The following is a 102,431-nucleotide window of genomic DNA, read 5'->3' as shown; positions in this document are numbered from 1 at the left end:
ACCTGGGAGGGTGTGGGAGAGTAGGTCACCGCCGGCATCAAAAATTTAAATATAGGGTGTGCGAGTACGTAAGTTGTGAACTGTTAAGTAATTCCTTGAGACAGTTGACAACCTAGGTACTCGCACACTCTTTTTGTGTTTATGCTGATTTTCCAGTGATTTTCGGCCATGGAACGAGCATTGCTGGTTGCGTGTCCATTGATGTCTTGACCAACTACTACAATGGTCAAAGCAGTAACTAAACAGTGAAAGGTTGTTGCATGTCTCAATACAACGAAGACGCGAAGGACGAATCCGCTAACGAGGGGAATCGTCGTTCGTTCGGTCAGCGATCCAACAATTCAGGTGGTCGCGGATTCAACAGCCGAAGTGGGGGAACTCAACGCAAGGACGGTGACCTCCGTGGCGGCTACCGCGGTGGTGACCGGGACCGCCGTGACAGGGACCGGTCCCGTGGCGACCGTCAGGGGAGCGGTTCCTACCGAGGTAATCGTGACGGCGGTCGACGCTTTGAAGGTCGCAATGACCGAGATGGCGATCGTCGCTCGTTTGGCGACCGTGATGACCGTCGTGGCAATCGGGGACGTGACGAAGCCCGCGACAATCGAGGCACACGCGGTGGTGACGACCGTCGGGGTGGAGGCCGTCGCTTCAACAATGTTGATCGTCGCGATGACCGCCGAGGATACCGCGGACGCGATGATGATCGTGCTTACCGAGGACGGGAAGACAACCGCGACAATCGTGGCGCACGCGGCGGAGACGAGCGCCGTGGCGGCCGTCGTTTCAACGATGATGATCGCCGTAATGATCGTCGCGGTGGTCGCCGCGACTTCAACAGGGATGATCGTCGCGGTGGTGGCCGTGACTTCAAGCGGGACGACCGACGTGGTGGCAACCGTGACGACCGTCGCGGTAATGACCGCCGTAGCGATGACCGTGGATTCCAGCACGCAAACCGTGGTGGTGCCAACCGGGCTCAGCAGTCCGGACCGCAGCGTTCCGGCTACCGCGAAGAGCGGATCAACAAGCGGATCAATGAGCCAGCAGTTCCGGCGGACATCGATCCCAAGGAGTTGGATCCATCGGTACGCCAGGAGCTGCGCAGTCTAGCCAAGGACAACGCGGACATGGTGGCAAAGCATCTCATCATGACTGCTGTTCTCCTAGATGAAGAGCCGCAGAAGGCGCTGGAGCACGCCCGAGCAGCAAAGGACCGTGCTGGTCGCGTTTCCGTCGCCCGCGAAACTAACGGCATCGCTGCCTACCACGCAGGCGAGTGGAAGGAGGCCATCTCTGAGCTTCGCGCGGCCCGCCGCATGTCGGGCGGTGCCGGCCTCCTCGCAGTACTGGCTGACGCTGAGCGTGGGCTGGGACGCCCCGAGAAGGCCCTCGAGGTCAGTCGTGAACATGATGTGGAAGAGTTGGATCCAGAATCTCGAGTTGAGCTCGCCATTGTCGTGGCTGGGGCGCATCATGACTTGGATGACAAGGACGCCGCACTGATCACGCTCCAGGACGTTCTCGAGCTGCCGGATGTGCCAGAGGTCAACCGACTGCGTCTGTACTATGCCTATGCAGATGCTCTCGAACTTGTGGGACGTGACGATGAAGCTATCGAGTGGTTCCGGAAGTCTGCTGAGCTGGATACCGAAGGCCTGATGGACATCGAGGACCGAATTGCCGCCCTCAACGGAGAATCCGCCTCAGAATCGGAGTAAAACCCATGGCGTTAGCATTGCTTGATCGCTACGATGCCCTCCTCGTAGACCTCGACGGCACCGTCTTCGAAGGCGGTCGTCCCGTGGAAGGTGCTGCAGAAGGACTAAAGGGACGTCGCGTGATGTACGTGACCAACAATGCCTCGCGTTCGCCGCAGGCAGTCGCGGATCACCTTTCGGAGATTGGTTTTCCAACCACTGCAGATCAAGTCATGACCAGTGCCCAAGCAGCATGTACCCTGGCTGCAGAGCAGCTGGGGACCACCGATGCCAAGGCATTTGTGATTGGCGCCGAATCCTTCAAAGATCTTGCACGCGAGGCTGGATTCACCGTGGTGGATTCTGCCGATGACCAGCCAGACGTAGTACTTCAAGGTCACAGCCCGGACAACAACTGGGCGCGTTTGTCAGAGGGTGCCCTAGCGATTCAACGCGGCGCTACCTACGTTGCGTCCAACCTGGATACCACTCTGCCGACCGAGCGTGGCTTTATGGTGGGCAATGGTTCCATGGTCGCTGCCGTGGTCAGCGCCACTGGCGTGCAGCCTTCGAGTGCTGGCAAGCCCGGAGCTGAGATGTTCCGGGTGGCTGCCGAGCGGCTCAATTCCGAGCGCCCTCTCGTGGTGGGCGATCGTCTCAACACGGACATTGCCGGTGGTATCGCCGCCGGTTACGACACGCTTTGCACCGTCACCGGAGTCTCTGGGCACCGCGAATTGTTAAGCACCCCGCATCGCCCTACATTCATCGCAGCGAACATGCGCGACCACCTGGAAGGTTGGTCAGCTGAGGTTTCTACAGACGTGGACGCCGCGGGAGCCGGATCCGGGAAGGTCACTGTTTCCGTGTCCTCTGGGGAGTCTTCTTCCGACGCCACGCTCATGGCCGCCGAAGCTGTTGCCGTGGCCGCCCCACTTGTGTGGGAACAGCTGGATCGAGGCGTGGATATTGCAGACATTGACATCGTTGCCGCTGATGATGAGGCTCAGCGCGCTATCGGAGCGTGGCGATAGATGAGCGGGATGAATCCGGGGGCGCTGGCGGATCAGAGTCGGCGTCGACAAGAAGACGAGAACAAGACCCCACAACAGCGACAAGAAGAGTTGGCCACGGCGGTCGACGAACTGCTGGCCCGTGACGTGGACGGCGCGGAGGAAGTCGAGATGCTGGAGCAGGCCCACCGCATCGTCAATGAAGCGCTGGGGCGAGGCTAAGCATGGCGAAAAAAGGTCCCAAGCTGCAGCGATTGGACGCTGAGCTGGTGAAGCGGAAGATCGCCCGCAGCCGGGAGCACGCGCAGGAGATGATCAAGGCGGGGCGTGTGACCGTCAACGGGATGTCGGCGAATAAGCCTGCGACCGGGGTGGACGGCAATGTTTCCATCAAAGTGAGCGAATCTGATGACGACCGGTGGGCCTCGCGCGGTGCGCACAAACTGCTGGGCGCGCTTGAGGCATTTGAGCCGATGGGTGTGAGCGTCAACGACAAAGTGGTGCTGGATGCAGGGGCCTCGACCGGCGGGTTTACGGACGTCTGCTTGGATCGCGGTGCGCGTGCGGTGCATGCGGTGGACGTGGGCTACGGCCAGCTGATTTGGCGCCTGCAGAATGATGACCGCGTGGTGGTGCACGACCGGACGAACGTGCGCACGCTGACCCCGGAGATCTTGGGAGACACCGCGGATCTGATGGTCGGCGATCTTTCTTTTATCTCCATTGAGCTGGTTTTGCCTGCAATTGCGGCGTGCATGCGCGAGGGCGCAGACTTGCTACCAATGGTGAAACCGCAGTTCGAGGTGGGTAAAGACCGCCTGGGCAGCGGTGGAGTGGTGCGCAGTGCGCAATTGCGCGCGGAGGTGACCAGGAACATCGCTGTCGCGGCAATGAAGTATGGTTTATCAACGAAGGGTGTGGTTGCCTCTCCACTGCCGGGTCCTAGCGGGAATGTCGAGTTTTTCCTGTGGCTGGTGAAAGATGGAGGGGCAAGCATGCCGACGATGGACGAGCTGGACGCGATGGTGGACACGGCGATTAAGGAGGGCCCGCAATGACGGAATCTCGTGAGGTTTTGTTGGTGGCGCACACCGGTGTCCATGAGAACTTGGGGTTGGCGGCAGAGGCGGCGTCGCGTCTGAAGGCAGGCGGGATTGACGTGCGTGTGATGGCTACGGCCGATCCCGCGCCGGTGGCTCGCCATGAGATCCTGGGGCGCTTCAAGCGCTATGGTCACACGCGGGAAGCCGCCACCGGAGTGGAGCTGGTGCTGGTGCTGGGCGGCGATGGTACGTTCCTGCGTGCCGCAGACATCGCACACTCCGCGGACGTGCCCGTTCTGGGCGTAAACATGGGCCACATCGGCTTTTTGGCCGAGTGGGAGCAGGATTCGCTGGAAGAGGCCATTGATCGGGTTATCGACCGCGATTATCACGTGGAAGACCGCATGACATTGGCCATCACCGTGCGCGATGGCGACGGCCGCGTACTGGGAACCGGTTGGGCGCTCAACGAGTGCTCGGTGGAGAACCTGAACCGCCAGGGCGTGCTGGATACGATCCTGGAGATCGACCAGCGTCCGGTGTCCTCCTTCGGCTGCGATGGCGTGCTGGTATCCACGCCGACTGGCTCCACGGCCTATGCGTTTTCCGCAGGTGGCCCCGTGCTGTGGCCGGAGCTGGAATCCATTCTTGTGGTTCCTTCCAATGCACATGCTCTGTTTAGCCGCCCGCTGGTTGTTTCTCCTAACTCCTCTGTTGCCGTGGAAACCAATCCGATGACCTCGCCAGCGACGGCCGTGATGGACGGCTTCCGCCAGATCCACATGCCTCCGGGCGCCCGCGTGGAGATCCGCCGTGGCCCACAGCCCGTGCGCTGGGTGCGTCTGGATTCCGCGCCGTTCACTGACCGCCTCGTGAGCAAGTTCCGCCTGCCTGTCACGGGTTGGAGGGGTCCGCGCCGCTAATATGCTGCAAGAACTCCACATCCGTAATCTTGGTGTGATCGAGGAATCGACCGCCGAGTTCGATTCTGGCTTGACCGTAGTCACCGGCGAGACCGGTGCAGGTAAGACCATGGTTGTCTCCTCCCTGCGCCTGCTTTCCGGCCACCGCGCCGATGCCTCGCGCGTGCGTGCCGGCGCCGACCGTGCCGTGGTAGACGGTATTTTTTCTTTCGACGCCACGTCTCACCCCAAAGTCTCTGACCTCATCGAAGAGGTCGGCGGCTTTGTAGAGGACGGGGAAGTGATCGCCTCCCGCACGGTGACCGCTGCAGGGCGGTCACGAGCACACTTGGCGGGAAAGACGGTGGCCGCGGCGGTGCTCGGAGAATTCGCTGCGGGCATGATCACCATCCACGGGCAAAACGACCAGCTGCGGCTGATCGACCCTGTCCGCCAACTGGCTGCCGTGGACGAGTACGGCAACTTGGGGGAACTGGTTGCCGTCTACCGCGAGAAGCGTGCTGCGTTCAAGCAGTTGGCAAAGGATCTGAAGCGCAGGGTGGAGGCGCGCCGCGAACTCGCGTTGGAGACAGAAACCTTGCAGCGGGCGCTGGAGACCATTGATGCTATTGATCCGCAGCCGGGGGAGGATGAGGATCTGAAGATACAGATCCAGCGCCTGCAAGCGGCCGATGAGTTGCGTGCGCAAATGGGCGAGGCGCTTGCTGCGATTGACGGTTCTGCCGGTGAGGTGGATCCCGATGTGTTGACGGCCGTGGACATGGTGGCGCGGGCTGAGAGTGCTTTGCGCAGTGATGACGAGCAGCTGGAGAAGCTTGCCAACCGGCTGGGGGAGATCTCTACGCTTCTTAGTGACGTGGCGATGGAGGTGGGCCAGGCGCTCGCGGATGTACCGGATCCCGACGAGTTGGAGGGGATGCTGGAGCGCCAGCAGCAGCTGCGTGAGTTGCGGAAGTTTGCGGTAGACGTGGATGGCGCTATTGCGTGGCGGGATGAGGCGAGGGAGCGCTTGAGCAAGATCGATGTCTCCGGTGAGGCGATCGAAGAGCTCAAGGCAAAGACTGAGGCTGCCCAGTCCGCGATGCTGGATGTCGCTAAGAAGCTCTCCGCCAAGCGTGTGAAGGTTGCGGAGGCCTTCGGTAAGGCCGTGACCAAGGAGATTAAGGGCCTGCACATGTCCGCGGAGATCCGCGTGGATATCACCCACGGTGAGCCCGGACCGCACGGCCTGGACGAGGTGGAGTTCCAGCTGGTTCAGGGCGGGCACGCCAATGCTCTTGGTTCCAGTGCATCTGGTGGTGAGCTTTCGCGCGTGATGTTGGCCTTGGAGGTCATTTTGGCGGGCAAGGGCCGCACCATGGTTTTTGATGAGGTCGACGCCGGGGTGGGCGGTAAGGCCGCTGTAGAAATTGGCCGACGCTTGGCGCAGCTGGCGGTGGAAAATCAGGTGATTGTGGTGACGCACTTGCCGCAGGTTGCTGCGTTTGCCGATGCACACGCGTACGTAGCGAAGAATGCCACCGATAGTTCGGTTACTTCCGAGGTCAAGCGTTTGAGCGACGAGGAGCGCGTGGAGGAATTGTCCCGCATGCTCGCCGGACTCGAGTCTGAAACGGGTCGAGCACACGCGGAGGAGCTACTGGAGATGGCGCAAGGATTTCGCGCAGGGATGTAAATTTCGAGCGCTGGGGAGCTGATGTTTGTCTGCGCTGAGTTTCGACTTGAACTCAAAACTTGTTAACTCAGTGACTATTGAGAAAGACCAGTTTTGGGATTACAAAACTGTCATTAACCTGCGCGTATGTGGGTCTACGTGGGATTTTAGAAAAACTAAGAAAATGTTCAGTTTTCGTGTGGCGACCCTCAGATTGATCTGATTAGATCACTTCTTGGACGCGGGCTTGCTTGGAAAGAGGCACGAGTCCACGAGAGAAGTTTTCAAGGAAATGCAGGGGAGAGGTTGTCACCAATGAGGGGACGCATCTGCGGCTACACGGCCAAGGCGGGGGTGAAAATGGCCGTGGCAGTGGTTATGGGGATGACGCTAGCGAGCTGCGGTGCGATAGAAATCGACAACCAAGCCCGTCGTGAAGGGGAGCCGAGTGAAAGCTCGAGCGAGTCGGAAGTGGGGACTCCGACTAAGGGGAACGACGGGAGAATGTTGCAGCCGGAAGGTCATGAAGGCCTCTGGTTTGAAACTGAACCGGCAGGTCCTTGGGAACGATATGTGTGGCTGTCCCAGAAATACGTGGGGGATCCGGTAGTTCTGGGACAGCTGGAAGAGGGGGACGCAGCCGCTCCATTCGTGGGGGAACCGGATATCTGCAGTGATTCGGTTGTGGAGCGGATGGGGGAGCTGGGGTTTAGCAGAATCGAGGGTGTTGATTCTACTTCCATCAAGACGTGCAGGTTCGTAACTGGACAAAGTAGTTATACATCGGAAGTTGGCTTCATTGACATTGCTCAGCGAACTGACTTTGAAGCCATTCCCTTTAGTCCACTTGAGCAAAAAGTTGGGGCCAACGCAGAATCCGTACTAAGGGAAGTGCCAAGTTTTCCGTCGGGTCTTCAATGTTTGGGCGTTTTTATCCCCATCGGAGGGTCTAAGGAACTTGTGCTGAACGCCGAGATTTCAGGTCGAGACGAAAGTCTTCCTGACTATTGCAGGAACACTCTTATCGCATATTCGGTATTAAATAACATTGGAATTGTTCAGGGGGAGCAATGATTCGGTTTGATCTGCAGTCGATGGCACAGGTTAAAAAACAGATAGTTGAGGGGCAATCTGCACTTCAGACACTGATTCAAATTAGTTCAGTGAATGGGACATTTGTCACCGCACCTTCGCTTCAATCATCCTTTTCTCAGCATTTGTCGTTTTTCGGTGGGCAGCCAGGTGCTATTAGCCATGTGGTTGATGGTCTACGCAGGGACATCGAATGGCTTCAAGAAATGTTCGAGAGCCACATTTCCGCCTTTAGTCTGCAAGACAAGCTCTCAGCAGGGTCATTTGATCAGATGAATTCCTATGTGGAATTCGATCGGTCGATGTTCAAGATTAGGCAGCCGAACCGAGACTTCAAGCCCATCAGCAATCTGATGTACACACAGCCGGTCAGCGTGGTGGAAGCAGCTACTCCATTGGCAGCGCTCATTGCCATGTTTGAAGGCAACGATTCTGCCCCGATTCAAGCAGCCCAGGACTGGAGCGCAGCCGGTCAGCGTCTCGTGGCCTCCATGACTGCTCTGCAAAGTGCCTCCTCTGGCCTTGCCGCTTCTGCAGAGGGTTACTCGTTCGACATGGCCCGAAGTGCCATCGATGACGTGGTTAAGACAGGAAACATCGTCGGATCAAATGCTGTACTCATGGGACAGTCAATGATGGAATTTCCCGGGGTACGTATTGCCAACCTGAATGCGCTGTACGCAATCCAAGCCTCCACGGCAGCCATTCCGGATCAAGCTGCACGAATTGCGGCAGAACAAAGTGCCGTCGCCACGTTTGCTTCTACGCAACTCCAGCCATCCTTGGAATTGCTCCGCCCGCCAGTGCAGAACCTTGGCATTCCAGTAATGGGGCATACCGGTGGCGGAGCGCTAGACGAAGCAACCATTTCTCAAAGCTCTGGCGTGGCGCAAATCCATACTCCACAAGGAGGTGCTCTCGAAGTGTCGCCTGCTAATGCTCAAGGTCTTGGTGAACGCGCTCAAGCCACCGCCAATGGCGCACCTCAACCGAATCCAACTGTGTCTCCGGCCAGCGCGAACACCACAGCGCCGCAACTTGCCCCGCAGAATGCGACAAACGTGGCACCACAAAATCTCGGGACTGGCACGGGAGGCCCAACCGGCGCCGTGAGTCCTGCCGGAGATTCAACTGTAGTGAATCCAAGCGGAATGCGTGGCGGTACCGGAGCTGCGTCACATAACGCGACACGTTCAGGAAATGTGGGAGGCGCCGAATCGGTCAGAGGTGGCGTCGAACAATTAAACAACGGCTACCCCGGAACCTCTCGCACTGGAGGAAATGGACCTGTACTGCCGAAAATGCCACAGCGCCTCACAGGATCTGATGTAGGTGCGCACGCTGGATCGGGAACGAATCAGAGTCGCGGAGCGATGGGTGGGCAGCCGCAGATTGGTAAGAACGGTGTGGGGGCCATCAACGGCGGAATGAACAGCCTGAATAACGGTGTCGGAGGCAATGCTGGATCCACCAACTCAACGGCCACAGGAAATGCTGCAGGCAAAAGCGGGCAAGGCATGGCGGGTGGTTTCAACGGCAAGAACACCATGATGGGGATGGGCCCAGGTGCTGGTCCGAATGGAAAGAAAGCAGGAGCGGGCGCAGCGAACTCGCGGAATGCAAAGACGGCTGCCGGGATCTTCGGCAAGGGGAAGTGGAGCCCGGGCGTTAACGAGTACTTCAAGCGGCAATTTTTGGGAACCAAGAATCGCACGGTGAAGGAAGTTATTCGCTAGTTCTGCCATCAAGGCCACAGAAAATAGTTAGTGGCTGGCAAGAAACTTGGAAAACGCCCAATGAACACGGCGCGCCTTCCGCAACAGCAGTAACACACGTACCACAATAGGAGCATGATTTTCTCCCGCTCCGACCTGCCCGGTATCCACGGTGCCACGCGCGACCTGACTGGTCCGAAGGGGTTCCACAAGGCCAAGCTCAGTGAAGGTGACATCGCAATCGTCGATGCCCCTGATATCTCCCGCGCCTACGCGCAGCGACTCATCGATTCCAAAGTCTCCGCCGTAGTAAACGTCCACCAGTTCACCACCGGCAAGGTGCCCAACTTCGGTCCGCAGCTCATGCTGGACCAGGGCATCCTCCTCGTGGAAAACGCAGGCCTGGACACCGCCAAGAAGGTCAAGAACGGCAAGAAGGGCCGCCTTGATGAAGGCAAGCTCTACTACGGCGACCGCTCCATCGGCGGCGGAGAAATCCTGGATGCGGACGTAGCCGCAAGCCGCTTTAACGACGCACGCGAGCAGCTCGGCGACCATGTTGAAGCGCTCTCCGGAAATATGTCGGAGTTCGTTCGCAGCGAAGCGCCACTGTTGATCGACGGGCTGGGCATCCCAGAGATCGACGTAGACATGGATGACCGCAAGGTCCTCGTGGTCTCCCCGGACCCACGCCTGCGCGACAAGCTCAAGGACCTTCGCTACTTCCTGCGGGAGTACGACCCAGTAATCATTGCCGTGGATGCCGCCGCCGATGAGCTGATCGCCGCTGGTCACAAGCCGAAGATCATCGTCGGCGATCCAGAAGTAATCTCCTCCGACGGCCTGCGCTCCGGCGCTGTCGTGGTGCTACCCGCCGAGCCCGATGGTCACGCGAAGGGCCTGGACCGCATCCAAGATCTCGGCGTGGGCGCCATGACGTTCCCCGCCGCCTCGGATAACCCCACGGACCTAGCCCTGCTGCTGGCTCACTACCACGGCGCATCCATGGTGGTGAACCTCGGCGAGCCCATGGACGTGGACACCCTGTTCAACGATGCAGCAGGGGATAACACCTCATCCGCCCTGCTCTCGCGCTTGCGCGTGGGCCCCAAGCTGGTGGATTCCACCGCGATGGCCGAGCTCTACCGCGTCTCCAAGACCGGCTTCGGCTGGCTTTGGGCCATCCTCGGCATCCTCCTGGCGATCCTCGCGATCGTCCTCATCGTGGGCCTGAGCGGCGATTCCGGATTCATGGATAACCTCGTGAACTCCTGGAACAACTTCGCGTTGAGCATCCAAGACCTCTTTAAGAGTTAGGGGAAGAATGTCTAAAGGATCAGCAGGAAAGGTCATCGCCGGTCTCGGTCTCGGCATCGCTGTGGGCACCGCATTCGGCTTCTACGCGCTCGCCCCTAACGTCGAGGGTGGCCCGGGTGGCAGCAGCGCCTCCGTGCAGCAGGAATTGAACGCGGAAAAGGCTTCTCGCGAGGCAGCCGAGGGCGAAGTGGATGCCTCCAATGATGTTTTGTCCGGCGTGGCCAAGGATGCGGTGAGTGGTGACCTGAAGGGTCAGTCCGTGGTCCTTTTTGTTACTCCTGACGCCAACTCTGAGACCGTCAACTCCACTCGCAAGCTGGTACAAGATGCGGGCGCGAACGTCACCGGCGTAGTCAATCTGACGGACAAGATTCTGCAGCAAGACAGTGGTGATGAGACCAAGTCCATCGCCGCCAATTCTCTTCCAGCAGGAGCTAAACTCAGCGAGAAGAACCTGAATCCGGGTATGCACGCCGGTGAGCTGGTGGGTGCTGCGCTGAGCACCAAGGATGAAGCCTCTGATTCAGACCGTGCCGTCGCACTTGGTTCTCTGGAGCAGGCGGATCTGATCTCCTATGAAGGCGAAGCCCCCGGGGCAGCGGACCTTGGCCTGGTTATCGGTGGGGAAGAAAGCGAAGACTACTCCACGAGCTTCCTGGCTGATTTCGTGATGGGGCTGGATGAGAACTTCGAGGGTGCCGTGCTGGCGGCACCACGCAAGTCCGCCGAAGATAGCGGCGCGGTTGGTCGTGTACGCGACAATCGCGAGTACACCGAAGAGGTCTCCACCGTGGACAACGTGGACACCGAAGCTGGTCGCATCACCGTGGTGCGCGCGCTCAAGCAGCAGGCTGAGGGCGAGGCTGGCCACTACGGCGCAGCGAACAACGCGGCGGCGGCCACCGTAGAATAATTTGCCCTGATGCTGTGTTAGGCTGAGGTCCCGTAGGAAAACGCCTGCGGGGCTTTTTTATTTGCGTGCCCCGCCCTTGATTGAGGAGCGCCGCGTGACCGGCAACCGTGCACAGCAAGACACAAAATTCATTTTCGTGACGGGTGGTGTAGCGTCCTCCCTGGGTAAGGGACTGACGGCGGCCAGCTTGGGGCAGCTGCTGAGCGCCCGCGGACTCCGCGTTACCATGCAGAAGTTGGATCCGTACCTCAACGTTGATCCGGGCACCATGAACCCGTTCGAGCACGGCGAGGTATTCGTCACCGAAGACGGTGCGGAAACTGACCTGGACCTGGGACATTACGAGCGCTTCCTGGACCGCGACCTGTCCGCCCAGGGCAATGTGACCACGGGCAAGGTCTACTCCAACGTGATCGCCAAGGAGCGCCGCGGCGAGTACTTGGGCAAGACCGTGCAGGTCATCCCGCACATCACCGATGAGATCAAAGACTCCGTGCTGGCCATGGCTCGCCCGGACCGAGATGGCATCGTGCCAGACGTGGTGATCTCCGAAATCGGCGGCACCGTGGGCGATATCGAATCCCAGCCGTTCATGGAGGCCGCGCGTCAGGTCCGTCAGCACGTTGGTCGCGATAGCGTGCTGTTTATTCACGTCTCCCTGGTTCCATACCTGGCACCGTCGGGCGAGTTGAAGACCAAGCCCACCCAGCACTCCGTGGCCGCCCTGCGCAGCATCGGCATTGTGCCGGACGCACTGGTTCTGCGCGCAGATCGCGACGTTCCGCAGTCCATGAAGGACAAGATCGCGCGCATGTGCGATGTGGACGAAGAAGCCGTCATCGCCTGCCCAGATGCGCCGTCCATCTACGACATCCCGAAGGTCCTGTACGCCCAGCATCTGGATACGTACGTTATTCGCCGCCTGAACCTGCCGTTCCGCGATGTGGATTGGACCACGTGGGGTCGCCTGCTGGAGTCCGTGCACAATCCCGAGGGTGAGGTGCGCATTGGCATCGTCGGTAAGTACATAGACTTGCCGGATGCCTACCTGTCTGTCGCCGAGGCCGTGCGCGCCGGAGGTTTCGCCCGCAACATCAAGGCACACGTGGAATGGGTTTCCGCCGACGATTGCGAAACCCCCGAGGGCGCCGCGAAGGTGCTCGGCGAGATGGATGGTGTGATCATCCCCGGCGGCTTCGGCAACCGCGGCGTGGAGGGAAAGATCGGCGCCATCGAGTACGCCCGCGAGAACAAGCTTCCTCTGCTGGGCATCTGCATGGGGTTGCAGTGTGTTGTTATCGACGCCGCGCGCCTGGCCGGGCTCACCGAAGCTACCTCCACGGAATTCGAGCCAGACGCGGCCATCCCGGTGATCTCCACGATGGAGGAGCAAAAGGCCGCAGTTGCCGGCGAGGCTGACCTCGGTGGCACGATGCGTCTGGGCGCCTATCCAGCAAAGCTCGCCGAAGGTTCTCTGGTCAAGGAGCTCTACGGAAGCGCCGACGTTTCCGAGCGCCACCGCCACCGCTACGAGGTGAACAATAAGTACCGCGAGGCCATCACTGAAGGCTCTGGCCTGCAGTTCAGTGGCACCTCGCCGGAGGGTCTGCTGGTGGAGTTCGTGGAATACTCCAAGGACACCCACCCGTTCTTCGTTGCCACCCAGGCGCACCCGGAGTACAAGTCTCGTCCGACCCGCCCGCATCCGCTGTTCCAGGGACTTATCGACGCCGCACTGGATCAGAAGTAGTCAATCATGAGCCATGATTCGCATGCACACTCCACCGATGATCAGCAGGATCTGGATTACACAGTAAAGAACTCCGAGGTGATCTTTGACGGTCCCATCTTCGCGGTGCGTCAGGACACCATTGAGACCAGCACGGGAGAAGCGAAGCGGGATGTGGTGGAGCACTTCGGGTCGGTGGCCATCGCAGCACTCAAGGATGATCACTTGCTGATGGTGCGTCAATACCGTCACGCGGTGGGTCGCTACCTATGGGAGATCCCAGCAGGTTTGCTGGACATGGCTCGTGAAGACCCGTTGACTGCCGCTCAGCGCGAACTCGCCGAAGAAGGAGCCGTAGCGGCACGAAAGTGGTCGCTGCTGGGGGATGTGATCTCCTCGCCGGGCTTTTCCGAGGAAATGTGCCGCATCTTCAAGGCTCAGCACATTCACGAGGACCTCAGCGATTTCGATATTCCCGAGGCTGCCGACGAAGAGGCGGACATGCAACACCAGTGGATTCCCCTGAGCCAGGCACTGGCATGGGTACAGGACGGCACCGTGGATAACGCCATCGCCGTGGCCGCGATCCTGCACCTAGCCGCCGGCACGGAGCGAAGCATCGAGGAAGAGTTCGCTTTTAGCTCCGCACTGGGATCCCGCCGCGCACCCAAGGTGGCGCCAGGTGAAGATATGAAACCGGTGCGCTAAGTGGCGGCGGCCGAAAGCACGGGCAACGAGCAGAACCAGAAGTTGGTTCAGCGATGGATCCGCCACTTGAGAACTGAGCGGGATCTTTCGCCGCATACGTTGAGCAGTTACAAGCGTGACGTCGGGAAATACGTGACGTGGCTGGGGGACAAGGACCTCGGTGACGTCACCGCCACGGACATCGAGAACTACCTGGTCTACGTCCGCGGCGAGTTGGGGTTGGCCGCCAGTTCCACCGCTCGCATGCTCGCCAGCGTTCGCGGATTGCACAGCTTCGGGTTCCAGGAGCGCGCGCTGCCCATCGACGTGGCCGCCAGCGTCCCCGTTCCCGCTCGCGGGGCCAGCATCCCGAAGGCCATGAGTGTGGACGATGTGGTTCGTTTGATCGACGCCTGCCCCAACGGCGACGGCGCCGGACCTCTGCAGCTACGAGATCGTGCGCTGGTGGAGATGCTTTACTCCACCGGAGCTCGGATCACCGAGTTGTTGGACTTGGACGTGGATGACTGGGACGCGGAAAACCAATGGGTGCTGGTGCGGGGCAAGGGCGGCAAGGAGCGGATCGTTCCGCTGGGCACGCCGGCACTGCGGGCGCTCGAGCAGTATCAGGTGCGCGGGCGAGAAGCACTGAACAAAAAGGGGAGTCCAGCCTTATTCCTTAACCGATCCGGGGCGCGAATGGGGCGGCAAAGTGGTTTCAAGGTGGTCTCTGAGGCCGCCGAGAGGGCAGGCGTAGGACCGGTATCCCCGCACACGTTGCGCCACAGCTTTGCCACGCACTTGCTGGAAGGTGGCGCTGACGTGCGCGTTGTCCAGGAATTGCTAGGGCATGCGAGTGTGGCCACCACGCAGATCTATACCAAGGTGTCCCCGCAGCATCTGCGCGAGATTTGGGCCACCAGCCATCCGCGAACCTGACAGTCTGGCGTGAGTGCGCTGGCAAGTTGTGCGTTGAGTGTTTCGCGTTCCCGCCGCCTGCTAATCTGGAACGTGTAATTTAGTCTCCGACGTGTTGTGCATGCACACTTCGGACGCAGGTGTAACCACCACCTGCAAGTACAGTATTGAGATCAAGGGAAAGGGCTTGACAGTGTCCACTAATGACGCGCTGTTTAGTGAGCCCGAGCAGCGAATGGGACTCACTGGTCGGCCACTGCGTGAAATGCCAGATCCGCAGCCCTTGGACTCCCACGGACCGGCCACCATCATCTCCATGTGCAACCAGAAGGGTGGCGTGGGCAAAACCACTTCGTCGATCAACCTGGGTGCCTCCCTGGCAGAGTTCGGTCGCAAGGTGTTGCTGGTGGATTTGGATCCGCAGGGCGCACTGTCCGCCGGCTTGGGCATCAATCATGACGAGCTGGACGTGACCATCTACGACCTACTGGTGGATAGTCGCAACTCCATCTTCGATGCACTGCACTCCTCGCCCGTGCAGAACCTGGATGTGGTTCCTGCGAACATTGACTTGTCTGCAGCCGAGATCCAGCTGGTGAACGAGGTGGGGCGCGAACAGGCTCTGGCTCGCGCGCTGCGCCCGGTGATGAAGGATTACGACATCATCATCATCGACTGCCAGCCCTCCTTGGGCCTGCTAGCCGTCAACGCCCTGAGCTGTTCGGACTCCGTGATCATCCCCGTGGAATCGGAGTACTTCTCCCTGCGCGGACTGGCTCTGCTGATGGACACGGTGGAAAAGGTCCGCGACCGCCTGAATTTCCGTCTGGAGACGCTGGGCATTCTGGTCACCATGTTTGACCGCCGCACGCTGCATGCCCGCGAAGTGATGGAGCGGCTCGTGGAGGCCTTCGAGGACAAGGTCTTCGATTCCGTGATCACCCGCACCGTCCGCTTCCCAGAGACTTCCGTGGCTGGCGAACCCATTAACTCGTGGGCGCCAACTTCCCAGGGTGCAGAGCAGTACCGCAACCTGGCCAAGGAAGTCATCGAGCGCATCGCCAAGCTGCCCTAAAGCGCTAGCTGCAAGCGCCACGCGTAGGAGAACATGACAGAACACCAAACAGTCGAACAGCCAGAGCTCCCCGGATTCCGGGTCGCTCTGGCTAATTTCGATGGTCCCTTTGACCTGTTGCTCCAGCTCATTCACTCCCGGAAGATGGACATCACGGAGATCGCGCTGGCCACGGTCACAGATGAGTTCATCGCCTACACCAAGGGCCTGTCACACTCCGCAGATGATTTGGACGAGGTGACAGAGTTCCTCGTGGTGGCGTCGACCCTCTTGGACCTCAAGGCAGCACGCCTGGTGCCGCGAGGAGAGGTGGAGGACGAAGAAGACCTGGCGCTGCTGGAATCTCGCGACCTGCTGTTTGCCAAACTGCTGCAGTACAAGACCTACAAGGGCGTGGCGGACATCTTCGCGCAATGGCAGCGTGACGCGGCTCGGAGATTCCCCGTGCAACTGTCGATGGAAGAACACCACGCCACGCTGTTACCGCCAGTCACGCTGGGGCACACCCCGGAGAGTTTCGCCGAGCTGGCCGCTGCAATATTCCGTCCGCGACCCAGCGGCGTAGACACCGGTCACATCCACGCCGTGGCGGTATCCGTGCCGGAGCAAGCCGGGCACATCCTCAACACCCTGAAGGTCGCCGGAGCGGATCACTGGGTGAACTTCCAAGCGCTGATCGCAGATTGCGAGATCTCGATGACCGTCATCGGGCGCTTCCTCGCCCTTCTGGAGCTCTACAAGGCCCGAGCGATCGGCATCGAGCAGTCAGAACCGCTGGAAGATATGTCCATTGCCTGGACCGGGCTGGACGTGGATCCAGCGGTGGTCGCGGCCGCCAACTGGAACTAGGCAGCACCAACCATCAGGCTTTAATAACCCCATCTACCCGGGACTACGACAACCCACGATCTCCTCAGGAAGGCCACCATGGATCTCTCGCCCGTTAGCCTGCTGCGCAGTCGCATTGAATCCCTGCTGCTGGTCTCCGACGAGCCGATTTCCGCCGCTGATCTCGCCCGCGTGCTGGATTCCCTCGATGACAACGAGACCGTCTCCGCAGAACACGTGCGGGCAGAACTGCAGGCCATCGCCGACGAATACGACCAGCGCGGATCCGGCTTTGAACTGCGGGAACAAGATGATGCCTGGCGGCTATACACACGCCGAGCAAACTCCGACGTGGTGGAAGCCAAGCTGCTGGACGGCACTCAACAGCGGCTGTCCCGCGCGGCGCTGGAGACCCTCGCGGTGATTGCCTACCGCCAGCCGTGCACCCGCGCCCAAGTGGCCAGCGTGCGCGGCGTGAATTGCGATGGAGTCATCCGCACGCTGTCCCTGCGCGGGCTGATCGCGGACACAGGGGAGACCGGCGGCGCGCACCTGTACTCCACCACGGACCTGTTCCTGGAACAGTTGGGGTTGGACTCGCTGGAACAACTTCCAGACCTGGCCCCATTGTTGCCTGACGTCGACGACATTGACGACTAATTGAAACAGCAAAATCCCTGATAGACTGCCAGCTGTAACAATCTTTCCTACGTGAGGAATTCATACAATGAACGACCCCGCTCGCCGAGACGGCACACCGGAACAGAAGCCTAAAGATACGGACATCTATCTCTCCAAGGCGAAGCCGGCGAAACGTCAGCATGTCACAGAGAGTGAATTGGCCAAGGTTTCCGATTCCTCACCCAAAGAAAAAGTCCGCCTCCAGAAGGTTCTCGCCGCCGCAGGTGTGGCCAGTCGTCGCACGAGCGAGAAGCTCATCGCCGCAGGTCGTGTGGAGGTCAATGGTGAAGTAGTTCAGCAAATGGGACTGCGCATCAACCCGAATGTGGACATCGTCCGCGTGGACGGCACCCGCGTGCAGGTCAACGAGGAGATGGTCTACTTCATCCTCAACAAGCCCCGCGGCGTGCACTCCACCATGCACGACGAGCTGGGCCGCCCTTCCGTGGGCGAGCTCATCGACGTCCGCTTCAAGCAGGGCCAGGGCCTGTTCCACGTCGGCCGTTTGGATGCCGAGACCGAAGGTCTGCTGTTCCTGACCAACGATGGTGAGCTGGCAAACCGCCTGATGCACCCCAAGTACGGCATCTCCAAGACGTACATGGCCACCGTGCTGGGCGAAGTCAACCGAAACATCATCAAGGAACTTAAAGACGGCGTGGACTTGGATGATGGCATTGCCCGCGCCGATAACGTGCAGATCGTGGACGTCTGGCAGGGCAAGTCCTTGCTGAAGATCGAGCTGCACGAAGGCCGTAAGCACATCGTGCGCCGCATGCTTAAGGAGCTCGGCTACCCGGTCACCGCACTGGTCCGCACCAAGATCCACACCGTTCAGCTGGGCGAGCAGAAGCCGGGCACCGTCCGCGCGCTGAACCGCTCTGAGCTGGCAAGTTTGTACAAGGCCGTGGGGCTGTAAAGCACCCCTGATCACGCCAGAACGCTTCATTTTAGAAAGGCATTGAATAGGGATATGAGCGAAAGCAACCTCACCTACCTCACCACGGTCGACAACCTCGTCGAGGGCGGATTCATCCTCGCAGTCGACGGCCCCTCGGGCACCGGAAAGTCCACGGTCTGCCGCCGCATCGCGCAGGCCGCGGGCGCCAAGTACTTGGATACCGGCGCGATGTATCGCGTGGCCACGCTGCACGTGCTGCGCCAAGGAATCGACATGGAGTCCTTCGATCCTGCGGATGCGGGTTCGGTTTCTCGTATTGTCGACGCCTCCGCCACGCTGCCTATGCAGGTCAACGAAGATCCAGGCTCCACCGAAGTTCTGCTGAACGGCGAGGATGTCTCCGCCGAGATTCGCGGAGCAGAAGTCACGCGCCACGTCTCCGCGATTTCCGCGATTCCAGAAGTCCGCGAAAACCTGGTGAACCTGCAGCGCGCGATGGCGCTGGACGCGGGCCGTTGCGTGGTCGAGGGCCGCGATATCGGTACCGTGGTGCTGCCCAACGCACCCGTGAAGATTTTCATGACCGCTGCCGCAGAGGTCCGTGCGCAGCGACGCTATGAACAGGACATCGCGGCCGGCCGTGATTCGGATTTCGATGCCGTGCTGGCCGATGTGCAGCGCCGCGACGACGCTGATTCTTCCCGTGCAGTTTCACCTTTAAAGCCCGCTGATGATGCCGTGGTGCTGGATACCGGCGACATGAGCATCGAGGAAGTACTGGAGAAGTTCGCGGAGCTCGCGTTGGCGTCGGAAGACAACCCGGCAGACCTGACGCTGGACCAGGACGTCGACGAGCAGGACGTAGACGGCCACGACGGCGACAACACAGCTGATGACGACCTCGACGAGCTGGTGTTCCGCACTACCGGCGGCGCGGTGGTTGGAGCGGACGGCAAGGTCGTGCGCGAGGACATCTCCGAGGTCAGCGATGACATTGATGTGGTCGACGAGTCCGAGGCCGCGATGGATGAGTCCGAAACTGAGTTGGATGAGGTAGATACCGATTTCGACGAAGAGGACTTTGACGACAGCGAGTTCGGCGAAGCAGACCTCGCCGAGGATTCCTACTACGTCGACGATTCCGATTCCTTCGACCTGCTCGCTAGCGATAGCGAGAACACGGACTGGGATGCGGTGGAAGAAGCCTTCGGCGTGCTCGGCACCGACGAGGTGGAGAAGGAAGCGCTGTGCACGGTGGCCATCGTCGGTCGCCCCAACGTGGGTAAGTCCACGCTGGTCAACCGCTTTATTGGCCGCCGTGAAGCTGTGGTGGAGGATTTCCCCGGCGTGACGCGCGACCGCATTTCCTACCTCGGCGAGTGGACCGGTCGCCGCTTCTGGGTGCAGGACACCGGCGGCTGGGACCCAGATGCTAAGGGCATTCACGGCGCTATTGCTCGCCAGGCGGAAACCGCCATGGCCACCGCAGACGTGATCGTTTTCGTGGTGGACACCAAGGTGGGTATCACCGCGACGGACGAGATTATCGCCCGCAAGCTGCTGCGATCCTCCGTGCCCGTGATCCTGGTGGCCAACAAGTTTGATTCCGATAGCCAGTACGCGGACATGGCTGATTTCTGGTCCCTGGGTCTGGGCAATCCTTTCCCGGTTTCTGCTCAGCACGGTCGCGGTGCCGCGGACGTCATGGACCAGGTCCTCGAGGACTTCCCGGACGTGCCACGCGAGACGTCTATCGTCGCCGGTCCGCGCCGCGTGGCGCTCGTGGGTCGACCGAACGTGGGCAAGTCTTCGCTGCTGAACAAGATGACCGGCGAAGAGCGCTCCGTGGTGGACAACGTGGCTGGTACCACCGTGGATCCCGTGGACTCTATCGTGGATTTGGACGAGCAGACCTGGCGCTTCGTGGATACCGCCGGTATCCGCAAGAAGACGAAGACCGCCCGAGGTCACGAGTTCTACGCATCTCTGCGCACCCGTTCGGCCATCGATTCCGCCGAGGTGGTGGTGTTCCTGGTGGACGCCTCCGAGCCGATCGCGGAGCAGGATCAGCGCGTGTTGCGCATGATTCTGGATTCCGGACGCGCTCTCGTGGTGGCCTACAACAAGTGGGACCTGGTGGATGAGGATCGGCGCGATCTGCTGGAGCGCGAGATTGAGCTGCAGCTGGCACACGTTCCGTGGGCTCGTCGCGTCAATATCTCCGCCAAGACCGGACGTGCGCTGCAGCGCTTGGAGCCCGCCATGATTGAAGCTCTTGAGAGCTGGGATCAGCGCGTTTCCACTGGTCAGTTGAACAACTGGCTGCGTGCCGTGATCGCCGAGACCCCACCTCCTATGCGCGGTGGTCGTCTCCCTCGCGTTCTTTTTGCGACGCAAGCCTCGACCAAGCCTCCGGTGATCGTCTTGTTCACCACGGGATTCTTGGAGCACGGTTACCGTCGCTTCTTGGAGCGTAAGTTCCGCGAGACCTTCGGTTTCCAGGGCTCGCCAGTGCGCATCGCTGTGCGCGTGCGTGAGAAGCGGGGACGGAAGAAGTAGCGAAAGAACCTCCAGGTTCCGTGGCGCTAGCTTTTCGGCGCCAGTCCTGAGGAGCTAGCCGTTGAGGTTATAGAGCTTGGGCCGCTGCAGCTTCGGCTGCGGTGGCCACTGCTTTGTGGATGCTGCGATTCAGCGTGGGCTGGGCCTGTCGCTTTGGGTGCGCGGTGGCGCGCAGCGCCATGTACGCGATCTTGTCCGCTGCTTTGTTCAGCGGGTCTCCGGCATGGCCCAGCACGCGGCGGAGTTCTACATCGACCACCCCGTCTAGCGCTTTCCACGCCTGGTGGAAGCGGGTGCGGGCGCCAGGGGAGATGCCCCGCCAGACGCGCCGCGACCGGCCTCCGCGCAGGACGTATCCCGTGGCTTCTAATGCGGCCATGGAATCGGATTCCACGATGGCGGACGTTGCGCCGACCCTGGCTAAGTACTTCAGTGCCAAGGTAATGGTCTCCAGTTCCAGCTCATCAGTCGAGGCTTTGGTGGCCTGCGTTCGCAGCTGGTAATCGCCGTTGGACGCCACAAAACACATGGTGCCTCGGGTCTGTGTATCCGAGGACGCATCGCAGGAAATGCGGATGTGGCCGCCGCCCCCGGCACTCTTGGAGGAATTGGGCAACCAGTGGAGTTCGGTGGTTTCTACTTCTTTGGTTTCCACCTGCTTCGGCGCTTCGCCTTCACGCTTGGCTCTGCGCTTGAGCCCCTTGGCACCGGTCCGGCGCATGTGGGCTGCCTTGTCGCTGGCGCGGTTTTGCTCGGAGAACGAGCCGGTGAGGTCAAAGCCGTTTTTCTTCAACAGCGAGGCGAGGGGGACGCGGCGTCGACCAACAACCACCCACGCTGCATCCTTGCCCTTGTTCGCCTTGCGCAACTCCTGATTCAACTCACGGAGAATGTGCGGGTTGGGATCCTTCTCATCCGTGGTGCCCAGGTGAATGTAGGGCTTGTTGCCCTTCGGATTGATCGCCAGAACCCATTCCGTGCGAACGCCCGTAGGGGAAGACTTCCACGGCTCCTCCCACACCGCGATGGCGATGTGCAGTGGCCGATTGACCTGCTCGTCGGTCACTTTGCGCGTCTGATAGGTGCGCGATCGTGTGCCGGTGAGAGCCTCGGTCTCGAGTGGAGTCATGGGGTACAGGTTATCTGGTTGTCGATGCTGCACTCGCGGTTGGGGAGGTGCTTGCGAATGGGATTGGAGCGGCGCCAGCAACGAGGCGATGAGCAAAATTTATCGCGCCTATTGGAGGACGACCAGCCAGATCGCGATGTGGTGCAACGCGGCAGCGACGATGGTGGTGGCGTGAAAAACCTCGTGGAATCCGAACCAGCGCTCGGAGGGGTTCGGCCACTTGAATGCGTAGACGATTGCGCCGAGCGTGTAGACGAAGCCGCCCAAGACCATCAAGATTGACGCGGGAATACCGATTCCCTCCAAATAACCCAGTGGAGCGACGATCGCCAGCCATCCCAGCAGCATGTACACGGCCGAGGAGAGGATGCGCGGGTGATTGATCCATACGATGTTCAACGCCGCCGCTGCCGCTGCAGCCGCCCAGCTCAGCACTAGGATCCACAGTCCACCGGAATAACCCCAGCCTGCATTATGGAACCACTGGGAACCGAAAGCGCCCACCGTCACCGGGCCATAGCTGCCCGCGATGAACACGGCGATCATCACGTGATCCGCACGCCTCCATCCCTGGACGGTGGCTTCGGATCGCCATGGAGCGCGGTGATACAGGGAGGAGGTGGCCAGCATGCCTACCAGGCACACCGAGTACAAGGCGGTTACGAATGACATGACGCCGAAGCCCTGCAGGACAATCGCCACGACAGTCAGGGCGGTAGAGGTACCGCTGAAATACCATGCCGCTGCTGTGTGGAGCCGACCGCGCAGAACGGGCCTGGGCCCCCGATCGAAAATCTTGTGCGCGCGCTCAAAGTGCATGGAAGTTTTCTCGCCATCTTTTGTGGAAGTGGAGACGGTCATAGCGAACAGCGTACAAAAAATTCGCACAAGCCGGGCAGATTGTTAATAGCGCAGGGGGTTTGGCCTAAAATGCCTGTGATAGCCGGAAAATCCCGGATAGTACGTTGACTAACGAACAGTGAGGATCGATGACCTCTCCAGAGCAGCACCATAACGAATGGAACGAGCGCCTGCACTTGGCGCAGCAGATGCTTCCACTGATCAGCCAACTGCACCGCGAAAAGAACGTGGTCACTTCCATGTTTGGTCGCCTGCTGGTGAACAACTCGGACATCGACATCATCAAGTCCCACCGTTATGCGCGACGCATCGTGGAAAAGGAAATGTCCCTGACCCAGACCCTGCCGGTGCTCCAGGAGCTCACGACGATGGACCTGGGAACTGCTTCTATCGATATCGGCACTTTGGCGCGCCGCTACAAGAAGTCCTCCGAGGGCCAGGATCTGCGCAGCTTCCTTGAAGAGCAGCTGGCGGATGCCCTCGGTAAGGAAGACGGACGCGAGTCTCGCGACGTGGTGCTCTACGGCTTTGGCCGTATCGGCCGACTGCTCGCCCGGATCCTCATCTCCCGGGAAGCTACCTACGGTGGAGCCCGCCTGCGCGCTGTCGTTGTCCGTTCTAAGGGAGCAGGCGACCTGAAGAAGCGCGCCTCGCTGCTGCGCCGCGATTCCGTCCACGGGGCATTCGACGGCACCATCACGGTGGACGAAGAAAACAACATCATCTACGCCAACGGCACCGCGATTCAGGTCATCTACGCAGGCGACCCATCCGAGATCGACTACACCGAGTACGGCATCAATAACGCCATCGTGGTGGATAACACAGGTGTGTGGCGCGACCGCGACGGACTGAGCAAGCACTTGGAATCCAAGGGCGTCTCCAAGGTTCTGCTCACCGCTCCGGGCAAGGGCGATATCAAGAACATCGTCTACGGCATCAACCACGCGGACATCGACGATTCCGATCAGATCCTGTCCGCCGCATCCTGCACCACCAACGGCATCACCCCAGTGCTGAAGGTCATCGCGGATCGCTACGGCGTGAACCACGGTCACGTGGAGACCGTGCACTCCTTCACCAACGATCAGAACCTGATTGATAACTTCCACAAGGGCGAGCGTCGTGGACGTGCGGCGCAGCTGAACATGGTCTTGACGGCCACCGGTGCCGCCAAGGCCGTGTCCAAGGCGCTGCCGGACTTCGCTGGCAAGCTGACGGGCAATGCGATTCGCGTTCCTACCCCAGACGTTTCCATGGCCGTGCTGAACCTAGATCTGGCTACCGAGGTGGAGGCGGATGAGGTCAACAACTTCCTTCGTCGTGTGTCCCTGCACTCCAACTTGCGCCAGCAGATCGGCTACATCCATTCCCCAGAGGTTGTGTCTACTGACTTCGTGGGATCGACGCATGCAGGTGTCGTGGACGGCTTGGCTACCATCGCCAGCGGCAACCACCTCGTGCTGTACGTGTGGTACGACAACGAGTTCGGTTACTCCAACCAGGTGGTTCGTATCGTCGAGGAGATCGCGGGCGTTCGTCCGGCCGTGCTGCCTCGCCGAGCTTCTGCTGAAGAGGTTTAAAACCTCGCATTGTGTGCCCCTGACCCCCGTGGTTCGCCGACAGGCGGCACGGGGGTTTGTGCTGTTCAGGGGGGGTAGAGGGGAGGGATGGGGTAGCCGAATCTGGTATTGGGAATAGAACCGGCACTCGTACCGTTGACATCCGTGTAGCAAATAGACAGATAGGTCTGTTTTTCGTTTCAAGGAAGTACAACGGTGCGTGAATGACAACCCAAACATCGGCCAGCGAGTCTCACAATGACTCCCGTGGCGACTCAACCGCTGACGCGACCGGAGCAGGGGACAGCACAGCATCAGGCTCTGGTACGAACAGCAGCACACAGCAATCCAAGAGCCCGTGGTACACGGGATTCGGCTCACAGGTCATCCTCGGCCTGTTCATCGGCTTGGGCCTGGGCTTTGTTGCTCGCGCCATCGGCACTCAGGGCGAAGAGGATAACTGGCTCGGTGCGTTGCTCGACGGCGTGGGCAGCGCCTACGTGCAGCTGCTCAAGGTGATGATTCCCCCGCTGATCATCGCTGCGGTGATCACCAGCGTGGCTAACCTGCGCAAGGTGACAAACGCCGCCCGTTTGGCCATCTCCACGCTGTGGTGGTTTGCGATCACCGCGTTCTTCAGCGTGCTGACCGGCATTGTGGTGGCGCTCGTGTTGCGTCCCGGTGAGGGCACCTCCATCGACGCCAGCGCCGCGCAAGCCCCAGAGAGCCAGGGCAGCTGGACCGCGTTCCTGCAATCCATCGTCCCGCAGAATATCTTTGGACTACAGACCAAGCTGGGCGAGGATTCCGTATCGCTGAGCTTCAACGTGCTGCAGCTGCTGGTGATCTCCATGGTCATTGGCGTGGCAGCGGTGAAGACCGGCAAGTCTGCAGAGCCGTTCCTGAACTTCATGGAAAGCTTCTTGAGTATCGTGCAGAAGGTGCTGTGGTGGATTATTCGCCTGGCGCCAATTGGCACGGCAGCTCTGATCGGCACCGCCGTGTACTCCTACGGCTGGGATGCACTGGGCGCGCTGGGCAACTTCGTTATCGCGATCTACGTGGGCCTGGCGATCGTCGCGGGCGTGATTTACCCCGTGGTGCTGAAGGCCAACGGGCTTTCGGTGCGTGAGTTCTACCGCAAGGTCTGGCCCGTGACTTCCCTGGGATTTGTGACCCGTTCTTCCATGGGCGTAATGCCCGTCAACCAGCGCGTTGCAGAGGATGAGATGGGCGTTCCCCGCGAGTACGCCTCTTTCGCGATCCCACTGGGTTCCGCGACCAAGATGGATGGTTGCGCCGCCGTGTACCCGGCCGTGGCAGCAATCTTCGTGGCGCAGTTCTACGGTGTGGATCTCAACATCACGCACTACCTGCTGATCATCATGGTGTCCGTGCTGGGAAGCGCCGCCACCGCAGGCACCACGGGTGCGACCGTCATGTTAACGCTCACGCTCTCCACGCTGGGACTGCCGCTGGCCGGTGTGGGCCTGTTGCTGGCCATCGAGCCGATCATCGATATGGGTCGCACCGCGGTCAACGTCACCGGGCAGTCCCTGTCCGCCACCGTGGTGGCCAAGCGCGCAGGTATTCTCGATCGGTCGCGGTGGGCTTAGGTTCTTTATTTTCGACGCCTACCGCCCCCGATCGGTTTTAAGCTTCGTTCTTGAGGTCGCTCAGAAGCGTCTTTACTCGGGAATCGATATCGTCCCGCACGATGCGCATCCGTTCCATACCGTGAATATCGCGGTGGGACGGCTCATCGATATCCCACTGCTCCAAGGTGCCGCGGGCACCTTCGGGCAGCTCCAGCTTGGCGCTGCTGCCCAAGATCACCACGCGGTCCACCGCCGCCAATAGCTTTGGATCCACGCCCTTGGGCTCACCCTGAGACATATCTGCACCGACCTCCGCGATCGCCTCCACGGATTCTTCATTCAGCGCAGTGCCGGGCTTGGTGCCGCAGGAATGGATCTCCACGTCACCGTGCGCGTGATGCTCTGCCAACGCTGCGGCCATTTGGGACTTGCCTCCATTGCTGGAGCATACGAATAGAACGGAAGGTTGAGAAGTCATGTGAGGGGGACCTTTTCTATTGGGTGGGGTTTGGCGTCGACAATGAAGAAGAAGGAACGGACCGGTCGCCAGGAAAGAGGCGGGGACCCATCCACAACATGGCATACACCAATGCCACTAGTACCGGAATTTCCACCAAAGGGCCGATCGTGCCGGCGAGAGCTTGCTGGGAAAACGCACCAAACGTGCCGATGGACACTGCGATAGCGAGCTCGAAATTATTGCCCGCGGCAGTAAACGCCACAGACGCGGACTGCGCATAGTTCATTCCGGAAGCCTTGGACGTCAGCAGAGCCACACTGAACATGCCCACGAAGTACACCAGCAGGGGAAGCGCCACGGCCGCTACGCGCCACGGATCGTCCAGAACCTGCTTACCTTGCAGGGCAAACAGCAGCACGATCGTATACAGCAACCCGATCAACGCGAGGGGACTGATCGCGGGCAGGAACGTATCCTCGTACCAGCTGCGGCCCTTGGCCTTCTCACCGATGACTCTCGACGCAGCGCCGGCGAGCAACGGAATGCCCAAGAACACCACCACGGACACCACGATGGACCAGAAAGAAAAGTCTGCGGAGGACGTATCCAACCCCAGCCATGAAGGCAGAACCTGCAGGTAGAACCAACCCAGCACGCCGAACATCAGCACCTGGAACACAGAGTTGATGGCCACCAGAACGGCCGTGGCCTCGCGGTCAGCGCACGACAGATCAGACCAGATCAACACCATCGCGATGCACCGGGCTAGCCCCACAATGATCAAGCCCGTCCGCAATTCTGGCTGATCGCTCAAGAAGATCCATGCCAGCGCGAACATCAACAATGGACCCACGATCCAGTTCAGCAACAAAGACACCGCCATCAGGCGCTTGTCCGCAGCAATCTCGCCAGCCTTATCGAAGCGCACCTTCGCCAGCGGTGGGTACATCATCACTAACAGTCCCAACGCGATAGGAATGGAAATGCCACCCACCTTCACCTTGTCCAGAGCATCGCTCAAACCCGGCACAGCCGCACCGAGACCCAGGCCCGCTGCCATGGCAATGCCGATCCACAACGGGAGCCAGCGGTCAAGAAAAGACAAGCGCGGACGCTGGACGGGAGGTGATGGTGATGATGCTGGGGAAGGGGCCATAAATTTTCAATACTCCAGTGCGGTCAAACGTGCGTTCAACGTAGGGTCATAAACATGATCAGGAAAAGACTATCGGCGCTCCTCTTCCGCATTAGCAAGTGGTCGCTTGTTACAGAATACGCGCCGAACGAGCCCACCGTATTCGTCTGCGCACCCCACACGTCCAATTGGGACTTTATCTTCATGCTGGCCGTGGCGTGGCACCACAAACTGGACGTAAAGTTCGTGGGCAAGGCATCGCTGTTCGACGGATGGAAGGGCACGATCATGCGCGCCCTCGGAGGCATCCCGGTGGATCGCAACAACGCCCAGGACGTGGTTGAGGAGCTGGTCGCCGCGATGAAGAACGGGCACACCACAGGGCTGGTCATTACGCCCGACGGCACGCGTGGCGCACATGAGTATTGGAAATCCGGGTTCTACCGGATCGCGATGGAAAGCGGACTGCCCGTCACTCTGGCGTACATGGACGGATCCACCAAGACCACAGGGCTGGGGCCGACATTCCACCTCACGGGAGACAAGGCAGCGGACATGGACCGGATCCGCGCATTCTTCGCGGATAAGTCCGGGTTTTATCCGGAACGTCGGGTGGAGCCGCGGTTGCGGGACGAGTGAGTGTGGGGCTAGTGCTTGCTCGGAGACGGAAAAAGACCAGCGTGTGAACCATTTCGGTTGCTCGCTGGTCTTTGGTGATGTTGGTCGGACTGACAGGATTTGAACCTGCGACCCCCACACCCCCAGTGTGGTGCGCTACCAAACTGCGCCACAGCCCGCCGCCTTGAGAATCTTCCACCCGTGCAGGGTAAGACCGTGCGCGGAATCGTGCTCAAGACTTGCCATAGCTTACAACACTGTTGTCCGCCAATCCCAATTGCCCCAGCGTTGTCTCGGCGGCCTTTAGTATTGGTCTCGTGACTGAATACATCCGCGTAATCGGCGCTAACGATAACAACCTTCGCAACATCAGTGTGGACATACCCAAGCGGTCTTTGACCATCTTCACTGGTGTGTCCGGATCCGGCAAATCTACGCTGGTTTTCGATACCATCGCCGCCGAATCCCAGCGCCTTGTCAATGAAACCTATCCCAGCTTCGTGCAGGGCTTCATGCAGTTGATGGCACGTCCTGACGTCGACCAATTAGAAGGACTCACCGCGGCAGTGATCGTGGGGCAGGAACCCATGGGGGCCAACGCTCGCTCCACGTTCGGCACGGCCACGGACATCACCGGCATGCTGCGCGTGCTGTACTCCCGCATTGCTGAGCCGAATGCCGGTGGCCCAGCTGCGTACTCCTTCAACGTCCCGTCGGTGAGCGCGCAAGGCGCTATCAAGGTGGATCGCGCGGGAGCGAAGAAGGAAGTTACTCGCTTCGAACGCACCGGTGGCATGTGCCCGGACTGTGAGGGCATGGGACGAGTCAGCGATATCGACCTTTCAGCAGTGGTGGATGAAAGCCTGAGCCTGAACGAGGGCGCAATCTTGCTGCCCGGCGCGAAAGTAGACTCCTGGACGTGGAAGGCCTATGCAGAATCTGGGCTATATCCAGCGGATAAGCCAGTGAAAGACTTCACTGAAAAGCAGCGGCATGCCTTGCTGTATTTGGATGATGTGAAGGTCAAGGTTAACGGCATCAACATGAGCTACCAGGGGCTGATCCCTCGGATGCGTGGCTCGATGCTGAGCAAGGATCCCGAAGCCTTGCAGAAGCACATTCGCGAGTTCGTGGAAAAGGCCGTGAAGTTTGTCACCTGTCAGGCGTGTGACGGAACCCGCCTGGCTGAACATGCGCGCGAATCCAAGATCAATGGCAAGTCCATCGCCGAGCTGTGTGAAATGGAGCTTTGGGACCTCGTGGACTGGCTGCAAGACTTCAGCGATGTGCGGGTGGCGCCTCTGGTGGAGAACATCACTGCGGCCGTTAACAACGCGGTGGAGATCGGCTTGGGCTATTTGGCCCTGTCTCGGCCCTCAGGAACGCTATCCGGTGGTGAGGCGCAACGCACGCGCATGGTTCGCCACCTGGGATCCGCGCTGACCGACGTGACCTACGTATTCGACGAGCCTTCTGCAGGCCTGCACCCTGCAGATATCGAGCGAATGAACAATCTGTTGCTCGCACTGCGCGATAAGGGAAATACCGTGCTGGTGGTGGAGCACAAGCCAGAGACGATTGCGCTTGCTGATCACGTCGTGGACCTCGGCCCGCGGGCTGGCTCCCACGGTGGAGAAATAGTATTCACCGGAACAGTCGAGGAACTACGCGAGGCTGGCACTCTCACGGGCAAGCACCTCGCGGACATCGTGGAGCTGAAGAAGGAACTGCGCACCGCCCAGAACGCGCTGGAGATCCGCAATGCGAGCACTCACAACCTGCAGAACGTGGACGTGGACATCCCCACGGGCGTGCTCACGTCCATCACGGGTGTCTCCGGTTCCGGAAAGTCTTCGCTGCTGGGCAACTTGCCAGCGGAGTTGGTGGAAGCCGGGCGCATCGAATTTGTGGATCAGACCCAGATCAAGGGTTCTCGCCGCTCTAATCCTGCGACATTCACTGGCGCGCTGGAGCCTATTCGCAAGGCGTTTGCCAAGGAAAATGGAGTGAAGCCAGGCTTGTTTTCCGCAAACTCAGATGGCGCCTGCCCGCACTGCAACGGTGCCGGTGTGGTCTACGTGGAGCTGGGCATCATGAGTGGCGTGGACGTGCCCTGCGAGGTGTGCGAAGGCCGACGCTTCTCCGACGACGTCCTCGAGTACACCCTGGGCGGAAAAAACATCGCCGACGTGCTGGAATTGCCCGCCGAGCAGGCGCACGCTTACTTCAAAGAAACTGACAGCAAGGTGCCCGCAGCGGCCAAGGTCTGCGCTTCACTCGAACAAGTGGGCTTGGGCTACCTCACCCTCGGGCAGCCGCTGAACACCCTGTCCGGCGGCGAGCGCCAACGCCTGAAGTTGGCCATGCATCTGAGCAAGAAGAAGGACGCCGCGGACGTTCTGGTGCTCGATGAGCCCACCACGGGGTTGCACTTGGCTGACGTGGAGATGTTGTTGGATCTCCTCGATCTTCTTGTCGACGCAGGCACCACAGTGATCTGCATCGAGCACCACCTGGCAGTGGTGGCCCATTCCGATCACATCGTGGACATGGGTCCCGGAGCTGGCTCGCGAGGCGGAAAGGTCGTCCTGGCCGGAACTCCCGCGGAGCTAATGGACGAATCCGAGTCCGTCACCGGCGCTTATCTGAAGAAGTACCTGTCTGCATAAAAAGAGCTTCGCCATCTGGCATAGGACCGGATGGCGAGGCTGCAGAACCGAACGATAAGGGGAGTGCTACTCAGCTGGCTCCACTGGCTGTTCGGTGACCACGATCCCATCGGAATCGCAGTATGCGATGTGACCTGGGATGAACTCCACGCCGCCGATGCTCACGGGAATATCGCGATCGCCCTCACCCGTCTTGGTGGACTTGCGCGGGTTAGTTCCCAGCGCCTTGCAACCGAAGTCCATCTCGGCGATGACAGCGGAATCGCGAATAGCGCCATTGACAATCACACCAGCCCAACCATGATCCTTGCCCAGGCCAGCGATGATGTCTCCCACCAGCGCGGTGTGCACGGATGCATCGCCATCGATAACCAGCACGCCTCCTGGGTTGTCCTCGCCCAAAATGCTCTTGAGCAGCGCATTGTCTTGGAAACACTTCACCGTGGTGATAGGACCGGCGAACTCCGTGGTGCCACCCAGATCGGAGAATTGTGTATCGCAGCTGCGCACGTCTTCGCCGATGATGTCCACTAGATCAGCGGTAGGAATAAAAGTCACATTGTTCTTTGGTGCGTTCATAGCGTTCTAGTCTAGCGATATATAGGCGCGTGCCCACTGTGCGATCAGCTCACCCACGCGTTGCCCCGACCCGCGTCGCGTCAGCAGATGATCAACTTCCGGCAAGGACAACAAGCTGGCGGGCTGCAGGGCGGCGTCGAGAAAACTCAAAGCGTCAGAAAACGCGACCGTCTGATCAAACGGGGAGTGGGCGATCAACAAACTGGCCTCCGTTTCACCCAGGACACGCAGGTCAGCGTGCGGATCGGAGGTCATGAGATCCTCGATCATGGAACGTTCGATGCGCACCTCGCGGCCAGCGAGGGGGACGTCTACATGCGATGGGCCGTCAGATTCGCGAAGGGGAGCCAGGGCTTCGGACAAAGAGGCCATGGCGTGGCTCGGGTCGAAGGGCGTGCCCACGGTAGCTACCGCAGTGATCCCCGCGAGCCGGGATGCAGCGCGAATTGCTGCCACGCCACCGAGGGAATGCCCCACCAGCAGCTGCGGAGTAAGGCCATGTTCCTGTCGCATCCACTCGGCGGCAGCCACTAGCTCATCCACGTTGTGGCTCAGCGTGAGATCAGAGAAATTGAAACGGGCACTGGTGATGCCGTGGCGGGCCAGAGTTTTGGAGATGCGCGAGGTGCCCACGGCTTGACGATCGCAGGTAAAACAGTGCGCAACGAGGGCGGCGGCGGTGGTCTGCTCGGCGGGAGCATCAATGGTCCCGGCTATGTCTCCGAAAGGGCCGTCCGGCACCGTCACGTTGAACGAGCGCACCGCAGGCTTGCGGGAATGTTGTGTCGACATGGTCTTGCCATCCTTTGTCCCGAGGCTTCGCTAGTGTTGTTCTACAAGCAAGGTTGGTTTCCAACATTAACGATCGACCCGAAGGGTAGGCCACGCTCATGGCATTTGACTGGTTCTGGAAGACAATGGGTACCTCTCCCACTAAGAATCAGAAGAAGAGCAAGGCTGTTGTAGCGCAGGCGGGCGCGGATCGTTTCCGTGAAGCCTCGGATGCGGAACTGCGCGAAGCTGCCACGTCTGCCGTGGTGAAGCAGGACTTGGACGAGTACGGGCAGGGCCGAGTGGGCCGCGTGGTGGACGATTCCAAGCTGCTCGGCGCGATGCGTGAAGGGGCGCGTCGGACGTTGTATCTTTCTCCTTTCGACGTGCAGATGCAGGGCACGTTGCGTTTGCTGGCCGGTGACGTGGTGGAGATGGCCACCGGCGAGGGCAAGACGCTAGCGGGTGCGATGGCCGCCGTGGGCTACGCGCTGCAGGGCAAGCGCGTGCATGTGGTCACCGTGAACTCCTACTTAGCCGCGCGTGACGATGCGTGGATGGGGCCGATGTTCGACTTTTTTGGCCTGAGCCACGGCGCCATTTCCGAGGATCTAAACAGTGACGAACGCCGCGATATTTATGCCCGCGACGTGGTCTTTAGCGCGATCAATGAGCTGGGCTTCGACGTGCTGCGGGATCAGCTGATCACCAAGCGTGAGGATCAGGTGCGTTCAGAGGCCGATGTAGCCATCATCGACGAGGCAGATTCGGTCATGGTGGATGAGGCCCTGGTCCCGTTGGTTCTCGCCGGGTCCGAGCCAGGTGCCGCGCCAATGGGGCAGATCACCGAGCTGGTCAAATCCATGAAGGAGCAGGAGCATTTCCTGATCTCCGAAGATCACCGCAACGTGTTCCTTACCGACGCAGGCGCCTCCTATGCCGAACGCAAGCTAGGTATCGAGTCCTTGTATGCCGGTGGGGACGCGAACGAAAACGCTGACACGACAGATGCCGAAGACCAAGATTCTGCTGTCTCGGCGGAGCCCACGGGGGCGGAGCTGCTGGTGCAGATCAATGTGGCCCTGCACGCCGAGCATCTTCTGCAGCGCGATGTGCATTACATCGTGCGCGAGGGCAAAGTCCTACTCATCGACGGCTCGCGCGGGCGCGTGGCGGACTTGCAGCGATGGCCTGATGGCCTGCAGTCCGCGGTAGAAGCCAAGGAAGGACTGCAGGTCACGGAAGGTGGCCGCATCCTAGATCAGATCACCATTCAGGCGCTGCTGGGCATGTATCACGAGGTCTGTGGCATGACGGGGACCGCGCTGGCCGCAGGTGATCAGCTGCGTCAGTTCTACGGGCTCAACGTCTCCGTTATCGAGCCCAATGTGCCTACCCAGCGCTTCGATGAAGCTGATCACGTCTATGCATCCGCGGAAGAGCGCGACGAAGCAGTGATCGCTCACATTTTGGATATCCAAGGTTCCGGACAGCCGCAGCTGGTGGGAACCCAGGATGTGGCGGAATCCGAGCACATTGCTCACGCGCTGGAGCGGGTGGGCGTGGAGTGCTCAGTACTCAACGCGAAGAATCACGAAGCAGAAGCTGCCGTGATTGCCGAGGCCGGCCGCCCTGGACGAGTCACCGTGTCTACGCAAATGGCTGGCCGCGGAACCGATATCAAGCTTGGCGGAGCAGACGAATCCGAGCGCGATGAGGTGGTGGAAGCTGGGGGATTGCACGTGGTTGGCGTCGGACGATTCCGATCCCAACGCTTGGACAACCAGCTACGCGGACGCGCTGGCCGCCAGGGTGACCCCGGCTCCAGCGTCTACTTCGTCTCTATTGAGGATGACGTGGTCTCCGTGGGCGGAGCTGGGGAAGAACTGCAGGCCCAGCCCGACGAGGATGGACTGCTCAAGCAAAAGAAAGTCCTCAACTTCGTGGACCACTGCCAGCGCGTGACCGAAGGCCAAATGTTGGACATTCATGCCACCACCTGGAAATACAACAAGCTGATCAAGGATCAGCGAGACATCATCAACGGCCGCCGCGACAAACTGCTGGATACGCACACGGCATGGGACGACCTGAGCTACCACAACGTGGATAAGGCCAATGCCTTGAAGGCTGAAGGCATCTCTGAGGAGGTGCTGGAACAGGCAGCTCGAGACATCATGCTGTTCCACCTAGATCACGAGTGGAGTGAGCACCTGGCGTATCTGGACGACGTGCGGGAGAGCATTCACCTGCGCGCGATTGCTCGGGAATCGCCTATCGACGAATTCCACCGCATGTCCATCGCTGCCTTTGGCGATTTGGCAGAACGTGCGGTGGCTAAGGCACGGCAGACGTTCGACGAGGTGACCATCACATCCGAAGGCGCTCAACTGGGTGATATCGGGCTGCACAAGCCGAGCGCCACGTGGACCTACATGGTTAACGACAACCCGTTGAGCAGTGGCGGCGGCTCGGTGATTGGATCCATCGCGCAGACGTTCCGCTAATCGGAATGCGAGCAGGAGGGTTTTGACCTGCTGATTTAGATAGATCTTTTTGTGCCCGCACATTAATTGTTAAGAGTTAGCCACTGAATGCCCTGAACTGTCCGCAGGGTAGTATTGTGGTCATAGTTGCAGTAAAAACGTCTCAGAGAGGACTACAACATGAGCGAAAACACCGGAATCCCAGAGGCTTCGGTAGAGACGACTTCGGTCTTCCGTGCTGACCTCTTGAAGGAGATGGAGTCTGGCGCACAGTCCGAGTCCGCTCCTGCCGGTGTGGAGGGCCTTCCAGAAGGCTCCGCGCTGCTTGTGGTTAAGCGTGGTCCAAACGCAGGTTCCCGATTCCTGCTGGATCAGGACACGACCGCAGCTGGCCGCCACCCGGATAGCGACATCTTCCTGGACGATGTCACCGTTTCCCGCCGCCACGCTGAGTTCCGCCGCAATGGCCAAGGGGAGTACGAAGTAGTAGACGTGGGATCCCTCAACGGCACCTACGTAAACCGCGAGCCAAAGAACTCCGCCGTGCTGAGCAATGGCGATGAGATTCAGATCGGCAAGTTTCGCTTGGTATTCCTGAACGGTTACAAGGAATCCTAAGTCCGGTGAGTGCTCAAGCGAATGCAGCCCGAGCGGTAGAGGGTAATAATTTCTCTACCGCTAAGAAGGTGCTACCCACCTCCACCATCGGTGACGTACTGAAGCAGCTCAAGCCTGACTTTCCTGATGTCACGGTGTCCAAGATTCGTTTCTTGGAGACTGAAAAGCTGATTAGCCCACGGCGTAGCCAGTCCGGTTACCGTCGCTTCTCACCCGATGATATTGCGCGCTTGCGCTACATCCTGACCCACCAGCGTGACAATTACCTTCCGCTGAAGGTGATCCGTGAACAGCTGGAGGCTATGGACTCCGGCAAGGTGACTCCAGTAACGGCCAAGCAGCCTGCGCCGGGAGCACTGACCGCTGAGCAGTTCCGTGCTGCGGACGCTCCTCGTCGCCTGACCAGGCCAGACGTTGTTGCGCGCGCGGATGTGGACGATTCTTTCGTGGGTTCGTTGATCCGCATGGGATTGATCTCCGCGAACACTGCAGGATTCTTCTCCGTCGACGATGTGCTGGTAGTTCAGCTGGCATCTCGCCTGACGGAATACGCCCTGGACACGCGTCACTTGAAGTCGCTGATGACCATTGCCCAGCGACACACGGACATGGTGGCTAAGGTCTCTGAGCCACTGGCCCACGGCCGCGACGAAAACGCTCGTCAGCGTGCAGATGAGACGGCCCGCGAAGTGTCGGCTCTCATCCTTTCTTTGAACGCCGCCTTGGTGAAGGGCAACCTTGGCTGATATCGAAGTTCACCTAATCGGCAGGTTCAGCGCAGCTGGGCTTACCGATCAGGCTGTCGATGTTTTGGTGTTCGCCACCCCGGATGGCTCGGCACTCTTGCCGGTCTGGGTGGAGCAAATGCAGGACCTCGGGGGACGTCCTACAGACGGTGAAATCTTGGCCAGCCTTTTGAGCTCTGGCGATGCCGACGATCCGTGGTTCGCGGAAATCTCCACCAATTCACGTGGTCAGATGACCGCAGGCCTCAAGCAGGGCGATCGCTACATTGATGTGCGCCCCAGCACTTTGGAATTCATATGGCACGCTGGCGTGCTGTTCGACGTGCGTGTCAAGGAAGCGATGGCTTCCACGATGATTCCATCCAACCCTGCGTTCGTAGAAGAAATGAAGAATCTGCAGGACACGGCGCGCAAAGCCGCGGAGTCAGATGCTGACGTCGAAGAAGAAGACGCAGCACTGTCCGCACTGGTACTGCGTTGGGACGGGGGACTGCCCACCACGGCATCACCAGAAATCGTCGATGAGTTTGAAGACATGTGGAAGGCCATGGGCTGGAGCGATGATCTCGGCGATTGGCTGGATGGTGAGTCCCCAGACGGGGAGAATTCTTAAGCTGCAGATCACACGCGTGTTGTTACACGTGTGATTTTTGTGACTAGTGTTAATATCAACAGTGAAGTTCAGATTGAACCTTTGCAGGTTGATCCCACGTGCCTTTACCAAGCAGTTAAGTCACACGTGTAGAAATCACAATGATGTCCCTCTAATGTAGAGAACATCGCTAGCCAGGAGAGACAAACATGAGCAAGCAGCTTCCGCAGCAAGACGCGCTCTTTGACGTGGACGGACCCGACGAAGAGGTCGGCTACCGCGTACCCATTGCCTGCCAAGTGGCCGGCATTAGCTACCGCCAGCTGGACTACTGGGCACGCACCAAGCTGGTGCAGCCCACCATCCGCAACGCCCACGGCTCTGGTTCCCAACGCCTGTACTCTTTCCGCGACATCCTCGTGCTCAAGATCGTTAAGGGCCTGCTAGACACCGGAATCTCGCTGCAGAACATCCGCAAGGCAGTGGGAAAGTTGGAAAACCTCGGCGTGGATGACCTCTCCGGCATCACGCTGGTTTCTGATGGCACTACCGTCTATGAGTGTCGCTCGCCGGAAGAGGTCATCGACCTCCTCAACGGTGGACAAGGCGTGTTCGGCATCGCCGTGCCTGGTCTGATGAAGGAATTGACCGGCACCATCACCGCGTTCCCTTCCGAGAAGATCACTCAGGATCCAGCGATCGACGAGCTGGCAGCGCGCCGCCGTCGCCGCATGGCCTAGGCTGTCACGGCCTAAGGCCAGAGAGCCGCTAAGCCCTAGCCCTCTACCGCTTCACGCAGCGGCTCAGTAATACCCAGCGAATCAGCAGCGTGGTGTACATTGCCGCCACCGGCTTGCGCGATCTGCTGCATCGCCTCAGTGTCCACATTCTCTCCGATGGTCACCACCTCAAGCAGTACGGCCTGTTCGCCGTGCAGCTTTTCAATTGCCGCCACAGCAGATTCCAAACCAATGGAGCCACCGTCGTTGGGCCCATCGGTGATCAGTACCAGACGTCCGGGCTTGTCCGAACCACTCGCGTTGGCCACCGCGGCACGGTACGCCGCAAGCACCGATTCGTATGTATACGTTGCCCCGCCAAAGCCAAGCTGGTTGACGATTCCGCTGGCCATCGTGCCATCATCACCCACGGAAATGTCCACGTTATCGCGGTAAGGAACGGAAACGCCCGGGTTGATGGGGGAGGAGTAGTTCCACAGGCTCACTATGCCGCCGCGCTCACCGATACCCCGCATGGCATCTGAGATGGGACCGCGAATATTGTCCATCCGCGTGTAATCGCCCTCGTAGAGTCCCATCGAGCCGGAGGTATCCACCACGAACGTCACGGCAGCTGGTCCAGAGGTAGTGGCACCGTCGGCATCAGCAGCGTTGTCATCAGCGGGCTTCTCAGCTTCAGATTGGTTACCTGCAGAGGACTGTGTCTCGGTGGTGTCGTTCGAGGTGGCGTCGACATCAAAAGAACCATCTGCGACCTGATCCAGCGGCACCACCTGGGCGCCCTCGGAATCGGCGGCGAAAGAGGCGAAGTCGTTGCCGGAACGCGCGGCCTGCTCATCGATGCCGCGATCATTGCCCAGCGCGAACACCGCGGCACCATCGACAACGGGGACGTCCTTGCCATTGGTATTGATACCTGCATCTGCCATGCCCTTGGCCACAGTGGAAGGAGAGGCGGGGATCCACACGCTGGAGACGCCATCAGAGCTCTTGGCCTTATCCAGCGCCTCTTGATCGGCGACCTGGCTAACCTCCGCCTTCACGCAGTGATCATTGACCACCTGGCCAGACTCGTTGTACTTGTCCACCAGCTGCTGAGCCGCCTCGCCACGCTCGGGCGCGGCCCACACGTTGAGACTGTAATCGCCCTCGGGACACTGCTTTTGGTCGGTGGAGGCCTCGTTGCTCTGTCGCAGCGCACCCCAACCAATGATCAGCGCCACCACCAGCACCAGAGCGATCAGCGCAAACCAAATCCACCCGGCGATGCGGTAATTCTTCGTGCCGTTAGCGTGTCTACCCATGGTTCCTCCCGAGGCTGGTCAAAGGCAATGTGTCTGAGTCTAGCTGCTTGGTGCGCGCAGATGAGGGAAGGCCTCTTCTAGGATGTCGAGGATCTCCCCACGCAGCGCCTGCCCGCGCCGCATGAGCTCCTGCTGCCTGCGCACGTACTCCGCGCGTCCTGCGGGCTCTTCGATCTTCACCGGAGCAAAGCCCCATTCCTGCAGGTCATACGGGCTTGCCTCCATGTCCAGGACGCGCACATCGCAGGCCAGAGCAAAGGCGCGCAGCCACAGTTCACCGGGCAGCATCGGACCAAGTTTGGTCGCCCATTTGTACACGTCCATGGTGGCGTGCAGGCATCCGGGCTGCTCGAGCTCGGTCTGCGTCTCGCGCGTGGGGCGCAGCTCATTGCGCGGTGCGGCTTGTGGGGTGAAGAAGCGGAATGCGTCAATGTGCGTGCACTTGAGCTGGCTGTTCTCCACCACCTGGTTCGTGCCCTCGGCGCCGAGACGCAGCGGCTCGGGGTGACGCGGCGTATCGCGGTAAACCATTGCCCATTCGTGCAGGCCAAAGCACCCCAGCTGCGGCGGCCGCTGCTTGGTCAGCGAGAGCAACCGGTGCATGTAGCTAATGCTCTTTCCCCGGTCATCCCAGTGCCGCTGCAGATCCAGGCCCCATGCGGCGCCACGTTGTACGTAATGGTCTTTGTAGTGGGGAAGGAGGTGTTGTTTTTCTTCCGACGCCACCTTCGCCTTCTCCCCGGTGTCCTCCATGTCCAGCCAAGTGCCTGCCCCGGGATGCCAGTGAGAGAGTTTGCCTGGGCTAACGGGGTAGTAACTGAACATGAAGTCCCACACGGGGTGGCGCTCGGCGGAGCGCCGACGCTGACGGTGATTCTTCGTCAGCTCGTGGACTTGCTGTTGGTGCTCGTCCCGCAGCGCCATCCAGCGAGCTGCAGGCAACACGGACAAATGTCCTGTGTCACCGGGCTGCTCGTCGGTCTTGCTACTCATCGTGGGTCCAGTCTCGCACCGTACCCACCAACTCCTCTATGATGTCTTCCAACGTCACGATGCCCACGATTGCGCCGTCCTCACCCACAACAGCAGCGACGTGGCTGGAGTGCTGGCGCATGCGGCGCATAGCCACATCAAAGTTCTCATCGAGCGATACTTCGATGAGCTCGCGCACGTCCGTGGAATCCAGCGGGGTGCTGGAGGCTGGCGTGGTGGGATCGGAATCCAAGGCCACATTGTCCAGCACGTCCTTGATGTGGATGTAGCCGATCCACAGGCCGTTGTCTCCGGCCACGGGGAAGCGGGAGAAGCCGGTTTCTTTCACAGCATCCTCCACATCAGAGACCATCAGCTGGGCTCCGTGTTGCTGAATAACTCGCACGTCACGAGCCGGGATCAGCACTTCGCGCAGCGTTCTGCGGGAGCTGCCCAGCGCGTTGGATAGACGATCGGCTTCGGCGGGCGCGATGAGACCCTCGGAACGAGATTCCGCGATCATGCTGGCCAGCTCAGAAGGAGAGACGGTGGAATCCAGCTCGTCCTTTTGCTCCACGCCCACTGCGTGCAGTGTGATGCGGGCGATCCAGTTGAGGAACACCATGATCGGGTGAGCCAGCTTGACGAACAGCAGGTGCGGGCGGATCAGGTACGTTGCTACGGTCTCTGGACCGGCCAGCGCGATGTTCTTCGGCACCATCTCGCCCAAGATGATGTGCAGCACAGTCACGATCAGCAGGGAGATGGCGAAGGAGACCGGATGCAGAAGGTTATCTGGTAGCCCCACCATGTGGAACGGCTTCTCAATCAGGTGGGCAATGGCGGGCTCGCCCACCTTACCCAGCAACACGGAGGCCAACGTGATGCCGAACTGCGCACCAGCCAGTTGAATGGAGAGGTTCTCCGTGGCCTCCAACACCTTGACTGCGCTGCGGTTGCCCGCAGCAATCATGTTGTCCAGGCGATCGCGCCTGGAGGAGATCAGAGCGAACTCCACTCCCACGAAAAACGCATTGAGACCCAGCAGGAATACGGCAAAGATAATGCCCCAAATATCGGAACCCATTACTTCACCTCATTCTTTACTGGTCGCATGCGCACGCGGTCTACTCGACGGTTGTCCATCGAGGTGACCGTGGCTTCCCAGCGGTGATCGCCGCCGGTTTCGAAGTTCACATAGTTGCTGGAAGCGATGGGCAGAAGCACCATATCGCCCTCTTCGGGGATGCGCCCCAGAGTCTGCATGACCAAGCCGCCGAGCGTTTCATAAGGACCTTCTGGTGGTGTGTAGCCTACGGACTCCGGCAGCTCGTCAATGCGGACTAGCCCGGAGACTTCCCAGTCCTGTCCGCTGCGCTGAACTTCGGCATCTTCGGCGCGGTTATCGTGCTCATCCCAGACTTCGCCGACAATCTCCTCCACCACGTCTTCGATGGTGACGATGCCTGCGGTACCGCCGTATTCGTCAGCCACCAGTACCAATTGGGAGCCGGCGCTGCGGACGCGGGCGAGCACGTCGTCGCCACCCAAACTGGACGGCACGGTAGGCACGGCGCGCGCCATCTCCAGCACTGGGGTGGTGGCGCGCTCGTTCTGAGCCACGCTGAGGGCATCCTTGACGTGCACCACGCCCACCGTGTCATCGAGGTCGCCGCGAGTGACGGGGAAGCGGGAGTGGCCGGTCTCGATGGCTAACTTAATCAAGTCCAGCGCGGTGTCTTCCACATCGAGAGTGACCACGGTGGACCGGGGTGTCATGATGTCATCCGCGCTGGCGTCGCCGAACTTCAGCGAGCGGTCCAACACGCGGGCCTTACCTGCGGAAAATCCTCCATCGCCCGTTGAGTGGCGAACCAATGCGGAGAGTTCCTGCGGGCTGCGGGCGCTGGCGAGTTCGTCCGCCGGCTCGACGCCAAACTTACGAACCACGAAGTTCGCCGCATCGTTCAGCGCACTAATAAAGCCAGATAGCGCCTTGTTGAAAGCCCACACAGGGCGGATGGTGTAGCGGCCGACCTGCAAAGGGTGGGCAATAGCGAGGTTCTTGGGAACCAGTTCACCGAAGACCATGGACAGTCCCGTGGCGATGATCAACGACAAGATCAGCGCGATGGGCTTGCTGGCCGATTCGCTCAGACCGACCAGATTGAGCAATGGGGTGAAGAATTTAGCCAGAATGGGCTCGGCCAAGTAACCCGTGGCCAAGGTGGTGATGGTGATACCCAGCTGTGCGCCGGACAGCACAAAGCTCAGCTCGCCGTGTGCGCGTCGCAGCAGCTTGGCGGTGCCATCGTCTTTCTGCTTGGCGTGGTCTTCGATCGTGGAGCGCTCCAAGCCCGTCAGGGCAAACTCCACGGCGACGAACAGACCGGTGCATGCCGTCAGGGCCACAAAACCAATGAGGCCGACGATCGATAATACGATCTCCACGAACTAGGCACGTCCCTTCTGGATCTTCAGCATGTCAATCAATGCGCTGGTCTTCAGCTCCGTGGCTGTGACACCCGCCTTCTTCAGCAATGCTCGCGCATCGTCGATGGCATCAGCAAAGCACAGGGTTACGACAGTGCCGGAGGTTCCAGCGCGCGCCGTGCGACCTGCGCGGTGAACGTAGGCCTTGTGTTCAGCGGGCACGTCTACGTGAACCACCAGATCCACGCCGGAAATATCGATACCGCGGGCGGCAATATCGGTGGCTACCAGCACACTGGTATCTCCGGAGGTGAAGCTATCGATGGCGGCGGTTCGGGAGTTCTGCCCCTTGTTGCCATGCAGCGCTACCGCGCGTACTCCGGCCTTGACTAGCTTTTTCGCAAACCGGTCCGCGCCGTGCTTGGTGCGGACAAACATGATGGTCTTGGTGGATTGCTTACCGATAGCCACCACTAGTTGGTTGCGCGATGGGCCATCGGCAACCGGGGTGAGGTAGTGGTCCATGGAATCCACCCGCACCTGCGCCTCACCCGTGGAGTGGGTCACGGGATTGTTCATGTACTTATCCACCAGGATCTGCACATCGCCATCGAGGGTGGCGCTGAACAGCAGGTGTTGAGCGGTACGAGGCACGCGGTTGAGCAGCTTCTTGACCTGCGGAAGAAAGCCCATGTCCGCCATCTGATCCGCTTCATCGAGCGCCACAATCTGCACGTCAGCAAAGGAAATTTCCTTCTGATCCAACAGGTCTTGGGCACGGCCTGGGGTAGCCACCAAGATGTCTACGGGACGAGCCAGTGCACGGATGTTGTGGGAGATCTTCACTCCGCCCACAACCTCCAGCACACGCTGGCCAGCCGAAGCAGCGATCGGCTCCAAACGGGCACGAATCTGTGCGGCTAGTTCACGGGTCGGCGCCAGAATCAGGGCCCGGGGTGCCTTGGGCTTGGATGCACCCTGCATCAGCGAAGCGATAATCGGCAGACCAAACGTAAACGTCTTTCCAGAACCAGTCGGTCCGCGCCCCAGAATGTCTTGGCCGCCCAATGCCTGCGGAATGGCCTTGGCCTGGATAGGGAAGGGATGCTCGATGCCTTCCTGACGCAAGGCTCTGACCAGCTCCAATGGAAGACCTAAGTCCGCGAAAGTAGTGGAGGTATCCGCCATCACCGAAGGAGCAGCGGCAGGGGCTGGCGCAGACTTTTGCGCCGCGGGCGAGTGGTGAGATGCGCGCTGTTGCCGTTGCGGGCGAGCGCATTGATCCGCGGAACGCTCACCGCGACGCTTCTGTGACTTGCCCTTGCCTTGGCCCTGTGAGGAGCTGGCGTTCGGGCGAGCATTGCGTCGGGAAGAAGAACGGGAAGAATCAGAAACCACGCGGCTACCGCGTCGAACGACCCGGCGCCGCTTGGAAGAGCCAGAAGTCACTTAGGCTTGAACCTCATTTCGGTCGGCTGACCAGAGAGTATGGAATGCGCCCTCGCGGTCGATGCGACCGTAAGTGTGGGCGCCGAAGAAATCGCGCTGACCCTGGATCAGGGCGGCGGGGAGACGATCGGCGCGTAGTGCGTCGTAGTAAGAAAGAGAAGAAGCGAACACAGGAACCGGCAGGCCCTGCAACGTAGCTGTGACAACGATACGGCGCCAAGAATCAATCAGATCCTGCAGCTCGCCATTGAAGTAATCATCCAGCAGCAGGGAAGGCAGCTGCGAATCCTTTTCATAGGCCTCGCGAACACTGTTTAAGAAACGCGCGCGAATGATGCAACCACCGCGCCAGATGGTGGCCATGTCCTTCGGATCAACATTCCAGTCATACTCCTTGGAGCCTGCCTGGATCTGATCGAAGCCCTGCGCGTACGCCACCAACTTGGACGCGTAGAGAGCGCGGCGGACGTCCTCGATGAAACTCTCGCGATCCTCGGGGGCGATGCCCTCTGCCAAAGAACCGGACGGAAGCTTTTCCTGCGCGGCCGCGCGCTGATCGCGAGCAGAAGACAGCGCGCGGGCAAATACAGCCTCTCCGATACCGGTGACAGGAATACCCAGATCCAGCGCGGACTTGACGGTCCACCGGCCGGTGCCCTTCTGACCAGCGGAATCCACGATGATGTCCACCAATGCCTTGCCGGTCTCCGCATCCACCTGTGCCAGCACCTCAGCGGTGATCTCAATCAGGTAACTTTCCAGCGCGCCCTTATTCCACTCACGGAACACCTCGGCAATTTCTGCAGGCTCCATGCCAGCGGAGTAACGCAGCAGGTGGTAGGCCTCGCCGATGACCTGCATGTCCGCGTACTCGATGCCGTTGTGCACCATCTTCACGAAGTGGCCGGCGCCATCTGGGCCAATGTGGGTGCAGCACGGCACGCCATCTACCTGCGCGGAAATGGACTCCAGCAGTGGGCCCAAAGACTCATAGGACTCCTTCGGGCCGCCAGGCATGATTGCCGGACCGTTCAGAGCGCCCTCCTCGCCGCCGGAGATGCCCGCACCGACGAACATCAGGTTGCGCTCAGACATCTCCTTTTCGCGGCGGATCGTGTCCGTGTACAGGGCGTTTCCGCCGTCGATGATGATATCGCCCTCATCCATCGCGTCAGCCAGCTGGTTGATCACGGCATCGGTACCCGCACCGGCGGCCACCATGATCAGAGCGCGACGGGGACGCTCCAACGAGGCCACGAAATCCTCGATGGTCGCGGATGACACGAAGTTGCCGGTATCCCCGAATTCCTCCATGAATGCCTCGGTCTTGGCGGTGGTGCGGTTGTACACCGCCACCGTGTGGCCGTGGTTCGCAAAGTTCCGGGCGATGTTGGAGCCCATGACGGCCAGCCCAACAACTCCGATCTGAGCGGAACCTGCAGCGGACGCAGTACCGAAAGTGGCAGAAGAATTAGTCATGGTTATACATACTAGCGACCCAAACTCCGATACGGTGAGCCCATGAACGATAACTCGCATGCAGATGTCAGCAAGGACGCCAAGCGCGCCGCTCTGCTCAAGTTCCAGCAGCTTTCGGAAATTGCGGCGCAGCAGGATTTGGATGACTCTCAAATCGCGCAATTCAACAAGGCCAATCGTTTCGATACGAACTTTGACGTGGTCATGGGATCGCAATACATCGAGGTTGGGCCACGGAAGGTCGCTCTGCGCGTGGAGATCACCGCCGAGCACTTGCAGCCGTGGGGGATTACTCACGGTGGTTTGTTGGCCGCGCTGGCGGAGTCCGCAGGTTCTGTGGCTTCGTACCTGGCCGCTGGTGCGGAGCCTGCGGTGATGGGCACCAGCAATCACACGGACTTCCTGCGTCCTTCTGTCAAGGGTGATGTGATTGTGTCGACGGCAACCCCGGAACACCTGGGCAGGAGCACCCATTTGTGGCGTATTGAGCACAAGAATGAGGCGACGGGCAAGTTGGTGGCCTTGACTCAATTGAAAACCGCGGTGGTTCCGAACCTGAAGCCTAAGCGCTAGCGCTGGTTGCATTTTTCTGCGTCGAATACGCCAAAGGCGCCCTCATGCTGAACGCATGGAGGGCGCCTCAGTTCTTCAGAGAGGGCGAACCGAGGATTAGTCGGATACGGCGCGGGTATCGCGGCCTTCGCCGAAACGGAGGTTGTCGCGAACCTCGATGGAGCGGATGCCCTCGTTGTCTTCCATCTCGCGCAGCTTGCGCAGCGCGTTGCGTGCGTGCAGCTGCTGGCGAGTGGCAGTCAGCTGCCAACGGCGACGGGACACGGAGTTCAAGCCCCAGCTGAATGCGGCAACGGCGCGGTTGCGGAATCCCACCATGTACAGCAGGTGCAGAACCAGCCACATCAGCCAGCCCAGGAAGCCGGAAACCTCGGCCTTGTTCATCTTCACCACTGCGTTGAAGCGGGAGACGATGGCCATGGAGCCCTTGTCGAAGTAGTCGAATGGAGGGCGAGAAGATGGGGAGGTGCGGTTTTCCACCTGGTCGATGATGGTGCGCGCAGCGTACTGACCACCCTGCATTGCCACCTGCGCCACACCTGGGAGGCGGTTCAGGTTGATCATGTCTCCGATCATGAAGACATTGCGGTGCTCGCCGACAGTGAGGTCGTCATTGACGGACACGCGACCCGCACGGTCTACCTCGACACCAGCCTGATCGGCGACGTGCTTGCCCAGTGGGGAAGCGGCCACGCCGGCGGACCAGATCTTGCAGTATGCGGGAACGAAGGACTCTTCTGAGGTCTTCATATCCTTCAGGGTCACGCCTTCCTTGGTCACATTGGTGACCAAGGAGTTGGGGATGACATCCACATTGAGCTTTTCCAGGATGCGAGCAGCCTTACGGCCCAAACGCTTGCCGAATGGCATGAGAACGTGCGGTCCACCATCAACCAGCAGGATGCGGGTGTTCTTGGTGTTGATTTCGCGGAACTCGTCGCGCAGAGTGCGGTGAGCCATCTCGGCCAGCTGTCCAGCCAGCTCCACGCCAGTCGGACCTGCACCAACGACGACAAAGGTAAGCAGGCGCTTGCGCTCTTCAGGGTCATCCGTGATCTCTGCGCGCTCGAAAGCGCCAGTGACGCGGGCGCGGATTTCTAGTGCGTCGTCAATGGACTTCATGCCCGGCGCGAACTCGGCGAAGTGCTCATTACCGAAGTAGGACTGCGAAGCGCCAGCGGCGACGATGAGGCTGTCGTATTCCAGGACCTCGTCCTTGCCACCGAGGTCGGCGGTGACAGTCTGTCCTTCCAGGTTCACGTCGCGAACTTCGCCCTTGACGACGCGGACGTTGTCCTGATCAGCCAAGATCTGGCGGATCGAAGGAGCAATCTCGCCCTCGGAGAGGATTCCGGTTGCTACTTGGTACAGCAGCGGCTGAAAGAGGTGGTGGTTGGTGCGGTCAACGATGGTGACGGAGACGTCAGAATCTTTGAACTTCTTTGCTGCGAACAGGCCACCAAAACCCGCTCCGATGATTACGACGTGGTGGCGACCACCTTGCGGGCGATACGGGGTTTTCGACATGCGGAGTTGCTCCTCCAAAATTGCTCACTGTGTTTTGTTTATTGACAAGCGTTCATAAACCTCTGATGTGAGGATCTTCGTCCTATGATAAGCGCCACACGGACAAAGATTCATGTCACGAGGGGGTTAAATGCCTTGACCGTTACCCCGTAGGCACTTAATTGCAGGAAATCGGTTGTGTCGAACGAGGAAAATGTTGGTTTCCTAGTAACTTCGGGGGGACTAGGAGGTGCGCAAACAACCGTGGAACAGTACATCGATGAGCAACGTTGGCCGAATGTGGTTCGGCCACCGCAGGCTCGGTTTCAAGGCTTGCGTGCCCGCGATGTGACAGACCGCCTCGAGGCGCTGCTGGAATCCAAAGACATCGCTCTAGATACCAGCAGCGTGCCGAACATGGTGGTGCGCGATGGCCAAGTTATCGATCGCATCGTCGCAGAGGGTTGGCTAGGCCTCGCAGAAGGCTACTTGGCCGGGGAATGGGATGCCGAGCCGCTGCCGGATGTGCTTAACGTGCTGCTCTCCCACGAATGGGAGAAGAAGTCCGGGAAGCTCATGGGATCCTTAGGGTCCAAATCCCAGCGCAATTTCGGCACGGTCCGGCCCGGCGAACTTCCAGAAGGGCTGGTGGAACTGTACGCAGGATCCACTCGAGCCACGGGCAGCGCGCTATTTTCTGCTGCTTCGCGCTCCTCTGCCACAGAGATGGTGGATGTCCAGACAGGATCCTCCAAGCGCTCCACAACTCAATGGCCCATTGACGTGACCTGGTACGGCACTCCGGAATCGGTGGAACGGCTCGATCTCGATGACGCTCAAGTACGACGTATCGAGGCGATGCTGGACGAGGCCGGAGTGGGCCCAGGGGACAGGGTGCTGGAACTTCCCAGCTCCGGTGGTCAGCTGGCCGTTGAAGCCGCACTCCGCGGTGCAAGTGTGGACGTTCTGACCAGCGACGAAGACCACGTGGAACCCGTTGAAGCCCGGGTGCGTGCCGCTGGCGTGGCAGGTGCCGTGCGAGTTATCACCATCGACGGCCCCATTCCGTCTCCTCGGCAATGGTCGGGGACTTATGACGCCATCTTTTCCGTCGAAAGAATGGAAACGTTGGGCCCAGGCGGCATGCGTCACTTCTTGCGGACAATCGATCGCATGTTGGCTGCAGGCGGGCGCGCTGTGGTGCAGACGTGCGTGGCAACGGATGCAATGCGTGAGACCAGTAAGGAAGCTCTCGACGTGATGCGGGCGTACGTCTGGCCCGCGCTGGGATACTCCACCGTCTCAGACATTCGCAATGCCACCGCCAAGCACACCAGCTTGAGCATCAGTGCAGAAAGCCACTTGGGATCGCATCTTGCCGCCACGATCCCTCTGTGGCGCGCGAATTTCGCGGCTAGGGAACGGCAGGCTGCTGCGGCTGGTTTTGATCCCGTGTTCCGCCGCTTGTGGGAATACCAGCTCGCGCTGCACCAGTGCCTCGCGGAAGCTGGCGAACTAGATTGCGTGCAGTTCGTTTTCCGTCCTCGCAGCTAAAAACCTGCTGCAGGATTAATCGCGCAGAACCTTTTTCGGACCCGCGGAGTCATATCCCGTTAGCCATTCAATGATGCGGTCAACCTCTTGCTTCGTGCGCTGCTTGCGCTCTGCTTTGGCCACGTAGTGGGGATACACATCGGCCACTGCCATCGCGAAAATCTTGTGCTCAGCCAGGCACCTCATAATGCATAGTCGTGGAACTTCTGGTGAAAAGCGAAAAATTCCCCGAACTTGCAGCGATGGGTTCGCCAACAAAATAAGATCTCACGCACAGCGTGCCCTGTTTCAGCCGTGGCATTGTCAGAGAAGTAGAAGTATATGTGCAGCCCGCACATCCCGAGCTCGAAAAGTATGGAAAAGAGGCGCATCGGCCGTGAGTTTTCGCCCTACCGCGTACACATCAGAGTCCCCGAACTATACCGAGCCGAACGACGGCGCAGAGACCGAAAGCCAAGTCATCATCGTTGGTGGTGGCCTGGCAGGAATGGTCGCCGCCTATGAAGCCGTGCGCAGCGGTTTGCGTGTGACGGTGGTGGAGCAGGAGGGTCGGCAAAACCTCGGCGCGCAGGCGTTTTGGTCCTTGGGTGGCCTGTTCTACGTGGATAGCCCCGAACAGCGCCTCATGGGAGTCAAGGACAGCGAAGAGCTGGCGTGGCGCGATTGGGAAAACTCGGCACAGTTCGACGATGCGGAAAACGACTACTGGCCGCGCCGGTGGGGCCGCGAGTACGTGCGTTTCGCAGCCCAGGAAAAGCGTGACTACCTCAAGGGGCTGGGCCTGAACGTCTTGCCCACTGTAGGTTGGGCCGAGCGCGGGTCCGGCGACGCTTCCGGTCACGGCAACTCCGTTCCCCGCTTCCACCTCACGTGGGGCACCGGTCCCGAGGTGGTGCGAGTGTTTCGGGAGCCATTGGAGAAGTTCGAGTCCGAAGGCAAGGTCACCTTCCTTTTCCGGCACCAAGTCGATGAACTAATCACAGAAGGCACCCCGGAAGGACCCCGTGTCGTGGGTGTGCGCGGCAGCGTTCTGGCCGAGGACTGCCAAGAGCGAGGAGTTGCCTCCAACCGCGAGGTCACGGGTGAATTCGAACTGCGCGGGCAGGCCGTGGTGGTCACTTCGGGCGGCATCGGCGGAAATTTGGACTTGGTGCGGAAGGCATGGCCAGTCGGGCGTTGGGGAGAGGCACCCAAGGACTTGGTTTGCGGCGTTCCCGCACACGTGGATGGTCGCATGATCCAGATTTCCAAAGATGCGGGTGCTCGCCTGACTAATACGGACCGGATGTGGGCCTACCCAGAAGGCATGATGAACTGGGATCCGATCTGGCCTCAGCACGGCATTCGCATCATCCCCGGGCCGTCATCCATGTGGTTCGACGCAGAGGGTAATCGCCTGCCGAACACAATCATTCCTGGTGGAGACAACCTGGCTGGCGTCGAGCAGATTGGGCGAACGGGGCACGGTTACTCCTGGTTCGTGCTCAACAAGGCGATCGCAGACAAGGAGTTCATCTTCTCCGGTTCCGAACAGAACCCGGACCTGACCATCAAGAAGGTCAAGAACCTGCTGAGCAAGGTGGGACCGGGCACCCATCCGGCGATTCAGGCATTCATGGACAACGGTGAGGACTGGGTCATCGCGGACAACCTGGGTGAGCTGGTCAAGGGCATGAACGAGGTCACCGGAGAGGATGCGCCGCAGATCGATGTGGCTCGCCTGCGCAAGCAGATCGAGGATCGCGACAGCCAGGTGGACAACAAGTTCGGCAAGGACTATCAGGTCAACTACATCCGCACGGCTCGCGGTTACTTGGGCGACAAGATTGTGCGCTGCGCGGCCCCGCACAAGTTGCTGGATGAGGATCAGGGCCCGCTGATCGCGGTGCGTCTGCGCATGCTGACGCGCAAGACGCTGGGCGGTATCGAAACGGATCTGTCCGGCCGTGCGCTGCGCTCCGATGGTTCTGTTCTGCCCGGCCTATTCGCTGCTGGCGAGGTCTCCGGATTCGGTGGTGGTGGCATGCACGGCAAGAATGCGCTGGAGGGCACGTTCTTGGGCGGCTGTATCCACTCCGGCAAGCGGGTTGGAGAAAACCTGCAGTACTTCGTGGATTAGCAGAGTAGCTATGGCACAGGGAGAGTCGGGCATGCATCCATCGACGTGGCAGCAATTCGGGGTTCGCGAGTGGCGACAATCCGTGCTGAAACATCCCGGTTCAGGAGCTCGAGAGGGCGTGGAAGCGTGCCTGTCACGGATCGCGGAGCTCAACCCCACGCTCAACGCGATCCACGTCCTGCTGGATGACGAAGCGCTTCGTACCGCCGATGAGCTGGATCAGCTGGCACTACAGCCTGACTTTCAACCCGGACTCCTCCACGGTGTGCCCATCCTCATCAAGGACGAGATCGACGTGGCCGGAACGCCAACCACCTTCGGCACTGCGGGCAACCCCACCCCGAAAGCGCGCGATTCCCTGCTGGTCAAGCGCTTGCGGGAGGCCGGGGCGATCATCCTCGGCAAGACCCTGATGCCTGCGTTTGGCGCCTTTCCCTTCACGGAGTCCGACGCTTTTGGAATCACCCGGAACCCGTGGGATCCGTCTCGTACACCAGGAGGTTCCTCGGGTGGCTCTGCGGTTGCAGTGGCTGCGCGTATGGTGCCTGCGGCCATCGGCGGCGACGGTGGCGGCTCGATCCGCATTCCGTCCTCGCACTGCGGCACCGTTGGTCTGAAGCCCTGCCGCGGATCGGTCCCCACCGACCCGTATGCAGATTTGTGGATGGAGCTGGGCACCTCCGGGCCGATCGCGCGCTCCGTGGAGTGTTGTTCCCTCATTTTCGACGCCATCGCCACTGATCACACCCGCGATTCTCTCCTCACCAAGAGGGTTGGGCCCCGAAAGCTCGTCATCGGGGTGAACACCACGCCCGCGACTCCCGGTATCAAAGTCCATGATGATCACCTTCGCGCCGTGGCTTATGCCGTGCACAGGCTGCGGGCAAAAGGGCACGAGGTGCGCGAGGTGGATTTTAAACGTCCAGACCCCACCTTGGCATTTGTCACCCAGTTCTACGGTGGAATTCGGGAGGAGATCGCCGGGCTGGAATTCCCTGAGCGGATCGAACCGCGCCACAAGCGCACCAAACTACTGGGCGCGTGGGCCCGGTTCAAGCTCAAGGAATGGGCACGCGAGTACTCGCGGACGTTCGGAGAGACAATGACGCAGAAGCTGGAAGGATTCGACGCTCTGCTGACTCCGACTGTTGCCGATCGCCCGGCGCGCGCGGGCGCGTACCTGAAGACGGGAAGCCTGCGCACCCAGTTGGCCTCGCTGTCGTCCACCGCGTTCGCCGCAGAGTGGAACGTGTCTGGTCATGCAGCAATCTCGCTGCCTGGAGGTATGGGCAGCGACGGGCTGCCCGTCGGCGTTCAGCTGGTGGGTCCACGAGGAGAAGCGGATCTGCTGCAGGTGGCGCAGATTCTGGATTCGGCGATGCTCTACGACGATGCGATTCCGCACTTCCAATGTCCTAGCGCGTAGAAGCTAGCAAGCCTTCAGCGGAAAAACCAGGGGAGAAGTGGGCTAGGAGGAGAGGTTGGCGTCGGAAGAAAAGGCGTGAGGCAGCACACCCGGACGAATCTCATCCATCGCCACCCACTGCTTGCGCAAATCAAAACCATCCGCGCCGGCGATCGTCGGCACCATGCCGCGGTGCAACACCTCACCCAAAGGAGCGGCCGTTCCGTGCGCCAAAACGTGCTCACTTGGAGAGAGCTGACGAATAGCCAGCGCGGCCACCCGATCCGGGTGCTCCTCGGCGAAATTGCCGTAAATAAACGGATCGTGCTGCCCATCATCGCCCACCAGAATCCACGTGATATTTGGGAAATCAATCACCAAATTACGCAGCTGCACGCGCTTATGCTCCTGACCAGAGCGGAACATACTCGTCTGCGAAGGTCCCCAGTCCGTGAGCAACATCGGCCCCTTGGGCAAAGCGTGCTTGGCAATGAAATTCACCAAAGAATGAAACGTATTCCATGCGCCCGTGGAGAGATAGAAGAAAGGAATTTCCGGGTGCTCGTCGAGAATCGTCTCATAAAATTCCGTCATGCCTGGCACCGGCTTACGCGCATTGGTGCGGACAAACCACGAGTTATACGCCGCGGTCACGGCGCGGGGGAGCATCGTGACCAGGATCGTGTCATCGATATCTGAGACCACACCGAACCGCGTGCCCGGTTCCAAGATCAGCACCTCGGCATCCACGGGCTCGGCGCCCTCAGCCTCGATCCGCACCGTCTGCCAGCCGGGTTCCAAGCCGTGGTTCTTCACCGGGAAATCCACGTAGCCGCCACTGTTGGTATGAGTATTAACGGTCTCGTTACCAGCCTGAATGGTCACGGGATGATCGCCAACTTGGATGGTGAAGAACTGGCGGAACCCGCGGCGCGGCAGGATATTCTCGCGATCCGGGGCCTTCATCATGACGCGGGCGAAAACGCGAACCTTGTCCACATCGCCGTAGCCGTAGTAACCCGCGAGGCTGGGATGCCACCCCGCCCGCTCGGTATAGCTGATACCAGCGCTATTGATGCGTTTTTCCACGGCGCGCGCGAAGTCAGAGATGGCCATGAACAAGATATTAGGGCAACTCGGGAATTGGCGCGGGAGGGGAGCATGCGTGGAAGCAGCAATGGGGCTGGCTGCAGGATCGCTAATAGTGAGTGACTAGCCAGTGAGCCTTATCGGAAGAATTCAGGCCAGTGCTATAACATGCACGACTGGAGAAAAATAGACAAGGTTTCATAACTAAGTTTCATAACTCATAGGAAATGGAGACTTCGTAGTGTCGTTCGTACGCTCGATGAAAATCGCCTTGGCATTCGTGGGCCTGTTGGTAGGCGCCGGATTTGCCACAGGTAAGGAAGTCATTCAGTACTTTGTATCATTCGGCTATTTGGGAATCGCCGGCGCAGTGATCGCTGGCATCGTGATGGCCGGAGCAGGCGCCGTCATCTTGCAGCTGGGCAGTTACTTCCTGGCTCGTGAGCACAAGTTCGTGTTCAACAACCTGACGCACCCCATCGTGTCCAAGTTCTTGGACTTCGCCGTCACCTTTACCATGTTCACCGTCGGTGTGGTGATGATCGCCGGTGCAGGTTCAACGCTGGACCAGCAGTTCGGATGGCCGGCATGGATCGGCTCGCTGGTCATGGTGGGCATCGTGATGTTCACCGGCCTGATGGATGTGGACAAGGTGTCCAGCATCATCTCTTTCATCACGCCGTTCATCATCATCGCTGTCATCGGTGCATTTATCTACTCGCTGGTGAACTTCCCAGCTGACTTGGGGTCCCTGAGCGAGTTGGCTCAGCAGCAAGAGTCTCCGGTTAAGCCATGGATTCTGTCCGCGTTGAACTACAACGGTCTGGCGCTGGTCCTGGGCGTGTCCATGTGCTTGGTTATCGGTGGTAGCACCGCAAACCCACGCGAGGTGGGCTTGGGTGGCCTCATGGGTGGCCTGCTCTACACAGTCATGCTGTTGATGTCCGCTGTGACTTTGCTGCTGAACATGGACAAGGTTGAAGGCTCTGACGTGCCAATGCTGTCCATGTTTGACACGATCCACCCGATCCTGGCAAGCATCATGGTGTGGGTCATCTACGGGTTGATCTACAACACGTGCATCGGCATGTTCTACGCTCTGGGCCGTCGTCTGACTGCCAAAAGCCCGGGCAAGTACGCGCCGGTCTTCCTGGTCACCTGTGTGGTGGGCTTCGGTATCAGCTTCGTGGGATTCGAGGCTCTGATGACCTACGTCTACCCAGTGATTGGTTACGTGGGCATCCTGACCATCGGCGTGTTGGTGGCGTGGTGGATCAAGAACCGCGAAATGATCAAGAAGGAAGGTCTGCTGCGCGAGGAGATCCACTCCCTCGTGGAAAAGCGTGAGAATCCTGAAGAGGACTTCACCGAGGAGGATCACAAGACCCTATCCTCCAAGCTGGAGGAGTCCGATATGGACAACACCGGCGAGGTCATTGAGGCTGAGGTGTGCGACGATGATTCCAGCGAAGAAGACGAAGATTCTTCGTCCGACGCCAACTCCGACGCCGCTAAGACTTCTTACTAGCTGCAGCGCTAGTCAGCGCTAGCTTGTGCAGGGCCTGGGCTCCGATCCTTTATCGGAGCCCAGGCCCTTTTTGTTTATGCCGGTGCCGGGTTGGGCCGGTGCCTGCTCAGGTGACTGTTTGGATGGGCGCCTGCTTGGTCCGGTGCCCCATTGGCCTGGTGCCTGCTAGTTTTGGCGCCTTCTCTGGGCTGCATATGCACAATGATCCCCCGGAAGTGCCACCCAGTTTGCATTTTCCCAGGTCGCGGAAAGCGTCGTGGCACTTCCGGGGGATCGTTGTGCTAAGCGGGGACAACGGTGGGAGAGGCGGGGGAGTTTGGCGTCGGGCAAAAGAAAATGCCCACCGCCATGAAGCGATGGGCATCTAGCCGGACTCGATCAGAGCTTAACGAGGGCTGACGGTACCGAACTTGGAAGCAACAGGGGCGATCAGCAGTGGACGTGTTGCGAACAGCGCGCCGATGGTGATCAACAGAGCGCCGACGGCCCACAGGAAGCCACCCCAGCCCTCAGCCGGAGTGCCAGCGAACATGTGGTTCAGGTTTTTCAGCATGCCGGTGGTAACAACCAAGAAAACGTGACCGATGATGAAGACAACGAAGAACAGCATGGTGGGGAAGTGGATCTTACGAGCCAGTGGAGCTGGGTAGATCTTGTTCAGCTTGTCTGCCTTCTTTGGCCACCACTCGCTCATACGCAGGCCGGTGATGATCGCCAGAGGAGCGGCGATGAACACGACGATGCCGTAGGTGAGCTGCTGCAAGCTGTTGTAGTTAACCCAGCCGTTCTCCGCTGGCCAATCCATGGATGCGTACTGCAGTGCCGCGGACAGAGCGTTCGGGAAGACTTCCCAGCTGGTAGGGATGATGCGTGCCCAGTGGCCGCTGACGAAGAGCATCACGATGAATAGCACGCCGTTGACGATCCACAGGATATCCAAGGAGGTGTGTAGCCAGAGGTTGATGCTGATCTTCTTGCCGCCCTTCTTTGGCTGCCACACAGCCGGTGGCTTCTGCTGCTGACGCACGCGCAGACCGGACTGGATGATCAGGGCCATGAAGAAGAAGTTCAAGAAGTGGGTCCAGCGTGCCCACCAAGGGAAACCGGGCTCCACGAAGTCAGGCAAGTGGTACTCGCCTGGGTACTTGTCCATCCAGCTGGACACGGAGTCCAGGCCGGTGAGCCAGCGAGCGCCGAAGATGACGATGGCCGCGAGGACCACGACACCGGCGATGGTGATGCCAGCGATCTTGCCCCATTGGCCGAGGGTACGATCGCCAATGACAACTGGCTCGCGCTTCTTCTTCGGCTTTTCCTTTGGCTTGTTCTGGGCGGCCTGCTGAACAGGAGCCTTGCCACCTGCAGCGGGAGCGCCAGCCGCTGGAGCGCCTGGTGCGGATGGAGCAGAAGGAGCGCCTGCAGCTGGGGCGCCGGGAGCGCCCGGAGCAGAAGGTGCACCTGGGGCAGAAGGAGCCTTAGGGGCACCGGGAGCACCCGGTGCGGAAGGGGCGCCTGCAGCTGGGGCGGGCGGAGCGCCCGGTGCGCCAGGAGCAGATGGAGCACCCGGTGCGGACGGTGCCTTTGGCGCAGCCGGAGCAGAAGGAGCTCCAGGAGCGGATGCTCCCTCGGAAGCCGCTGGTGCAGACGGTGCAGAAGCAGCCGGGGCAGCAGGTGCACCAGGAGCTCCCGGTGCACCTGGAGCGCTTGGGGCGCTTGGGGCGCCAAGCTTCAGCGGGCCACCGCCATTGGTGGCCGCAGCGGTAGGTGCTTCCGCTGCGGACTCGTTAGTAGTGGACTCAGCGGCAGGCGCTTGAGGAGCCTCAGGGGCCTGAGCGGCCTCAGCTGGCTCGGGGTTACTAGGTGCCGGGGCATTGGCCGCCGGTGCTGGCGCCGATGGCGCACCCGGCGCCTGGGCGACTGCCGGGTTCAGCTTGAGTGGCTGACCCTTGGCATCATCGTTGGACATATGTAGTCTCCTGCAGATTGAGGCTCGTCATAGCTCTGGTTATATAACCTTAGCCCATATAATTTACATCACTCAAAGAGTGTAGTTGAGCATTCGCCACACCTTGAAGTTGCCTTGAGTTCGCCCGCAATGCGAAAGCCCAGGGCAGGCCTTCAAAAGCTAAAGTGTCATAATGTATATTATCGGCTATTTGTGACCTTAGGTGGAGAAAGTGGTGCACAGTGAGTTGCTTGGCGTTTCTGCCGTGTGGCGGATGCGCCTTATGTCCGGTTCGGCGACATTGGGCATGCTCACTACTGTGTGCCCTGAGCACCACCTGGCTTCTCTATCGACTTGTCGATGATCTAAGACGCACTACGTATTTCCGGCCACTCAAACTACTTAACGGTCAAACAGATCGAGATTCTCTCTAGAGCTCACTGTGGAAATCTGCCCACCTGGCTCAAAGCTCAACTGAGATGAGCCTGGCGTTGAAAATGGAAAGCCGCCCGGGAGGCCACCGGGCGCTGATATTGGCCACCAGCCTCCCTATTTGCGTGGCCAATTGCTCACCTTAGTTTCGTCACGTGTGACGAAACGACGTCCGTATTCGGGGCGAGCAATCGACCATCCCATAGCTTTCCATCACGCGTGTATAAATGGTTGGTGGTCGGCGAACCACCGAGCTACACACCGTTCACCACAAGAACCCACAAACATTCAAGGAGCTTCTCACCATGACGAAAATCTTGATCGCACTCACCGCCGCCGATCACTGGACCCTCAAGGATGGCACCGAGCATCCCACCGGTTTCTGGGCGGAGGAATTTGTGGTTCCTCATGATATTTTTTTCCGACGCAGGATATGAGATCACCATCGCTACACCTGGTGGCAAAACTCCTGTCGTGGATCAGCTGAGCTTGAAGGTTTCCGGTGGCGTACTTCCATCCACGGCGAAGAAGATGAAGGAACGGCTCGAAGAACTCAAGCCAGCCTTAGAAAATGCCGCTGACCTGCATGAATTGAGTGCAGATGACTTTGACGGGGTGTTTTACCCAGGTGGACACGGACCGATGGAAGACCTCTCCGTAGATAAGGCTTCTGGCAAGATTCTCATTGACCAGCTCGCTTCAGGTGGCCAGCTGGGACTTCTGTGCCATTCCCCTGCGGCACTGCTAGCAACAGTCGATGAGCAGGGCAATACCCCGTTCGCCGGACGCAAGGTTACCGGCCTGTCGAACGTCGAAGAGCGCATCAACCCGTTCGGATGGAAGGCCAAGTGGTACCTCGAAGACAAACTGAAGGAAGCCGGTCTTTCCTACAGCAAGGGATTCCCGCTGCGTTCCAACGTGGTTCAGGACGGAAACCTCTACACGGGCCAGAATCCGCAATCCTCCAAGGAATTAGCTGAGTTAATGGTTGCTACCCGCAACCTTGGCTAATTAGCTCTGTTTCATAAAACGCCGCGCGCTGAACAATTCCGGAGACTTCAGCGACCCCTGCTAGCCACTACCCTGTCGCCTACTACCCCGTCGCCGCGGCGATCTGATCCGCCATGATCGTCCCGGCGACCGTGAAGTAAATAACCAGGCCGGTGGCATCCACCAAAGTAGACACGACTGGCGTCGAAAAGACCGCGGGATCTACGCCCAACTTCCGTGCCAACAACGGCAACACGCCGCCCACGATGCATGCCCAGGTACAAATGGCCACGATGGTGATGGAGATTGTGGAAGCCACTGGCAGGGCATAGATCCAGAAAATGACCGGAAAAATCACCACGCCAAGGAACATTCCCAGGAGGAAGCCCACGCGGATTTCGCGCCAAATCACCCGTGCCACGTCGCTGGGCCGTACCTCGTTGACGGCCAGTGCGCGCACCACCGAACTAGCAGCCTGAGCGCCAGCGTTGCCGCCCGTACCGATGATCATCGGCACGAACACGCTCAAAACCACCACCGCCTCCAGCGTGGATTCGAAAAACTCCATCACATTGATGGTCAGAAAAGCCGCGAGAATCAGCAGTACTAACCACGTGCCGCGCTTCCTCGCCAGCGTGAGCACCGTTGCCTTCAGGTACGGCTCCTTCAGCGGCTCCGAACCGCCGGAACGGTACGCATCCTCGGTGGCCTCGAACTCCAGGACCTCCATGGCATCGTCGACGGTGATCAAGCCCAGAATCCGCTCTTCGTCGTCTACCACCGGCAGCGCCAGCAAGTCAGCTTCCTGCATCAGGCGTGCCGCGACCTCCTGGTCCTCGGATGCCTTGACCTGGAATTTCTCCCGGTGCATGATCTGCTCGATCTGCGTTCCCGTGGGAGCCGCAACCACTGCGGACAGTGACACCGTGCCCAACAGACGGCGAGAATTATCCGCCACCGGAACCACCGCGATATCGGAATCGATCACCGTGGAATCGTGATGGTCATCCGCCGAAGATTGCGCCTGTGCGTTGCGCTGAATCTTGTCAAGCGCTTCTTCTCGGGTCGCAGCTGGGGCGAGAACTGTTGGCGTCGGAACCATAAGACGCCCCGCCGACTCCGCAGGGTAACCCAACAAATCCGAAACGAAACTCCGCTCGCTGGCGGGCAGACCCTCCATGAGACGCGCCGCGACTTTGGCCGGAATCTCATCCAGCAACTCCGCCTGATCATCTGGCGCCAGTGACCGCAACATGCTCGCCGTCTCCCCCTCCACCAGGCCAGAGAGCAACTCCGCCTGCACCGGAGGGTCCATGTATTCAAAGACGTGCAGCGCCCGATCCTTCGGCAGCACACGGAACGCAACCGCCATCTGCGCGGGCGTGAGGCGGTGCAGTTCCTCGGCGATAATCACCGAGGGCTTGCCGTCCAGCCAGTCGCGGACCTCGTCCATCTTTTCCGTTTCGACGACAGACTTCAGCGGTTTCTGAGCAGCCGGGCTCATTACTGGTTATCCCTCTGGTGGGTGGTCCACAGCTGGAAGACGGTCACCGCGAGAAACAGACCACACACTGCGGCAAACAGGTAGTTCACCCAGTTGCTAGCGGTGATCAGCAGAAATCCGATGAAAAACGCGAGCACCACGCTACGCATGATGCGGGAATAGAAAACCATTTGCGGGGACATAGATCTAGCTTAAACGCCCGTCACTGCGGCGGGTGGGAAGGCTGGCTATCTGCGGAGATTGGGGGCGTGAACGACCGCGTAAATTGCTGCGCTAGCCGCGCTTCTGGAAGACCAAGAGGAGATCGATGGTGCCCTCATCGTCGATGACAGCGGCCACGAATTCCCCGGCTTCGATATCGAAGTCGCTGCGCTTGACCGGGACATTGCCCTCGATGATCACGCTCTCCGCGGTGCGCAGGGCGGTGAGCTCGGTGGTGATTTCTTTGGTTTTGCCGTGCAGCGTGAGGTCTCCTGTGACTTTCACGGTGCCGACGGTGCCGTCGCTAGGCAGGTGGGACAAGTCCGCTGGTTTGGTGACGGTGAACTCGGCGGTTGGGTAGGAATCAGTGTGCAGGATGTCCCGGCGGACGTTGACATCGCGGCGCTGGTTGTCCGAGCTGATATCGCCCACGTCTACCTTGACCGTGCCCTCCACCAGCGTGTCATTTTCTACGCGCAGCTCGCCATGCACGCTTTCGCCATCGTGGTTGTCTGCGCGGCCGGAGGTGGTCTTGTCTTCCGCAGGGAGTTTCTCGAAGAAGGTATATCCCGCCTGCGTGCTGTTGGAACCGTAGCCCTCTACCGTGAACCAGGTGCCATCCATGCCGATGCTGGCTGGCTCGCCACCGTTGGCCAGGTTTGCGGTCTGCAGGCCCTTATCGTTGAGCACGCGGTACGCGAGCGGACCGAAGGCGAAAAGCAGACTGGCAATGATGCCGATGACACCGAGCGTGATGATTCCCTTACGCATAAATATCAGCCTAGCCCTCCGTCGCAGATTCTCTAACCCGGCAGTGTATGCGGTGCGGAGTGTGGCTGAGCGCTGCGAACGGTCAGTGAATCATTCCGCTTGGCCACGTAGCTTCTCGATGCGCCGGGCGATGTCCACCAGCTCTGTGGCCAGCTCGGATATCGAGGCTGCATCCTCGCCTTCCGAAACGGCAGTCTGGATATCTTCCGCAGCGCATCGGAGCTCGAAGAGTTCGTCCAAAAGTTGGTTCGCGGAGCTGGCGGAGTAAATCACGGCATCGGCGGGAATGCCCGTTCCGGTCAAGTTTTTCCGCTGTTCGTAGGCGCGCTGTTTGCACGATGGCGAGCAGTACTTCCGTGGCCTACCCGTGCCGCTTTCTCCCAGCTCGCGGCCGCACCAGTGGCAATGCTGTGGGCGGGTGCGGGAAGTAGCGGAGCTCATGGGAACAAATCCTAGTGCTGGTTCGTTGAGTTCATGGTGACCGAATCCTCCTTGAGGCATCTATCCCTACAGTTTCCGGGTAAGATGAAGTGGTTTACGGTCAGATTGTGAATAATCTATTTGAGGAGTGAGGCATAAATGGCAGATCGCGTATTGCGTGGCAGCCGAATGGGCGCGGTTTCTTATGAGACGGATCGCGACCATGACCTGGCACCTCGCCGCATGGTGAAGTACCAAACCGATAGCGGTGAGGTCTTTGAGGTGCCGTTTGCCGACGATGCAGAAATCCCTAACGAGTGGATGTGCAAGAACGGCCAGCCGGGCACTCTCATGGAGGGCGATGGACAGGAGTCCAAGCCGGTAAAGCCTCCCCGCACCCACTGGGACATGCTGCGTGAGCGTCGCTCCCTCGAAGAGCTGGACGTGCTGCTGGAAGAGCGCGTGGAGTTGCTCCGCAAGCGCCGTCGCAATGCCGTGAAGCTCATGAAGGAGCAGGAAGCAGCCAAGAACGCCTAAAGCCTTAGGCGTTGCAGGTTCGCTGACAAGCACGAAGGCCGGGCACCACGAATAAACGTGGCGGCCGGCCTTTCGCATGGCCGTAGCGCGAAAAGCTACTTGGTGAACATATTCTTCACGGTGCCCGTGCCAATACGGGAGAACTCCGTCACCAAGTTCTTCACCTGGTCATAGCGGTGAGCCACTCCCCACTTAGTGACCTGCAACATTGCCTCGGTGACAATGTTGCCGCTCATCTTGGACTCGCCCAGCTCACGCTCGGTGAAGGTGATAGGAACCTCGCGCACGTCGAAGCCCAGCTCCACAGCGCGGAAAGCCAAGTCCACCTGGAAGACGTAGCCCGCGACACCCAAAGTGTCCAGATCAATCTCTTCCAGTACATCGCGGCGGTACGCGCGGTAGCCACCGGTGATATCGGACAACCCGGCGCCCAGCGCCAGCGAGGAGTAGATGTTGCCACCGCGGGACAGAAGCTGGCGGCTAACTGGCCAGTTCACGGTCTTGCCGCCACGCACGTAGCGGGAACCCAGAACCATCTCAGCGCCGTTATCGATGCGGTCCAGAAGCAGATGGAGCTGCTCGGGCGCGTGGGAGCCGTCGGCATCCATTTCACAAAGGATTTCGTAGTCGCGCTCCAAGCCCCACTTGAAGCCAGCAACATAGGCGCCTGCCAGGCCACCCTTGCCTTCGCGGTGCATGACATGGATGCGGTCGTCGTTGGCCGCCAGTTCCTCGGCCTTGTCTCCGGTGCCGTCCGGGCTGGAATCGTCGACCACCAGCACGTTGACGCGCTCTGGCTCTGCGGTGAGCAGGCGGTCGATGATGAGAGGCAGATTCTCGAGTTCGTTGAACGTCGGAATGATAACCAGCGTCTTTTCGCTGAGTTTCGCCATGTCTATGTGCAACCTTTCTTAGCGGGTGTGATGACCCAATACCGTAACGATACTAATTACTTCTTCCGGGTTGTGCGCTGACGGACACCCGAATTGGCCTTCTTGTTCTTATTGTTTTTCTTAGCGGGCACATTTCTTCCCGACGTCACTTCCCGCGGACGCGCCATTATGCCCACCAGAACACAGAGCAGACCAGCTGCTGCGAGCACCCATTCCACCCAGGGGCCGATGCGAGCAGACACAGTGAGGTTCTGGTGAAGCGGGAGCTCCGCGCTGAGCGAATCTGCTTCGAAGATGTGCGTCTGCTGGCCGACGGATCCGTCCGGCTGCACTATCGCGGAGACACCGGAAGTCGCGGCTACCACGAGTGAGCGATCGTATTCGATGGCTCGCATCCGGCTCATCGCCAGTTGCTGGTAGGTCATGTCCGTAAAACCGAAGGTCGCGTTGTTGGTGGGAGTGGTCAGCAATTGAGCGCCATCGCGCACGGAGGTGCGGAACGCATCGTCGAAGCTGATCTCGTAACAGGTGGCGATGCCCACGGGTATATCGCCGCCGTGTGCCTGCTCGGAGGTGGTCTGCACGTGTACCAGACCGTTGCCCTGCCCCGGCTGGAAGTTTCCAGCGCGATCCACCAGCGGGGTGATCTTGCGGAGCAGATCCCGCAGCGGCATGTATTCACCGAAGGGCTGCAGGAAGCGCTTATCGTGAGTGTCCATCGGTCCCTGTCCCGTCCACACCACCATGCGGTTGTGCTCTGGGGTAACTGTTCCCAACAAGATTGGCGCATGGATCGCGGCTACCGCGTCACCGATGATCTGGGCAGCATCCTGGCTGGTGATGGGATTCACGTCAGAGGCGTTTTCCGGCCAGATCACGATGTCTGGCTGGGGCTGCTCTCCCCTTTCCACCGCTTCCGCCAGCTTGTGTGTCTGGCGCGCATGATTATCCAGAACGGCCCGGTGTTGGGAAGCGAAATCCAGGCCCAACCGAGGAACATTGCCTTGGATGGCGGCCACGCGCACAGTGGGAGTTTTGCCCCCGTTTTCATCCCAAGGATTAATCTGTGCGGTCTGGCTGAGCACCAATCCCACAGCCACGGTCACGATAAGCGTGATCGCGGAAGGCAGCAGCAAAGAGGCCTGCTGAACAGGGCGGAGTTGGCGTCGGAAAAAAGGAAAACGACCAGCCACAACGGTCCAGAACAACCATGCCAGCGCTGCGCCAGAAAGTACCGTCACGAAGGTGACCAACGCGGGGCCACCGAGGCGAATCCACCAGGCCAAAGGACCGCCGATCTGCCCCCATGCCAACCGGGCCCAGGGAAACCCGCCGAAAGGCCAGGCAGCGCGCAGCAACTCCGTGGCCACGAACCACGCGGCGGTGGCAATACCCGAGACGACGATGTTGGTCGTCGTGGTACCGAGGGCCGGCGAGCGGTACAAGTAGCGCAGGCCCACGCCAAAAGCCAGCGAATATAGCGACTGAACCGCAGCCAAAGCGATCCATGCATACCAGCCCACGAACTCGCCAACCCAGGGCAAAAGCAGGAGGTAGAGAACCAGACCTTGCAGCCACGCAGCGAAGATAGCGTTACGCGGCGTGACCGCGCCGAAGAACAGCGCCATACCCAAAGGAGCAGCCCACCACAGGCCGGTGGGCTGGAAAGACGCGAAAAGCATGAGGCCGGAAAATCCGGCCAGGAGCAGACGAATCACTGGTGCGTTCCGCCGTTGTTGTGGGGATCCTCAGGGGACTCGGGACGGTGGGACTCGCCCTCGCGGTGATCGATGACCTCTCCCCAACCTTGCGGCTGTGAGGAACGCTGTTCGCGACGGTCCGCCTTGCTTCCCGGGCGGGCCACGCCATAAACACTGGTGAAAGTGGAATCCGCGAAACGGGCCAACGCAGCTCGGGCGCCGGCGCCAATGCCCTTGCGGATCAGCGCGCGGGTGGGCGGCAGCAGGAAGAAAATGCCTGCCAGGGAGCTCACCACGCCGGGCACCGCGACCAGCAGAGAACCGACGAACGTCAGGGCGAGGTCGCCGGTCAAGCGGCCCGGATGACCACCTTCTGGGTGCTCCGCCTGCTGCGTGGCGCGTTGAGTGAGTGCGCGGAACTGCCAGCTAGCGATGGCCAGACCCGCCACGAACAGACCGATGATGGCCAGCAATGCCCAGCCGAAGCCGATCCACATCCCGAGCAGGATAAATGCGATGACCTCAACGATGAGGTAGGCCGCCGCGAACAATGGCATGGTGCGAACTCCTAAAAGCTTTAAGGGGGTGATGCTTCCACACTAGTCTGCGCCACTTCCTTTGAAATGCCGACGGGGGCGCGCTAGGTTAGACGAAGCTTCTATAACAAAATAATAACGAACTTTAGAGAATGGATTTTTCAGGATGCGCACTCGCAAAAACGCACTGGTAGCAGCCACCGTCGCGGCACTGTCCTTCACCGTAGTCGCTCCCGCCCAGGCGGAGCAGGTCACCGCGTACGCAGCGGAGGCCGATGCGGCAGATGGATCCACTGACCCGGGCCTTGAAGGCAGCAGTGAGGGTGACACTGAGGGATCTTGGTTCTTCGAAAAGTCTGAGGGGGAAGGCTTCGAAAGCTACTCCCCAGCTGAGAAGGCCGCCGTGATCATCTTCGGCGGAATCGCTGCAGCTACCGCAGGAGCGTTCCTCTACGGCGTACTGCGCACCCTGATTTACAACATCGCCGGCGTTTAACGCGGCGCGCGCCGCCACAACCAGCGCGGCACGATCTGCATCACTGCGGCCAGCTGCCGCAAAGTGCCTGGGATCCACACGTCCTGGGCGCTTTCGCTATTAATGGCATCCACCGTGGCTCGCGCCACCTTGATCGGAGTGGTCGAAAGCGGTGCCGGATCCATCCCCTCGGTCATTCTGCCGATGACAAAACCTGGGCGGACTACCAGCAATCGCACACCGGTGCCCACCAACGCATCCTGCATTCCCTGGCAGAAGCCGTCCAGCCCTGCCTTAGCGGAACCATAAACATAGTTGGGGCGGCGAACTCGTGCCCCGGCGATGGAAGAAAACGCCACCACCGTGCCACGCCTCCGCTGCTTCATGTGGTGCGTCAGCTCCGTCAGCAGCACCGCCTGCGCAGTGAAGTCCGTGTGCAGAATCTTGTGCACCTCTTCCCCACTGCGCTCAGCTTTTTCTTGATCCCCAAGTACGCCGAACATCGCTAGGGCCGTATCAATCTTTCCCTCGGCTTCAATTTCTTCGATGATCTCGGCGTGGGTGTGGGTAGAGGTGGCGTCGAAGAACACATAACGAACATCCACCGCACCCGCGCTACGAAGACGCGACGCCTGGGACTTCAGGTCCTCCAAGCGACGACCAGCCAGCACCAGGCGGTTGCCGGGCGCGAGCAGCTGGGCGATCTCGGCACCGATCTCGCTGTTCGCACCGAAGATGGCGATGGTGCGAGGGCCGCGTGAGCCGGACGTGGCGGAGTTGATTGCGGAGGGATTGGGTTCAGCAATGCGATCATTCACCCGAACCAGTGTAGGCGGGCGAAAACCCTTAGGCCTCCAACGCCACGACAGAGCGGTTGATCGCCTTCACTGCCTTGCGGCTGGTGGTCTTCACCCGGTCCGAGTAGGCGGTGTTGCGAATCTGATCCAGCAGATCGATGACGCGGCGGCACCAACGGACGAAGTCGCCCGGCGTTAGCGAGGCGCCGGAAGCCTCCGCAGCACGCAGGCAATAGTCCAGCGGTGCGCCTGCCGTCCACTGATGCAGGGCGGTGGCGAAGCCGAGTTCCGGCATCCTGGTGATGGGGATGTTGTGGCGTTGCTCATCGGAGCTGAGCTCGGTGTAGATGCGGATAGTGTGGTCGATCGCCTCGGCCAGGGGTTCGGAGGGAACCTCCATCTCCTCGCCGGTTTCGCGTCGGTTCTCGAAGACCACCACGCTGGCCACCGCGGCTAGTTCTGCCGGATCCAGATCATCCCAGATCCCGCGGCGCAAGCACTGCGCCACCAGTAGGTCAGATTCGTGGTGAATGCGCGCCAGGCGCTCGCCCTCGATGGTGATATCGGCGTGCTTCGTGCCGCTTTCATCGATGCTGGTTTCCACGTAGTCCAGTTCTTCCAGCAGCGCCACGATGCGATTGAACTGTGCCGCGAGACTCTCTCCCGTGGTGGTGACAGTCCCCTGCTCAAACTCCAAACGACGTTCCGCCTTGATGTACTGAATCGCCGAGCGGGAAATGTTCTCCCGAGAATCCCACGCGTGAACGGGATGATCCTGCACCTGCATGCGCAGCGACGTCGCCTGCGCCGAACCGCCCTTAGCCTTTGGCTTGAGCTTGGTTGGCTTCTGATCGAAGTGCATGCGGCGGAGATTGGCGGCCACCGAACGCGCCTGGCGCTTGGGGTTGCGGCCCACGCCCTTGTGCAGCTTCATGTGGCCGATATGCACCGGTGCGTTGCTGAACATATCCGGGGTCAGTCGCTCGACCCACGCCTCCTCCGTCACCACGGTTGGGCGCGGGTGCCGCGGCGAGGAATCAGCGCGGACTACCACGGCCGTCAGTGGATCGCGGCCGGTGGGAAGCGCGATGACATCACCCGGTCGCAGCCCCTGGAACAGTGTCACTGTTTCTTGTTGGCGCTGGCTGCCCGCGTGCTGCTTGGCCCGGCGTTCCTCCTGCGCCAATTCCCGACGCAAACCTGCGTATTCCACCGCAAGGTCCAAATCCTCTTGCGCCTTTTCCGGCTGGGTGGGGCGTTCCCTGCGAATCAGCGCCGCCAGCTCCTTGGCCTGGTGTTCCAGTTCGCGTCGCCGGCGCTCTACGGCTTCGGCTTGTTCCACCACGGAACCGTTGGCTTGGTACTGGGCGAATGATCGGTCCAGCAGGCGGTGGGACTTTTCCCATCCCTGGGTGCCGAGCATATTGACGGCCATGTTGTAGCCGGGGCGGAACGTAGAGTTCAGCGGATAAGTGCGGGTGGAAGCCAGCCCAGCCACTGCGTATGGATCAATGCCTTGGGACCACAGCACCACGGCGTTGCCGACAGTATCGATGCCACGGCGGCCCGCACGGCCGGTGAGCTGCGTGTACTGCCCGGGAGTGAGATCAACGTGTGCCTCACCGTTGAACTTGATGAGCTTTTCCAGCACCACGGAACGTGCGGGCATGTTGATGCCCAGCGCGAGGGTTTCCGTGGCGAAGCAGACCTTGAGCAGACCGCGGGAGAACAGATCCTCCACGATGTGACGGAATGCGGGGAGCATGCCTGCGTGGTGGCTGGTGAAACCGCGGGACAGCGCGCGGCGGAAGTGGCGGAAGCCCAGCACCTCGAGGTCTTCGGGGGTCAGCCCGCCCACGCCCTCATCGACCGTGCGCAAAATTTCTTCGCGTTCTGCGGGTGAGGTGAAGTCCACCTTGTCCACGAGCAGTTGCTTGACCGCGCCATCGCAGCCGGCGCGGGAGAAGATGAAGTAGATCGCGGGAAGCATGTTGGCGGCGTGCATGCGGGTGACCACATCCGAGCGCTTCGGCCCGCGGCGCTTTCCGGTCTCTTCCTGCTTTGCAGCCGCTGCTACTACTGCCCGGTTGATGGAACCGATGTGCTCGTCGGTGGAATCAAACAGCGGCATGATCTGCTTGCTGACCATCATGAACTGATTGAGCGGCACGGGACGCTTATCGGTGAGAATGATGTCCGTTTCACCGCGAATGGTGCTCAGCCATCCGCCGAATTCCTCCACATTGGAGACTGTGGCGGAGAGCGAAACCAAGGTGACGCGAGTGTCCAGATTCAAGATCGCTTCTTCCCACACCGGCCCGCGGGAGGGGTCTGCGAGGAAGTGGACCTCGTCCATCACCACGTGGGTCAGTGAGCGCAGGCGATCCGAATCCGCGTAGATCATGTTGCGGAGAACTTCGGTGGTCATTACGACGATGGGAGCATCGCCGTTTACGGTCACGTCGCCCGTGAGCAGGCCGACGTTCTCCTCGCCGTAGCGGGCAACCAGGTCGTGGAACTTCTGGTTGCTCAGTGCCTTGATGGGCGTGGTGTAGAAGCACGCGCCCTGGTTGTGGAAGGCGGTGTAGACAGCGAACTCACCGACGACAGTCTTGCCCGCTCCGGTGGGGGCTCCCACCAGCACTCCCCTGCCTTGGGCAATGGCTTCAGCTGCGTCTAGCTGGAACTTATCGAGCCCGAAGGGATACTCGGCGCGAAATTGCTCGACGATTGGGGAATAAACAGTGTGTGTCTGGTCAGTCATCGTCCCCGAGCCTACCCGCGCGAGTCGGCGGGTATCGCGGCTAGAGGACGTCGTCGAAGAATCCGCCTGCTGCTCCGGGTGCAGTTCCGTTCCCGCTGTCTGGGCCATTATTTGGTCCATTGTGTGGGGACCCGTTGTTCGGCGTTTGAGAGTTTTGCTGGTTGGATTGCAGATTTAGTCCGTTGCGTCGTCCATACGTGTCCTGCTGCATCGGACGGGCACTACTGCTACTGCGTGGCGCGGGCGTGGCAGTGACTGGTTCTCCGAATTGGTTCTTTAAGGACTCTGGATTGTCGATGGAGGAAGCCGTGACCTGCTCGGCAGGATCGAGGACAGAACCCGCTCCACCGATTGGAGTAGCTGCATCGATGGAGGACGATGATTCGTCATCCACGTCCATCCACTCCTCGCGGCGCTTGGCGCGGCGCCTGTCATTCACGCGGGCAATCTGGGTGGCGATTTCCATCATGACGCACAAAGACAATGCCAGAATCACCATGGAGAATGGATCTTGTCCAGGAGTGATAAACGCGGCAAAGATGAAGAGGAACGCGATGATGTAGCGGCGCTTTTCATTGAGCTGTTTATAAGAAATTACGCCCGCAGCGTTGAGAAGCACCGTCAAAAGTGGAACTTCAAAGCTCACTCCGAAAATGAGGAGCAAACTAATGGCAAAACTGAAGTAGCGCTCACCGTTCAGTGCTGCGATCTGAGCTTCGTCGCCCAGCGTGAGCAGGAACTCCAAGCCCATCGAAAGAACGAAGTAGGCCAAAACTGCGCCGATCGTGAACAAGGTACTTGCAACGATGGAAACTCCAAGTGCCCAATTCTTCTCGTTTTTCTTCAGGCCTGGAGTGACGAATCCCCAGATCTGTCCCAGCCAGACTGGAGAGGAAAAGACCAAACCGGCGAGAGAACCAACCTTCAATCGAAGAAGGAACATCTCAAATGGGCCGGTGGCGAGAAGGCGACATTCTCCAGAAGAACCGCCGAATCGCTGATCAGCTGGCAAGGAGCAGTATGGGGCTCTGAGGATCTCACCCAGTGACGGGATCGGTCCGATATTAGTTCCGTACCAGATGTAACCAATAATGGTTCCCGCAGCGATTGCTAGCACCGCGATGAGTACGCGACGTCGGAGCTCTTGAATGTGCTCGACGATGCTCATCGTTCCGTCGACGGACTTCTGCTTGCGCGGTTTCCGTGCTTTGATTGAGCGTCGCTCCGCGGACTTCGCCGCGGGCTGCGCGGAGCCTGCAGCGGATGCGGAGTGAGGTGTGGTCATCGGCGATCTTCCCGGCCTGTGATCCTGCGTTGGTGCTTAGTTCTGCTGACCTGGGTTCTGCTGTGGCTGCTGAACTGGCTGAGCAACGCCCTGCTGCTGTGGCTGCTGAACCGGCTGCTCCTGCGGAGCCTGTCCGAAGTTCTGCACCTGGTTCTGCATCGGATCCTGCTGCTGGATTGCCTGCTGCTCGGTGTCAGCGTTCTTCCCACCCTTTTCGGTCTTCATTTCATCCATCTCGGACTTGAAGATGCGCATGGAACGTCCCAAGGAACGTGCAGCGCTAGGAAGTCGGGTTGCTCCGAAGAGGAGGAACACAACGAGAGCGATGAGGAGAATTTCTGGCCAGCCGAGGTTCATGCGGCACCTTTCGTGTTTAGTCCAGCACCGTGTGCACGAGTTTCTGTGCGAACGATCGGTACTGGGTCCTGCGGGTATCTATTTATTGTAAGCCCGAAGCCCTCGTTGGGCTCGGTGACGCACCCTCTCCTGCAGCCCCTCTGGGTCCACGACGGAAATGTGCTGACCATAAGCGATACAGAAGCGCTCGAGCCAAGCCCCCGTATCGGGGATGGTGACAAGCGGTGTCTCTTTATCTTCTACCAGCCACATTGGGTAGTACTCCAGCATCCAAACCAATTCTGGGGATAGTCGCAGGGTGCTCCAATATTCGGCGTTTTCGAATTGGAATGGGTCGTCTTCTTGCAGCTGTGGTGCCTGCGCTGCACCGGGGGCACTCCCCGGTTCGCCGACCTGCACGTTGTCCATGCGCTCCAGGGCATAGGTGCGCTGTTCGCGTCCCTCTTCCCTGCCCCACAGGTAGGCCTGGCCGCTGACAATTGCCAGGTGATCCGGATTTATGGTTCGGCGGGTTGTGGAGTCGCTGCTCAGCGAGCGGTAGTCGGCGGTCACCAGTTGTCGCTCGCGCACAGCCATGTTGATCTGTTTTAGCAGCTCATTGGCCGCTTCTTCCTGTTCAGGCAGCGGGGTGTGTTGGGTTTCTTTTTCCGACGTCAACCCCGCGCCATCCAACTTTTCGTCCAGAGAGCTGCGATCCCGTGCCGTGGCGAGCAGGGCGCGAATCTTGTCTGACGCGGATCTCACAGGAGCTTGCTGGTCTGCAGGCAGGGTGCTGCGCAGCGCTTCCAAGTTGAACAGCAGCACCCCGGCTTCCATCGGAGTCAGCGCCAGTGGCCGGTCCAGGCCAGCGGAAAACCTCACCTGAGCCGAGGTTTTATCCAGTGAGACTTCCACGAGTGAGCCGGGGAAATAACCCGGTAGGCCGCACATCGATAGCTGGGTGAGCTCGTGCTTGATCTGTGCCACAGGAATACCCAGCTGCTCGGATGCCTGCATGAAAGTGCCCGTGGGATGCGCACGGAACCAGTTGAGCACGTTCATACTCTGTGCGAACTGCTCGCCCGCGCGGGTGCTGGCGGCTCCATCGTTGCTGATGGCCGCGGAATTCTGCGTGGGGTTCACTGGTCGGTGCCTCCTGGCTCGTTGGCTACTGCGTGGAGCAGGGAGATGATGTCGTCGACAAGATCCGAAGGTTCCTCAACGACCACCTCAGGCGCATACGCTGCCGCTGTGCGCAGCAACCAGCTCCGGTCCACTGGGCCGATCTGACCACTCGCATCGGTCAGGGCGCGCAGTTCCTCGGCGCCGGAATTCGAGGTAAAGCGCAGGCGCGCGGTGATGCGGGAACCAGCGGATTCCAGGCCGCGGAGGATCAACTGCTCGGCGGGTAGATTCGGCGCGGGGTGGGTGGTGAACTCCGGCAGGGCCTGCATGTCCGCGATGCGGGATAGGCGGAAGGTGCGCTGCTGCTCACGGTCGAGATCGAAGCCCGTGAGGTAGATCTTTCCGTCCACGGCGCCGTAGGCCCACGGCTCAACAGTGCGCCGTGTGGGCACGTGCAGCAGTGAGGGGTAGTAATCGAAGCTCAGGCGCAGGCTCTTGTCCAGCGCACGGAAGATGGCCTCCACGGAGGCTTGATCCAGTTCCGTATGGTCCGGGACGGAGGAAACCACTGATTCGCCCAACCCACGTTGCAGGCCCGCGGCCGCGAGCTTGTGATAGGCACTCTTCGCAGCTCCAGACAGCGATTCCGATTGGTTCCACCGGGCTGCTGCGGCCAGAGCGTCGGCTTCCTCTTGGCTCAAGTCCAGCTCCGGGAGGAACAGCTCTTGGGAATCCAGGCTCCACGCTTCCGTTGTTTGCGCGCCTGCAGCCTCGCCGGTGCTCTTGCGAAGAACCACCCCGAACGCCTGCAAAGAGGCGCGGTCGCGGTGGAAACGCTTGCGGTTGGTGGCAGATGAGCCTGCGTCATAACCTGCTACGTTCGCGATGATCCAGTCCACCGAACGCGGAGAGGACGAGTTGATCAGCGCGATCACCAGGTTGAACAGCCGGGAGGTGTTCTCATCCCAGCTGACGTCCACGGGTTGATTGCGGTGCGACGCTGCGGTCATGGCCTACACCAGACTTTCCATGAGCTCGAGCATGGAGTCCACGCGCTCGTCGACCTCGGAGAACGGATCCCCCAGCACGGTTTCCATCCCGAGCTCGCCGTTGATTTTCAGGCGCATCCAGTCCACGTTGATGGACAGATCGCGCTGGCGGGCGGCCACGAGGAACTTCCCGCGCAGGGCGGCGCGCGTGGTGGCGGGTGCGTGGAAACAAGCGTGCTCGATCTCCTCGGCCGTGACCAAAGACTTCGCGTATCCGCGCTGCTCCAGGACATTAAACAGTCCGCGCTGCGGGTGGATGTCGTGATAGGTCAAGTCCACCTGCGCTAAGCGAGGGTCATTCAGGCTCAAGTTGCCGCGCTGAGCCATGCGATCCATCAGCGTCTTCTTGATCACCCAGTCGATCTCTGTGGACACTGGTGAGAAATCGCCCGTGTCGAAGCAATCCAAGACCCTGCCCCACAATTCCACGACGGGCTCCAGCTGCTCCTTCGGAGTGCCGCGGTAGCCCTTCTCATCGCGGGCGGTTTCCGGTCGGCTGGCCTCCAGCCACTGCTTGGCCGCAGCGTGGAACGCACGTTGGATCTCCAGCGGCGAAGCCTGCTTACCACTGCGGAGCCGCAGTGGTACAGTGCCGGTGAAATCGCGGGCGATATCGCGGATGGAACGAATCTCATTAGCGATCTCAAAGTCTGGCAGATCCCACCCGGCCTCGATGAGTTCCAGCACCAGCAGCGTAGACCCTACCTTCAGTGCCGTGGAAACTTCCGACATGTTGGAATCTCCCACGATGACGTGCAGGCGGCGATATTTCGTGGAGTCTGCGTGTGGCTCATCGCGCGTGTTGATGATCGGGCGCGAGCGCGTGGTCGCGCTGGATACGCCCTCCCATACGTGGTCAGCGCGCTGACTCATCACAAAGCCCGCCTCGAAGTTTTCATTCGGTGCGCCCGCCGTGGGGATGGAGATCTTGCCCGCGCCGCAAATGAGCTGACGAGTGACCAAGAACGGCAGCAGCTGCTTGCTCAGCGCCTTGAGGGGCACGTCGCGGCCGATGAGGTAGTTCTCGTGGCAGCCGTAGGAGTTGCCCAGTGAATCGGTGTTGTTCTTCAGCAGGTAGACCTGCCCGCCGATCCCCCTTCGAGCCAGGCGCTGTTCGGCATCTACGGCCATGTGGTGCAGGGTGACATCGCCGGCGCGGTCGTAGGCGATCAGCTGGTGCAGCGAATCGCACTCCGCCGTGGCAATCTCCGGGTGCGCGCCCACATCCAGGTACAAGCGGGAGGCATTGTCCGTGTAGATGTTGGAGCTGCGGAATTCCCGCGTGATGGGTTCAAACAGCTCGCGGGAGATCTCGTCTGGGCCGAGCCTGCGGGCGGAATCGAGCACGTTGGTGATGCCGTATTCGGTTTCCAAGCCCATGATTCTGCGGACGTTGACCTGCTCCGAGAGCCTGCGTGTGGATTCGCCGGTGGTTGCTGCAGGGGTCACTGTCCGCCCTTTTGCACGTAGGACTTCACAAATTCCTCCGCATTGGATTCCAGCAGGCCGTCGATCTCATCCAGCAGGTCATCCGTGCCGGTGACGTGTACCTGTTCCTGGCCGGATTGGGTGGGCTGTCCGTCGAAGTCGTTTGCCTCGTTATCGCCGCGTCCGCCGCCGGCGTTGATCTGTCCACCTGTGGTCATGGGGTTCCTCGATTCGTTGTTGATCTGTACTTTAACGTCTTTGTTTCGTCGTTTTTACCCGACGCCACCTACCGCGCCTGGGCTTATTTCCTCCAGTTTGCGGATGAGCTGCTCGAGGCTGAGTGCATCAGGTTGCTCTCCCCCGACTTCGCCGAGAACCTCGGCGCGGGTGAACTGGCTGGGCTCGTCCATGCGGATCCGGGTGGCTGCGTGCTCGTGATAAGGGACATCCAGGATGATGCTGTCCCAATTGGCAGCCAAGATCTTCTCCGAGTAATTGCTGACCAAGTGGCCACGCAGCCAGGCCCGAGTGTCCGCGGGTGCGCGCTGGGCTGCTTCCTGGATGTCTGCCGGATCGACGAGAGTGCGCATCCGGCCACGCTTGACGAGCGCGTGGTACAGACTGCGCTGCGGATCGATGTCCGTGTATTGGATATCCAGCACGGCCAAGCGAGGATCGGACCATTCGATGCCACGAGCACGGTAGCCGTTGATCAAGCTCAGTTTTGCGGTCCAATCCAGCCGATCCGCGGTGCTCAGCGGGTCCGTGGCCAGCGCGTCGAGGATGCTTGCCCATTCCGTCAGTACGCGTTGATCATCCGCAGAGAGAACGTTCGTGCCCTCGAGGGTGTTCACCACGCGCGTGCGGATTTCCTGCTGTACCTCAATGGCCGGGAGTTCGCGGTTACCGTAGAACCTCAGCTTCTTAGTGCAGCTCAGATCGCGGGAGACGTGGCGCACTGCCTGGACTGGCTCGAGCAGCTGCAGGTCGCTGAAGTCTGCGCCGTGCTCCACGGCTTTCAGTACCAACGCCGTGGTGCCAAACTTCAGGTAGTTCGCGGTCTCGCTCATGTTCGCATCACCAATGATCACGTGCAAGCGCCGCCACCGATCTGCCGTGGAGTGAGGCTCATCGCGCGTGTTGATGATTCCGCGGTTCAGCGTGGTCTCCAGGGAGATGGTGGTCTCGATGTAATCCGCACGCTGCGAGATCTGGAAACTGGGCTCCTGCCCGGTCTGCCCCAAGCCCACGCGGCCAGATCCGGTAAAGACTTGCCGGGTGACAAAGTGCGGAATCAGCGCCTGCTGTACGGCCTCAACGTCCAGCTGGCGCGGATACAAGTAATTCTCGTGCGTGCCGTAGCTAGCGCCTTTACCGTCCACGTTGTTCTTATAGATCTTTAGCTGTGGTTGGTCTTCCACCTCTCCGGAGGCCACGGCCGCCCGGTGCATGACCACGTCCCCAGCCTTGTCCCACACCAGCGCGTCCCAGGCAGACGTGGTTTCTGGAGAGGAATACTCCGGGTGCGCGTGATCCACGTAGAAGCGCGCGCCGGACGACGTGATGACGTTGGCTGCACCCAAGGCATTGGGATCGAGCGAGGGCGCAGAGCCCGAGCGATAGCGGCGCAGATCGAACCCGCGAATGTCGCGCAGCGGGGACTCGTTTTCATAGTCCCAGCGCGTGCGGCGGTTGATACCCAGCCCGCTGGCTTCTGCGTAAGCGACGACTGCTTGCGTCGAGGTCACGATGGGACTGACCTCCGGGTCATCCACCGCAACGATGCCGTACTCGATCTCCGTGCCGATGATGTGCATGTCCAGTGTCCTCGTCTGTGGGTTGGAAGGGGGTCAGTGGCGATGGCGGCAGATGACAGCCACGCGGGCTAGTGCACCGTGATGTCCACGACCCGCTTGTTGGTGTGACCGTAAATGCGGGCCCACTCGGATGGATTCGTGGTGTCTGGCAGATCCTCGTTGTCCCGCGCCTCCTCGGCTACCGCATCGGAAACGTGCTGCAAGGTCAGGCCTGAAGGCTGACCCGCCTGGGACTTCAGCGCATCCTTGATGGCCGCAGTCTTCGCGCGGTCAACAATGTTGGCCAACATTGCACCAGAGACGAAGTCAGACCAGTACAAGTCCTGGGTGGAGCCATCTCCGAAGTGCATGGTGACGTAGCGCTTGGAATCCTCCCGGGAGAAGATCTGTTCCACGATGTGGGCGCGCAAGGATGCCGCTGCCTGGTCCGCAGATCCGGCCTTCGCCACCAGCTCGGGATGCAGAGGAATGCTGCTGGTCAAGTACTTGGACAAGATATCGGCGCTGCCGGAGGCATCAGGGCGCTCCACGCGGATCTTCACGTCCAAGCGGCCGGGACGCAGCACGGCGGGATCGATGAGCTCCTCGCGATTAGAAGCGCCAATGACAATCACGTTCTCCACGGACTCCACGCCGTCCAGCTCCGCCAGCAACTGCGGCACCACAGTGGATTCCATATCGCTGCTCACGCCGGTGCCGCGCGTACGGAAGATAGCCTCCATCTCGTCGAAGAAGACAATCACAGGCTTGCCGGAGCTGGCCACGCGGCGGGCCTGCTCGAAGATCTGGCGGATCTGGCGCTCGGTCTCACCCACGAACTTGTTTAGAAGCTCAGGCCCCTTAATGTTCAGGAAGTACGAGGTTGCCTTTTTGTGGGTTTCCCCATCTGTACCGTTGTTCATCTGCTGCGCCAGCGAGTTCGCCACGGCCTTGGCGATCAGCGTCTTGCCGTTGCCCGGAGGGCCGTACAGCAGCACACCCTTGGGTGGGCGCAGGCCATACTCTTCGTAGACCTCGGGGTGCAGGAACGGCAGCTCCACCGCATCGCGGATCTGCTCGATCTGCCGGCTCAACCCACCGATATCGGCGTAGGACACATCGGGAACTTCTTCCAGCACCAAGTTGGAGACCTCAGTGCGAGGTACGGCCTCGAACGCCCAACCGGAGCGGCGATCCACAATGACCGAATCTCCTGGGGTGATGTCATTGGCCAGTACCGCCTCGCGCAGCGGCCCGGCAGCTTTGACCACGGTTTCTTCGCCCACCTTATCGGCGACGATGACGCGCTCCCCCACGATCTCCACAACCTGGGCAATGTCACCAGAATCCTCCACTCCGGTGACTTCCACGACCTGCTGGCCCTCGGCCAAACGAACTGTCGCGCCGGGCTGCATCGCGGAGCGATCCACCAGTGGGGACACCGGCACACGCATCCGGCGGTTGGCGGTGAACACCTCAGCCTCTAAGCCTTCGGCGCCCACTGCGAGCAAAGTGCCATAGGTGCTCGGTGGCTCCGCGAGAGCTTCGAGGCGACCGTTGATCTCCTCCAGCTTGTTGCGGCTGGCCTGAAGCATAGAAACCAACTTGGCATTACGTGCACCGAGAGTGCGGTTAGCTAACTGCAGCTCGCGGTAAGATTCCGTTCCGGATTCAGTATTGCCAGTCATGCCTTACAAGTTTACGCACCACCGCAGGCACTCTGGGTAAGGGGTGCCTTAGTCCGCGCATATGGCCGAGCTGGGCTCGGCAGTCGCCGCCAGTTAGCGTCGCGCGCGGCGCTGTGGACGAGGCGCCACCACGCCATCGGTGAGACGGCGAGCGGATATAAGAAACGCGGTGTGCGCATTCATGCGGTGCTCCGGGCGGGTCGCCAGACCCTCCACCTTCCACTCGCGTACGAGGGATTCCCACGCCTTGGGCTCGGTAAAGGCCTTCGTCTCGCGAATGCCCTCCATCACCTTCATCAGCTGCGGAACCGTGGCCACGTAGGTGAGGAACACACCGCCGGGAAGCAGTACGTCCTTGACAGTGTCCAGCATCTCCCACGGAGAGAGCATGTCTAGTAGCACGCGGTCAACCATGCCGATCTCCTCCTTGCTGGCCTCGTTGAGGTCACCCAAGCGGAGATCCCAGTTGTCCGGGTGTCCGCCCATGTAATCAGCGACGTTATCCTGCGCGTACTCCAGGTGGTCTTCGCGGATTTCGTAGCTGATCAGCTTGCCCTGCTCCCCCACAGCGCGCAGCAGCCACATGCTCATGGCGCCGGAGCCAGCGCCGGCCTCCAGCACGGTCGCGCCGGGGAAAATATCGCCTTCGACCAGGATCTGCGCCGCATCCTTGGGATAGATCACCGCAGCACCACGTGGCATGGACAGAACGTGATCCACCAAAAGGTGACGGAAGATCAGGTACTCACCAGCGCCAGAGGACTTCACCACGATGCCCTCATCCTTGCCGATGATGTCATCGTGCTTAATCTCGCCCTTGTGCGTGAAGAAGCTCTTCCCGGACTCCAGCGTGATGGTGAAATGCCTGCGCTTCGCGTCCGTCAGTTGTACGCGGTCGCCAGCTGTGAAAGGTCCCGAATAAGCCATGCGTGAATACTAGCCGTTGTGCTTCGACTTCCCCACCGTAGGGCTTCTACACTGTAGACCTCGGACTATAAGAAAGGCTTCCGTGACCTCCTCTCCCGCACCCCTGAAACTGGCTCTGTCTCCCTCGCGCGCTGGTGATTACAAGCAGTGCCCTCTGCTGTATCGCTTCCGGGCGATCGACAAGCTGCCGGAGCCCAAGACCATCGCCCAGGTCAAGGGCACATTGGTGCATGCCGTGTTGGAGAACCTCCACAAGCTTGAGCGCACCGAACGGACGTATCCGCGCGCCGTGAAGTTGCTCAAGCCGGAGTGGGAAAAGATGGTCTCCGAGGAAGCGGAGCTGGGTGAGTTGGTGCCGGAGGAATCCACCATGGACTTCCTGGTGGAGGCGCGCGAGCTGGTCAAGGGATATTTCACCATGGAAAACCCCGGGGGCTTCGACGCCCACAAATGCGAGATGTACGTAGATACCGTCCTGCCCAACGGTGTGCCCGTGCGAGGTTTCATCGACCGCGTGGATGTGGCAGCCACCGGCGAGGTCCGCGTGGTGGATTACAAGACCGGCAAGAAGCCCATCCCTCGATTCTCCGAGCAGGCGCGCTTCCAAATGCTGTTTTATGCGCTGGTGTGGTGGCGGATGTTCGATCACATCCCCGCGCAGTTGCGTTTGATGTATCTCAAAGTTGCCGACGACATGGTTCTGGCGCCCGGACCTAGTGAACTCAACTACTTTGAGCGGGATCTGGGTGAGCTGTGGGCCAACATCCTCCGCGACGTGCGCAGCGGAGATTTTCAGCCGCGCACCTCCAAGCTCTGCGATTGGTGCCAGCACCAGTCCATTTGCCCCGCCTTTGGCGGAACGCCCCCGGAGTATCCCCGGGAGCGTGTGGCAGGAATCTAGCGTGCAGGGTGTGGACCGCTACTTGTGCAGCTCGCCCTGGAACGTCGGGTGCAGCAGGTTTTCTGCAGAGAGCACCTTGTCCACGGTCTCCTCATCCAGCAGCCCCTTTTCCAAGACCAAGTCACGCACGGACTTACCGGTCTTCGCGGCTTCCTTGCCGATGAGGTCACCGTTGTGGTGGCCGATCAACGGGTTCAGGTACGTGATGATGCCGATGGAGTTGTTCACATAGCCCTTGGTTACGTCCTCGTTGGCGGTGATGCCGACCACGCACAGCGTGCGCAACGTGCTACAGGCGCGAGCCAGGAATCGCACGGACTCAAAGACACACTGAGCGATCACGGGTTCCATGACATTGAGCTGCAGCTGACCGGCTTCTGCGGCCATGGCAACGGTGACGTCGTTTCCAAAGACCTTGAAACAAATCTGGTTGACCACTTCAGGAATCACCGGGTTGACCTTGGCGGGCATGATCGAAGAACCGGCCTGACGAGGAGGCAAGTTGATCTCATTGAGGCCAGCGCGCGGGCCGGAGGACAGCAGGCGCAGATCATTGCTGATCTTGGACAGCTTCATCGCAACGCGCTTAACCGCCGCGTGCGCTGTCACATAGGCGCCACAGTCGCTGGTGGCTTCGATCAAGTCGCGGGCGGGCAGGATCTCCAATCCGGACACCTGGCTGAGCGCGCGGATGACAGCCTCCTGGTATCCGGGAGGGGTGTTCAAACCCGTGCCGATTGCCGTGCCTCCGATGTTAATCTCTCGCAGGGCATCCTGGGCGCGCTCCAGCTGGAGACGCTCCTCGGCGATGTTGTGGGCAAAGGCTGTGAACTCCTGTCCCAGGGACATCGGCACAGCGTCCTGCAGCTGCGTACGGCCCATCTTCAGGATATTCTTGAACTCCTTGCCCTTGGCCTCAAAGGCGCGCTCTAGGGCGTCCAAGTGCTTGATCAGCTGATCTAGCGCGAAGTGCAGACCCAGGCGGAAACCCGTGGGGTAGGCATCATTGGTGGACTGGGACATGTTCACGTCATCGTTAGGGTTGATCACGTCATAGTGACCCTTGGGGTACCCCAACTTCTCCAATGCCAGGTTGGCGATGACCTCGTTGGCGTTCATGTTGGTCGAGGTGCCCGCACCACCCTGGAACACATCAATCGGGAACTGATCCATGGCCCGGTGATTGCTCAGCATTTCATCGCAGGCCCAGATGATGGCATCTGCCTTGTCCTGCTCCAAGGCACCGATCTCTGCATTGGCCAGAGCTGCGGCCTTCTTCACCATCACCAAGCCACGGATGAACTCCGGAATCTGGTTGATGCTGGTACGCGAGATTTGGAAGTTGTCCACTGCGCGCAGGGTGTGCACGCCGTAGTAAGCATCTTGTGGAACTTCCATTACACCCAGCAGGTCCTCTTCCTTACGGAAGCTGGATGCCTCGCGGGCGCGGAGGGAATGAGTCTCGGCGTTAGTGATGATGTCCGTCGAGGTAACGACGTGACCAGTAGCTGCGGATTCTGACTGTGGGGACGGCTGGGGGGCGTTAACCATGGGTAATGGAACTTCCTTTAAGCATCGCGAAGGGTGTACGAGCATGACATGACGTCAAGTAGTACACCCACCCTAATCAAAACCGCGAGAGGCAGCCGAGGATTTCAATTACGCTCCCCGAAGCGGGCCCAACTGCCTCGCTCAGTTAGATGCGAGCGATACGAATATCGCTGGCCAAGATGGCTTCCGCGCCCAGTGCAGACAAGCTATCCATCAGTGAGTTCGCATCCTTGCGTGGCACCATCGCACGCACAGCCACCCAGCCCTCATTGGCCAAAGGAGACACAGTAGGCGCGGACAAACCAGGGGTCTGTGCGGCGCAGGCATCGAAGTTGTCCCGAGAGACGTTGTAATCCAGCATCACGTAGTTGCGGGCGTGCAGAATGCCCTCGATGCGCTTGATCAGAACCAACTGCTCCTGCGTGACCTCATGATCAACGCGGCCCACGATGACCGCCTCGGAAGAGATCAACGGCTCGCCAAAAGGTTCCAGCCCCTGCTGGCGCAGCGTGCGACCGGTGGAGACCACGTCTGCGATGGCGTCGGCTACTCCCAAACGAATCGAGATCTCCACCGCACCATCCAAACGAATCACCTCCGCATCGATGCCGCGCTGCTGCAAATCCCGACGCACCAGGTTGGGGTAACTGGTGGCAATCCGCTTGCCTTCAAGCGCCGCAATGGACCACTGCTGATCGTTCGGAGCGGCGTAGCGGAACGTGGAATCACCGAATCCCAGCTCTAGCAGCTCCTGGACCTGTTCCCGGGTATCCGCCGCGAGGTCGCGTCCCGTGATGCCCATATCCAGGTGACCAGAGGCCACGTAGATGGCGATGTCCTTGGGGCGCAGGAAATAAAACTCCACACCATTCGCTGAATCTCGCACCGTCAGTGACTTGGAGTCACCACGGGTGGCATAACCAGCTTCCTTAAGGATCTCGGTGGCGGTTTCAGACAGTGAACCCTTATTGGGTACGGCTACTCGGAGCATGGAAGTTGATCCTTTTCCTACAGGCGCTTGTAGATATCGTCCGGGGTGAGGCCACGGCCCACCATGACCACCTGCAGCCAATAAATCAGCTGGGAGATTTCTCCGGCCAGTTCGTCATCAGATTCGTACTCTGCGGCTAGCCAGACTTCGCCAGCTTCTTCGACGATCTTCTTACCTTGGTAATGCACACCGGCATCAAGGGCCTCGACGGTTCCAGAACCAGCAGGGCGCTGCTCGGCCTTCTGCTTCAGCTCGGCAAACAGGGAATCGAAATTCTTGGGCTCACTCACGTGGTTCATTATCTCACGTCAGCCCTCGTTCAGTGGACTCCGCCCCAGCTCTTTATAGAACTGCTGCATGTCCGCCAGGCTCATATGGTTCAAGTTGATGGTGTGCGGGCGAAGCGTGGATAGCGCGGTCACCTCCTCTGGAACCACCGTGCCGGATTCCACGGGGATGCCCAACACGCGGCAGCCAGCGGTGATGGCAGCTGTCATCCCCGCCGCGGAATCCTCCACCACCAGGCACTCATCGGGTTGCAGGCTCAGGCGGCGGGCGGCCTCTTCGTAGATATCGGGGGCGGGTTTACCCTCTGGAACCTCATCGCCACACAAGGTGAACTGAAACGCATCCTCGCCGATGGTGCGGTACATAGAACGCAGGGCGATATCGGTGAGGTGGCGAGTGGTGTTGGTGACCAAGGCCATGGGGATGTTGTTCTGCTTGGCCTCGGCGATGATATCCACCACGCCAGGACGGAAATCGAGATCGCCACTCAGGTAGTTCTCCATGGTGCGGATCATCCACCGCTTCCACGCGGCAATCATGTCCTCATTGACGGGGATTCCAGCGAAGTTCGCGCAGATGCGGATGGTGCCCGCCATCGTCCCGCCGATGGTGAGTGCGCGAACCTCTGGGGTGAGCTCACGTCCCATCGCCTCTGCCATCCCATATGTGGCGCGTCCCCACAGATGCTCGGTATTGACGAGAGTGCCATCCATATCCCACAGAATTGCTTTCATGATGTGGCTAACCCTAAGGCGCCGAAACCATCCTCGCAGTGAAGCCCTCACCCGTACAGTGTGGGAAAGGAGGAAAGTATGACGCAGAACACATCTCGCCACAATGACAACGCGCAAGATTCGCCGGAAAGCTACTTCACGCTGGATCACGTGGAGACCGTAACCGAGGGGGACAACTCCACGAAGGAATACCGCTTCACGGCCACGGAGTTGACGGCGAGCCCATGGGGCCAGGGTTTCCAGCACGGCTCTCCCCCAGCCGCACTCATTGCCTACTTGCTGGAGGTGGGTGCCCACGATGCGGGGTTGAGTACGCACGACGGGCGTTATGCCCGCATGTCCGTCGACCTCCTCGGTGCGGTTCCTCTGAGAACCTTGTTCGGACGCATTACTGTGATTCGCCCCGGCAGGCGCATTAGCTTGCTGGAGGCCGTTGTCAGCGATGCTCAAGGTAGGCAATGCATTCGTGGCCGGGGCTGGTGGTTGACTGACAGAGACACTACTGAGGTGGAGCGATCCGTGGCGCGGCGTATCCCCGGACCCGAACAGGGCACTCCCGCCACACAATGGCTCCAGCACTGGAGCAGCGGATACATCGATTCGATCGACGCAATCCAAGTGGAGCTCCCAGACAACAGTTCACAAAAGCACGATGATTTCGCGCCGGGCAATGCCTATGCCTATTGGGCACGCAGCTCCTACCCCACTGTTGCTGGTAGTCCTGAGACCCCGTGGACGCAGCTGATGAAAGTGGTGGACATCGCCAACGGACTCAATCCCGAGCTGTTGAGCGTAAAGGAGTGGACCTACATGAACGTGGACATGTCTGTCTATCTACACCGCATGCCGGTGGGCGAATGGACGGGCATCCTCGCCGAGGCCAACTATGGGCCAGACGGCATCGGCACCACCGTCGCGCGGATCTACGACACCTCTGGACCCATCGGCTCGGTGAATCAAGCGATCATGCTGGCACCGGTTTCTTAAGGCGCCAGCCGCCTCCACCTAGATGTTGAAGTACTTCGCCTCTGGGTGGTAGAGCACGAACGCGTCCGTGGATTGCTCCGGGTGCAGCTGCAGCTCCTCGGATAGCTCCACACCAATGCGCTCTGGCTCCAGCAACTTCACCAGCTTGATGCGGTCTTCCATATCCGGGCAGGAACCATAGCCGAAGCTGAAACGCGCGCCACGGTACTTTAAGTCGAAGAATTCCTCCGTGTTGTCAGAATCCTCAGCGCTGACCTTCTGGCCCTTTGCGTCGCCCTCATCAAGAACCAATTCCGCACGCACACGCGCGTGCCAGTACTCCGCCAGCGCTTCCGTCAGCTGCACGCCCACGCCGTGCACCTCGAGGTACTCTCGATAAGCATCCTTGGCAAACAGCTCGTTGGCATACTCGGCAATGGGATTGCCCATGGTGACCAGCTGGAACGGCAGCACGTCTACCTGTCCCTTTTTCACAGCTAGTTCGCGGGAACGAATGAAGTCCGCGATGTTCAGGAACCGGCCACGCTGCTGGCGCGGGAAGGTGAAACTCATCACCGGCTCAGCGGATGGATCCGGCTGCTCGCCAGGCTGTGGGGTGGGCAGAACGTGCACCGTGTCGCCCTCGGAGACAGCCGGGAAGTAGCCGTAAACCACTGCCGCGTGATCCAGCACGCCGCGTGCCTTCAGCGTATCCAGTAGCGCGCGCAGACGTGGGCGGCCTTCGGTTTCCACGAGCTCCTCGTACGTTGGTCCCTCGGCCCCGCGGGTGCCTTGCAAGCCCCACTGGCCGCGGAACAGTGCGCGCTCGTCGAGGGTCGGCAGGTAGTCCTGCAAGCTGATGCCCTTGACGATGCGCGAGCCCCAGAACGGCGGGGTGGCCACAGGCACGTCAGCAGCTACGTCCGAACGCTCGGGAACGTCCACCGGCTCTGCCTCGGACTTGCGCTTTTCCGCGATGGCCTTGGAACGCTCGCGGCGGGCACGGCGCTTCTCCCGCTTCTCTACGGCAGCTGCGGATTCCTCGGTGTGTTCGCCGCGGAGGCTGGCCATCACCACATCCAAGGTGGACAGTGCCTCGAAGGCGTCCTTGGAGTAGTACACATCGCCCTCATAGACCTCACTGAGGTCATCTTCCACATACGGCCTGGTCAGCGCCGCGCCGCCCAGCATCACCGGGATGTGGGACTTGCCCAAGCGGTTCATCTCCTGGAGGTTTTCCTTCATGACCACCGTGGATTTCACTAGAAGCCCGGACATGCCAATGACGTCCGCGTTATGCTCGTCGGCTGCGTCCAAAATGTTGCTGATCGGTTGCTTGATGCCGATGTTGACCACTTCGTAGCCGTTGTTAGACAGGATGATGTCCACGAGGTTTTTGCCGATATCGTGCACGTCGCCCTTGACCGTGGCGATGACCATCTTGCCCTTGGAGTTCGACGAACCGTCCGCCTGCGCTTCCATGTGTGGTTCCAGGTGAGCCACGGCAGCCTTCATCGTCTCTGCGGATTGCAGCACGAACGGCAGCTGCATTTGTCCGGAGCCGAACAGGTCGCCCACGGTCTTCATGCCGGCCAGCAGGTCCTGGTTGATGATGGCAACCGGGTCCTTTTCCTTCATCGCCTCGTCGAGGTCATCTGTCAGTCCGTTGCGGTCGCCGTCGATGATTCGTTGTGCCAGGCGTTCGAGCAACGGCATCGCCGCCAGCTTTTCTGCGCGCTCGTCCTTTGCCGACGCCGCGCTCACACCTTCGAACAGCTGCATGAAAGTCTGCAGCGGATCATAGCCTTCACGTCGACGGTCGTAGACCATGTCCAGTGCGACCTCACGCTGCTCATCATCGATCCGGTTCATCGGCACGATCTTCGAGCTGTGTGCGATGGCAGTGTCCAGCCCGGCCTCTACGCACTCGTTGAGGAACACGGAGTTCAGCACCTGACGAGCTGCCGGGTTCAGGCCGAAGGAGATGTTGGACAGCCCCAGCGTGGTGTGGATCTTCGGGTGGCGCCTCTTCAGCTCGCGGATGGCGTTGATGGTCTCGATGCCATCTCGGCGAGTCTCCTCCTGACCAGTAGAGATGGGGAAAGTGAGGCAGTCGACGATAATGTCTTCCTCGAGCACTCCCCAGCTGCCGGTGATGTCCTCGATGAGGCGCTCGGCGATCTCCACTTTCTTGTCCGCGGTGCGGGCCTGACCTTCTTCATCGATGGTCAGAGCCACCACGGCTGCGCCGTGTTCTTTCACCAGGCGCATGATGCGTTGGTAGCGGGAATCCGGGCCGTCACCATCTTCAAAGTTCACGGAGTTCACGGCACTGCGTCCGCCGAGGTGCTCCAGGCCGGTGCGAATCACGTCTGGCTCGGTGGAGTCGATCATCACCGGCAGCGTGGAGTTGGTGGCCATGAGTGCTGCGAGTTGAGCCATGTCCTCCACGCCGTCGCGGCCCACGTAGTCGATACACAGATCCACCAGGTGCGCGCCATCGCGTACCTGGTCCTTGGCAATCTCCAGACACTTTTCCAGGTCTCCAGCGAGCATCGCCTCGCGGAAGGCCTTAGAACCGTTGGCGTTCGTGCGCTCACCGATCATGGTGATGCCGGTTTCTTGGGTCAGCGGCATGGATTGGTACAGCGAGGCCACGTCATTGTTGTGCTGTGGATGGCGCTCGGCCTGGACGGCAGGTTCGAAATCATTGCCACCTAGTACGGCATCGCGAACTGCGGAAATGTGCTCTGGCGTGGTGCCACAGCAGCCGCCTACCATGGACAGTCCGTGCTCCTGCACAAAGCCGCGCAGCGCGATGCCCAGCTCTGGTGCCTGCAACGGGTATTCCGCGCCGTTGGCGCCCAGCACTGGCAGGCCAGCGTTTGGCATCACGGAAACAGGCAGCGTGGTGTTCTGCGAGAGGTAGCGCAGGTGCTCGTTCATCTCGTCTGGGCCGGTGGCACAGTTCATGCCGATCATGTCGATGCCCAGCGGCTCCAGCGCGGTCAGTGCCGCGCCGATCTCCGAGCCCATCAGCATGGTGCCCGTGGTTTCCACGGTGACGTGAACGATGATGGGAATTGCTGTGCCTAGCTGCTCAAAGGCCATCTTCGCGCCCAGCACGGCAGCCTTAACCTGCAGCAAGTCCTGACACGTCTCGATCAGCAACGCATCGGCACCGGCCTTGACCATGCCCAAGGCACATTCCACGTAGGCATCGCGCAGATCTTGGTAAGGCGCGTGCCCCAAGGACGGAAGCTTGGTACCTGGTCCGATCGAACCCACCACAAAGCGTGGCGTGCCATCTTCGGATGGTCCCATCTCGTCGGCGACCTCGCGGGCGATCTTGGTTCCCTTGTAGGCCAGCTCTTCGATGCGATCAGCGATGTCGTAATCCGCCAAGTTGGGCAGGTTACAACCAAACGTATTGGTCTCTACGAGGTCTGCCCCGGCTTCGAAGTAGCGACGATGAATGTCGCGCAGAACATCCGGGCGGGTGTCATTGAGGATCTCATTGCAACCTTCGAGGCCCAGAAAGTCCTCGTCGAGGTCCAGCTCGACATCCTGCAGCTGGGTGCCCATGGCGCCATCGCCGATGAGAACGCGACGGCGCATGGCCGCGAGGAATGGGTGATTAGCGGAAACCTGGGGCAAAGCGTGAGTAGTCATTAACTAGACAGCTTAGGACAGAGCTACTCGGGTCCGAGCCACTAGTTGCCGTAACTGTCCACGAGCTGATCGACGTGCGCCACCACAGCATCCTCATCAGCGCCGACCTTGCGGGACAGAGCGCGGATCAGCTCATTGAGATCAGAAACCTCTTCATCCTCCAGCATTGCGCCATCGTGCTTTTCAGACAGCGCAAGCAACGGATTGACGTGGCGATTAACCACGGAAATCATCGCGAGCGTTTCCACCGAGGTGATCGTGCCGGCATCCTCATCGCCAGCTTCTCCCCCGGTTTCAGCGGCCTGCTGGAAATCGTGAGGCGCCACGACAGACGCATTGTTGGCGTCGGAAATAAGATCATCCAAGATGAGGCGTGCCTCGCTGACTACGGACTCGGGGTACGGAGCTTCCCAAAATTCCTTGTCCTCCTCACGGAGGTAGCTTCCGGTGGCCATGGAGTGCAGATTGTCGAGGAAGTTATCGCGGGCTTGCGTGATCTCGTTGCTCATGGCCCCCATCCTAACGCGAGAGTCGAACGCCCAGCAGGGCGAACAAGGCATCTTCGATCGTCGACGCCACAGCCGTGGACTTCCCGGTGTTCACGCTATGTGCCCACGAATCCATCACCTGCAGCGCCTCTGGGGTGTCCAGATCCTGGGACAACGCAGTGCGTAGATCGAAGATCAGCTGCTCGGTGGTATCCGGCACGGCTGCGCCGGCTTCCGCAGACGCCTGCGGAGAACCACTGAGCGATTCCCATGCGGAACGCCACAGCTCCAAGCGCTGCTCCGCCTCGGCGAGGATCTGCTCAGACCAGTCGCGGTCATCGCGGTAGTGAGAAGCGAACAGGCCCACGCGGATTGCCGAAGGATCGTGACCCTGCTCCACCAACTTGTGAACAAAGACCAAGTTGCCCAGCGACTTGCTCATCTTGGTGCCATCCAGACCGATCATGCCGGAGTGCACATAATGATGAGCCATCCGTGGACAACCACTGGCGGCCTCCGCGTGCGCTGCAGAGAACTCATGGTGCGGGAAACGTAGGTCAGATCCGCCGCCCTGGATTGCAAAAGGCGTGCCCAGACGGTTTAAGGCGATGGCCGAACACTCGATATGCCAACCAGGGCGACCTGCGCCGAACGGTGCTTCCCACTCAGGTTCACCGTCCCGGTGCGCCCGCCACAGCAGCGCGTCGAGAGGATGGCGCTTGCCGGGGCGCTCGGGGTCTCCGCCACGCTCGGCGAATAGCTCGTCCATCGTCTCCTTGTCATACCGAGACTCGTAGCCAAACTGTGAAGTGAAGGTGTAATCCGCGTACACATCCGCGTATTCATCATCCTCCAGCTGATAAGCAGCGCCTACCTCCAGAAGACGAGTGACCAAGTCAACGACCTCATCGATGGACTCCATCGCGCCAATGTAATGCCGTGGCGGAACCACCGAGAGCTGTTCCATATCAGAGCGGAACAGATCCACCTGGCTAGTGCCCAGCTCACGCCAATCCACACCATCGCGCTCCGCCCGCTCGAACAGGGGATCATCCACATCGGTGATGTTCTGTACGTAGTGCACCCCGATTCCCCCGCTCATGAGATAGCGGTTGATCAGGTCAAACGTCAGATACGTGGCTGCATGGCCGAGGTGAGTGGAATCATAAGGCGTGATTCCACAAACATAAATCCCTACGTCCGCAGAAGGATCTGCGGGACGTTCAACGGGCTTAATGGAATCATCCGCCGTGTCGTACAGAGCGAGAGCGGGAACTTCGCCCTCGAGAACCGGGATGGAAGGGTTCGGCCATGAATGCATGATCCCTACTGTAACTATCTACCGGACTAGGCAAGTAGGTGAGGTATCCATCAAGCGGGTCAGGCCTGCAAGACACCCGCTGCCAGAAGCGCCATCACCAGCAAGCCCACGGGGATGCGCCAGGCCGCGAACCACGCGAACGAGTGGTGCGCCACAAAGCGGAGCAACCAGGCGATGGAGGCATAGCCCACCACGAAGGCGATCGCAGTACCCACGAAAAGCTGCAGACCGGAGGCAGCCTGGCCGGCTTCGGGGCTGAAGGCGTCGGGCAAAGAAAACAGACCGGAAGCCAACACGGCGGGGATCGCCAACAAGAAGGAAAAGCGAGTGGCGACCTCGCGGTCCAGCCCCAAGAACAAACCGGCAGAGACCGTGCCGCCAGAGCGGGACACACCAGGAATGAGCGCCAGACACTGCGCCAGACCCATCCACAGTGCATCGCGCATGGTCAGCTGGTCGAAACTACGCTCGCGGCGCCCCATGCGCTCCGCGATGATGAACACGAAAGAAAACAGCACCAGCATGGCTGCGGTGATCCACAGGTTGCGGAGATTCTCGCGGATGAAGTCCTTGCCCAAAAAGCCCAGTAGGCCCACCGGGATGGTTCCGAAAATAACCATCCACCCCATGCGGTAATCGAAGTTGCGCTTGGACTTATCTGCTAGACCTGCGAACCATGCCAGCAGAATCCGCCAGATGTCCTTAGCGAAGTAGACCAACACGGCGGCCTCAGTACCCAACTGCACCACCGCGGTGAATGACGCGCCGGCATCTTCGCCCCAGAAGAGCGTGGAAATGATGCGCAAATGGCCAGAGGAAGAAACGGGAAGAAACTCGGTCAAACCCTGAACCAGTGAGAGAACGATGACCTGTAGCCACGACATGTCTGTTGCCATGAAAAGTGACCATACACCCCACCACAGTGGATACTTTGATTCAAAACCGGGACTGGTAGCGTTGAATCTGTGAAAACGCTCGTGAATACCATTGCCACTCGGTCACCAAAAAACCCTCGCACGAGGAAATATGCAGTGGGCGCAGTACTGATTGCCAGCGGACTGATTTTGGCAGGATGTACACAGCAAATGCTGGGAAATTCCGAGGATGGCGCAGAAGAACAATCGGACCGTCCGCTTGCGGGTGACCCATCCCGGCCGGATGCCTCCCCCGCTGCCAAGGACAACCTGCCAGGAACTCAAAGCAGCACTCCCGGCGGCATCCTCGATGTGGCCTCCGTGGAGCTGAGTGGAGAGGAAAATTCCGTTGCTGTGCTGCGGGAGGGCTCGCTGCTGATCGGCACGGCCGAAGATGTTTCGGCCAACGGTGGCACCAAGGCGGACGTGGATCCGAGCTGCCACAACGTGAGCACCTCTGCAGATGGCGTGGCTGTGGCCTGTCAGGACAAGCTGCTGAACTATGGTCCAGATGGCAAGAAGCTGCGCGAAGTGGCCCTGGAGGGTCTGGTCAGCTCCGGCACGTTCGCTGCGTCCGGCACGGCCGTGGCGGGAGTGAAGGGCAGCGAGAAGGTCAACTTCTACAATGCGGACGGCTCCAAGACCGGTGATGCCGTGGTCACCTCCAACACGGATGAGACCCTGCTGATCAACCCCGGAGAGGGGCAGGATCAGCGCGCTGCCGTGATCGACCGCAGTCAGACCACCATCAGTGATGTCTCCCTCGCAGATGAAGCCAACAACGCTGCGCTGCGCATCGGCCAAGGTGTGGGCGAAGCAGCTCAGGGCAACGGGGATGACGGCGTGATCGTCGCCTCCGACCACCGGCAGCAGCAGGTACAGATCTTCACGATGCGCGACGTGGTTCGCCTGCACCAAGAGGCGCCCGTGGGTCCTTCCCCATGGGCGGTTCGTTGGGATGCGGATCGGCAGATCGCGTGGGTGTCCACCACTGGCGATAACAAGCTCACCGGTTTCCGTATTGATTCCGGCACCCCAGTTCCCGTGGCGCAGTTCGATACGATCGCCGATGTTCGTAACGTCATCGACGGAGCTGACGGGCAACTGCTGTTGATCAGCGAAGATGGCCAGTGGCAGAGCTTGACTTCCGAGGACGTGGACAAGGGGCTGCAGCAGGGCGTGGACGCGAAGGAGACCTTCGGCTCGGAAATCCTGGGCGGGCAGAACTAGCGCCCAGGCGCTCAACGCCCACTAAACAACTCGACAAAGCAGCACAGACTCAACACGAAAGAGCACGGCTATGAACGCTATTGATTCCTTCCGCAGCGCGGCCTACAACGTGGCGCTCAAGCAGATGTTCCGCATTCCCCCCGAGCGAATCCACGGCCTGATGTCCCGCGGGTTGGAGTGTGTCAGCAGCTCCGAAGCCGCGCAGGCCGTACTGCGCAAGCTATTCGTGGTGGACGAGCCCTCGCTGGCACAAGACATCGCCGGAATCCACTTCCCTCGCCCGCTGGGCCTAGCGGCTGGCTTCGATAAGGACGCCAAGGAGCTCAATGCCTGGGGTCCACTTGGGTTCGGCTATGCCGAGGTGGGCACTTTGACCTCCATTAACCAACCGGGTAACCCCACCCCGCGGCTGTTCCGCCTGCCTGCAGACCGCGCGATCCTCAACCGCATGGGCTTTAACAACGAGGGCATCACTGCCGCCACACAGCGCTTGCGCATCCGCACCACCCCGGAGCCCATAGGCGTGAACCTCGGCAAGTGGAAGCGCACGGATGCCGCGGTGGCACACAACGATTACCGCAACTCCGCGCAGACAGTCGGTGATGCCGCGGATTACCTGGTCATCAACGTTTCTTCCCCCAACACCCCGGGCTTGCGCGACCTCCAAGCAGTGGAGACTCTGCGCCCCATCGTCGAGTCCGTTCAGGCGGTCAACGATCGACCACTGTTCGTGAAGATTGCCCCCGATCTTTCCGACGCAGACATCCTCGCCGTCACCGATCTAGCCATCGAGCTGGGGATTACCGGCCTGATCGCGACCAACACCACTATCTCTCGGGACGGGTTGGCTACCGATTCCACGCACGTGGCTGCCCTGGGCGCGGGCGGAGTATCCGGCGCCCCGGTTGCCGCTCGTTCGCTGGAGGTGCTGCGGCTGATCGCTGAGCGCGCTGGGAACAAGCTGGTTTTGGTCAGCGTGGGAGGAATTGAAACCTCTGAGCAAGCGTGGGAGCGCATCACTGCTGGTGCGAGCCTCATTCAGGGCTACACGCCATTCATTTACGGTGGCCCGGACTGGGTGCGGGACATTCACCGAGGCATCGCAGGACAGCTGAAAGCCCACGGCCTCGCATCAATCAGCGAAGCCGTGGGCAGCAAGCTCGAGTGGAAGCGGAACTAGCTTTCCTAACTAGTTCCCATGTGGGCTAGTTCTCGGCCCAACCCCAGATGATGCCACGCGCAGTGGCTTTGAAGTTCAAGTTGAATCCGAGCACCGTGGCGGTGGAACGGTCGTCGATATCCAAGTTCTCGCTAACTGCGTGGACCGCGTACAGGTAACGGTGAGGCCCGTGTCCCTCTGGAGGCATCGCACCGTAGTAACCGCGGGAGCCGGAATCGCCGCGGAGCGCCGTGGCACCGTCAGGCAGGCCCGCAAGTTCCTTATCGCCTGCGCCGACCTTGAGTGAAGTCACGTCCGCAGGGATGTTGAACACTGCCCAGTGCCAGAAACCGGAAGCCGTAGGCGCATCTGGATCAAACACGGTGACGGCATAAGACTCGGTGCCCTCAGGGCCTGGCTCCCACGTCAACTCGGGAGAAACATCGTTGCCGCCCAGCTGATCCTCGGGCAGCTTATTGCCATCGGAAAAGGACTCGCTGGTCACCTTCAGCGGAGGTAGATCCGGCAGCGGCGCATAAGGGTCCGGTCCGGGAAAACGGTCATCAACGTACGTCGGTTGGTGATTGCTATTGCTCATGAGACCAACCTAGCGAAAAGCAGGATGGCCTGCACAGACATTTATGATGTTATAGCAGGTCGCTACCTGCGTGTTTGGAATTGCAGGACGCGAGCGCTAGAGTAATTTCTCGTGCATACGGCGCGGCACATGCTGCGCTGGATGTGCACCCTGTCCGGGTGGCGGAATGGCAGACGCGCTAGCTTGAGGTGCTAGTGTCCTATTAACGGACGTGGGGGTTCAAGTCCCCCTCCGGACACAAAATGTCACAGGCACACAGCCTTTCTTCCCGCGTGAAGCTGCGCTCCATCGCAGTATGGAGTCGCCTCAACGCACTGAGCACCACGTCCAAGACCTTGGGCGCGGTGCTTTTCGCTGCGTTTGTCGCTTTTTTCCTGCTGGTACCCGTCCCCACCACTGGCCAGATCCGTGACTGGGTGCAATCTAGTGGACACTGGGCGCCCGCCACCTACCTGCTGCTCATGATCAGTTTCACCCAGCTTCCCATCCCCCGCACAGTGTGGACGATTGCCGCCGGAGTGCTTTTCGGGGCAGTTCAAGGAAGCGTCCTAGCACTCACTGGGCTGGCGATCTCGGCCTTGATTTCATTGACCTTGGTGCGCATCTTCGGAAGGCCGTGGGTGGAGAAAAAGAGCGAAGGCGATCCGCGTCTGGCTTTGCTGGGAAAGATCGTTGCTGAGCGAGGCTGGGTGGCAGTGCTGGGCATGCGGATGGTTCCCGCCATTCCGTTTTCCCTGCTCAACTATGCGTGTGGCCTATCCACCATCCCAGTTCTCCCCTATCTTCTGGTGACCGTGGGCGGATCAGCACCGAATACCATTGCCACGGTCATGGCCACCGATGCCCTAGCCACAGGAAGTAATCCCTGGATTCTGCTGGTCTCCGTGGTCGTGGTGCTCAGCGGATTTGCTTTGTCCGCACGCGAATTCGCGCAATGGCGCAGCATGCTGAAAAAGACTGGACGCGCTCAAGACAACGGCACCGATGGGTCTGAATCAAAGCCATCCGGCGGAGAGGTAAGGTAAAACTTCATGATTGCAATTCGCGCCTCCTACCGTGGCCGCTCACGCCGGCGGGGATCCTATGTGCGAGATGTTGCAGAAGCGCTAGGGAACTCCCCCGCCGTGCTCTCGGAAGAAGTTTTCGGCATTGAGGACTTCGTGTGCGTGGTGCCCGGACCAGAAGAGGCCGGCGGCGTGGTGATGAGCCTGCTCCAAGCAGGAGATTTCGCCATTGGAATTGGGGCGATCGCGGATCAGTCAGCGGTGGCGTCGGAAAAAGAAACAGGGCACACAAGACACGCCGCAAGCGCTCAAGAACTTGATTACGAGGATCTAGACGCAGATGTCTACAGCGCCGAAATACAAAAAGAATGCATGGGAGCCGCCAACCGTGCGCTGGGCGAAAAACAGCGCGCCAACATGGTCAGCGTGCGCATCGAAAAGCCCGGCCCCGGCGGCGTGATGGCACCAGGCAAGGCAGCGGAAATCGGCGAGGATATCGCCGCGGCATTCACCTTGCTGGCGCACGTGCTCTCCCGCCGCACCAAAGAAGGACGGGAGGCCACAGCCATGCTGCGTGCCGGTCACCTACAGTCCGAGGCGGCCGAGCTGGTGGGAATCACCAAGCAGGCTATGAGTCAGCGTTTGGCTGCTGCGGGTTGGCAGGCTGAGCAGGCTGGTTGGAACCTGGCTGTCCATATGCTCGCCCGTATTGATGAGCTGCCTGCTGAGTAATCTCTGGGGTGTGCTGCTCTAGGCCTGCGGGGGTGGCATCGGCTTGGGGCTCTTCAGCGCGAGTCGAGCTCGAGCGCTTTGCACCGGAGCGATTCATTCCAGAGCGATTCATGCCGGGATCTTCATCGTCAACAGGCTTCTGCGCCTGTGCGTTGGCCTCTGCAACTGCCCGAGCAATCTCCGGAGCGGACTGCGTATTGAACCAATCCGAGGCATCTGTTTCCGTGGCCATCTGCTTGGTTTCCTCGTCCACGTCTGCCGGCTGGTAGCGGAACACACCGTCCGCATCCTGATTGCCCAGCGCCTTAGCGAAGCCCTCCAGGGAATCGCCAAACTGCATTGGGATGAGCCACGTCTTGTTGGACGAACCCTTGGCCATCTCCGGCAACTTCTCAAGGTACTGGTAGGCCAGCACATCTGGGGTGATCTGCGCGGCCTTGATGGCGGCGTTGATCTTCTGGATGGCCTTGGCATCACCCTGAGCCTCCAGGTACTTTGCCGCGCGCTCACCTTCGGCGCGCAGGATGGTGGCCTGACGCTCGGCCTCTGCGGCCAGAATCTGCGCGTGCTTGTCACCTTCCGCGGAAAGGATGCGAGCCTGCTTGGCACCTTCGGCAGTCTTGATATCTGATTCGCGGCGACCCTCCGCGGTCAAAATGGTGGCGCGCTTCTCGCGCTCTGCCTTCATCTGCAGCTCCATGGACTGCTGGATGGATGGTGGCGGATCGATGGCCTTCAGCTCCACGCGGGAAATGCGCAAGCCCCACTTGGTGGTGGCAGAATCCAATTCGCCTCGCAGGCGGCGATTAATCACGTCGCGGGAGGTCAGGCACTCCTCCAGCGTCATGCCACCCACCACGTCACGCAGCGTGGCCACAGAAATCTGCTCCACACCCACGATGTAGTTGTTCACGCCATAGATGGCACGGGCGGGATCATTGATTTGGAACGTCACCACAATATCGATGGCCACAGTCAGGTTGTCCTGCGTGATCACGGCCTGCGGTGGGAAGCTCACCACCTGTTCACGCGTATCAATGCGCTCGCGCACTTTATCGATGAACGGAACTAGCAGAGTGAGCTGTCCGGATACGGTGCGCTGCCAGCGCCCCAGTCGCTCGATGACTGCGGCTTCGCCCTGCGGGATCAGGGCAACGGATTTGATGACCAGAATCACCACCAAAACCGCGAGAATTCCTAAGACTATAGCGGGCATTTGTGAGCTAGATTCCCTTCCACACCACTGCGGTGGCGCCTTCGATTTTCAACACTTGCACGGCATCTCCAGGAATGAATTTCTCTCCTGGGTATGCTGCCCGGGCGCTCCACAGCTCTCCGTCGATCTTGACCATTCCCCCGTCTGCGGAGCCGTTAGAAACTGGCTCGATGACCATGGCCGAGCGCCCCTCCAACTCCTTGGCGGAGAAGTCACTATCGCTGACGGACTTAGCCAGGGTTTTGCGGAGGATGGGGCGCAGCAGCGCCAGGCTGAGCATGGAGGAGACAGCGAACACCGCGACCTCCGCCCAGAGAGGGATGTCAGCAACAGTCACGCCTGCGGTGATAAGAGCGGCCAGCGCAAGCATGAGCAGGCTGAAGTCCATGATCGCGAATTCTGCGATCGCCAGACCTATGGCAATGGCTAACCAAATGAGAGCACCCATGGCTCCCACTCTATGGAAAAATCGGACGCTAGTCTTCCGGGGGCACGGTCACGAAGTCAATGAGGCGTTCCACCGCGCCAATCAAGGTGGAATCGATATCGCGGAATGAGTTCACGGAACGGTAGACGCGGCGCCATCCGTCTTGAGGCGTGCCCCATCCCAATCGCTGACACGTGCCTGTCTTCCAGTCTTCGCCGCGAGGCACGTGCGGCCAATGATCTATCTTGACGCTGGATGGCTTTACGGCTTCCCAAATATCGATGTACGGGTGGCCGGTAACCATCACGTGGGGCCCGAGGTTGGCGGTCATCCTTGCCTCTTTGGTTCCCTCCACGAGGTGGTCTGCCAGTACGCCGACTCGACGCTCCGCGGTGGGCTGGAACCCCCGGAGCTTGTCCTCCAGGTTGTCGAGCCCTTCCAGGTATTCCACCACCACGCCTTCCACGCGCAGATCGTGTCCCCACACCTTTTCCACGATGGCGGCATCATGCACGCCTTCTACCCAGATCCGGGACGGAGCTGCGACCTTTGCGGTGACTCCTTCGACGCGTCGCGATCCGGAGTTGGAGCGTTCTGGCTTGGCAGGCAGGATCCTGGGATCTATGTAGCGAGTCAAGGTAATACGCTTGCCTTCAAGCAAGAATCCTCCGGGCTTGAGCTTGAATAGTCGATCTTTGCCGTGGCGATCTTCTAACCGGATGAAGTCTCCGTCCGCCGTGCGCTCGCCGCCCACGATCGCTCCCGCGAAGTCATCAGCGAAGACTTCCACCACCATGTCTAGCTCCGGGCGCACCTTCGGAAAGGTTTGCGGTTGGTTGCGCTGATGGCCCTTGAGAATGTCGTTGCCATAGCGGGATCGGTAATCAAATTGTCCGGCACTCATAGGCAACTACCTTAAGGCACGCGTGCCGCGGTTCGGTGTACCTATGTCACGTGCATCCATGCGAGGCGCTAACTTGGGGCAAATGAGCTTTCCGGAACCTTCTTTGGTGCGTGATCAGCTGTGGTCGCCCGCGCAGAATTCAGCGCTGTGGCTGGGGTGGTGGGTCCACCAGGTCATCAGTACGGACCTGTTGGTGGACGCGTTTCGGGCCGTGCAGGGTCCTCTTCATCTTCTCGACGCAAACTCCGCAATCCACGCAGGTGTGGCATCGACCGAAGAGTTGAACCGTTGCGCGGGCACCCTCGGCGATCTCTTTCGTTTGGTTCGCCGCGTCACGGACGATGTGCCGACGAGCGTGGACTCGCGTCCGCTCGTGGGCCTGGTTCTGGCTGGTGCGGGAGACGCGCCGGCACTACCGGCGGGTTCGGCGGCGGCGCAGGCGGTACAGGCAGTGGGTGCGGGAATTGTGCTGGCGGATACTGATCCGCTGACCACGCACGTACTCGTTCCAGAGCTGCAGCACAGTGCGGAACACGAGCAGCCTGCGGTGATGTGGCGCTGGTTTACGGCCGCTGGACCGGTGGTGTATCCGCAGTTGTTCTCCCCTGGCGAGGCTGATCAGCAGCTGCGGGAGGCGATGGAGACTGCGGGGAGGTTGATTGAGCAATCAGGCCATATCCGCGTGCAGGGATCAGACGTGCGGGCCGAGGTGGGAACATTGGCGGATTCTTTTGGCCTGCCGGGCCTACCACCGGGAATCTCGCTCCGTGCGGCGCGCTTATTGGCTCGAGCTGACTACGTTTCGGCGATAGTCGAAAAGGCCCGCGCCAGTGACGCGGGCCTTGCCCTAGACCCGCTGTTGTTGCCAATGCTGCGCTCTATTCGCGCGGCCAGGATGACGGCTGTGGACTACGCGCTGCGGGAGTTGCTGCGTTAGCCGTCTGGCTATTCGAGGTGCTTACTCGATGAGGCGTACTGCCATTGGAGTCATGCCGCCGTAGCGCACAGGGCTAACGCGCACGGAAGATCCGGACTGTGGAGCTTCCAACATGGTGCCATCGCCCAAGTAGATGGACACGTGCTGGCTGCCGCCGGCTCCCCAGAAGAGTAGGTCGCCGCGCTTCATTTCGGAGGTCGGAACTTGGCGTCCGGCGTTGTACTGGCTGCCGGAGTAGTGATCCAGCTGAATGCCCACTGCAGCGAACGCATACAGTGTCAGGCCGGAGCAGTCGAAGCCGATCTTTGCGTAGTCGCCGTAGGTGTCCGCCACGCCGCCGTCGCGGATGCCCAAGGTTGGTCCGTACTGATTGCCGCCGCCCCAGGCATAGGTCACGCCAAGCTGCGACATGCCCCGTTCGATGACTCGTTCGATCTGCTCGGAAGCAGTGCCGGAGGTGTCTACGTCCGAATCTGCGGTTCCCGGAACACTCGGCAGAGATGGAATGGACGGGGTGGTGGGGGTATCTACGTCCTCACCAAGATCGCCCAGGTCTCCCGCGTCAATTGGGGAGGTGGGGTCCACCTCTGGCGTGGTGGGAGTGTCTTGTTGAGGATTGAGAGTCGCCTGAGCTTGGTCGTACTGCTCGCCTGCGGACTGACGGCCAGCTGAGATGGCAGCATTAACTGCATTGGTTTGATCGCCGTCTTGCGCGTAAGAATTGAATCCGGCCATTGCTGCGGCGCCACCGGCGGCCACGAGGCCGTTGATGGCTAGCTGTCGCTGCTGGTCGCCAGCGCTGGACTGGTTAAAGTCTGCGGTGTTGCCGGTGATTTCCGGTAGAGCGCTAGCATCGCCGGCATAGTCAGTGGTCGGTGCAGAAGGGCCTGCAGCAGCTGGCGCCTCGGTGTCCTTGGCTTCTTCGGCGTCAGGCGCAGAAGCATCTGGTGCGGTGCTTGCTGTAGGAGTGGAATCAGTGCCCTGTGGCGCATCGGACGCGGACTCGGCATCATTCTTCTGCTCGCCCTCGGCTGTGACTCCGTTAGTCAAGCCTTCCGCCTTGTTCGCAGCGGCTTCTGCAACGCGACGCTTTTCGAACGAGCTGGCCTGTGGATCCTTGTTGGATAGCGTATCCACCGCTGAGCGGGCGGCATCCAAACGCTTTTGAGCCAGGTCGCGATCCTTGACCAGGCGGTTGTACTCCGCAGTCTTGTCGCGCAACTGGACCTGTGCGTTGCTGAGAGCTTCGCGGGCCTGATTGTGCAGGCGGATGGCCTCGCTCACGGCGGAGTTAGCGGCATCGCGCCCGTCGCGAAGAGCGGCTTCTTCGTTGGCGGTCTGCGTACGCGCCAGATCCAGCTGATTGACCGTGTTCTGCTGACGCTCGGTCGCCAAGCGGATGTACGTGGAGCGATCCAAGGTGTCGGCCACGGCATCGCTGCCAGCCGCCAAAGTAACCGGGGAAGCATCTCCGCCGGAGTTGTAGGCGGAGCGAGCGATCTCGTCGAGGTCCTTTTGGGCATCCTCTACTGCCTCGTCGGATTGATCGAGGCGCCCGCGGGCATCCACCACATTGTTCTGCGCCTCTTGTGCGTCTTGGCGAGCGTGGTCAAGATCCACGCGAGCCTTGTTGGCACCTTCGCGCAGGCCGCCCATCTCGAGCTCGAAATCGTTAACTGCGTTCTTAGAGGTCGTTACTTCATTCACCAAGTTGGCGAGGAATGCCTCTGCGGTCACTGCCTCTTCTGCTTGAGAAGGCTGGATGGCCAATGGGAATGACAGTCCTGCGGTAACAGCGCAAGCCAACACAGCGCGTGACGATCGAGCGATCGGCAGCGCCTGAAGGCGACGGCTTGGTGAACTGTAAAGCACGGTGTTTCTCCTGGGTTGGTCGAATTGCAACGACGTGGCGCATTCGGTCCTGCTGTCCTCACTTCCCCATGAGGTCAGTACAGGTCCCGGGCTTATGCGGTTTCTATGTCGACGTTGCGCCCAGTTTGGGGCAATTGGGACATAAAAAAACTCATGCGAACCAAAAGATCACATTGAGATCATCTCGTTACAAATGATGACAAGGGAACCATAAGGCGCATGGGAAACGTTCGTGAACTCTTTTCACCCAAGTCACATGAATAACATCAGATACATTCGTCACGGCATCACGCTTGACCTGCGGAATCGCCAAAAAGACCCGTAAATGTGATTTATGTCACATTTACGGGTCTATGCGGCGCGTTGGGTTGAAACCTTGTGAGACAAGCCTATTTCCTTGAACCTTCAATTCATGGTAGGCAAGTCTCTAGACTTGACTGAATAATGGCTAGCATTTAAGCGCGGAGCTGTCGCGCTAGCCACATGCTCGCCGCAGTAATGGCGATGGCAGCAAAGACCAAGATCAAGAGTGTGGCGTTGACTAATCCGGCGTGGTGGTCGGCTGCGGCACTGTGCTCAATGAAATTCGTGGTGCTCTGCGGGTTTAAGGACCCTGCCATCTGCAATTGGTTGTTCTCGATGTTGTAGCGAGTCAGCGTGTCAGACACCACTCCGGGACTGCGGGTGGATTGGACTATGACGGTGTCTGCGTCGGTCCTCGTCTTTAATGCTTGGGCGACATCCCGGGAGTTTTCTAAAGTTAGGTCGGGATTGTCGAGCAGGACGAGCTTCGTCTCCCCTAGTTTGTCCGCGGCGCGTGGATCGTCCCCATTGTTTAGGGTCTGGCGGAACTCTTCGAGCTTTCCTTCAGCTTCGTCTCCCCATGTGGTCCGCACTCCATCATCGGCTGCGACGTTATCCGCTTGGAGCTGCCGTGCGAGGGCCTCGATATCGATTTCTTGGGGAATCATTGTGTTCGAAAGTCCTCGTAGTTATATCGTTGGCAGCTTTTCTCTTGGGTTTTTATCACCTCGTCCCTAAAGGGGGTGCCTGTGACACGCGTGAACACGCAAGATTGAAAAACAGGACACGCGTACTGTTAGCCTAAGGTGTGACGTTGCGGGGCAAATGCTGACACAATGGAGTTACGCCTCCCCGCAGATGCGTCCTTTGACGAATAGGACTAGCAGGCATCGCGTTGTCGATGTCCTGCGGTGGCCGCACAACGACTACGAGAAGAGACTCAGGAGCACACTGTGACTGAAAGCAAGAACTCTTTTGATGCCAAGGACACCTTGGAGGTCGGTGACAAGTCTTATGACTACTACCGTCTCTCCGCTGTTCCAGGCATGGAAAAGCTTCCTTACTCCCTGAAGGTATTGGGCGAGAACCTGCTGCGTAACGAGGACGGAAAGAACGTCACTCGCGAGCACATCGAGGCAGTGGCTCAGTGGGATCCTTCCGCTGACCCAAGCATCGAGATCCAGTTCACCCCTGCGCGCGTGATCATGCAGGACTTCACCGGCGTGGCCTGCATCGTTGACCTCGCTACCATTCGTGACGCAGTGGTTGCTCTCGGCGGAGAAGCCGATCAGGTCAACCCACTCAACCCAGCGGAAATGGTCATCGACCACTCCGTGATCATCGAAGCATTCGGCGATGACGATGCATTCGAGAAGAACGTTGAGATCGAGTACCAGCGCAACGACGAGCGCTACAAGTTCCTCCGTTGGGGAACCGGCGCATTCGATAACTTCCGCGTTGTTCCTCCAGGAACCGGTATTGTTCACCAGGTCAACATTGAGTACTTGGCTCGTTCCGTCTTCGAGAAGGACGGCGTGGCCTACCCAGATACCTGTGTTGGTACGGACTCCCACACCACCATGGAAAACGGCCTGGGCATCCTGGGCTGGGGCGTGGGCGGCATCGAGGCCGAGGCTGCAATGCTCGGCCAGCCAATCTCCATGCTTATCCCTCGCGTTGTTGGCTTCAAGCTCACCGGTGAGATCAACGCCGGCGTCACCGCAACCGACGTTGTGCTGACCATCACCGACATGCTGCGCCAGCACGGCGTGGTCGGCAAGTTTGTCGAGTTCTACGGCAAGGGTGTGGGCGAGCTGCCACTGGCAAACCGCGCCACCATCGGCAACATGTCCCCTGAGTTCGGTTCCACCGCGGCTATCTTCCCAATCGACGAAGAGACC

At 60.0% G+C, this 102,431-nt stretch carries 90 protein-coding genes, 2 tRNA genes and 1 pseudogene (1 of these 93 cut by a window edge); 44 read left to right on the top strand and 49 right to left on the bottom strand.

Features of this window, described 5'->3' with window-relative positions; all coding sequences use genetic code 11:
- Positions 1-260: 260 nt before the first annotated feature.
- From IM764_RS07720 to der, 18 genes are all read left to right on the top strand, one after another.
- On the top strand, positions 261-1,721 hold the full coding sequence (locus IM764_RS07720) for a hypothetical protein (protein ID WP_143341768.1): 1,461 nt from the start codon (positions 261-263) through the stop codon (positions 1,719-1,721).
- Positions 1,722-1,726: 5 nt separating this feature from the next.
- Positions 1,727-2,734 (top strand): HAD hydrolase-like protein, encoded by a 1,008-nt coding sequence (locus IM764_RS07715; protein WP_099298817.1) that lies wholly within the window; start codon positions 1,727-1,729, stop codon positions 2,732-2,734.
- Positions 2,735-2,935, top strand: a complete 201-nt coding sequence (locus tag IM764_RS07710) for a hypothetical protein (RefSeq protein WP_099298816.1) — start codon at positions 2,735-2,737, stop codon at positions 2,933-2,935.
- Between the two features lie 2 nt (positions 2,936-2,937).
- Complete coding sequence (locus IM764_RS07705; RefSeq protein ID WP_099298815.1) at positions 2,938-3,771, top strand: TlyA family RNA methyltransferase; 834 nt, start codon at positions 2,938-2,940, stop codon at positions 3,769-3,771.
- Positions 3,768-4,679: an NAD kinase gene (locus tag IM764_RS07700; protein WP_099298814.1), complete on the top strand. Its 912-nt coding sequence runs from the start codon at positions 3,768-3,770 to the stop codon at positions 4,677-4,679. The genes IM764_RS07705 and IM764_RS07700 overlap by 4 nt, the downstream gene beginning before the upstream one ends.
- Position 4,680: 1 nt before the next feature.
- The gene (gene recN / locus IM764_RS07695; protein WP_099298813.1) at positions 4,681-6,354 is read left to right on the top strand and encodes a DNA repair protein RecN; all 1,674 of its coding nucleotides are present in this window, start codon (positions 4,681-4,683) and stop codon (positions 6,352-6,354) included.
- A gap of 294 nt (positions 6,355-6,648) precedes the next feature.
- Positions 6,649-7,407 (top strand): hypothetical protein, encoded by a 759-nt coding sequence (locus tag IM764_RS07690; RefSeq protein ID WP_099298812.1) that lies wholly within the window; start codon positions 6,649-6,651, stop codon positions 7,405-7,407.
- Complete coding sequence (locus IM764_RS07685; protein WP_194187452.1) at positions 7,404-9,161, top strand: hypothetical protein; 1,758 nt, start codon at positions 7,404-7,406, stop codon at positions 9,159-9,161. The genes IM764_RS07690 and IM764_RS07685 overlap by 4 nt, the downstream gene beginning before the upstream one ends.
- A gap of 114 nt (positions 9,162-9,275) precedes the next feature.
- The gene (gene steA / locus IM764_RS07680; RefSeq protein WP_099298810.1) at positions 9,276-10,457 is read left to right on the top strand and encodes a putative cytokinetic ring protein SteA; all 1,182 of its coding nucleotides are present in this window, start codon (positions 9,276-9,278) and stop codon (positions 10,455-10,457) included.
- A gap of 7 nt (positions 10,458-10,464) precedes the next feature.
- Positions 10,465-11,370, top strand: a complete 906-nt coding sequence (locus IM764_RS07675; protein ID WP_099298809.1) for a copper transporter — start codon at positions 10,465-10,467, stop codon at positions 11,368-11,370.
- Positions 11,371-11,464: 94 nt separating this feature from the next.
- The gene (locus IM764_RS07670) at positions 11,465-13,120 is read left to right on the top strand and encodes a CTP synthase (protein ID WP_194187451.1); all 1,656 of its coding nucleotides are present in this window, start codon (positions 11,465-11,467) and stop codon (positions 13,118-13,120) included.
- Between the two features lie 6 nt (positions 13,121-13,126).
- Positions 13,127-13,807 (top strand): NUDIX domain-containing protein, encoded by a 681-nt coding sequence (locus IM764_RS07665; RefSeq protein WP_099298807.1) that lies wholly within the window; start codon positions 13,127-13,129, stop codon positions 13,805-13,807.
- Positions 13,808-14,725, top strand: coding sequence for a site-specific tyrosine recombinase XerD (locus tag IM764_RS07660; RefSeq protein ID WP_194187450.1), 918 nt, complete (start codon positions 13,808-13,810; stop codon positions 14,723-14,725). It abuts the gene before it with no gap.
- Between the two features lie 214 nt (positions 14,726-14,939).
- Positions 14,940-15,779 (top strand): ParA family protein, encoded by an 840-nt coding sequence (locus IM764_RS07655; RefSeq protein ID WP_194187466.1) that lies wholly within the window; start codon positions 14,940-14,942, stop codon positions 15,777-15,779.
- 33 nt (positions 15,780-15,812) lie between these two features.
- Positions 15,813-16,628 (top strand): ScpA family protein, encoded by an 816-nt coding sequence (locus IM764_RS07650; RefSeq protein ID WP_194187449.1) that lies wholly within the window; start codon positions 15,813-15,815, stop codon positions 16,626-16,628.
- Between the two features lie 78 nt (positions 16,629-16,706).
- A complete protein-coding gene (scpB, locus tag IM764_RS07645; protein WP_194187448.1) occupies positions 16,707-17,267 on the top strand; it encodes an SMC-Scp complex subunit ScpB in 561 nt (186 codons plus the stop codon).
- 67 nt (positions 17,268-17,334) lie between these two features.
- Entirely contained in the window at positions 17,335-18,207 is an 873-nt protein-coding gene (locus tag IM764_RS07640) for a pseudouridine synthase (protein WP_194187447.1), read from the top strand.
- 54 nt (positions 18,208-18,261) lie between these two features.
- A complete protein-coding gene (gene der / locus IM764_RS07635; protein ID WP_194187446.1) occupies positions 18,262-20,748 on the top strand; it encodes a bifunctional cytidylate kinase/GTPase Der in 2,487 nt (828 codons plus the stop codon).
- Between the two features lie 67 nt (positions 20,749-20,815).
- Here the strand turns inward: der and IM764_RS07630 are convergent, their stop codons facing one another.
- Together IM764_RS07630 and IM764_RS07625 are read right to left on the bottom strand one after the other, a co-directional pair.
- Positions 20,816-21,877: a ribonuclease HI gene (locus IM764_RS07630; RefSeq protein WP_194187445.1), complete on the bottom strand. Its 1,062-nt coding sequence runs from the start codon at positions 21,875-21,877 to the stop codon at positions 20,816-20,818.
- A gap of 108 nt (positions 21,878-21,985) precedes the next feature.
- Positions 21,986-22,738, bottom strand: coding sequence for a hemolysin III family protein (locus IM764_RS07625; RefSeq protein WP_370551572.1), 753 nt, complete (start codon positions 22,736-22,738; stop codon positions 21,986-21,988).
- A gap of 128 nt (positions 22,739-22,866) precedes the next feature.
- On the opposite strand from IM764_RS07625, the gene IM764_RS07620 reads away from it, so the two are divergent.
- Both IM764_RS07620 and IM764_RS07615 read left to right on the top strand, forming a co-directional pair.
- Complete coding sequence (locus IM764_RS07620) at positions 22,867-24,321, top strand: glyceraldehyde-3-phosphate dehydrogenase (protein ID WP_099298799.1); 1,455 nt, start codon at positions 22,867-22,869, stop codon at positions 24,319-24,321.
- A 203-nt stretch (positions 24,322-24,524) separates the two neighbouring features.
- Complete coding sequence (locus IM764_RS07615) at positions 24,525-25,916, top strand: dicarboxylate/amino acid:cation symporter (RefSeq protein WP_194187444.1); 1,392 nt, start codon at positions 24,525-24,527, stop codon at positions 25,914-25,916.
- A gap of 37 nt (positions 25,917-25,953) precedes the next feature.
- On the opposite strand, the gene IM764_RS07610 is transcribed toward IM764_RS07615, so the two are convergent.
- A complete protein-coding gene (locus IM764_RS07610) occupies positions 25,954-26,376 on the bottom strand; it encodes a low molecular weight phosphatase family protein (protein WP_099298797.1) in 423 nt (140 codons plus the stop codon).
- 16 nt (positions 26,377-26,392) lie between these two features.
- Positions 26,393-27,514, bottom strand: coding sequence for an ACR3 family arsenite efflux transporter (gene arsB, locus IM764_RS07605; protein ID WP_194187443.1), 1,122 nt, complete (start codon positions 27,512-27,514; stop codon positions 26,393-26,395).
- A gap of 54 nt (positions 27,515-27,568) precedes the next feature.
- Between arsB and IM764_RS07600 the strand changes: the two genes are divergently transcribed.
- Positions 27,569-28,132: a 1-acyl-sn-glycerol-3-phosphate acyltransferase gene (locus tag IM764_RS07600; protein ID WP_099298795.1), complete on the top strand. Its 564-nt coding sequence runs from the start codon at positions 27,569-27,571 to the stop codon at positions 28,130-28,132.
- A gap of 81 nt (positions 28,133-28,213) precedes the next feature.
- Here IM764_RS07600 and IM764_RS07595 read toward each other — a convergent pair.
- Positions 28,214-28,290: transfer RNA gene (locus tag IM764_RS07595), tRNA-Pro, on the bottom strand.
- Between the two features lie 138 nt (positions 28,291-28,428).
- On the opposite strand from IM764_RS07595, the gene IM764_RS07590 reads away from it, so the two are divergent.
- Positions 28,429-30,780: an ATP-binding cassette domain-containing protein gene (locus IM764_RS07590; RefSeq protein ID WP_370551571.1), complete on the top strand. Its 2,352-nt coding sequence runs from the start codon at positions 28,429-28,431 to the stop codon at positions 30,778-30,780.
- Between the two features lie 66 nt (positions 30,781-30,846).
- Here IM764_RS07590 and rraA read toward each other — a convergent pair whose 3' ends face one another.
- Entirely contained in the window at positions 30,847-31,359 is a 513-nt protein-coding gene (rraA, locus tag IM764_RS07585; RefSeq protein WP_099298794.1) for a ribonuclease E activity regulator RraA, read from the bottom strand.
- A 6-nt stretch (positions 31,360-31,365) separates the two neighbouring features.
- Positions 31,366-32,151 carry a S9 family peptidase gene (locus IM764_RS07580; protein ID WP_194187442.1) on the bottom strand — a complete coding sequence of 262 codons (786 nt, stop codon included), beginning with the start codon at positions 32,149-32,151 and terminating at the stop codon, positions 31,366-31,368.
- A 98-nt stretch (positions 32,152-32,249) separates the two neighbouring features.
- On the opposite strand from IM764_RS07580, the gene secA2 reads away from it, so the two are divergent.
- From secA2 to IM764_RS07555, 5 genes are all read left to right on the top strand, one after another.
- Positions 32,250-34,637, top strand: coding sequence for an accessory Sec system translocase SecA2 (gene secA2, locus IM764_RS07575; protein ID WP_194187441.1), 2,388 nt, complete (start codon positions 32,250-32,252; stop codon positions 34,635-34,637).
- Between the two features lie 159 nt (positions 34,638-34,796).
- Positions 34,797-35,234: an oxoglutarate dehydrogenase inhibitor Odhl gene (odhI, locus tag IM764_RS07570; protein WP_099298791.1), complete on the top strand. Its 438-nt coding sequence runs from the start codon at positions 34,797-34,799 to the stop codon at positions 35,232-35,234.
- 5 nt (positions 35,235-35,239) lie between these two features.
- A complete protein-coding gene (locus IM764_RS07565) occupies positions 35,240-35,980 on the top strand; it encodes a MerR family transcriptional regulator (RefSeq protein WP_099298790.1) in 741 nt (246 codons plus the stop codon).
- On the top strand, positions 35,973-36,593 hold the full coding sequence (locus tag IM764_RS07560; protein ID WP_194187440.1) for a hypothetical protein: 621 nt from the start codon (positions 35,973-35,975) through the stop codon (positions 36,591-36,593). The genes IM764_RS07565 and IM764_RS07560 overlap by 8 nt, the downstream gene beginning before the upstream one ends.
- A 188-nt stretch (positions 36,594-36,781) precedes the next feature.
- Positions 36,782-37,312: a MerR family transcriptional regulator gene (locus IM764_RS07555; protein ID WP_099298788.1), complete on the top strand. Its 531-nt coding sequence runs from the start codon at positions 36,782-36,784 to the stop codon at positions 37,310-37,312.
- A gap of 35 nt (positions 37,313-37,347) precedes the next feature.
- On the opposite strand, the gene IM764_RS07550 is transcribed toward IM764_RS07555, so the two are convergent.
- From IM764_RS07550 to gndA, 6 genes are all read right to left on the bottom strand, one after another.
- A complete protein-coding gene (locus tag IM764_RS07550; protein WP_194187439.1) occupies positions 37,348-38,616 on the bottom strand; it encodes a VWA domain-containing protein in 1,269 nt (422 codons plus the stop codon).
- A gap of 39 nt (positions 38,617-38,655) precedes the next feature.
- Positions 38,656-39,540 carry a 3-methyladenine DNA glycosylase gene (locus tag IM764_RS07545; protein WP_099298855.1) on the bottom strand — a complete coding sequence of 295 codons (885 nt, stop codon included), beginning with the start codon at positions 39,538-39,540 and terminating at the stop codon, positions 38,656-38,658.
- A 61-nt stretch (positions 39,541-39,601) separates the two neighbouring features.
- Positions 39,602-40,675 (bottom strand): hemolysin family protein, encoded by a 1,074-nt coding sequence (locus tag IM764_RS07540; RefSeq protein ID WP_099298786.1) that lies wholly within the window; start codon positions 40,673-40,675, stop codon positions 39,602-39,604.
- Positions 40,675-42,039: a hemolysin family protein gene (locus tag IM764_RS07535; RefSeq protein WP_194187438.1), complete on the bottom strand. Its 1,365-nt coding sequence runs from the start codon at positions 42,037-42,039 to the stop codon at positions 40,675-40,677. The genes IM764_RS07540 and IM764_RS07535 overlap by 1 nt, the downstream gene beginning before the upstream one ends.
- A 3-nt stretch (positions 42,040-42,042) precedes the next feature.
- A complete protein-coding gene (locus IM764_RS07530) occupies positions 42,043-43,209 on the bottom strand; it encodes a DEAD/DEAH box helicase (protein ID WP_099298854.1) in 1,167 nt (388 codons plus the stop codon).
- Positions 43,210-43,470: 261 nt separating this feature from the next.
- The gene (gndA, locus tag IM764_RS07525; protein ID WP_194187437.1) at positions 43,471-44,949 is read right to left on the bottom strand and encodes an NADP-dependent phosphogluconate dehydrogenase; all 1,479 of its coding nucleotides are present in this window, start codon (positions 44,947-44,949) and stop codon (positions 43,471-43,473) included.
- 42 nt (positions 44,950-44,991) lie between these two features.
- On the opposite strand from gndA, the gene IM764_RS07520 reads away from it, so the two are divergent.
- On the top strand, positions 44,992-45,522 hold the full coding sequence (locus IM764_RS07520) for a PaaI family thioesterase (protein ID WP_099298783.1): 531 nt from the start codon (positions 44,992-44,994) through the stop codon (positions 45,520-45,522).
- 96 nt (positions 45,523-45,618) lie between these two features.
- On the opposite strand, the gene IM764_RS07515 is transcribed toward IM764_RS07520, so the two are convergent.
- Positions 45,619-47,049, bottom strand: coding sequence for an NAD(P)/FAD-dependent oxidoreductase (locus tag IM764_RS07515; protein ID WP_099298782.1), 1,431 nt, complete (start codon positions 47,047-47,049; stop codon positions 45,619-45,621).
- Between the two features lie 243 nt (positions 47,050-47,292).
- Here IM764_RS07515 and IM764_RS07510 point away from each other — a divergent pair, with 243 nt between their 5' ends.
- Positions 47,293-48,582 carry a class I SAM-dependent methyltransferase gene (locus tag IM764_RS07510; RefSeq protein WP_194187436.1) on the top strand — a complete coding sequence of 430 codons (1,290 nt, stop codon included), beginning with the start codon at positions 47,293-47,295 and terminating at the stop codon, positions 48,580-48,582.
- Positions 48,583-48,597: 15 nt separating this feature from the next.
- Here the strand turns inward: IM764_RS07510 and IM764_RS07505 are convergent, their stop codons facing one another.
- Positions 48,598-48,735: a DUF2200 family protein gene (locus IM764_RS07505; RefSeq protein WP_370551570.1), complete on the bottom strand. Its 138-nt coding sequence runs from the start codon at positions 48,733-48,735 to the stop codon at positions 48,598-48,600.
- Positions 48,736-48,958: 223 nt separating this feature from the next.
- On the opposite strand from IM764_RS07505, the gene IM764_RS07500 reads away from it, so the two are divergent.
- Together IM764_RS07500 and IM764_RS07495 are read left to right on the top strand one after the other, a co-directional pair.
- Entirely contained in the window at positions 48,959-50,701 is a 1,743-nt protein-coding gene (locus tag IM764_RS07500) for an FAD-binding dehydrogenase (RefSeq protein ID WP_268803749.1), read from the top strand.
- Between the two features lie 10 nt (positions 50,702-50,711).
- Positions 50,712-52,127 (top strand): amidase family protein, encoded by a 1,416-nt coding sequence (locus IM764_RS07495; protein WP_228073526.1) that lies wholly within the window; start codon positions 50,712-50,714, stop codon positions 52,125-52,127.
- Between the two features lie 42 nt (positions 52,128-52,169).
- Here IM764_RS07495 and IM764_RS07490 read toward each other — a convergent pair whose 3' ends face one another.
- Positions 52,170-53,222 (bottom strand): App1 family protein, encoded by a 1,053-nt coding sequence (locus IM764_RS07490; RefSeq protein ID WP_194187435.1) that lies wholly within the window; start codon positions 53,220-53,222, stop codon positions 52,170-52,172.
- Positions 53,223-53,436: 214 nt separating this feature from the next.
- Between IM764_RS07490 and IM764_RS07485 the strand changes: the two genes are divergently transcribed.
- A complete protein-coding gene (locus IM764_RS07485; RefSeq protein ID WP_370551569.1) occupies positions 53,437-54,723 on the top strand; it encodes a hypothetical protein in 1,287 nt (428 codons plus the stop codon).
- A 385-nt stretch (positions 54,724-55,108) separates the two neighbouring features.
- On the opposite strand, the gene IM764_RS07480 is transcribed toward IM764_RS07485, so the two are convergent.
- On the bottom strand, positions 55,109-56,689 hold the full coding sequence (locus IM764_RS07480; RefSeq protein WP_194187434.1) for a cytochrome b/b6 domain-containing protein: 1,581 nt from the start codon (positions 56,687-56,689) through the stop codon (positions 55,109-55,111).
- A gap of 716 nt (positions 56,690-57,405) precedes the next feature.
- Here IM764_RS07480 and IM764_RS07475 point away from each other — a divergent pair.
- Positions 57,406-58,111 (top strand): annotated as a pseudogene (locus IM764_RS07475) (type 1 glutamine amidotransferase domain-containing protein).
- An 82-nt stretch (positions 58,112-58,193) separates the two neighbouring features.
- On the opposite strand, the gene mgtE reads toward IM764_RS07475, so the two are convergent.
- The 4 genes from mgtE to IM764_RS07455 form a co-directional block, all read right to left on the bottom strand.
- Entirely contained in the window at positions 58,194-59,594 is a 1,401-nt protein-coding gene (gene mgtE / locus IM764_RS07470; RefSeq protein ID WP_099298776.1) for a magnesium transporter, read from the bottom strand.
- On the bottom strand, positions 59,594-59,776 hold the full coding sequence (locus tag IM764_RS07465) for a hypothetical protein (RefSeq protein WP_099298775.1): 183 nt from the start codon (positions 59,774-59,776) through the stop codon (positions 59,594-59,596). The genes mgtE and IM764_RS07465 overlap by 1 nt, the downstream gene beginning before the upstream one ends.
- A 91-nt stretch (positions 59,777-59,867) precedes the next feature.
- Positions 59,868-60,566 carry a YceI family protein gene (locus tag IM764_RS07460; protein ID WP_194187433.1) on the bottom strand — a complete coding sequence of 233 codons (699 nt, stop codon included), beginning with the start codon at positions 60,564-60,566 and terminating at the stop codon, positions 59,868-59,870.
- A 90-nt stretch (positions 60,567-60,656) separates the two neighbouring features.
- Entirely contained in the window at positions 60,657-61,007 is a 351-nt protein-coding gene (locus tag IM764_RS07455) for a hypothetical protein (protein WP_099298773.1), read from the bottom strand.
- A gap of 138 nt (positions 61,008-61,145) precedes the next feature.
- On the opposite strand from IM764_RS07455, the gene IM764_RS07450 reads away from it, so the two are divergent.
- Positions 61,146-61,523, top strand: a complete 378-nt coding sequence (locus IM764_RS07450; protein ID WP_099298772.1) for an RNA polymerase-binding protein RbpA — start codon at positions 61,146-61,148, stop codon at positions 61,521-61,523.
- 95 nt (positions 61,524-61,618) lie between these two features.
- On the opposite strand, the gene IM764_RS07445 is transcribed toward IM764_RS07450, so the two are convergent.
- From IM764_RS07445 to IM764_RS07435, 3 genes are read right to left on the bottom strand one after another with little or no spacing between them, the layout of a single operon-like run.
- Positions 61,619-62,416 (bottom strand): polyprenol monophosphomannose synthase, encoded by a 798-nt coding sequence (locus tag IM764_RS07445; protein WP_099298771.1) that lies wholly within the window; start codon positions 62,414-62,416, stop codon positions 61,619-61,621.
- 56 nt (positions 62,417-62,472) lie between these two features.
- A complete protein-coding gene (gene lnt / locus IM764_RS07440) occupies positions 62,473-64,098 on the bottom strand; it encodes an apolipoprotein N-acyltransferase (protein ID WP_194187463.1) in 1,626 nt (541 codons plus the stop codon).
- A 32-nt stretch (positions 64,099-64,130) separates the two neighbouring features.
- Complete coding sequence (locus IM764_RS07435; protein ID WP_194187432.1) at positions 64,131-64,673, bottom strand: FxsA family protein; 543 nt, start codon at positions 64,671-64,673, stop codon at positions 64,131-64,133.
- A 145-nt stretch (positions 64,674-64,818) separates the two neighbouring features.
- Here IM764_RS07435 and IM764_RS07430 point away from each other — a divergent pair, with 145 nt between their 5' ends.
- Positions 64,819-65,148, top strand: a complete 330-nt coding sequence (locus IM764_RS07430) for a hypothetical protein (RefSeq protein WP_194187431.1) — start codon at positions 64,819-64,821, stop codon at positions 65,146-65,148.
- Here the strand turns inward: IM764_RS07430 and IM764_RS07425 are convergent.
- The 11 genes from IM764_RS07425 to IM764_RS07375 form a co-directional block, all read right to left on the bottom strand.
- Complete coding sequence (locus IM764_RS07425) at positions 65,145-65,909, bottom strand: SDR family NAD(P)-dependent oxidoreductase (RefSeq protein WP_194187462.1); 765 nt, start codon at positions 65,907-65,909, stop codon at positions 65,145-65,147. The genes IM764_RS07430 and IM764_RS07425 overlap by 4 nt on opposite strands.
- A 64-nt stretch (positions 65,910-65,973) precedes the next feature.
- The gene (locus IM764_RS07420) at positions 65,974-68,688 is read right to left on the bottom strand and encodes an RNA helicase (protein ID WP_194187430.1); all 2,715 of its coding nucleotides are present in this window, start codon (positions 68,686-68,688) and stop codon (positions 65,974-65,976) included.
- Between the two features lie 40 nt (positions 68,689-68,728).
- Positions 68,729-69,856, bottom strand: coding sequence for a twin-arginine translocase subunit TatC (tatC, locus tag IM764_RS07415; protein WP_099298848.1), 1,128 nt, complete (start codon positions 69,854-69,856; stop codon positions 68,729-68,731).
- Between the two features lie 153 nt (positions 69,857-70,009).
- A complete protein-coding gene (tatA, locus tag IM764_RS07410; protein ID WP_099298767.1) occupies positions 70,010-70,330 on the bottom strand; it encodes a Sec-independent protein translocase subunit TatA in 321 nt (106 codons plus the stop codon).
- Positions 70,331-70,408: 78 nt separating this feature from the next.
- Complete coding sequence (locus IM764_RS10545) at positions 70,409-71,452, bottom strand: WYL domain-containing protein (RefSeq protein WP_194187429.1); 1,044 nt, start codon at positions 71,450-71,452, stop codon at positions 70,409-70,411.
- Positions 71,449-72,444 (bottom strand): YafY family protein, encoded by a 996-nt coding sequence (locus tag IM764_RS07400; protein WP_099298765.1) that lies wholly within the window; start codon positions 72,442-72,444, stop codon positions 71,449-71,451. The genes IM764_RS10545 and IM764_RS07400 overlap by 4 nt, the downstream gene beginning before the upstream one ends.
- 3 nt (positions 72,445-72,447) lie before the next feature.
- Complete coding sequence (pafA, locus tag IM764_RS07395; RefSeq protein WP_194187461.1) at positions 72,448-73,863, bottom strand: Pup--protein ligase; 1,416 nt, start codon at positions 73,861-73,863, stop codon at positions 72,448-72,450.
- Positions 73,864-73,928: 65 nt separating this feature from the next.
- Positions 73,929-74,129, bottom strand: coding sequence for a ubiquitin-like protein Pup (locus IM764_RS07390; protein WP_099298764.1), 201 nt, complete (start codon positions 74,127-74,129; stop codon positions 73,929-73,931).
- 54 nt (positions 74,130-74,183) lie between these two features.
- Positions 74,184-75,728, bottom strand: a complete 1,545-nt coding sequence (dop, locus tag IM764_RS07385) for a depupylase/deamidase Dop (protein ID WP_099298763.1) — start codon at positions 75,726-75,728, stop codon at positions 74,184-74,186.
- A 68-nt stretch (positions 75,729-75,796) separates the two neighbouring features.
- A complete protein-coding gene (gene arc / locus IM764_RS07380; RefSeq protein WP_194187428.1) occupies positions 75,797-77,395 on the bottom strand; it encodes a proteasome ATPase in 1,599 nt (532 codons plus the stop codon).
- 93 nt (positions 77,396-77,488) lie between these two features.
- On the bottom strand, positions 77,489-78,322 hold the full coding sequence (locus tag IM764_RS07375; protein WP_099298761.1) for a tRNA (adenine-N1)-methyltransferase: 834 nt from the start codon (positions 78,320-78,322) through the stop codon (positions 77,489-77,491).
- Between the two features lie 82 nt (positions 78,323-78,404).
- On the opposite strand from IM764_RS07375, the gene IM764_RS07370 reads away from it, so the two are divergent.
- Positions 78,405-79,223: a RecB family exonuclease gene (locus tag IM764_RS07370; RefSeq protein ID WP_370551568.1), complete on the top strand. Its 819-nt coding sequence runs from the start codon at positions 78,405-78,407 to the stop codon at positions 79,221-79,223.
- Between the two features lie 18 nt (positions 79,224-79,241).
- On the opposite strand, the gene aspA is transcribed toward IM764_RS07370, so the two are convergent.
- From aspA to IM764_RS07350, 4 genes are all read right to left on the bottom strand, one after another.
- Positions 79,242-80,774 carry an aspartate ammonia-lyase gene (aspA, locus tag IM764_RS07365; protein ID WP_194187426.1) on the bottom strand — a complete coding sequence of 511 codons (1,533 nt, stop codon included), beginning with the start codon at positions 80,772-80,774 and terminating at the stop codon, positions 79,242-79,244.
- Positions 80,775-80,919: 145 nt separating this feature from the next.
- On the bottom strand, positions 80,920-81,765 hold the full coding sequence (gene hisG / locus IM764_RS07360) for an ATP phosphoribosyltransferase (protein ID WP_099298758.1): 846 nt from the start codon (positions 81,763-81,765) through the stop codon (positions 80,920-80,922).
- Between the two features lie 17 nt (positions 81,766-81,782).
- Complete coding sequence (locus tag IM764_RS07355) at positions 81,783-82,064, bottom strand: phosphoribosyl-ATP diphosphatase (RefSeq protein ID WP_099298757.1); 282 nt, start codon at positions 82,062-82,064, stop codon at positions 81,783-81,785.
- 9 nt (positions 82,065-82,073) lie between these two features.
- Complete coding sequence (locus IM764_RS07350) at positions 82,074-82,787, bottom strand: HAD family phosphatase (protein ID WP_099298756.1); 714 nt, start codon at positions 82,785-82,787, stop codon at positions 82,074-82,076.
- A 78-nt stretch (positions 82,788-82,865) separates the two neighbouring features.
- Here IM764_RS07350 and IM764_RS07345 point away from each other — a divergent pair, with 78 nt between their 5' ends.
- Positions 82,866-83,774, top strand: a complete 909-nt coding sequence (locus tag IM764_RS07345; protein WP_194187425.1) for a thioesterase family protein — start codon at positions 82,866-82,868, stop codon at positions 83,772-83,774.
- A gap of 18 nt (positions 83,775-83,792) precedes the next feature.
- Here IM764_RS07345 and metH read toward each other — a convergent pair whose 3' ends face one another.
- The 4 genes from metH to IM764_RS07325 are packed head-to-tail and all read right to left on the bottom strand — an operon-like array spanning position 83,793 to position 90,130.
- Positions 83,793-87,425, bottom strand: a complete 3,633-nt coding sequence (gene metH, locus IM764_RS07340; protein WP_194187424.1) for a methionine synthase — start codon at positions 87,423-87,425, stop codon at positions 83,793-83,795.
- Positions 87,426-87,466: 41 nt separating this feature from the next.
- The gene (locus tag IM764_RS07335) at positions 87,467-87,934 is read right to left on the bottom strand and encodes a hypothetical protein (RefSeq protein ID WP_099298753.1); all 468 of its coding nucleotides are present in this window, start codon (positions 87,932-87,934) and stop codon (positions 87,467-87,469) included.
- Positions 87,935-87,944: 10 nt separating this feature from the next.
- Positions 87,945-89,234 carry a cysteine--1-D-myo-inosityl 2-amino-2-deoxy-alpha-D-glucopyranoside ligase gene (gene mshC, locus IM764_RS07330; RefSeq protein WP_194187423.1) on the bottom strand — a complete coding sequence of 430 codons (1,290 nt, stop codon included), beginning with the start codon at positions 89,232-89,234 and terminating at the stop codon, positions 87,945-87,947.
- Positions 89,235-89,293: 59 nt separating this feature from the next.
- Complete coding sequence (locus tag IM764_RS07325; protein WP_194187422.1) at positions 89,294-90,130, bottom strand: undecaprenyl-diphosphate phosphatase; 837 nt, start codon at positions 90,128-90,130, stop codon at positions 89,294-89,296.
- A gap of 135 nt (positions 90,131-90,265) precedes the next feature.
- Between IM764_RS07325 and IM764_RS07320 the strand changes: the two genes are divergently transcribed.
- Together IM764_RS07320 and IM764_RS07315 are read left to right on the top strand one after the other, a co-directional pair.
- Positions 90,266-91,378: a hypothetical protein gene (locus IM764_RS07320; RefSeq protein ID WP_099298750.1), complete on the top strand. Its 1,113-nt coding sequence runs from the start codon at positions 90,266-90,268 to the stop codon at positions 91,376-91,378.
- Between the two features lie 70 nt (positions 91,379-91,448).
- Positions 91,449-92,558, top strand: a complete 1,110-nt coding sequence (locus IM764_RS07315) for a quinone-dependent dihydroorotate dehydrogenase (RefSeq protein WP_194187421.1) — start codon at positions 91,449-91,451, stop codon at positions 92,556-92,558.
- Between the two features lie 25 nt (positions 92,559-92,583).
- Here IM764_RS07315 and IM764_RS07310 read toward each other — a convergent pair whose 3' ends face one another.
- The gene (locus IM764_RS07310) at positions 92,584-93,135 is read right to left on the bottom strand and encodes a YbhB/YbcL family Raf kinase inhibitor-like protein (protein WP_194187420.1); all 552 of its coding nucleotides are present in this window, start codon (positions 93,133-93,135) and stop codon (positions 92,584-92,586) included.
- A gap of 152 nt (positions 93,136-93,287) precedes the next feature.
- Between IM764_RS07310 and IM764_RS07305 the strand changes: the two genes are divergently transcribed.
- The 3 genes from IM764_RS07305 to IM764_RS07295 all read left to right on the top strand — a co-directional run bounded on the left by IM764_RS07305 (position 93,288) and on the right by IM764_RS07295 (position 94,871).
- A tRNA-Leu gene (locus IM764_RS07305) sits at positions 93,288-93,373 on the top strand.
- 4 nt (positions 93,374-93,377) lie between these two features.
- The gene (locus IM764_RS07300) at positions 93,378-94,160 is read left to right on the top strand and encodes a TVP38/TMEM64 family protein (protein WP_194187419.1); all 783 of its coding nucleotides are present in this window, start codon (positions 93,378-93,380) and stop codon (positions 94,158-94,160) included.
- Between the two features lie 6 nt (positions 94,161-94,166).
- Complete coding sequence (locus IM764_RS07295) at positions 94,167-94,871, top strand: DNA-binding protein (RefSeq protein ID WP_194187418.1); 705 nt, start codon at positions 94,167-94,169, stop codon at positions 94,869-94,871.
- Here the strand turns inward: IM764_RS07295 and IM764_RS07290 are convergent.
- Genes IM764_RS07290 through IM764_RS07280 form a run of 3 tightly spaced genes read right to left on the bottom strand, consistent with a single transcriptional unit; the run spans position 94,768 to position 97,418 of the window.
- A complete protein-coding gene (locus tag IM764_RS07290) occupies positions 94,768-96,087 on the bottom strand; it encodes an SPFH domain-containing protein (protein ID WP_194187417.1) in 1,320 nt (439 codons plus the stop codon). The genes IM764_RS07295 and IM764_RS07290 overlap by 104 nt on opposite strands.
- Positions 96,088-96,094: 7 nt before the next feature.
- Complete coding sequence (locus tag IM764_RS07285; protein ID WP_099298744.1) at positions 96,095-96,535, bottom strand: NfeD family protein; 441 nt, start codon at positions 96,533-96,535, stop codon at positions 96,095-96,097.
- A gap of 28 nt (positions 96,536-96,563) precedes the next feature.
- Complete coding sequence (locus tag IM764_RS07280; protein WP_194187416.1) at positions 96,564-97,418, bottom strand: DUF3097 domain-containing protein; 855 nt, start codon at positions 97,416-97,418, stop codon at positions 96,564-96,566.
- Between the two features lie 82 nt (positions 97,419-97,500).
- On the opposite strand from IM764_RS07280, the gene IM764_RS07275 reads away from it, so the two are divergent.
- Positions 97,501-98,355 carry a hypothetical protein gene (locus IM764_RS07275; RefSeq protein WP_099298742.1) on the top strand — a complete coding sequence of 285 codons (855 nt, stop codon included), beginning with the start codon at positions 97,501-97,503 and terminating at the stop codon, positions 98,353-98,355.
- Positions 98,356-98,376: 21 nt separating this feature from the next.
- On the opposite strand, the gene IM764_RS07270 is transcribed toward IM764_RS07275, so the two are convergent.
- Positions 98,377-100,227: a DIP1281 family NlpC/P60 protein gene (locus tag IM764_RS07270; RefSeq protein ID WP_370551567.1), complete on the bottom strand. Its 1,851-nt coding sequence runs from the start codon at positions 100,225-100,227 to the stop codon at positions 98,377-98,379.
- 455 nt (positions 100,228-100,682) lie between these two features.
- The gene (locus IM764_RS07265) at positions 100,683-101,198 is read right to left on the bottom strand and encodes a DUF6676 family protein (RefSeq protein WP_099298740.1); all 516 of its coding nucleotides are present in this window, start codon (positions 101,196-101,198) and stop codon (positions 100,683-100,685) included.
- Between the two features lie 285 nt (positions 101,199-101,483).
- Here IM764_RS07265 and IM764_RS07260 point away from each other — a divergent pair, with 285 nt between their 5' ends.
- On the top strand, positions 101,484-102,431 hold the 5' end (the start) of the coding sequence (locus IM764_RS07260) for an aconitate hydratase (protein ID WP_099298739.1). The gene runs 1,860 nt beyond the window's last position; only the first 948 of its 2,808 coding nucleotides appear in the window; it begins with the start codon at positions 101,484-101,486; its stop codon lies off the right edge, out of view.

Source organism: Corynebacterium sp. ED61 (assembly GCF_015233855.1).
Taxonomy (GTDB): Bacteria; Actinomycetota; Actinomycetes; order Mycobacteriales; family Mycobacteriaceae; genus Corynebacterium; species Corynebacterium dentalis.
This window is presented reverse-complemented; position numbering and strand designations above follow the sequence as displayed.

Bases quoted from the DNA above. Each gene is read 5' to 3' on its own strand.
- IM764_RS07720 (WP_143341768.1), top strand. From the start codon at position 261: ATGTCTCAATACAACGAAGACGCGAAGGACGAATCCGCTAACGAGGGG.
- IM764_RS07715 (WP_099298817.1), top strand. From the start codon at position 1,727: ATGGCGTTAGCATTGCTTGATCGCTACGATGCCCTCCTCGTAGACCTC.
- IM764_RS07710 (WP_099298816.1), top strand. From the start codon at position 2,735: ATGAGCGGGATGAATCCGGGGGCGCTGGCGGATCAGAGTCGGCGTCGA.
- IM764_RS07705 (WP_099298815.1), top strand. From the start codon at position 2,938: ATGGCGAAAAAAGGTCCCAAGCTGCAGCGATTGGACGCTGAGCTGGTG.
- IM764_RS07700 (WP_099298814.1), top strand. From the start codon at position 3,768: ATGACGGAATCTCGTGAGGTTTTGTTGGTGGCGCACACCGGTGTCCAT.
- recN (WP_099298813.1), top strand. From the start codon at position 4,681: ATGCTGCAAGAACTCCACATCCGTAATCTTGGTGTGATCGAGGAATCG.
- IM764_RS07690 (WP_099298812.1), top strand. From the start codon at position 6,649: ATGAGGGGACGCATCTGCGGCTACACGGCCAAGGCGGGGGTGAAAATG.
- IM764_RS07685 (WP_194187452.1), top strand. From the start codon at position 7,404: ATGATTCGGTTTGATCTGCAGTCGATGGCACAGGTTAAAAAACAGATA.
- steA (WP_099298810.1), top strand. From the start codon at position 9,276: ATGATTTTCTCCCGCTCCGACCTGCCCGGTATCCACGGTGCCACGCGC.
- IM764_RS07675 (WP_099298809.1), top strand. From the start codon at position 10,465: ATGTCTAAAGGATCAGCAGGAAAGGTCATCGCCGGTCTCGGTCTCGGC.
- IM764_RS07665 (WP_099298807.1), top strand. From the start codon at position 13,127: ATGAGCCATGATTCGCATGCACACTCCACCGATGATCAGCAGGATCTG.
- IM764_RS07655 (WP_194187466.1), top strand. From the start codon at position 14,940: ATGGGACTCACTGGTCGGCCACTGCGTGAAATGCCAGATCCGCAGCCC.
- IM764_RS07650 (WP_194187449.1), top strand. From the start codon at position 15,813: ATGACAGAACACCAAACAGTCGAACAGCCAGAGCTCCCCGGATTCCGG.
- scpB (WP_194187448.1), top strand. From the start codon at position 16,707: ATGGATCTCTCGCCCGTTAGCCTGCTGCGCAGTCGCATTGAATCCCTG.
- IM764_RS07640 (WP_194187447.1), top strand. From the start codon at position 17,335: ATGAACGACCCCGCTCGCCGAGACGGCACACCGGAACAGAAGCCTAAA.
- der (WP_194187446.1), top strand. From the start codon at position 18,262: ATGAGCGAAAGCAACCTCACCTACCTCACCACGGTCGACAACCTCGTC.
- IM764_RS07630 (WP_194187445.1), bottom strand. From the start codon at position 21,877: ATGACTCCACTCGAGACCGAGGCTCTCACCGGCACACGATCGCGCACC.
- IM764_RS07625 (WP_370551572.1), bottom strand. From the start codon at position 22,738: ATGACCGTCTCCACTTCCACAAAAGATGGCGAGAAAACTTCCATGCAC.
- IM764_RS07620 (WP_099298799.1), top strand. From the start codon at position 22,867: ATGACCTCTCCAGAGCAGCACCATAACGAATGGAACGAGCGCCTGCAC.
- IM764_RS07615 (WP_194187444.1), top strand. From the start codon at position 24,525: ATGACAACCCAAACATCGGCCAGCGAGTCTCACAATGACTCCCGTGGC.
- IM764_RS07610 (WP_099298797.1), bottom strand. From the start codon at position 26,376: ATGACTTCTCAACCTTCCGTTCTATTCGTATGCTCCAGCAATGGAGGC.
- arsB (WP_194187443.1), bottom strand. From the start codon at position 27,514: ATGGCCCCTTCCCCAGCATCATCACCATCACCTCCCGTCCAGCGTCCG.
- IM764_RS07600 (WP_099298795.1), top strand. From the start codon at position 27,569: ATGATCAGGAAAAGACTATCGGCGCTCCTCTTCCGCATTAGCAAGTGG.
- rraA (WP_099298794.1), bottom strand. From the start codon at position 31,359: ATGAACGCACCAAAGAACAATGTGACTTTTATTCCTACCGCTGATCTA.
- IM764_RS07580 (WP_194187442.1), bottom strand. From the start codon at position 32,151: ATGTCGACACAACATTCCCGCAAGCCTGCGGTGCGCTCGTTCAACGTG.
- secA2 (WP_194187441.1), top strand. From the start codon at position 32,250: ATGGCATTTGACTGGTTCTGGAAGACAATGGGTACCTCTCCCACTAAG.
- odhI (WP_099298791.1), top strand. From the start codon at position 34,797: ATGAGCGAAAACACCGGAATCCCAGAGGCTTCGGTAGAGACGACTTCG.
- IM764_RS07555 (WP_099298788.1), top strand. From the start codon at position 36,782: ATGAGCAAGCAGCTTCCGCAGCAAGACGCGCTCTTTGACGTGGACGGA.
- IM764_RS07550 (WP_194187439.1), bottom strand. From the start codon at position 38,616: ATGGGTAGACACGCTAACGGCACGAAGAATTACCGCATCGCCGGGTGG.
- IM764_RS07545 (WP_099298855.1), bottom strand. From the start codon at position 39,540: ATGGCGCTGCGGGACGAGCACCAACAGCAAGTCCACGAGCTGACGAAG.
- IM764_RS07540 (WP_099298786.1), bottom strand. From the start codon at position 40,675: ATGGGTTCCGATATTTGGGGCATTATCTTTGCCGTATTCCTGCTGGGT.
- IM764_RS07530 (WP_099298854.1), bottom strand. From the start codon at position 43,209: ATGGCGGATACCTCCACTACTTTCGCGGACTTAGGTCTTCCATTGGAG.
- gndA (WP_194187437.1), bottom strand. From the start codon at position 44,949: ATGACTAATTCTTCTGCCACTTTCGGTACTGCGTCCGCTGCAGGTTCC.
- IM764_RS07520 (WP_099298783.1), top strand. From the start codon at position 44,992: ATGAACGATAACTCGCATGCAGATGTCAGCAAGGACGCCAAGCGCGCC.
- IM764_RS07515 (WP_099298782.1), bottom strand. From the start codon at position 47,049: ATGTCGAAAACCCCGTATCGCCCGCAAGGTGGTCGCCACCACGTCGTA.
- IM764_RS07505 (WP_370551570.1), bottom strand. From the start codon at position 48,735: ATGGCAGTGGCCGATGTGTATCCCCACTACGTGGCCAAAGCAGAGCGC.
- IM764_RS07495 (WP_228073526.1), top strand. From the start codon at position 50,712: ATGGCACAGGGAGAGTCGGGCATGCATCCATCGACGTGGCAGCAATTC.
- IM764_RS07490 (WP_194187435.1), bottom strand. From the start codon at position 53,222: ATGGCCATCTCTGACTTCGCGCGCGCCGTGGAAAAACGCATCAATAGC.
- IM764_RS07480 (WP_194187434.1), bottom strand. From the start codon at position 56,689: ATGTCCAACGATGATGCCAAGGGTCAGCCACTCAAGCTGAACCCGGCA.
- mgtE (WP_099298776.1), bottom strand. From the start codon at position 59,594: ATGAGCCCGGCTGCTCAGAAACCGCTGAAGTCTGTCGTCGAAACGGAA.
- IM764_RS07465 (WP_099298775.1), bottom strand. From the start codon at position 59,776: ATGTCCCCGCAAATGGTTTTCTATTCCCGCATCATGCGTAGCGTGGTG.
- IM764_RS07460 (WP_194187433.1), bottom strand. From the start codon at position 60,566: ATGCGTAAGGGAATCATCACGCTCGGTGTCATCGGCATCATTGCCAGT.
- IM764_RS07455 (WP_099298773.1), bottom strand. From the start codon at position 61,007: ATGAGCTCCGCTACTTCCCGCACCCGCCCACAGCATTGCCACTGGTGC.
- IM764_RS07450 (WP_099298772.1), top strand. From the start codon at position 61,146: ATGGCAGATCGCGTATTGCGTGGCAGCCGAATGGGCGCGGTTTCTTAT.
- IM764_RS07445 (WP_099298771.1), bottom strand. From the start codon at position 62,416: ATGGCGAAACTCAGCGAAAAGACGCTGGTTATCATTCCGACGTTCAAC.
- lnt (WP_194187463.1), bottom strand. From the start codon at position 64,098: ATGCTTTTCGCGTCTTTCCAGCCCACCGGCCTGTGGTGGGCTGCTCCT.
- IM764_RS07435 (WP_194187432.1), bottom strand. From the start codon at position 64,673: ATGCCATTGTTCGCGGCGGCCTACCTCATCGTTGAGGTCATCGCATTT.
- IM764_RS07430 (WP_194187431.1), top strand. From the start codon at position 64,819: ATGCGCACTCGCAAAAACGCACTGGTAGCAGCCACCGTCGCGGCACTG.
- IM764_RS07420 (WP_194187430.1), bottom strand. From the start codon at position 68,688: ATGACTGACCAGACACACACTGTTTATTCCCCAATCGTCGAGCAATTT.
- tatC (WP_099298848.1), bottom strand. From the start codon at position 69,856: ATGAGCATCGTCGAGCACATTCAAGAGCTCCGACGTCGCGTACTCATC.
- tatA (WP_099298767.1), bottom strand. From the start codon at position 70,330: ATGAACCTCGGCTGGCCAGAAATTCTCCTCATCGCTCTCGTTGTGTTC.
- IM764_RS07400 (WP_099298765.1), bottom strand. From the start codon at position 72,444: ATGACCGCAGCGTCGCACCGCAATCAACCCGTGGACGTCAGCTGGGAT.
- pafA (WP_194187461.1), bottom strand. From the start codon at position 73,863: ATGGGCTTGGAAACCGAATACGGCATCACCAACGTGCTCGATTCCGCC.
- IM764_RS07390 (WP_099298764.1), bottom strand. From the start codon at position 74,129: ATGACCACAGGTGGACAGATCAACGCCGGCGGCGGACGCGGCGATAAC.
- dop (WP_099298763.1), bottom strand. From the start codon at position 75,728: ATGCACATCATCGGCACGGAGATCGAGTACGGCATCGTTGCGGTGGAT.
- arc (WP_194187428.1), bottom strand. From the start codon at position 77,395: ATGACTGGCAATACTGAATCCGGAACGGAATCTTACCGCGAGCTGCAG.
- IM764_RS07375 (WP_099298761.1), bottom strand. From the start codon at position 78,322: ATGGCTTATTCGGGACCTTTCACAGCTGGCGACCGCGTACAACTGACG.
- aspA (WP_194187426.1), bottom strand. From the start codon at position 80,774: ATGGTTAACGCCCCCCAGCCGTCCCCACAGTCAGAATCCGCAGCTACT.
- hisG (WP_099298758.1), bottom strand. From the start codon at position 81,765: ATGCTCCGAGTAGCCGTACCCAATAAGGGTTCACTGTCTGAAACCGCC.
- IM764_RS07355 (WP_099298757.1), bottom strand. From the start codon at position 82,064: ATGAACCACGTGAGTGAGCCCAAGAATTTCGATTCCCTGTTTGCCGAG.
- IM764_RS07350 (WP_099298756.1), bottom strand. From the start codon at position 82,787: ATGAAAGCAATTCTGTGGGATATGGATGGCACTCTCGTCAATACCGAG.
- IM764_RS07345 (WP_194187425.1), top strand. From the start codon at position 82,866: ATGACGCAGAACACATCTCGCCACAATGACAACGCGCAAGATTCGCCG.
- metH (WP_194187424.1), bottom strand. From the start codon at position 87,425: ATGACTACTCACGCTTTGCCCCAGGTTTCCGCTAATCACCCATTCCTC.
- IM764_RS07335 (WP_099298753.1), bottom strand. From the start codon at position 87,934: ATGAGCAACGAGATCACGCAAGCCCGCGATAACTTCCTCGACAATCTG.
- mshC (WP_194187423.1), bottom strand. From the start codon at position 89,234: ATGCATTCATGGCCGAACCCTTCCATCCCGGTTCTCGAGGGCGAAGTT.
- IM764_RS07325 (WP_194187422.1), bottom strand. From the start codon at position 90,130: ATGGCAACAGACATGTCGTGGCTACAGGTCATCGTTCTCTCACTGGTT.
- IM764_RS07315 (WP_194187421.1), top strand. From the start codon at position 91,449: ATGAACGCTATTGATTCCTTCCGCAGCGCGGCCTACAACGTGGCGCTC.
- IM764_RS07310 (WP_194187420.1), bottom strand. From the start codon at position 93,135: ATGAGCAATAGCAATCACCAACCGACGTACGTTGATGACCGTTTTCCC.
- IM764_RS07300 (WP_194187419.1), top strand. From the start codon at position 93,378: ATGTCACAGGCACACAGCCTTTCTTCCCGCGTGAAGCTGCGCTCCATC.
- IM764_RS07295 (WP_194187418.1), top strand. From the start codon at position 94,167: ATGATTGCAATTCGCGCCTCCTACCGTGGCCGCTCACGCCGGCGGGGA.
- IM764_RS07290 (WP_194187417.1), bottom strand. From the start codon at position 96,087: ATGCCCGCTATAGTCTTAGGAATTCTCGCGGTTTTGGTGGTGATTCTG.
- IM764_RS07285 (WP_099298744.1), bottom strand. From the start codon at position 96,535: ATGGGTGCTCTCATTTGGTTAGCCATTGCCATAGGTCTGGCGATCGCA.
- IM764_RS07280 (WP_194187416.1), bottom strand. From the start codon at position 97,418: ATGAGTGCCGGACAATTTGATTACCGATCCCGCTATGGCAACGACATT.
- IM764_RS07275 (WP_099298742.1), top strand. From the start codon at position 97,501: ATGAGCTTTCCGGAACCTTCTTTGGTGCGTGATCAGCTGTGGTCGCCC.
- IM764_RS07265 (WP_099298740.1), bottom strand. From the start codon at position 101,198: ATGATTCCCCAAGAAATCGATATCGAGGCCCTCGCACGGCAGCTCCAA.